Here is a 115,343-nt window from a genome sequence, read left to right as displayed (position 1 = left end):
GGTCGGCGAGCCCGCCCGGGTCGAGCGGGAGACGTTCGACCTGGTGGCCACCACCGTCCACCGGCACCTCCCCGGCCGCGGCACCCAGCGGCGCGGCACGCTGCGGCTGCTGCGCGAGGCGCTCCGGTCGCGGCCGGAGCGGGTCGGCGAGCTGCTCGACGACATCTTCAAGCTCTCCGACGACGAGCGCGGCCAGGTCGACCAGGCGCTCCGCCGCGGTGGCGCGGCCCGGCTGATCCGCACCGCGGCGACCGTCGCCGACCGGCTGGCCGTGATCGGGGACCTGCGCCGGCTCGCCCTCGACGAGCGGGCCGGCGATCCGGCCGGGCTGCGGGCGCTGTTGACCGACGCGCCCTGGGTGTTCGGCGAGCGACACGGCCTGCTGGCCGCCGACGCCACGCTCGACGGGGTGCTGGCGCGGCACGGCGACGTGCGGGCGCTGCTCGCGCTGGCCCGCCGCGAGCACGAGGGGCGGCAGCACCTGGTCGTCGTGGCGACACCGCACGTCGGGGTGAAGGACCTGGCCCGGGTGACGGCCTACGCGGACGCCGTCGCTGCCGACCACCGGTTCCAGGGCCGGCGGGTCGACTGGGACGTCTGGCTGATCGGGAGCGAACTGGACAGCGCCGTCCGGTTGGAGGCCCGCCACCCGGAGCGGCCGCCGGGCTGCGTGCAGGACCGGGTCGACGGCGGCACGCGGGTACGGGTCTGGGCCCGCGGTTGGTCCGAGATGATCCACGAGTGCGCCGACCGGGTGCGGTTCTACCAGGACGCGCTCTAGTCGGGCCTGGTTTCCCGGTCGATGCGCAGCTCGCGTTCGAGCTCCGACAGCGCCAGGCGCAGGTCGTCGATCCGCTGCGCGATCACGATCCGGTCGACCTCGTCGGGCTCACCGTCGCCGTCGCTGTCGTACCCGGGCGCCAGCCCCTCGGTCATCTCCAGCCGGCGGGCCTCTTCCATCGAGTTGACGATGACGGCGATCAGGATGTTGAGCAGCAGGTTCGCGGTGATCAGCACGTAGCTGATGTAGTAGACGAGCGTCCACGGCGAGACGGTCAGGCCGTCCTCGATCAGGCCCGGCAGCGTCTCCTGGGAGAGCAGCACGAACAGGGTCAGCACCGCCCGGCCGATCGTGCCGTACTCATCGGGGAAGCGCTCGGCGAAGATCAGCCAACCGGCCATGCCGTAGACGTAGAGCGTCACCAGCGCCAGAGCGAGGAACCCGCCCACGCCGGGCAGGCTGCGCAGCAGCGCGGTGACGATGGTGCGCAGACCGGGCGAGAACCGGACCAGCCGGAGTACGCGCGCGATGCGCACGATGCGCAGCGCGGTCGGGTCGCCGTTCAGTCCGGGCACGAACGCGGCCGCGATGACCGCGAAGTCGAAGATGTTCCAGCCGTGCCGGAAGAAGTCCTGCGGCCGGCGCCCGTGCGCGCCGAGGCGGATCGCGATCTCGATGACAAAGATCACCCGGAACGTCCACTCCAGACCGTGCAGCAGTGGCCGGGCCCCGCCGAGGTGCGGGTAGGTCTCGACGCCGAGCACCACCGCGTTGGCGCCGATCACGACCACGATAACCACGTCGAACACCCGCGAGGCGACGATCCGGGCGCACCGCGCGGCGAACGGTGACAAGCGCTCGGTCGTGGACCGTTGGGCGGGCACCGTTGGCTTGATCATCAATGGATCCTAGACGCGGGGCAGCGCACGGAGCCATTGATCACTTACCGTGCGTTCGTGCGTATGAAACAGAAGATCGCTGTCCTCGTCGCCGCGCTGGCCGGTGCGCTCGGCACCGTCGCCGTCGCGTCACCCGCGGCCGCGGCGATACCGACGATCACCGGCACCGCCGTCTGCGACGCCGCGGCGAGCAGTTGGACCGTGACCTGGACGATCCTCAACCAGGACGAGACACCGACCCCGATCGACCAGGTGGTGCTCACTCCGGGCGCGCCGGTCAGCACGTTGACCGGCATCGCCGCGGGTGACGTCATTCCGGCGAAGTCGGCCGGCCCGCTGACCGCCACGTCCGTCGTGCACAGCTACGCCACCGACCAGGCCGTCCTCGTCCTCAAGTTCCGCAGTGGCCAGTTCGCGACCAGCGTGGCGGGCACGGTGAACCTGACCGTCTGCGGCAACCCGATCCTGCCGACGGCCACGTTCCAGTCCCGCTGCGACGACCTGCTCGTCACCGTCGGCCTGCCCGCCGGTGGCTACCCGGTCGACGTCGACGTCTCGGGCACGAGCCTGTTCTCCCAGACCCTGCACCTGCAGCCGGGCGCGCCGGCCCAGTCGGTCGCGGTGCCGTGGCAGTACGCCGACCCGGCCACCGTCGCCATCCGTGCTGTCACCCAACTGGCGACGGCCCGATGGGTCAACCCACCGTCCTGCCTGCCCGCGTCGCTCGGCGCGTTCCAACTGTTCGCGCAGTCCAACTCCCGCTACGTCCGCGCGACGACCGAGCACTCGCTGACCGCGGCGGCGCTGGGTGGGCACGAGGCCGACACCACCTTCGAGTTCTACGACGCCGGAGCCGGTGACGTGGCCATCCGCGCGACCGACCGCGACCGGTTCCTGACCGTCTCCGCCGAAACCGGCCTGGTCGAGCCCAACGCCCGGCGGATCCTCGGCGACGGCGAGAAGTTCCGGATCACCACCAACTCCGACGGCACGGTGAGCCTGCGGGCCAAGGCCAACGCGAAATACCTGACCGCCGCCGCCAACGGCGCGTCGCTGGTGGCCAGCGGGGGCGCGATCACGGCGACGGAGAAGTTCACCCGCTACGCGCCGCTGACCGGCCCGGGCCCGCTGCTCGCGCTCGTCAACGGTCGCTACGTGACGGCCGAGTCGGCCGGCGCCAAGCCGCTGATCGCCAACCGCGACTCGGTCGGCCCGTGGGAGCAGTTCCAGATCGAAGACCTCGGCGGCGGCCTGGTGGCGATCAAGGCACTGGTCAACGGCAAGTACGTGTGCGCCGACAACTACGGCCGCTCACCGCTGATCGCCAACCGGGCCACGGCCGGTCCCTGGGAGACGTTCCGCCTCGTCACCAACGCCGACGGCTCGATCAGCCTCCAGGCGACCATCAACAACATGTACGTGACGGCCGAGTCGGCCGGCGCGAAGCCGCTGATCGCCAACCGGGCCACGGTCGGCCCGTGGGAGAAGTTCCACGCCCCGTTCTAGGACACGATGGACGCGCGCCGGGCGAGCACCGCATCCGCGATCGCCCGGGGCGCGGTGTCCGGGTTGCCGGCCTGGTAAGGCGGCCGCGGGTCATACTCGTGCGCGAGCTGGATCGCCTGGGCCACCGCGTCCCCGGCGATCCGGCCCGCGAGCGCGAACGCCATGTCGAGCCCGGCCGACACCCCGGCCGCGGTGACGTACTTGCCGTCGAAAACCACCCGGTCGCCGATCGGGATGGCGCCGTGGTCGGCCAACCGGTCGCGCACCAGCCAGTGGCTGGTCGCCGGGCGACCGGTCAGCAGGCCCGCGGCGGCCAGCAGCAGCGAGCCCGAGCAGACCGACGCCGTCCAGGTGCTGTGCGCGTCGACGGTTTGGATCCAGCGCCGCACCGGGCCGTCGCCCATCAGCGCGTTCTGCCCGGGGCCGCCGGGCACCACGACGACGTCGGGCCGGGTCACCTCGGCGAGGCCGGCAAAGGCGACCAGGTGCAGGCTGCCCACCTCGTTGACGACCGGCCCGGGCCGCTCGGCGACGAACACCACCGACGCGCCGGGCAGGTGGCTGAGCACGTCGTAGGGGCCGACGGCGTCGAGCGCGGTGAACCGGTCGTACAACAAAATGGCGATCTGCACGGACTTCTCTCCTTCAGGCGAGCACGTGGGCGTCGAGGGCGGCCCGCAGCAGCGGCTCCGGGTCGTCGGCGCCGGTGGCGAGTTGCAGGCTCCCCCAGCTCCAGAGTTGGGCGATGCCGTGCAGGTTGGCCCACAGCGCGCCGGCGACCACCCGCGCTGGTGCCGCCGATCGCGGGCCGGCCTCGGCCACCAGGTCGGCCAGCCGGGCGAACAGCGGCAGGCTGGTGTCGCGCAGGCCGAGGTGGCCGCTGGCCAGCAGGTCGTGCCGGAACATCAGTTCGAACATGCCGGGGTTGGCCCGGGCAAAGGCCAGGTAGGCCCGGGCGAGCGCCATCAGCTGATCGCCCGGCGGCCCGGCCGGCACGCCCGCGACCTGGGCGGTCAGGTCGGCGAATCCCTCCCGGGCGATCGCCGACAGCAGCTCCAGGTGGGTCGGGAAATAGCGGCGCGGCGCGCCGTGTGAGACGCCGGCCCGGCGGGCGACCTCGCGCAGCGTCAGGGCCGACAGCCCTTCCCGCGCCAGCAGCTCGACGCCGACCCGCACCAGCTTGTCGCGCAACCCGTCGTCGCCCATAGACAGTGTCTACCAGAGCGGCGTAGACACTGTCTACAGCTGGAATGCCGATGTCGGAGGTGACCAGGTGCCCGCCGGGCCGCAGCACCCGGGCGAACTCGGCCGTGCCCGGCCGCGGCGAGCAGCGCCGCGTGCCGCCCGGTGCCGCAGGCGGCGTCGAGCGCGCGCCCGGCCGGCAGCCCGGCCAGAATCCCGCGGACCACCGGCTCCTCGACGTCGATCAACGGGTTGCCGGGCTCGTCGTAGGTGCGCGCCCAGATCCGGTAGCCAGCCACGGTGTCGGTCTCACCGACATCGTCGCCGGCACCGAGCGCGCCCCGCTCGTCGGCGGCCAGGATGGCCCGCACCTCGGCGAGCCGGTTGGCGACGAACGCGGCGTCGAACTCCCCCGCGAAAGCCCGGTGCAAGGCGAGCCCTTCCATGCCGAGCAGGAACGCGGCCGGGTTCCGATACGCCATGCCGGCACGCTAGTGACGGCGGGCTCCGGAAAGCGAACCGATTTCAGCGCAGTTCGTAGACGAACACGCGGCCGTTGTCGTAGCGGAGGTTGGCCAGCACCCGCAACTCCGGTGACTCCTGAGCGACCTGGCGGTCGGCGACCAGCCAGCGGACGCCGTCGTCGTTGGCCAGCGCGGTCAGCGACGCCGCCGTGGGTGTGGTGAACGCGGCGTCGTTGCGGGTCAACAGCGCCGGGTCCCAGAACGCCCACGAGCCTGACTCCGACACCCGCGGCGCGAAGGCCCAGCCCTCGACCAGCACGCGGCGCTCCGCGTAGGCCGAGAGCCAGAACGACCGCGGGTCGCAGTAGGCGTCGGTCGGCGCGTTGATGCAGTGCGCGTTGGTGGCCACCACGTCGGTCGGCGCGCTGTGGTCGCGCAGCCAGCGCGCCGCGTCGACGCGCGACTTGGGCAGCGAGATCGTCGCGTACGCGCCGCCGTTGGGGAACCGCTCCGACTTGCGCATGTCCATGATCAGACCGGGCGCGCCGACCACCAGGATCGCCGTCAGGGCGACCACGCCGCCGGTGCCGCGCAGCGCCGGCAGCCAGCGGCTCAGCGCCGGCCAGAGCGCCGCCACCAGCAGGCCGATCGCGGCGAGCACCAGCGACCAGCGCAGCAGCGGGGTCAGCGGGTCGATCGCGCGCGGCGGCACCGACGCCTCGGCCGGGCCGGCCAGCCGGAACTGGGCGATCACCAGCACGATCGCGAACGCGAGCGTCTCCACGGCCAGGAAGACCCGGCCGGCACGGGAGAGCTTGGCCCGGTCGTACACCATCGCGAAGCCCCACGCCGACAGCAGCACCGCGAAGGTGAAGCCGGATCGGGTGAAGTACTGGTTGCCGTCGCCGGGCTGCTTAACCATCAGGTAGATCAGCGGGCCGCCCACGCCGCCGGCCAGCAGGAACACCTGGGTCGGGTCGAGCCGGCCGCGGCGCAGCCAGAGCAGCGGCACGATGCCGGCCGTGCGCAGTTGCATGTTGACCAGGAACGCGAACACCACCGTGACGACCGCGAGCCAGGTCGGCCCATCGGCCGGGGTCCAGAACCGCTCGAAGCTCCAGAACGGCTCGGGCGTCACGCCGTACGCCTGGAACCGGAACAGCACCGCCATCGCGAAGAGCTGGGCCGCGGCCGTCAACAGGCCGAGGATCAGCAGCGTCCACGGGATCCGGCGGCGCACCGCCAGCACCACCACGAACGTCACCAGCAGGGCGACCGCGACCACCGGCAGCGAACTGGCCTTGGCACCGCTGGAGGCGAGCAGCAGCAGGAACGCGAGCACGAAACCGGCGCGCCCGAGCGTGCCGGTGAGCAGCGCGCAGACCACGCCGATCAGCGCGATCAGCAGCACCCAGGAGTAGATCATCGACATGCCGTGCCAGATGACGAACGAGCTCTGGGTGCCGAACGGCATCGAGACGGGGTCGGTGAAGTTGGTCTCGCCGACCACGAAGAACAGCGCCGCCGCGACCGCGCCGACCAGCGCCCGCCCGCTGAGCCGCCAGCCGACCACGGCGGTGAGCAGGATCGCCAGCGCGCACAGGAACGGGATCGCCAGCCGCAACGCCACCACCGGCAGGTCGATCCCGGCGATCATGCTGGTCGACGCCATGTGCGCGTAGCCGAACCAGTGGTAGAACAGCGGCTCGCCGGCGACCTGCGGCACGTGCAGCGGGAACTGGTATTTCGCCTCGCCCGCGAGCGAGAGCTGGTAGGCCAGGTCGAGATACTGCCGGGTGTCGTCGGACGTGGGCAGGATCGGGTTGCGCTCGAGGAACGTCGACGACAGGTAGGTGGTGAAGAACGCGACCGCGCCGCCGACCGCCCACGAGAAGCCCAGCGGCGCCGGGGTGTAGCCGCCGCGCACCACGAAGTGCCGGCGCAGCCGGGGCACGGCGCCGAACAGCGCGACCACGACCAGCGGCCAGGCCCACAGCACGCCGCGGATGTCGAGCACCGAGACCAGCGTCCAGGCCGGCAGTTCGAGCACCAGCCCGACCGCGGTGCCCATCGCCAGGTCGTCGACCAGCGAGTGCGGCGTGCGGCGCAGCGCGCGGTAGACCAGCGTGCCCGGCAGCATCAGCGCGAGCGCGAGGTAGAGCGCGTACTTCACCAGGTCGAGAAGGGCGGTGTCCGCGGCGGCCAGGACCGCCGCCATGTAGAGCACCGTCGCGACAAAGGGCAGGAAACGCAGGAGGGGATACGCGCGACCGCGTTCGCCGGCTGCGGAGGAGACCGACGCGGCCGGGGCAGGCGCCGGAACCGGCGGCCGGGCGGCCGGTATGGCGGGTGCGTTCTCCTCGGCCCCCGCGGGCGCGTTCGACTCGGCCCGCGGCGACGCGGGCTGCTCGGCGGGCGCGCTCACCGGAGGCTGTCGGCCAGCACGGCCGGGTCGTCGTCGGTACCGGCGCGGCGTTGTTCCGGTGTGGCGCCGGGATCAGCGGGATCGCCCGGATCGCTGTCGGTCGCGATGAAGTAGGCCGGCCGGGCCTGCACCGCCGTGTAGATCCGGGCCACGTACTCGCCCAGCAGCCCCAGGCAGAGCAACTGGACCGCGCCCAGGAAGAGCACGGCGACCAGGATCGACGGCCAGCCGCTGACGGTGTGGTTGGACACGAACGCGGCGATCACCGCGATCACCAGCAGCCCGCAGACCGCGACGCCGAGCAGGCCCAACCAGGTCGCCACGCGCAGCGGCGCGGCCGAGAAGCTGGTCACGCTGTCGGCGGCGAGGGCGAGCATCCGGGAGAACGGGTATTTGGTGCGGCCGGCCGCGCGTTCGGCTCGCAGGAAGCGCACCTCGCCGCTCGGGAAGCCGAGCCAGGGCACCACCAGGCGCAGGACCGGGCTGCGCTCGGGCAGGTCGCGCAGCGCCTCCACGGCCACCCGGCTGAGCAACCGGAAGTCGCCGGCCTGCGCGGGCACCTGCTTGCCGACCAGGCGGCGCATCATCCGGTAGTAGGCGCCGGCGGTGAGCCGCTTGAACGCCGTATCGGAACTGCGATCACCGCGTACGCCGTAGACGATGTCGAGGTTCTCCGACCGGGCCAGGGCGAGCATCTCCGCGATGGTCTCCGGCGGATCCTGCAGGTCGGCGTCGATGCTGACGACATACGCGCCGCGGGCCCGCATCAGGCCGGCGATCAGCGCCGCCTGGTGGCCGCTGTTGCGACGCAGGCGGATCACCCGCAGTTGCGGCCAGCGCTCACGCAGCCCGCGCAGGGCGACCGGCGTCGCGTCGGTGCTCCCGTCGTCGACGGCGACCACCTCGTAGGGCTCGGCCAGCCCGTCGAGGACGGCACGCAGCCGCTCCGCGAGCAGCGGCAGCACGCCCTCCTCGTTGAACATCGGCACCACAACGGAGAGTGCCGGATCCTGCTGGCCCATCGCGCCCGTGCTCCCTCCGTGCTCCGAACGGGGGAACCGTATCAGGCGCGGCGGGGTAAATCAGCACACGCTACGGGGCAAACCGGGCACAGCCACCGGGGACTTACCCATTGGCTTCTGCTTTCCGGCCAGCACCCGGGCGAGCGCCTTCAGCGAGTCGGGCGTCGACGAGTAGGTCGCGACCAGGGTCGGCGACTTGGCGCCGGCGAGGACGTAGGGCGTGTCCATCGCGACCGTGACGTCGGCCTTCGGGTTGAGGTCGCCCGGACCGTCGCCGTAGCCGACCAGGTGCACGACCCGGCCGCCGCTCGGCACGACCTGGACGCCGGCGCTCCTCAGCGCCTTCTCCAGGGTCGCCTTGCTGGTGTCGCGACCCGGCGAGGTGCTCACCGAGACCGGACCGGTCAGCGGTGCCGCGCACTGGCCCTTGAGCTGCGTGACCGCCGCGCTCGACAGGCCGCTGGCCACGTCGAGGTGGGACTGCGCGGCGAGCACGTTGTGGTCGGGGCCGGCCTGCGCGTCGGCCAGTGAGAACCGCAGCGTCAGGTCGCGGGTGACGGCCTCGACCAGCCGGTCCTTCTTCAGCGAGCCGTCGTGCAGCCCGCTCAGCAGGCCGTTGTAGGCACCGTCGACGCTCGGCGGCATCAGCAGCAGGTCGTTGCCGGCGTTGAGGGCGCGGACGGCGGCCTCGCCGGCCGGCCACTTCTCGGCCGGCTCCATGTTGAGGGCGTCGCTGACCACGACGCCCTTGAAGCCGAGCTGGCCGCGGAGCACGTCGACCAGCGCCTTGTGCGAGAACGAGGCGGGCACCCCGGGCTCGATCGACTTCACGTCGAGGTGGCCGCTCATCACCATCTGGGCGCCCGCGTCGATGCCGGACTTGAACGGCACCAGGTCGGTCTTGTCGAGGTCGACCTTGGTCTTGCTGATCACCGGCAGGGCGGTGTGCGAGTCGGAGGCGGTGCTGCCGTGCCCGGGGAAGTGCTTGAGCGTGGCGGCGACGCCGGCCGACTGCAGGCCCTTGACCGAGGCGGCGACCTGGCTGGCGACGGCCTTCGGGTCGCCGCCGAACGAGCGGGAGCCGATCACGCCGCCGTCGGAGGTGCCGAGCACGTCGGAGTCCGGCGCGAAGTTGACGTTGAGCCCCATCGCCCGTAGCTCGTCACCGGCCACCGACCAGCCCTGTTGGGTGGCGCCGGGCTGGTTCGCCGCGCCGAGGGCCATCGCGCTGGGCAGCAGCGTCACGCCGCTCTTGATCCGGGTGACCGCGCCGAACTCCTGGTCGGTGCCGATGAAGATGGGCGCCTGGCCGCCGGCCGCCTTCTGCAGCCCGCCGGTCAGGGCGGTGATCTGCTTCGGATTGTCGACGTTGGTGGTCGCCTGGTTGGTCGCCGTCGGGTCGTCGGCGGAGAAGCCGACCAGGATCAGGCCGCCCAGGTGATATTTCTGCAGCATCTGCGCGGGGGTGTCGACCTTGGCGAGCTTCTGGTTGCCGGCCGCCGACCCCGCGCTGACGTCGGTCGCCGAGCTGCCGTAGGCGTAGGGCATCAGCACCTGACCGGCCAACTGCTCGTCGGAGAGCGTCTTGACCAGGGCCGCGGCGCGGCTCGCGGGGTCGCTGCCGGCGGTCGGGCTCGGCGCGGGCGCCGTCGCGGCGGCCGACGGTGACGAGGACGGTGCTGCCGCGCGGGGCGCCTGCTTGCCGCACGCGGTGATGGCCACGAGGATCGCGGCCACAACCGCGGCGAGAAGTAACGCGAGGCGGCTCCGGGGGGAGGCCATCGAGCAATCATGGCCAGCCCGGCATGGAATGAGCAAGTGAAGCCGGCAATACGGTCGGTTCGGAATTCGCACGAAGCAGCAGCCCCTGGTCGGCGGTGGTGCGGGGTGGGCGGTTTCGAGGTCGTCCGATCAGCCCACGCGGGTGAGCAGGGTCACCGGCGCACCGTCGCCGGCATAGCGGTAGGGCTCCAGTTCGGCGTCCCAGGCGGTGCCGAGGGCCTTGTCCAGGGCGTGCTGCAGCGCCTCCGGGGCGCGCGAGCTCGCCATGATGGCCCGGAGCCGGTCTTCGCCGAGCTGGATGTCGCCCGCGACGCCGGCGGTGGCCCGGAACAGGCCGCGGCCGGGCACGAACATGAAGCGTTCACCGTCACAGCCCGGGCTGGGCTCTTCGGTGATCTCGAAACGGATCATGGGCCACTGCCGGAGGGCAGCAGCCAGCTCCGCGCCGGTCCCCGCGCGCCCGGTCCAGCTGCACTCGGTGCGGCGGGCACCCGGATCGACGGGCTGCGCGCTCCAATGCAGCGTGACCGGCGCGGTGAGGACGCGCGCGATCGCCCACTCGACGTGTGGGCACACGGCGAGCGGGGTCGAGTGGACGTAAACGACGCCACGCGTTGGCACGGTGACCTCCCGAAGACCCGAGGTGCGTCTTCCCCTACGACCTCGATCCACGAGCAGTCAGCAATCATGATGACTCCTGGGGCCGATGTTGCGCCAGGGAATCGGAAAACTGGTTGGGACGATTGGTCCGGAAGGCCGATCCACCCACTGGTGTACTCTCAACTGGGCCCCTCCGGTCCATTTCTTGTTTCCGCGCACTTGCAAGGAGTCCCCCCGTGGCGAGCAACACCTCCAAGACCGCGCGCGCGTCCGTCCGGGCCGGCCAGGCCGGTGCCGGCGGCGCTCTGAGCGTGCTCGGCGAGTTCAAGTACCTGATCCCGCTCAACAACGGGAAGTTCGTCTACGTCCGCAATCTGACCAACGGCAAGACCAACCACCTGCGCACCGACTCCGACGCCTTCGTCGAGGAGATCAAGGTGCTGGCGGGGGCCGGTCACGCGGCGAAGATCCGCGCGGAGATCAACGGCCTGGCCGAGGCGTTCCCGGGGCACGGTTGGGACGTGACCGAGAAGCGTCTCGTCGACGCGGGCGTCTTCGAGGCCTGAATCACCACATAGAACGCCCCGGCGGTGCCGGGGCGTTCTTTGCTCCTTCCTCCTGGAGCCGGCCGGCCGGCCACGGCCACGCCTAGTGCGAACCCGAGTTGGCGGAACGTGTTGAGCGCGCCACCGGGCATCCCGCTGCGTTCCGGCGGCACCGCGACGAGCACCGCCGACGACAGTGCCGGCAGGACGGTGCCGACGCCGACGCCGACGGCTGCCCTGGCCCGCGACGGCCGCCTGGGCTACCCGGAGTTGGCGGCGGCGACCGGCTGGGGCGAGACGACGGTCCGCCGGCGCCTCCAGGACCTGACCGCCTCGGGCGCCCTGTTCTACGACGTCGACGTCGACCCGGACGTGCTCGGCTTCCGGGCCCGGGTCCTGCTGTGGCTCTCGGTGGCCCCGTCCCGGTTGGCGGCGGTGGGCGCCGCCCTGGCCGCGTCGAGACGGCTCCGCTGGTCCGCCACGTCAAACAGTCCGGCGCGGTCGCCACCCCACCACCCGCCCGCCGCGAGCGCGCCTAACAGCACCACGCACCGCCCGCCCGATCCCGCGGCGAGCCGCTAACCGCTGGTCGACCGCGGCCGGGCTGCGGCCCTCGGCCACTGCGCGTCACGCGTAAGCCCGATCCCGGCCCCCTGGCCGCCGGCGCCAGCGGGCGGGTCGTGCTTCGTCGGCGTGTCGTGGCAGCGCGCGAGGTCGTGTGCGGGCGTACATGTTTTGGCATGTGTGTACATGCCAGAACATGTGGCGCGTGGGGAGATGACCCCGCCCGGGGCGGTGTCTGGGGTGGCCGGCGACCAACGGCACCCAGGCGCAGCTCGGGGACACGCTCCGGCCGGTCAGCGGCGCCGCCGCCGCTGCCGTAGCGTGCTTTCGACGAGCGCGCGTCATATGCCTGGGGAGGACGACATGCGGTCTGGTGGACGACTGGCGGTTGCGGTCGCGACGGTGCTGGGTTTCCTGGTCCTGTCCGGATCGGCCGCCCAGGCCGCTTACTACAACACCTACAGCGACATCGCCAGCATCCCCAATACGAGCTGCTGCACGGGGGCGCAGGGGTTCGCCGCCGGATCGACCTACCTCTACTCGATCAAGAATCACACCAACTACGACGACGTGTCCGTCATCTACCGCATCCACAAGACCACCGGTGCGCGAGTGCTGATGACCAACGGCACCAACAACACGTCGACCAACCCCTGGCTCGGGCACGCGAACGACATGACGATCGTCGACATCGACGGCCAGCACCACATGTTCGTCGTCACCATGAACGCCACCGGCGCCCAGCTCGTGCGGCTGCGCTACGACGGCACCACCTACTACCACGCGGGGTCGTACCAGCTGCGCCTCGACGGGGCCGTCGCGGCGCCGTCCGGGATCAGTCGGGTCTCGGTCACCAGCACGACGATCACGTTCATGTTCAAGAGCGGCAGGACGGTCTACAACGGCAGCCTTCCGTTGCGCGCCTCCTCCGGCACCATCGATTTGACCCGGGCGTTCGACCTGCAGGTCGAGGGCGCCCTCGTCAACGGCGCCCCGGTGCCCGACCTGACGACCTTCCTCAACCAGGGCTTCTTCTACGACGCGACCAAGAAGGTCCTCTACTACCCGCTGACCAAGGACAACCGCAGCATCGTGCTCGTCTACCGCAACGTGTCGCCGGCCACGACAGGCACCGCGCCCGCCGCCACCGACCTCTCCTTCCGCATCACGTCCTCGGCGTACTCCACCTTGTTCGAGATCGAAGGCGTCGGGATCAGCGACGGCAAGCTGTACTTCAACACAAACCGAGCGAACGCCAGCGGCGCCAATGACGCGGTCCACGTGTTCGACGGCTACGTCGCGGCCTAGCGCGTCTTATTCCGGGACCGGTTCGACGCTGAAGACGTACTCCTGGCCTGGGCGGTATGGGGATTCGAATTCGAAGTTCTCGAACGACACCCCGCCGGGGATTGGTGAGGTGCTGGCCCAGTAGCACGCTCGGCCGTTGACCAGCACCTCGAGATCCGGGTCCGGGTCCGGGGCCCGCCACGACTGCGCGGCGGCGCGACCCACGTAGCGCCAGTGCGCCGCGGTGCCAGCGGCGTAGGTCGCGGTGGCCGGCTCGGCCTCGTCCGTGGTCGCCGTGACCACCGCGCACCCGTCCGGGTCGCGGCGCAGAGCGGCGAGGCCGAACCGGGCGTGCCTGGTGAACCCGTCTCCGCTGAACCCCGGCCACAGCTCGCCCGGCGTGACCGTGCGCGCGGCCAGCTCCAACCGTCGTAACCTGGCCCAGTTGCCCATGGTCGCGGTCAGCGTGAGGTGGGCGAGCGCGACGGAGTCGGGATGGTGGAAGCCGGCGACCGCCACCTCGTGGGGTCGGTCCGGCCGGAACCGGATGCGCACGTACACGTGTGCGCCGTTGTCGAAGCGCTCGACCGGTAGGTAGACCGTCAGGCCCGACGGCCCGAGCACCCCGGGCGCCGGGGACGCGGCGAAGTCGGCGGTCGGCGCGTCAGCGCTACCGATCCGCTTGCCACGCACCTCGTCGAGCCCGCTCCATTCCAGCTCCGAGAACCCGCGTTCGGTGGCGCCGACCGGCGTCGGCTCCACCGCGATGAAGTTCACGACGCGCTGCGGGTCGTCGTTGAGGTAGGGCGCATAGACGCGAAGCAGGCCACGCGGCCCGGGCAGCGGCGACAACCCGATCTGGAGTCCACCGGCATGACCCCACCGCGGCTGATCACCCGGCCCGGGCCGGATCCAGTCGGGCATCAGAGGTCGACGTCGCCGCAGAGGTGCACGGCCAGGCCCAGCTCGCGGAACAGCGCGGCCTTGGCCAGCAGCGCCCGGTCCGCGCCCCCGGCGTCCGGCGCGTAGGCGACCTGCACGTGGTTGGCCTTGTGGCGGGCCATCAGCTGGTCGCGACCGACACCGTGGAGCACCGCGTGCATGATCGGCCACTGCGGCGTGGTCGCGTCGAGGCGGCGCCGGGTCTCCTCGGCCGGCAGCTCGGCCACGTGTCCGCGGCCGATGTCGACGTGCAGCGCGCCGCCGGCGATGTAGACCCGGGACCACACGATGTGGCCGGGCTTGGAGATGCCGGACAGCGTCCCGCCGCCGAGCGGGAAGTACATCGGCGGCTGCCGCATGCTGTAGCTGTTCTGGTAGCCGCCGTTGTGTGCGGCCGGCACCGAGCCGGAGATCTCGAAGACCCAGACGAACTCGCCGTCGTACTCGTCGCCCCACCGGATGTCGTGCAGGGTCGTCTCCGGGTCGAAACCCATCGCCGTCCAGATCCGGTTGGTGACCAGCGCGTCCACCGCCACGCCCTCGTCGACCTCGTTGAAGTGGGGCAGCGGCACACCGGCGTAGAGCTCCCGGGAGCCGTCGCGGCTGAGCACCGGCGGCCGCTCGGCGTTGTTGAGCAGACCCTCGGCCAGGTCGCTCGCGGGTACGGTGTCCTTCAGCCCCTGCTGGTACTGGATGCCGACCGCGTCGAGGCCGAAGTCGTCGCTGATCCGCAACGCGGCGATGTACATCTTGAGCTGGCTGGTCACCTGCGCCTCGGTCAGCTCGGTCGCCTCGTCAGTTCCGAAGTGGAAGGTCAGGCCGCGTTCCTCGAGCCACGTCCGGGCCGCCTTGGCCTCGTCGTCGCCGACGCGGCCCATCTCGGCCACCAGCGCGCTCTGCGAGAGCCGCTCCTTGAAGATGCCCAGCGGGTTGAGCAGCTCGTCGTCGAAGATCGCGTTGTACATGCCCATGCAGCCCTCGTCGAACACGCCGATCACGGCCTTGTCGTCACGCAGCTGCCGGGCCAGTGCCACGCCGAGCTCCACCTCCGGCGAGGCGTCGTCGAGAGCAGGCAGATCCCGCACGTGCGACTCGTCGTGGCGCAGGGCGCCGGTCTCCAGCCAGGTACGCAGGCCGTCGCGCGCCCACGTGTCCGTGAAGCTCTCGCTCCACAGTGTCGAGTGCGCGACGCCGGCCTTGGTCATGCTGGCGCTGAGGTTGAGCAGGCCGACCAGGCCGGGGAACTCGCCGGACCAGTTCGCCACGACCAGGATCGGGCCCCTATGGCTGCGCAGGCCGGCGAGCACGTGGTGGCTGTACTGCCAGACCGCGTCGACGACGACCAGCGGCGCGTCGACCGGGATGTCCTTGAACACCTCGATCCCGTACCGCTGGCTGTCGATGAAGCCGTGACCCTTGTCGGCGTCGTACGGGTGGGCGCGTCGCACGCTCCAGCCGAGGTCGGCGACCGCGGCCGCGAACGCCGCCTCGAGCTGCTGCTGGGCCGGCCAGCAGGTGACGTTGGCGCTGGGCCGGAGGTCACCACTGGCTACGGTGTACACGGTGGATGGCGCAAGCAATGGCCGTCGCGTGGGCGCGGGGAGTTTGTAGCCGGTCATCGATGGACCTCCAGACGATCGTGGTGGGATGCGGTCAACGTCAGTGGTTCGCCCGGGGCCAGGCGCACCGGGCCGGTCGCGAGCGGGCCGAGCCGCGGATGCGCCACCCGCAGCCGGTTGAGCGCCAGCTCCCCGCCCAGCAGCTCGACCTCGGCGTCGTCGTCGGACACTCGCAGGACTCCCCAGCCGGTGCCGGTGGTGAACGGCGCTCGCAACGGCGCCCCCAGCCGCGGCGTGAACGACAGCTCGCCGGTCGGGGCGTGGTAGTCGGCGCCGGTCAGCGCGACGAGCACGCCCCAGCTGGCGAGCGACCGGGCGTAGTGGTTTCCGCACTCCGCCTCGTTCCACGGGTTGCGGCGGTACCCGTCGTGGCGGGAGCGCGCGGCCCGCACCACCTCGAGCCCCTCGTCGACGAGGCCCTCGTAGACCAGGTGGCTGGCTACCTGGTACTCGATGCCCGTCCACACCTCGTCGCTGTAGACGAACGGGATCCGTGGCCGACCGCCCCGCGGCCACGAGCAGAGCACCAGCCCGGCCTCACCGGGCAGCGCATACGTCCGCTGGACGCTGTGGTGGTCGGACAGGTCGGCGCGGAAGTTGTGCCGGTGCACGGCGGCGACCGCGCTGCGGACGTGGTCCCGGGGCAGCACGTAGCCCAGCCCGGCCAGGTGGGCCAGCAGCTGACCGAAGACCTGGTCGGAGAGGCATCCGGTGCCGTACTGGTAACGCCGCGCGTCGACGTCGTCGAGTCGCTGGTCGTAGTACTCGCCGTTGAACAGCAGCGCGTCGACCCGGTCGCGGCCCCGGGCGGCGGCGGCCCGCCACCGCTGCGCGACAGCCGGCTCGCCGAGCTGGTCGGCCATCGCCGCGCCGGCGTGCAGGGCGGCCAGGAACATCGAGTTGGCCAACGAGTTCGGACCGAAGAACTCGATGTCGTACGTGTTGTGCTGCTTGCTGTCGAGCACGCCGTCGTCGTCGCTGTCCCATTCGGTGAACGCGAACTCCAGTGCCCGCCGCACGCCCGGCCAACAGTCACGCAGCAGCTCGTCGTCGCCGCTGAACCGCCACTCCCGGTGCAGGCGCACGATCGCGCCGAGCTGGCCGTCGACGGCCGGGTGGAAGTCCCAGGCCGGGTTGCCGAACACGCTGTTGGCCCGGAAGTTCATCCGCCCGTCGGGCCGCGTCTCGCGGGTGAACTCGGTGTGCCGGGCGTCGCGCTCCAGCGACGGGAAGAGGTAGGCGGCCGCCTGCGCGTAGTTCCACACGTGGGTGCAGGTGCCCTCACAGCTTCCACTGTGGTCGAACGTACCTTCCCAGGCGGCGAATCGGCCGTCGGCCAACCGGAAGCAGGTGTTGCTGCGCAGCGCCACCAGCGTCGCGCTGACCGCGTCGACCACCTCGGCCGGCAGCGAGCTGCCGAACAGGGCTCCGTGGAAGGCCCGGGTCCTCTCCTCCAGGGCCGGCCCGGCCAGCGCCAGGTGCCGGGCGACGGCGACCGCGTCGGCGAACCGGGTGGCGTAGTGGTTGCGGACCACCTCGCCGGCGTTCGTGTTGTCCAGCCCGATGTTGCCCTGCCAGGCCCGCGGCCGGTTGGGGAAGTGCCACGTGAGCAGGAACGTGAAGTCGCGGCTCTCCCCCGGCGCCAGGCAGTGGCTGATCGCCAGCGAGCCGACCCGGAGCCGGGTGAACCAGGAGGGGTACGGCGGCTCGTCGAGCGAGAACACCGTCTCGGGCTCGAGCCGACCGTCGGATCGCAGGTCGTCCCAGAACACCTGCACGCCGTCCTGCCAGAAGCCGGACAGCCACTGGGGCTTGGCGCTGGTGCTCGGGTCGGTGGTGGCGAGCACGACGGTGCCGTGCCGGAGGTCGCTGGGGTCCAGATCGTTGGCGAACTCGACGCCGCGCACCGCGGGCTCTTCGAACCAGGTGTTGCGCGGGCTGCCCGCGTACTCGGGGAAGTGGAAGACGTTCCACCCGGTGATGCCGACCTGGTTGGCCAACGACCCCGCGATGGTGACGTCGACCGGCTCCGGGTTCGGGTTGTGCACGGTGTAACGGAGCACGGCGCCGGGCACGCCGGACGCGTCGGGGTCGAGCGGGACGAGCGGCGTGAACGCGGTCAGGGTGACGTCGACGGCGACCTCGGGGTCGGCGAGGTCGATGCGCAGCAACGGGTACTCGCCACGCATGCGGCTCGACGCGAGGCGGGGCAACCCGGCGAGCCGCCCGGCGTCGTAGCCCTGGTCTCCCTCGTGTGGGCCGGTCAGCGGCCCCTCCAGCACCTTGGTGACCGCCTCGCGCCCGGGTCGCGCGCAACGGATCGCGAAGAACGTGAACGGCAGCCGGGTGCCCTTGGCCGGCCGGTTCATCAGTTCCCAGTCCCGCAGGTCACCGCGCGCGCCGACCGAGACGGTTCCGGTGCCGATGCCGCCGAGCGGGAAGGCGGCGCATCCGGCGTCCGGCCCCAGCGCAGGCCGCGGGAAGGCGCTCACGCGAACGACCGGTGCTGGTGGGCGGCCAAGCGGTGGGCGACCGGCGCGGTGGCCGGGTAGAGATCCAGGTAGAGCTCGTAGAGCTCGTCGTAGGTGGCGCGCAGCCCCGGGCGCGGCGAGACGGTTTCGACGATGGGGTTCCACTCGTCGATGTCGACCGGCGCGACGGCGGCGGCCGCGAAGTACGCGGCGCCCAGGCTCGCGCCGACGGTCTGGGCCGGGATCAGCTGGACCAGTCCGGTGACGTCACTGACGATCTGCGTCCATAGCCGGCCCTGGGCGCCACCGCCGACCGCCACGACCCGGTCGACCCGGCCACCGGCGGCCACGAGCGCGGCCACGTTGTGCCGCACGCCGAACGCGGTCGCCTCGAGCGCCGCCCGGTAGAGGTCACCGCGGGTGTGGCTGACGGTCAGGCCCGCGATGACGCCACGCGCGTCCGGGTCGGCGACCGGTGTCCGCTCGCCGGCGAAATAGGGCAGCATCAGCAGCCCGTTGGCACCCGGCCCGGCCGCGTCGGCCAGGTCGAGCAACCGTCGATAGTCCCGCGTGCCGAACAGGTCCGCGAGCCACCGGGTCACGGCGCCCGAGGTGGCCATGCCGCCGGCGAGGCTGTGCGTCCCCGGCAGCGCGCCGACGGTGCCCCACAACGTCGGCGCGGTCAACGCTCCGGCGACCGTGTTGACGAGGAACATTGTCGTGCCGTACATGAGCATCAGGTCGCCGACGCGGTGCGCCCCTACGCTGATCGCCTCGGACCACGCGTCGATCGTGCCCGCGACGACCGGAATCCCGGACGGCAGCCCGGTCTCGGCGGCCGCCTGCGCGGTCACCGTGCCGACGACGTCGCCGGGCCAGCGCAGCGGCGGCAACGACAGGTCGGGGGCGATCTTCCGCGCCCATGGACGGTGCCAGTCCAGCGCGGCCGGGTCGTACATCGGTGTGCATTGGCTGGCCGAGTGATGGTCGAGGTAGTAGGCGCCGGTCAGCTTCCAGCCCAGCCAGGAGGCGGGCTGGAAGAACAGCCGCGCCTGGTCCAGCACGTGCGGCTCGTGGTCGCCGAGCCAGGCGAGCTTTGGGCCAGCCGCCTGGGTCGAGAGCGCGCAGCCGCACCGCTGCCGGATCGCGTCGGCGCCGCCCAGCTCCTGCGTCAACCGGGCGATCTGCTCGCCGGCGCGGGTGTCGATGCCGTAGAGCATCGCCGGCCGCAACGGCTTGCCAGCCTCGTTGGCGACCAGCACGCACGGCCCCATTCCGCTGACCCCGACGGCGGCGACCTCGAAAGGGCGCGCGGCCGCGGCGGTCACCTCACGGATCAGGGAAACGGCCTCGTCCCACCACCCGCTCGCGTCCATCTCGACGTGGCCGGGCGCCGGACGCGCGACGTCGTGTTCGCGGACCGCGGTCGCCAGAGTGGTCCCGTCGAGCGTGACCAGCACTCCCTTGCTCGACGAGGTGCCGATGTCAACGCCGACCACCGCGAGGGGGTTGAGCATGGGCTAGACCATCGCAGAAATCGATTTCATCGTCAAGGCCCCGGAAACGGCCCCGGCGACGGGTGTCAGGCGCTCGGGACGATCTGGTTTCGCAACACGATCGTGCGCGGCGGCTGGTCGTCTCCGTTGATCCGCTTGAGCAGCAGGTCTGCGGCCGTCACACCGAGGTGCCGGGCCGGCAGGCTCACCAGCGTGACCGCCAGCGGGGTCGGCGAGAAGATCGGCAGGTCGCCGAAGACGGCCATGCCGATGACCGGGGGCAGCATCCCTCGCTCGGCGAGCAGCTGCAGCGCGCCGACGCCCATGAGGTTGTTGGCCACGAACACGGCGTCGGGCGGCTCCGGCAGCTCGACCAGCTGACGCATGGCCTTGTTGCCGCCGTCGACCCGGAAGTCGGCGTAGATCAGGTACTGGTCGTCGTAGTCGAGCCCCAGGCCCGTCACGGCGGCCCGCCAGCCCTCGGCCCGCAGGGTCGCCGTCTCCACGTCACGCGGCCCCGAGACGCAGGCGATGCGGCGGTAGCCCTGGTCGGCCAGGGCCTTGGTGGCGGCCCGGCCGCCGGCGCGGCTGTCGACCATGACCGCGTCGATGTCGTATCCGTGCGGGCCCCGGTCGACCGCCACGATGGGCCGGCCCCGCCGGATCAGCGCGTCGAGGTCGCTGTGGTCGCCCGCCGCGGCCAGGATGACGCCGGCCATGTTCGCGCTCAGCGCGATGTCGAGATACCGGGCCTCCTTGGCCTGGTCCTCGTCGGTGTTGCAGAGGACCACGGAGTAGCCGGCCGCCTGGGCCACGTCTTCCACGCCCCGCGCCAGCGAGGTGAAGAAGGGGTTCTCGATGTCCGGGATGACCAACGCGATCACCTCGGAGTTCTGCAGGCGCAGCGTGCGGGCCACCCGGTTGGGGGTGAAGCCCATCGCCTCGGCCGCCTCCCGCACCCGGCGGGACCGCTCGGCCGAAACGTTCTGCCCGTTGAAGACCCGCGACACGGTCGCCGGCGACACGCCGGCCCGCGCTGCGACCTCGTAAATCGTTGGCATCGTTCCCTCAGGTTCGGTTTGGCCCGCTGAGCGTGTTCCCCATTGTGCGGAACGTGGGGTGGTTGACACATTCCACCATCCCAACCTAGTTTGGTGAAATCGATTACAGGCCGTCGCCCCTGGAGACTTCGTGAATCAAGCCGGTCTCGGCTCGATCGCGCGCCTGCGCGCGGTCCAGACCCGATCCATCAGCCCGGAGAACTTCGACGGCGGCCCCGGCGGTGGCGGCCGCGCCACCGAGGGCACCGGCGCCGCCTGCGCCCGCGACCTCGGTCCGGGCTGGAAGATCTCACCAAGCGTCGACATCGCGCCCGGCGCCATCTTCGACCTGGCGAACATCGACGGCCCGGGGCAGATCACCCATATCTGGATCACGACCCACACCGACAACTGGCGCACGCTGCTGTTGCGCGCCTACTGGGACGGCGCCGCCGAGCCCGCCGTCGAGGTGCCCTACGGCGACTTCTTCGGCCAGGGCTGGGGCCGCTTCGCTCAGATCAACTCGCAGCCGATCGCCGTCAACCCGCACGGTGGCTTCAACTCCTACTGGCCGATGCCGTTCCGGTCGGGCGCCCGCCTCACGCTCGAGAACCTGTCCACCGTGGAGGTCCGGGTCTACTACCAGATCACCTTCGAGACCGGCGGCGACTACGCCGGCCTGGGCTACCTGCATGCCCAGTGGCGGCGCAGCAACCCACTCGAATACCTGACCCCGCACACCATCGTTGAAGGCGTGGAGGGTCAGGGCCAGTACGTGGGCACCTATCTGGCCTGGGGCGTCAACAGCAACGGCTGGTGGGGCGAGGGCGAGGTGAAGTTCTACCTCGACGAGGACGAGGAGTACCCGACCATCTGCGGCACGGGCACCGAAGACTACTTCGGTGGCGCCTGGAACTTCGACGTGCCCGGCCGCGGCTACACGGAATATTCGACGCCCTATCTGGGTCTGCCCCAGGTCATCCGCCCCGACGGCCTCTACGTGAGCCAACAGCGCTTCGGCATGTACCGCTGGCACCTGCCCGACCCGATCCACTTCGCACACCGGCTGCGCGTCGACGTCCAGGCCCTCGGTTGGCGTTCGGGCTGGCGCTATCTGCCGCTGCGCGACGACATCGCCTCGACCGCTCTCTTCTACCTCGACCGGCCCACGGCACGCCGCCCGCGCACGCCCAGCGCCGACGACATGGAGGTCCACCTGGGTAGCGCGCCGGTGCCGGACATCGGAGCACAACCGCCGCGCCCGCCCGCATAAGGCAACCGCCGGGGCGGGCGCACCACAGGGAGGAGAACCGCTGTGCCGCACCCACCCGGAACGACGACGCGCGTCCTGACGGCGGCCGCCGTGCTGGCCGCCACCGTCGCGGTGACCGGCCAACCGGCCGCCGCCACGTCAGCACACACCCCGGCGACCCTGGTCCAGAAGGTCACGGGACCCGACTCCCCCAACAACACCTGGGGGCGCTGGAACGTCAAGGCCACTGACCTCGGCATCATGTGGGACAACGGGTCAGGCCAGGTGCTGACCGCCTTCGGCGACACGTTCGGCGACGCATGGGTCGGCCCCGGCGGTGGCGGGTTCGGTCCCGGTGACGTCAACTGGCGCAGCAACGTCCTGCTTCGCTCGACCGACACCAACCTCGCGGACGGCATGAGCTTCGCGAGCGCCGTCACGGGCGCCGACGGCCGGGCCCGCGAGGTCGTGCCGGGTCTGCACCAGGACAACGAGGCCGGCGGTGAGGTCACGAAGATTCCCACGGCCGGCATCGCCGTCGGCAGCCGCCAGTACCTGTCGTTCATGTCGGTGCGGCGCTGGGGCGTGCCCGGCCAGTGGGACACCAACTACGCCCGGATCGCCTACTCCGACGACAACGGCACGACCTGGGTCACCAGCGGGACGCCGACCTGGTCCAACCCCTCGGGCACCAACCACTTCCAGCAACAGGCGTTCGTCCGCAACGGCGGCTACGTCTACGTCTACGGCACGCCCAGCGGCCGCACCGGAAGCCTGTACCTCGCCCGCGTGCCCGAGGCCCAGGTGCTCACCCAGAGCGCCTACCGCTACTGGAACGGGACCTCCTGGGTCGCCACCGAGTCCGCGGCCGCCGCGATCGTCTCCGGGCCGGTTTCCGAGCTGTCGGTGCGCTACGACAGCTTCAGCGGCAAATGGCTGATGATGTATCTGCGCGGTGAGGACATCGTGCTGCGGGCGGCCACGGGCCCTACGGGGGCCTGGGGCACGCCGCAGATCGCGGTCAGCTCGGCCGACTACCCCGGCCTCTACGGCGGATTCTTCCATCCCTGGAGCGCCAACGGCCAGCTCTACTTCCTGATGTCGCAGTGGAACCCGTACAACGTCTATCTGATGAAGCTGTCCGTCAACACCGCCGGCCAGATCGTCAAGGCGAACCTGGTGGGCGACCCGAGCTTCGAGCGTGGCGCGCTCAACGACTCGGGGACGGCCGGCTCATGGGCGTGCACGGGCAACTGCGGCATCGACAACGCGCGGTGGGGCTACTCCGGCGACCGCAACGCGTTCGCGCGCTACAACAACGGTTGGCACGACGTACACCAGACCGTGCCGGTAGCCGCTAACACCAGCTATCAGCTGTCCGGGTTCCTACGCACGTCGCCCAACAGCGACAACGGCTTCTTCGGCGTACGCACGACGGCGAACGCGGTCATCGGCGAGGCCAACTTCCAGGCGGTGGGTCCGTGGACCCGCTTCACCGTCACGTTCAACAGCGGCGCGCGCACCGCCGTCGTGGTCTATGCCGGCGTCTGGACCGATCACGGCGACATCTGGGTCCAACTGGACGACTTCTCACTTTCCGCGGTGTGACCCGCGGGCAGGCCCGCCTCTTGTTCCGCGGAGGCGGGCCTGCATACACCCGCTACTTCATGCCGCTGATCCGCACACCGTTGACGATGAACCGCTGGAAGATGAGCAGCAACAGGATGGTCGGCAGCGACGCGAGCGTCGAGCCGGCCATCAGCATGCCCCAGTCGTTGCCACGCGCTGAGCGGAAGTTGCCCAGGAACTGCATGATCTGGGTCAGGTTCGGATCCGTGATCGTCAGGATGGGCCACACGTATGCGTTCCAGTAGGCCAGATACGATGCGATGCCGACGACGACGAACGGCGCTGCGGACTGGGGCAGGAACAGCCGGAGGAAGATCTGCCACCGACTGGCGCCGTCGATCATCGCGGCCTCCTCGACCGCCACCGGGAAGTTCAGGTAGTACTGCCGCAGGAAGAACATCTGAGCCCCGGAGGCGACACCCGGGATGATCAGCACGGCCAGCGTGTTGAGCATGTTGAGCTTCGTGACGACCATGAAGGACGTCAGCATGATGGCCATCATCGGGATGAACATCGGCATGACACAGTAGACCCACCACATCCGCTTGCCGCGGAACTCGAGGCGGGCGAAGGCGTACGCCGCGAGCGAGTTCACGGCCAGGCTCAGCGCGGTGAAGATGAGCGCGCCGGCGAAGGTGACGCCCATGGCGCGCACGAACTCCGGGTCGCGGGCGATGTTGACGTAGTTGTCGAAGCGCCACATGTCCGGGAAGAACTGGAACGGCGAGCGCAGCACCTCGGTGCGGCCCTTGAAGCCGGCGATGGCCATCCAGGCCAGCGGGAACAGGATGCTGGCGCTGATCAGCACGACGAGCACGGCGGACGCGCTCCGCTGGAAAACACGCAGTGTCATGGGTCTCCTAGCCGTCGATGGCCTTTTCCGACCGGACGAGCCGGAAGACGACCGCGGAGATCGCGCCGATCACCACGAACAGCAGCAGCGCGGCGGTCAACGAGTAGCTGGTCGCGTACGGGGTGACGTCGCGGAAGGTGTTGAAGATGTAGAGGTTCGGGGTGTTGGTCGCCTCCGACGGCCCGCCGTTCGTCATGATGAGCGCCAGGTCGATCATCTGGATCGCCAGGGTGAAGCCCGTGACGAACAGGTAGAGCAGGACGTTCTTCAGCAGCGGCAGCGTGATGCGGAACAGCCGCTGGAAGTAGTTGGCGCCGTCCAGCGCGGCCTGCTCGTAGTAGCTCTCCGGTATGTCGAGCAGCGCGGCCAGCAGGATCAGCGTGGTGATGCCGAAGCCGAGCCAGATCCCCGGCACCGCGATCGCCGGCAGCGCGAGCTGCGAGTCGTTGAGCCAGTTGACCGGGCCGACGCTGAGCAGGTTGAACAGCCAGTTGGCCACGCCCTCGTCCTGGTACATCAGCAGGAACAGCACCGACGCGACCACGGTGGACACGACCGTGGGGAGGTAGACAGTGGTCTTCATCCAGCCCGCCGCCCGCTTGCCCAGCGACTTGATGAAGGTGGCCAGCAGCAGGGCGATCACGATCATCGCGGGCACGGTCAGCACCGCGTAGTAGAGGCCGACGATGATCGAGTGCCAGAAGTCGGAGCTCTCCAGCACGTACCGGTAGAACTGGGCACCGACGAACGTGGAGCCCTTGTAGAAGTTGATTTCGTAGGTGCTCAGGTAGACCGAGTAGACCAGCGGCCACATCACGAAGATGCCGAGCAGGATCACCATCGGGGCGATCATGAGGTAGGCGGTGCGGTTGTCCTGGCGGCGCGAGGTTGTGGCGCGGGCACGCCGCCGCGCCGATCCGGCGGAATCCGTGGATCGGGGCGACGGCGCGAGGGTGGGTGTCAGGGCCACGGCGAATCCCTTGAGAGGTCAGGCCCGGGGACGCCGGCCATGTGCGTCCCCGGGCGGTCCCGGCTACGGGAGATCAGCGTTGGGGTGCGGTCCCCGCGAGGGACTGCTTCTTGATGATGTCGTTGATCTCGGAGTCGGCCTTCTTCAGGGCGGCCGCGACGTCGGCGTTGCCCTTCATGGCGGACTCGATCGCGGTGCCGAACGCGAGCGCGATCTCCCACGGGTAGGCCGGCTCCGCCTTGCCGTACGGCACGACCTTGTCCGAGATGGTCTTCATGAACGGGTCCGCGGTGGCGTCGGGGTTGGTCTCCAGCGCACGGTCGACCGAGGCGCGCACGGTGTACTTGGAGAAGCCGCTGGCCTTGAAGAAGTCCGCCATCAGGGCCGGGTCGCCGGCCAGCAGCCAACCGATGAACCCGGCCGCCTGCTCCTTCGCCTTGGACTTGCCGTCGACGGTGAGCGTCCAACCGCCGAGGGTGGCCGTGGGCTTGGTCTGGTCGCCGTCGATGGAGGGGAACGGCGCGACCGCAGTCTTCTCGATCATCGCCGGGAACTCGTTCTTGAGCTGGCCCACGACCCAGGAACCGCCGGCCATCATCGCGACCTCACCCTGACCGTACGGCGAGCCGTCCGCGTAGCCCACCTTGGGCTGCTTGGGCATCACGCCGCTCTGGTAAAGGCTCCGGTAGAAGTCGAGCAGCTGGGCGAAGCAGGAGTCGGTGGCGACCGACTTCGACCAGTCGTCAGCGACCGGCAGGTGGCCGCAGGCGTTGTACTGCAGACCCCAGCTCGACCAGCCGAGGTCGGCCGGGATCGACGCGATCGTCATGCCCTTGACCTTGCCGCTGGTCAGCTTGGTGGCCCAGGTCGACAGCTCCGACCAGGACTTCGGCGGGTTGGCCGGGTCGAGGCCGGCCGCCTGCACGAGGTCCTTGCGGTAGTAGAGCACCGTCGAGGGTTCCACCAGCATCGGGTACGCGAAGTGCTTGCCGTTGATGGTGACGAAGTCCTTGACGTTGTCCTTGATGTCGGTGAACGCCTCGGCGGGCAGTAGCCCGTCGAGCTCCGCCAGCTCGCCGTTGGCCGCGCCAGCCGGGATGTTGCCGTAGCTGGTAGTGGCCACGTCGGGCGCCTTGCCGGCGGCCTGGGCCGCCTTGAGCTTCTGCGCCCAGGTGTCGGCCGGCACCACCTGGAGCTCGACCTTCACCTTGTCCTGGGTCTTGTTGTACGCGTCGACCTGCTTCTTGAACCAGGCCTGCTGGTAGTCCTCGAACTGCTGCTGCCAGAAGGTGACGACAGTCTTGCCGTCAGTCGTCGTCGTCGCCTCGTCACCACCGCTGCCGCAGCCCGCCAGGGCCAGCGAAGCGGCAAGAACCGTCGACACGATGGCCGACGTGATATGCCTTTTGCTCACCGTTCCTCCTCGATGTCGTGCCCTGAAGCGGGCTGACGCGCGGTCAGCCGTGTACCGAGAGTTGTCGCGGAAGGTCGCTATCCACTGCGGACATGCCGGTCGGGCGACGCCGGCCCAGCTGGCGAAACATCGATGACCCAGCCGTCATGTTGTCCAGCACTTTCCGTATCGAAAGCGAAGTTGGCTCGTAGTAGACATGATGTAATCGATTTCGTCAACAGCCCCGTAACATGCCGTTCACTGGAGCTGCGATCCCTTGTGCAGGCCCTGCGAAACCGATTACACGGACGTGCCGGCGAGTGCGCATCCACATCGGACCTGCGGCCACACTCGCAGCCGGTTTTAGCCCGGCCTTCTTCGGAGACCGGATCATCGGCGCCATCCTGTTCGCCACCAAGACGCGGTCGTCCGTCAGTTCGCGGCCTCGACGACCTGATCAGTGCGGGGGGTTGTCACTCGAACGGCGAATACCAAGCATCCCAAGGTGGACGTAGCGTCTGTTCGTGCACCATCCGCGCGGACCGGTCGTCTCGTCGCATCAGCGGCAGCGCAGCCTGCTGGTGACGGTCGCACTTGTCATCGCGGGGTTGGCCATCGTGATCAGCCTGGCCGGCATCGTGCTCGCCGCCCTCGCCCTCGGCCGCGGCACGGCCGGCGCCGCGGGCCCGGCCACACCGGCCGGCGAGGTCACGACAGCGGCAGCCACTCCGTCGACGTGGTGATCTCGGTCAGATAGTCGAGGTCGGGCGTCACGCCCAGGCCCGGGCCGGTGGGCACCGCGACGTGGCCGCCGTCGAGCACGAACGGCTCGGTGATGTCGCGGGCGAAGTAGCGGTCCGACGCCGAGGTGTCGCCGGGCAGGATGAAGTTGGGCAGCGCCGCCAGCGCCACGTTGGCCGCCCGGCCCAGGCCGGTCTCCAGCATCCCGCCACACCAGACCGGCACGCCGTGCGCGGCGCAGACGTCGTGCACCCGCCGGGCCTCCAGATAGCCGCCGACCCGGCCGGGCTTGACGTTGACCACCGAGGTGGCGCCCAGCGCGATCGCGTCGGCCGCGGCCCGGGCCGAGGTGATCGACTCGTCGAGGCAGACCGGGGTGCGGATCAGCAGGGCCAGGGCGGCATGGCCGCGCAGGTCGTCTTCGGGCAGCGGCTGCTCGATCAGCAGCAGGTCGAACGGGTCGAGGCGGGCCAACTGGCGGGCGTCGGCCAGGGTGTAGGCGGTGTTGGCGTCGACCTGCAGGAGCAGGTCGTCGCCGAAGCGCTCGCGGACGGCGCGGACCGGTTCGACGTCCCAGCCCGGCTCGATCTTGAGCTTGATCCGCACATAGCCCTGGGCCCGGTAGCCGTCCACGGCGTCGAGCAGGGCGGGAATCGACGACATGATGCCGACCGAGACGCCCGCCGGCACGGAGGTGCGGACGGCGCCGAGGTAGGCGCCGAAGGACGTGCCGGAGTCGCGCAGCGACAGGTCGAGCAGCGCGGTCAGCACGGCCGCCTTGGCCATCGGGTGGCCCTTGATCCGGTCGAGGGCCGCCTCCAGCCGGGGCACGGTCAGCTCGCCGGCCTTGGCCAACGCGATCACCTCGGGCAGCAGGAAGCGGCGGATCACCTCGGCCGCGCCGTCGACGTGTTCGCTGGAGTAGAGCGGCTCGGACATGGCGACGCACTCGCCCCAGCCCTCCGCGGTCTCGCCCACGGCGCGGACCAGCAGCACGTCGCGGGCGGTCTCGGTGCCGAACGAGGTGCGGAAGGGGCTCACCAGCGGCATCGCGATGCGGCGGAGCTCGAGACCACGGAGGTTCAAGACTGGTTCCTTTACTCGGCTTCCATGACGTACCAACCGTCGCGGGCCATCCCCGCGATCCGGTATCCGGCTTCGAATGCCGCGCACAGCGCGTCACCGACCTCTCTCCGCCAGGCGACGGCGAGGGGCGGGTCGGTGCCCCGCATGGCTTCGATGTCGATCGGCACGGCGACCAGCAGCGGCCGGCCGTCGTAGATCGCCTTGCCGGGGTTCGGGCGACCGAAGTCGTCGCGGGCGAGGGCCACCTCGGCGCCGGCGGCGTACACCGCCTGCATGTTGATCTCCCGGGTGTCGCCCGCCGCGGCCGCGATCGCCTCGGGCGAGGCGACGTCCCACTGGATGTAGAGACGGTCGCTGGTGGCGTCGCCGGCGTTGATCCCGTCGGTCATCCGGCCGTAGAAGTCCGGCAGGTACTTGACCGCACGGGCGCCCAGCTTGTGCAGGTTGAAGTAGGCGTTGCGGCCGATCAGCGGGTCGAACGTCCAGTGCACCGACTCGATCCGCCGGTCGAGTGCCCAGGCGCGTTGATGCAGCTTGATGGCGTGCCCGGCGCCACGACTCTGGGTCGCCGGGTCGACACCGGTGATGTGCGAGTGCAGGTGGTCGATGCCGAAGAACGCGACGGCCGCACCGATCAGCGTCTCACCCCGGAAGGCACCCACCACGTAGTTGCCGGCGTAGGCGAGCGCGCGCATCATCCGCGCGTCGAGCAGCTGGCTCGGTGAGTCGGCCCGCCAGATCCTGCCGAACAGCTGTGCCGCCTCTTCGTGCGCCGCCGGATCACGCAACTCGCGCACGCTGATGCCCAGCCGGGCCGCGGCGGCGGTCGCGACCTCTTTTGCCTCCGCGATCAGCTCGTCCACCCAGCCTCCCGTTGTGCAGACCGAGTCCTTACTTCAACAGGTGAACCGGTCTCGTGTCGAGGCTACCGTCGGTAATTGATGCTTTTCTTTACGTTGCCCCGGCCTTGGCAAGGCGCCCATTTGGCGCAGTTTCGCCGATACCGGGTGATACTGGATCTTTGATCTGGCGGCCTGAACGCAGCTTAAGGCATGATTGTTACTGCTCGGTATGTGTGATGGTGAACATCGGTGGGGAATCCTCGCACGGGAGGTGACCATGCCGGAGCGGACCACGGTGACACTGCCCGACGGCGTGCGGCTCCACGTCGAGGTGAGCGGGGCCGACGAGGCACCCGTCACGGTCCTGCTGTTGCACGGCTGGACCCTGGACACCCGCACCTGGCACCGACAGCTCGTGGGGCTCCCCGAGGCGCTCGGCCGGCCGGTGCGGCTGGTGGCCTACGACGCCCGCGGGCACGGCCGCTCCGACGACACCAGCCGGACCGGCGCCACCCTGGCCCAGCTCGGTGACGACCTGGCCGAGGTGATCGCCGCCATCGCTCCCACCGGCCCCATCGTGCTCGCCGGTCACTCGCTGGGCGGCATGACGATCATGGAGTTCGCCCACGGGCATCCGAAGATGTTCGCCGACCGGGTGGCCGGGCTGGTCTTCATCTCGACCACCGCCGAGGGACACACCCACACGAGGTACGGACTCCCGCCGCGGATCAGCCGCATCATCCGCCTCGCCGAGACCACCGGCGCCGGCATCCTCGCCCGCGGCGGCTCCTGGCGGGTGCACCGTTACGTGCTCCGCGCGCTCGCCCCGTCGTTGCGCTGGCTGCTGTTCGGCAACCGATGCGCCGCCGAGGACCTGATCGTCACCACCGCCGCGGTGGCGAGGGCCCAGCTCACCGCGATCGGCGCGTTCCGCTCGTCGGTCGGCGAGCAGCAGCGGTTGGCCACGCTGGCCGCGCTCGGCAACCTGCCCGCCGCCGCGCTGGTCGGCGACCGCGACCGGCTCACTCCCCCGCCGTGCGCCGAGTCGATCGCCGGCGCGCTGCCCGACGCCGAGCTGACCGTCTGCCCCGGCGCGGGCCACATGCTGATGCTGGAGCGCCCCGCCATCGTCACGGCCGCCCTGGCCGAGGTGACCCGGGCGGCCCTCGGCGACTATCTCGACCCGGCCGACCTACAGGCCGCTTGACGGCTCGCTGACGACCACGCGGTCGAGCTGACCCAGGAACCCGGGCCCGAAGGCGGTCGCCGGGGTGTGCGCGCCGGGCGGGGCGGCACCGCCGGCCTTACCGCCGGTGCCGGCCAGCAGATGCTCGGCCGCCCGGTGCACGGCGTCGGCGGTCAGGTCGTAGGCGTTGGGGCCGGTCAGCGTCGCGGTGCGGATCTCGCCGGCCGGGTTGCGCACCTCGCCCCAGACCTCGCACGTGGTGGCCGCCCGGGTCTGCGCCGACGGGCCGGGCGGCTGCCGCTTGATCGCCCGGGCGGCCAGCGCGCGCACCGGCGCGAAGCGGATCAGCTTCTGCAGCAGGCCCGGCGCCGGTGTGCGGGTGTAGACGACGATGTCGCCGATCCCGGTCGAGCGGTGCGCCGTGACCAGGTCGCCCCAGGGCACGGCGCCGACCCGGCGGACCTTCGACGGGAACGGGACCTCGCGGGCCGGGGTGCCGATCGGGGTGGGCACCAGCGTGCCCGCGACCCGCCGCCAGCCGCCCTTGGCGTTCATGGCCAGCCCGGTGGTCGCGGTGCCCCGGCTGAGCCCGCCCGGCGCGACGAACGCCAGCTCCAGCGCGGTGGCGTCGGGCAGCGCCGCGTGTAGGAGATTGGCCAGGCAGTCCGTGGGTACGACATCGAAGCCGGCCCCGGTCAGCAGCACCACCCCGGCGGCCCGGGCGTCGGCGTCGCGGGCCAGCACGGCCTCGAACACCGGAAGCTCGCCGGTCACGTCGAGATAGTGGGTGCCGGTGTCGAGGCAGGCCTGCACCATCGGGCCGGAGGTGGCCACGAACGGGCCGGCGCAGTGGGCGACGACGTCGACCTCGGCGAGGTGCTGGCGGGCGGCGGCGGCGTCACGGAGATCGAAAACGACGTGGTCGAGGCCGAGCTCGTCGGCGAGGGCGCGGACCGCGGCGGCGTTGCGGCCGGCGAGCAGCGGGCGGGAGCCGCGGCTGACGGCCAGCCGGGCGACCAGGTCGCCGGTGTAGCCGTTGGCGCCGTAAATCATCCATCGTTGATGCGACACCGCACCACCGTAAGGGCTCGACCGCAATCCTATCGAGGTGCGAGGACGGGCACATCGACCCGGTTACCGATTCGTCCCGACCCGACGACCCGTACTCTCGTTCGGGTTGGCCGCGCGACCCGCGGCCGATCCATCGCGCGAGGAGCAGTCCGCTTGACCGACGTCACCACCCTCCAGCAGGAGATCGCGACCGAGCAGAAGCACGTCGACCGGGTCTACGCCCGGGTCGCCGAGCTGCGCGCGGAAGCCGCCCGGGCCGAGCGCGAGGGCTACCGGCAGGCGTCGGTCGGCAACTTCGGCGCGCTGGTCGAGCGTGACGCGTTCGTGTTCCACGCCGCCCGGCGGCGCTATCTGCTCGACGCCGAACACGAAGGGCTGGTCTTCGGCCGCCTCGACCTGCGCGGCGGCTCCACCTTCCACGTCGGCCGGCTCGGCGTCCGGGGCGAGAACGCCGAGACGCTGGTGGTCGACTGGCGGGCGCCCGCGGCGGCGGCGTTCTACCAGGCGACCGCGGCCGAGCCGCAGGGCGTGATCCGGCGCCGGATGATCCAGTCGTCCGGCGAGAAGGTCACCGGCATCGAAGACGACCTGCTCGACCCCGACGCGGCACCCGAGCAGATGCGGGTGGTCGGCGACGGCGCGCTGCTGGCCTCGCTGTCGAAGGCGACCGGGCGCGGCATGCGCGACATCGTCGCCACCATCCAGCAGGAGCAGGACCAGGCGATCCGCTCCCCCGGCGGCGGCGTCACGATCGTGTCCGGCGGCCCCGGCACCGGCAAGACCGCGGTGGCCCTGCACCGCGCCGCCTACCTGCTCTACTCCGACCGCAACCGGTTCGCCGGCGGCGGCATCCTGGTGGTCGGCCCGTCGACCGTGTTCGTCGAATACATCGCGTCCGTGCTGCCCTCGCTGGGCGAGGAGTCCGCGACGCTGCGCTCGCTCGGCACGCTGGTGCCGGGCTGGTCGGCCACCCGCACCGACCCGGGCCCGGTCGCGGCGGTCAAGGGCTCGCTGCGGATCCGCCGGGTGCTCGAGCGCGCCTCGCACGACGCGGTTCCCGACGGCCCGACCTCGCTGCGCCTGCTCTACCGGGGCACGCTGCTGCGGCTCGACCGCAACGCGCTGGACCGGATCCGGACCCGGGCGTTGCCCCGCGGCGCCCGCCGCAACGAGGTGCGCCGCGCCGGCATCGACGGCCTGTTCGACGCGCTCTGGGCACAGGCGCTGGAGCAGAAGATCCCCGGCCTGCCGAAGCGCGCCGAGTTCGAGGACACCCTGGCCGAGCGGGAAGACTTCCGCTCGTTCATCAAGGAGTGGTGGCCCCGGCTGCGCCCCCGGCACGTGCTGGCCTGGCTGGGCGACCCCGCCCGGCTGCGCCGCTACGCCCAAGGGCTGCTGTCGGCGGCCGAGGTCGACCTGCTGACCGGCGCCTTCGACCTGGAGAACCCGACGATCGCCGACATCGCCCTGCTCGACGAGCTCGACGAGTTGCTCGGCCGGCCCAAGCAACCGGCCCGGACGCAGCGCAACCCGTTCCACGTCGCGGGCGGCGTCTACGAGGTGAGCACGTCCGGCGAGCGGGCCCGCGCGGCCCGGGCGGCGGCGACCCAGCGGCCCGACGACTACCGGGAGTACGCCCACGTGGTGGTCGACGAGTCGCAGGACGTCACCCCGATGCAGTGGCGGATGCTGGGCCGGCGCGGGCGGCTGGCGTCCTGGACGATCGTCGGCGACCCGGCGCAGACGGCCTGGACCGGCGACGCGGAGGAGCTCGACCGGGCCCGCGACCGGGCGCTGGGCTCGCGGGCCCGCAACGCCTACTCGCTGACCACCAACTACCGGAACTCGGCCGAGATCTTCGAGGTCGCGGCGGCCGAGATCCGCACGATCGCGCCGGACCTGCCGCTGCCGGTGGCCGTGCGGTCGACCGGTGTGCCGCCCGTCGCGCTGTCGGTGCCCGCAGCCTCGCTGCCAGAGGCGGTGCGTTCCTCGGTCACCGACGTGCTCGGCGAGGTCGAGGGCACGGTCGGCGTGATCACGCCGGTGGCCCGGGTCGGCGAGGTCGCCGGCTGGCTCGAGGAGATCGGCGACTCCCGGCTCCAGGTGGTCACCAGCCTGCAGGCCAAGGGCATGGAGTACGACGGCGTCGTGCTGGTCGCGCCGGCCGAGATCCGCGCGGGTGGCCCGGCGGGCGTCCGCACGCTCTACGTCGCCCTGTCCCGCGCGACCCAGCGGTTGGTCACCGTGGACGTCACCGCCTGACGGCGACCGCCGGGCGGCTGGGGCCGCGCGGCGACCGCCGGGCGGCTGGGACCGCGGGGCGACCGCCGGGCGGCTGGGACCGCGCGGCGACTGCCGGGCCGCTGGAGCCGCGGAGACGGTCGGGCGCGGCTCAGCCGACCTGCGGCGGCGGGATCGGCGCACCGCTCGCGAGCAGGTCGATCAGGGCGGTCAGTCGCTTCTTCCGGGCGGCCGGGCTGGGCGCGCTGGTCAGCTTGAGGATGACGGCGTAGCGGCCGGTCCTGTCGAGCGCGGCGAACCGCGCGGCCGCGGCCGGGCTGTCCGCCAGGGCCGCGTCGAGGTCCTCGGGGCTTTTCGCGTCCCGCTGCGACGGGTAGGCGGCCGCCCAGCGGCCGTCGGCCTTGGCCGCCTCGATCTGGGCGAAGCCGGCCGGCCGCATCCGCCCGGCGGCGAGCAGCGCCTCGGCACGGTCCACATTGACCTGCGACCAGCGCGCGCCCCTGCGGCGGGGTGAGTAGCGCTGGAGGAAGTGCGCTGCGTCGAGCCCGCGCCGCTGGCTGTCGATCCAGCCGAAACAGATCGCCACGTCGCCGGCCTCGTATGCGGAGATGGTCGGCGCCGGCGCTCCCTTCTTGGCGATCGTCAGCCACGCCTCGCCGGCGCTGTCGTGGTGCTCGGCCAGCCACGCCTCCCACTCGGCGACGGCGCGAAAGGTCATCGGCTCCATACCGGCGACCCTACCCACCGTGGTCCGCGGGTCGGGAGACCATGACGGGATGGAGCACGCGGGGCACGACCCGGGCCAGTTCCGGCGGAAGCTGTGGCTGTCGCTGGCGTTGACCCTGCCGATCGTGGTGACCAGCGACTCGGTGATGGACTGGTTCGGCTATTCGATCGACTTTCCCGGGATCGACTGGGTCGGGCCCGTGCTCGGGTCCGTCGTCTTCCTCTACGGCGGCTGGCCGTTCCTGGCCGGCGCGGTCCGGGAGGTCCGCGACCGCGCGCCCGGGATGATGCTGCTCATCGCGATGGCGATCACGGTGGCCTACGCCGCCTCGCTGGTCACCTTCGCCGGCGCGTTCGACCTCGACTTCTGGTGGGAACTGGCCGCACTGGTGACGATCATGCTGCTCGGCCACTGGCAGGAGCTCAAGGCCGTCGGCCAGGCCCGCGGCGCGCTCGCGGCGCTGGCCGCGCTGCTGCCCGACGACGCCGAGCGGGTCACCGGCGACGGTGTCGAGACCGTGCCGGTGTCCGCGCTCGCGCTGGGCGACGTGGTGCTGGTGCGGCCGGGCGGCCGGGTGCCCGCCGACGGCCGGGTCGTCCTGGGTTCGGCCGAAGTGGACGAGTCGATGATCACGGGCGAGTCCAAACCGGTGCCGCGCGGGCCCGACGACCGGGTGGTGGCCGGCACGGTCGTCACCGACGCCGCGCTCCGGCTGCGGGTCGACGCGCTCGGCGACGACACCGCGCTCGCCGGGATCCAGCGGCTGGTCGCACAGGCCCAGGCGGCCGGCGGCCGGGCCCAGGCGCTGGCCGACCGGTTCGCGGCGTGGCTGTTCTACGTCGCCACCACGGTCGGGGTGCTCACGTTCGTCGCCTGGTGGGCGGCGGGCGACCTCGACGAGTCGGTGTCGCGCACGGTCACCGTGCTGGTGATCGCCTGCCCGCACGCACTGGGGCTGGCCATCCCGCTGGTCGTCGCGCTGTCGACGGCGCTGTCGGCGCGGGCCGGCATCCTGGTCAAGGACCGGCTCGCCCTGGAGCGGATGCGGCTGGTCGACGCGGTGCTGTTCGACAAGACCGGCACCCTGACCAAGGGCGCGCACACGGTCACCGCGGTGGCCGCGGTCGACGGGGTGACCGAGGAGCAGGTGCTGCGCTGGGGCGCCGGTGTCGAGGCCGACAGCGAGCACCCGCTGGCCAGGGCGATCGTGGCGGCGGCCGGCGGACCGACCCCCGCGACCGACTTCCGCGCGCTGAGCGGGCGGGGGGTGCGGGCCACGATCGACGGCACGACGTATGCCGTCGGCGGGCCGGCCCTGCTCCGCGAGCTGCGGATCGAGGCGCCGCCCGGCCTGGGTGCCGGCTGGGCCGACCGCGGCGCCGCGGTGCTGCACCTGGTCCGGCTGACCGGAACGTCGCGGGTGCTCGGCGCGTTCGCCCTCGAAGACGAGGTGCGGCCCGAAGCCCGGGAGGCGATCAGGCAGTTGCGCGCGGAAGGCATCCGGACGATCGCGATGATCACCGGCGACTCCCGCGCGGTGGCCGGGTCGGTCGCCGCGGAACTCGGCTTCCGGCCCGGCGTCGACGAGGTGTTCGCCGAGGTGCTGCCGGCCGACAAGGACCGCGCCGTCGCCGACCTGCAGTCCCGCCGGCTGCGGGTGGCGATGGTCGGCGACGGCGTGAACGACGCGCCGGCGTTGGCCCGCGCCGACGTGGGCATCGCGATCGGCGCCGGCACCGACGTCGCGATCGAGTCCGCCGGCGTGGTGCTGGCCTCGTCCGACCCGCGCGGCGTGGTCGGGACGATCCGGCTGTCCCGGGCCGCGTACCGCAAGATGATCCAGAACCTGATCTGGGCCGCCGGCTACAACGTCGTGGCGATCCCGCTGGCCGCGGGCGTCTTCTTCTGGGCCGGGGTCACGCTGAGCCCGGCCATCGCCGCGGTGCTGATGTCGGCGTCGACGATCCTGGTGGCGCTCAACGCCCAACTCCTGCGCCGGGTCCGGCTCACTCCGTCATCGCCGTCGAGCGGCTGACCGACTCCCACTCGGAGACCTCGGCCAGCAGGGCGGCGTGGTGCTCGCGCAGGCCGTCGACCGCGTCGCTGCCGAGCAGCAGGCGCAGCGGCGGCCGGTCGCTGTCGATCGCCGCCAGGATGGCGGCCGCGCCCTTCACCGGGTCGTTCGGCTCGGCGTCGGTCAGCTCCACCGTGAACCGGCGGGTCGCGCCGGCGGTGTCGCGGTAAGCGTCCAACTCGGCCGTGACGTGCTTGTTGTTGTTGAACTCGGTGCGGAACGCGCCCGGCTCGACGATCAGCACCCGCACGCCGTGCGGCGCCAGTTCGCTGGCCAGCGTCTCGGAGAAGCCCTCCAGCGCCCACTTGGCCGCGTGGTAGGCACCGAAGGCCGGGTAGGTCTTGCGCCCGCCCAGCGAGCTCATCTGCACGATCCTCCCGCTGCCCTGCTCCCGCATCAGCGGCACGACCGCCTTGGTGACCTCGGCCGCGCCGAAGAAGACGACCTCGAGCTGTTGCCGCAACTCGGCCATCGTGAACTCCTCGACCGCGCCGAGCACCAGCGAGCCGGCGTTGTTGACCAGAACATCGATCCGGCCGTACGTGGTGAGCGTCTCCTTCACCGCCGCCGTGATGGACGCCGGGTCGGTGACGTCGAGGGCCGCGGTGCTGATCCGGCCTTGGCCCTGCTCCGCCAGCGCGGTCAGGGTCTCCGGCCGCCGCGCGGTGGCCATCACCCGGTCGCCGGCGGCCACCGCCGCGAGCGCGAGTTCCCGGCCGAAGCCCGAGGAACATCCGGTGATCAACCAAACGCGACTCTGTGTGTTGCTCCGCATGTCTGCATCTCCCGTTGCATGTCGTCGTGACCACGAACGATGCTGCGGCCAGGGTGCCGGTCACGGCCAACACCGGTTACCTGGCGTAGCGGTAGGTTCAGGCTGTGACCCCTGATCTTCGGCAGTTCCGGTACTTCGTCGCCGTCGCCGAAGAGGCCAGCTTCACCCGCGCCGCGACCAAGCTGCTAATCACCCAGCAGTCGCTGTCGCAGCAGATCAACGCGCTGGAACGGATTCTCGGTGCGAAACTGTTCGATCGCGACAGCCGGGGCACCAAGCTCACCGAGACCGGTGCGTTGTTCCTGCCCGAGGCGCGCGCCGTGCTGGCCCGCGCCGACGCGGCCGTGGCGGTCGCCCGCCGGGCCGGCCGCGGCGAGATCGGCGAGCTCCGGCTGGCGTTCCTGGCCACCACCGCCAACCACCTGCTGCCGCCGGTGTTGCGCACCGCCCGGGACCGCCTCCCCGAGCTGCGCCTGACCACCGCCGAAACGGCCATCGGCCCGCTGGTCGAGGGGATCTTCGACGGGGGTTACGACCTGGCCTTCACCCGCCCGCCGCTGGTCGACGGCCTGGCGGCCGGACCATCGCGACCGAGCAGGTGTGTGCCGTGCTGCCGGAGGGCCACCCGCTCGCCGACCGCACCGAGCTGTCCCTGCGCGACCTGGCCGGCGAGCGCTGGGTGATGACCCCGCGCAGTTCCTGGGAGCCCTGGCACCGCGGCTTCGACGAGAGCTTCCGGGCCGCCGGCTTCACTCCGGACATCGTCGCGACCGACGCCAGCGTGCAGGGGCTGCTCGGCCTGGTCGCGGCCGGCGTCGGGATCACCCGGCTGGGCTCGTCGGCACGCAACCTGCGCCGCACCGGGGTCGTGTTCGTGCCGCTGACCGGCGAGGTCACCCCGACCGAGATGGTCTGGCTACCGGCCAACACCTCCCCCGCGCTGCGCCGCCTGGTCGACGTGGTCACCGACCTGGCCGCCAGCACAGACCTCACCACCGCCGGCTGAGCGCCGTCGGTCCTCGGCCAGCGCGGCGAAGACCGGGAGCCGGCGCGGACCGAGAGCATCGCGGCCGGCGGGCGTCACCCTCGGCCAGCGCGGCGAAGACCGGCCGCCGGGCCGCGGACCGGCACCATCGCCGGCCGGCGGCCGTCAGTCCTCGGCCAGCGCGGCGAAGACCGGGAGCCGGGCCGCGCGGCGGGCCGGGAGGATCGCGGCCAGCAGGGCCGCGCCGGCGGCCGCGAGCACGACCAGGGTGAGCTGGCCGACCGGCACCACCGGCAGGCCGTGCCCGTAGGTGTCGATCAGGGCGGCCGCCGCCACCCAGCCCACGCCACCGCCGAGGGCCACGCCGGCCACCGCGCCGACCACCGCGATCAACCCGGACTCCAGCAGCAGCATCCCCCGCAGCTGGCGGCGAGACAGGCCGAAGGCACGCATCGTCGCCGACTCGCGGCGGCGCTCCACGACCGACAGCGAGAGCGTGTTGCCGATGCCGAACAACGAGATCAGCACCGACATGCCGAGCAGGGCGGCGAAGATGCCGAGCAGCTCGTCGAGCGAGGCGCCCAGCTCGTCGGCCTCGGCGGCGCGGCTGGTGACCTGCACCACGGGATACGCACGCAGCTCCGCGTCGATCAGCCGGGCACCCTCCTGCGTGGACACCCCGGGCGCCAGGTCGACCAGGATCTCCACGGCCGGACGGTCGCCGTACGCCGCGGTGAAGGTGTCGAAACCGACCAGCGCGGAGCCGTCCAGCGGCGAGTCGTCGAAGAGGGCGACCACCCGCAGGGGGCCGAGGGTGCCGAACGGCACCGTCGAGCCGACCGTCAGGCCCCGGTCGGCGGCGTAGCCGCGGTTGAGCGCGACCGTGCCCGGCCCGAGATCGCCGAGCGCCCCCGCGGTCACCTCCGGGCGGATCGCGCCGCGCAGTTGGTCGGGCGGCACCGCCGCGACCCGGGTGCGGTCGCCGGCGAGCGGCGCCTCGGAGCGCACCTCGGCCACCGTCGCGAAGCCGGCGTGGCGGCGCAGTGCCGGCGCGAGGCCCGGCGGCATCCCGGCCCGCATCGACTCGAAGGTGCCGTCGGTGCGGGCCCGGTTGAGGGTGAACTCGACCGGGAAGTTCTCGGTCAGCTCCCGCCCGCTCTGGTCCCGCGCGGTGGCCAGCAGCACCGCGAACAGCGACATCAACGCGACCCCGATGACCAGTGCCAGGGTCGTCGCGGCGGCGCGGCGCGGGTTGCGGCGGGCGTTGGCGACCGCGAGCCGCGGCACGGTGCCGAACAACCGGGCCGGCAGCCAGCCGATCAGGGCGACCAGCGGCGGCACGACCAGCGGGCCGGCGACGACGGCGGCCACGAACAGCAGCATGCCGCCGCCGAGCACCAGCGGCAGCCCGGGGAAGCCGAGCGGGACGCCGCCGACCACCGAGAGGACGCCGGCGGCGGCGAGGATCGACGAGGCGACCACCCGGGCCGTCCGGCGGCCGCCGGCCACCGCCCGCGGCTCGGCCAGGGACGCGTCGCGCAACGCGGCCAGCGGGGCGACCCGGCCGGCGGAGACGGCGGGCACCAGCGCGGAGACCACCGCGACGAACGTGCCGAAGCCGACCGCGACCAGGAACGTGGGCCAGCGGACGACCGGCGTGTGCAGCGGGATGTCGGTGGCGACCAGTTCGCGGCCCCAGATCAGGCCGTACCCGATGACCACGCTCATCGCCAGGCCGCCGACGGACGCGACGATGCCGAGCAGCAGCGCCTCGATCAGCACGGTGCCGGTGACCTGGCGGCGGGTGGCGCCGATGGCGCGCAGCAGGGCCAACTCGCGGGCCCGCTGCGCGGCCAGGATCGCGAACGTGTTGTAGATGACGAACGCCGACACGGTGACCGCGACCAGCCCGAACCCGAGCAGCACGGCGACGAAGCCGGTGACGTACTTGCCGGCCTCGACGGCCAGTTTCTGCCGCAGTTGGGCGCCGGTCAGCACCGGGTACGCGTGCCCGAGCGCCGCCGCGACGCGGTCCCGCAGCACCGTCTCGGAGACGCCCGGCCGGGCGGCGACCACCACCTCGGCGAAGCGTTCGGTGCCGGTCAGCGCGGTCAGTTCGCCGTCGGTGAGCGCGGCCACGGTCGAGCCGCCGTAGAGCCGGTTGACGCCCAGGTCGAGCACGCCGACCAGGGTCAGCGTGCGGGGCTGGCCGGCGGCGTCGAGCACGGTGACCGGGCCGCCGACGGCGAACCCGGCCCGCTCGACGGTGGCCTTCTCCACCGCCACCTCACCCGGGCCGCGCGGCAGCCGGCCGGCGAGCAGGTCGTAGGCGGCCATCGACGGGACGTCGGGCACCGACAGGCCGTAGCCGACGTGTCCGTGGTCCATCATCAGCTTGCCGTCGCGGTCGAGCATGCTCAGCCAGGCCGCCATCCGGCCGTCGACCGCCGCGACACCGTCGATCCCCCCGATGGTCTCCACCGTGTCGCGCTCGGCCAGCAGGGCCGCCGGCTCGACGGCCACGTCGACGCCGCGGGCCGAGCGGGCCAGGTCGTCGTAGAACGCGGCCCGGGCGGTGTCACCGTAGACGAGGGTGCCGGCGAGGAAACCGACCCCGACCATCACCGCGAAACCGGTCAGCACGAGCCGGACGGCGTGCGCCCGGAAGCCGGTGACGGCGAGGCGAAGCAGAGGCCGTTTCACGTCGACCAGTCTGAACAACCGCCACACGGGTCTCGCCGCGCCCCGCCTGTCGACATGACGACAGGGCCGGCGGGCGGACAATGGGAATGGTTCCCGGTGTCACCTTTGCATACATAGCGATGTTTGCATAAGACTAGGGCGAGCAGCGGAGGGAGGGCGCACGTGGGAGCGGGGCACGACCACGACTTCGGCACGCGTGACGCGGCCGCCCAGCACCGCGGCCGGCTCTGGGGCGCCTTCGCGCTGCTCGCCGTCTTCATGGTGATCGAGGCGGTCACCGCCTTCGCGACCGGTTCGCTGGCGCTGCTCTCCGACGCGGGGCACATGTTCACCGACGTGCTCGGCATCGGCATGGCGCTGGCCGCCATCACCGCGGCCCGGCGCGCGGCCACCGACCCGCAGCGCACGTTCGGCCTCTACCGGTTGGAAGTGCTGGCCGCGCTGGCCAACGCCGTGCTGCTGTTCGGCGTCGCGCTCTACGTGCTCGTCGCGGCGGTGCGAAGATTCGGCGACGCGCCACACGTGAGCACCGGGCCGATGCTGGTGGTCGCCGGCCTGGGCCTGGTGGCCAACATCTTCGCCTTCGTGCTGCTGCGCAAGGGCGCCAAGGACAGCATCAACGTGCGCGGCGCCTACCTGGAGGTGCTCAGCGACCTGATCGGCTCGGTCGGCGTGCTGGGCGCCGCGGCGGTGATCGCCGGCACCGGGTGGTTCGTGGTCGACCCGCTGGTGGCGGTCGCGGTCGGCCTGTTCATCCTGCCGCGCACCTGGAAGCTCGGCCGTGAGGCGGTGCGGATCCTGGTGCAGGCCGCACCGGAGCACCTCGACGTCGCGGCGATGCGCACCTCGCTGGGTGCTGTGCCGGGCGTCTGCGACGTGCACGACCTGCACGTCTGGACGCTGACCTCGGGCATGGAGGTGGCCTCGGCCCACCTCGGCATCCAGGGTGACGCCGAGGTCGGCACGGTGCTGGCGGCGGCCCGGGAGGCACTGCAGCACGGCTTCGGCATCGAGCACGCCACCCTCCAGGTGGAGCCGGTCGCGTCGTCGGGCGACTGCCGTACCGCCAGTTGGTGACCCTTTGTATTTAGCGCGGCCTTAACTTTCGTGACCTTCAGCGGAGATTTGCCCGGATAAATACGGGCAAGCTCCGCCAATGCGCATTTAGCAGCCCTCGCGCAGCGTAGGCGGTCCTCGGTAGTCTCCGTTTCGATCTTCGCTGGACGCCACCCCCGGTGCCGAGCGGAGGTCGCCATCCCGAACCCATCGGCCACCCCGGCCGGCGGCTGACGGAAGGACGGCCCACCGATGATTCGAACCCGACGACGATGGACCCACGTCGCCACCGCCGCGCTGTTCGGCCTCACCCTGGCCCTCGTCGGCCCGATGGCACCGGCCAGCGCCGACCCCGACTCCGACGGCGGCGAGGGCGCCACGGCGGAACTGCGCGACCAACTCGACAAGGCCAGCCGGGGCTACCTCGACGCCCAGGCCGCGCTGAAGAAGTCGCAGGGCGAGCAGCGGACGCAGGAAGACGACCTGCGGACCACCGAACAGGAGTTGGCGAAGCACACCGAGGCGCTCGCCGACATCGGCCGGTCCGCCTACCGCACCGGCCGGCTCAGCCCGATGGCCGCGCTGCTCAACAGCGACTCGCCCGAACGCTTCCTCGAACGGGCCAACGCCCTCGGCATGGTCGCCGCCAACGAGCAGCGCGAGGTGCGCTCACTGGAGGACGCGCAGGAACGCGCCGCGAAGGCGACGGCGGCGATCAACCGGGAGGTACGCGAGCAGCAGCGCCAGGTGGCGCTCATGAAGGCCCGCAAGGAACAGGCCGAACGGGCGCTGGACGTGGCCGCCCGACAGCAGAAGGCGTCGGCCGCGAAGGCCGCGCAGTCCGGCGGCAGCGGCAGCAACACCGGCGGCTCCGGCGGCGCCACCGCCACGCCGGCCAAGCGCAACAGCGACGGCAGTTGGCCGACCGAGTCGTGCAGCATCGACGACCCGACGCCGGCCAGCGGCTGCATCACCCCGCGCACGCTGCACGCGCTGCAACAGGCCAAGAACGCCGGCTTCACCCACTACGTCTCGTGTCACCGCAACGGCGGCTCGGGTGAGCACCCGAAGGGCCGGGCCTGCGACTTCGCGGCCGCCAAGGGCGGCTTCGAGGGCGACGCGACCGGTGCGGAGAAGACCTACGGCACCAACCTGGCCAACTATTTCATCCGTAACTCGGACCGGCTGGCCGTGCTCTACGTCATCTGGTACCGGCAGATCTGGTTGCCCAGCAGCGGTTGGAAGTCCTACAGCGGAGCGTGCGGAGACCCGTCCTGCGACCACACCAACCACGTGCACCTGAGCGTCTACTGAGGGTCCCGAAAAGAGCATCCGGGGGTACGCCGTGCGCGTACCCCCGGATGTGCTCAGCTTTCCAGCACGTTCTGGAGCCGCTCGGCGAGCGCGTGGTGTGCCGTGCGGGCCTGTTTGAACGCGTACCCGAAGAGCAGGGTCGGCGCGGTCAGCGTGATCGTCACCTCGATCCGCACGGTGCCGTCGGGCTCGGGGAAGAGCCGGGTGTGGTTGTGCAGCGTGGTGCCGGGTCGCTGGCGCGCGACGGTGACCACCTCGTCGTCGGTCACCGTCATGACGTCGGCCGTGTAGCTCGTGGTGAAGCCGACCGGGCCGATCGTCAACCGGTCGTTGATCACGAAGCTGCGCACGGCGCCGCGGACCGGTGGCACCTCGGTGACCTTGACGATCAGCGGGTGCACCTCGGCGTGCCGGCTGAAGTCGGACAGCAGTGCGACCGCGTCGGCGGCGCGGCATTTCGGCCGCAGCGAATAGGTGAAGGTGCCGGTTTTCGCCAACGATCGTCCCTAGTTGAGGTGGTGGAGTGCCGGCGCCGGCAGGGCGCGCGGTGCGGGAGCGCTGGCCGGCATGACCGACGACCAGAGGCCGATGGCGACGTCGGCGCTGCACGGGCGGTCGGCCGGCGTGCGGGTCATGCTGGCCCGGCACAACTCGGCGACCGCCCGCGGCAGGCCAGGGACGGACAGCACGGGGGCCGGCGCGGTGCGCCGGCGGTCCTCGCCGGGCCCGGGGCCGGTCAGCACGGGGGCCGGCGCGGTGCGCCGGCGGTCCTCGCCGGGCCCGGGGCCGGTCAGCATCCGGTGCAACAGGACGCCGAGGGCGAACACGTCGTCGGCGGGCAGGCCGGGCGCGCCGGACGGGCCGGCCAGCCCGAAGTCGATCATCTTGGCGCCGGCCCGGGTCAGCATCACGTTGCGGGCCGACACGTCGCGGTGCACGAAGCCGCGGCGGTGGGCCACGGCGAGCACGTCGGCGAGCGTGGCGGCGATCCGGACCGCTTCGGGCCACGGCAGCGGGCCGCCGACCAGCCGGCCGGCCAGGGCGACGCCGTCGAGCAACTCGAGCACGACGTAGGGCGCGACCGAGCCGTCGGGCAGCGGCGCGGCGCCGTGGTCGTAGACCCGCGGGACGCTGGGATGGCGCAGCCGTTCGGTGATCGCCGCCTCCCGGCCGGCGGCGTCGGGGTGCGCCGGCGTGATGACCTTCACGGCCAGCGGGCGGGCGGAGTGGCTGTCGAAACCGTGGTAGACGGTCGACACCCCACCACGCGCGATCGGGCCGAGCAGGACGTAGCGCCGCAGGAACGTCGTGCCCATCCGCAACCACGCCACGACCCGGCACTCTTCCGGATCGATGTGGCCGCGGACAAGAGGGCCGGGGTGGGCTTTAGGCGGTTTTAAGGCCAGTACACCTAGGCGCCGGCCGGGGTGTTGAGATCGCCGAGGTAGGGCTCGGGCGCGCCGAAGAGGCCGAGCAGGCCGGTGACCCAGAGCTGGCGGTGGACGAAGCGGCTGGGCTCGGTGACGACGAGTTTGATCCCGCTGACCTCAGCGGTCTGGAAACCCGCGACCATCGCGCTGATGCCGACGGAGTCGATGAAGCTCACCAGGCGCAGGTTGAGCTCAATCCGGGTGGGGCGGTCATCGGTCAGCGCCGCAGCGATGGCCTCTTTGACCTCGTGGGCGGAGTCGACATCGATCTCACCACGGGGGGCGATTTCGAGGACTCCGTTGGCACGTCGAGTTGTCACGATCGACAGACTCACGCAACTACCTCCGAGCTCGAACCTCGGTCCGCATCCAGGGGACCTTTCGACAGTACGCGGACCGCGACCGAGCGTATTCGCATGCTTCACATGGTCGCCAGTCTTGCCGCCGCGTACTTTCCCCTTTCTCGTGTTCCGAAACCGGCATAGCCGGTCAAACTGTGAATATGTGACCTTCGACTCGTGTCGACCCGACCAACGGGTCACCCGTGCCGAATTCCGGCCGCGGTCAGCCTACCGCACGTGTCGACCATCACAGTGGGTGAGGCGATGCGGACTGTCCACAGTCGGCACCGCCCAGACCCGCGTCGCGTTACCGTGACGATCTGTGGTTTGCGCCTGCCGGCCGGCGGGCACTCTCCCACACGCCGGACAGCGCTCGCTCGCGAGCGGACGCGAGTCCGAAGTGGCAGGTTCGGCGACCGAGGAGGTAGCAGGATGTTCGGAACCAACCTCATGGACCGCCGGAGCAGAACCGAGCGGATCACCGACGACGCGTGGGACCACCTGCGCACGTTCGTCGACTCGGCGCGGTCGCGCACCTCCGGGCTGGCCGGGTTGGCCAGCGACGCCGGCAGCGCCGTGAGCGGCGCGGTCGGTGCGGTCGGTGGCGCGGCGAGCGTCGTGGGCGGCGCCACCGACGAGGCGCGCCGCCGGGCGAGCCTCGCCTACGACGCCCTCGCCGGGCGCCGGATGCCGATGCCGTGGACCGTGGTGATCGCCGCCGCGGCGATCGGCGCGGCGATCGGGTGGGCGGCCGGCTCGGCTTCTCGCGCCGCCATCGCCCGGATGGGCGACCAGGCCGACAACGGGCGGGTCGACGAGATCGAGTTCGTCGAGGCCGACCGGCCCAAGTCGACGCTCGACAGCTAGTCCGAAACAGCGCGCGGGGTTGCCGAACAGCTCGACCGGCAACCCCGCTTTGCGCCCGATTGACGTGCGACGGCGGGCGGGCGATGCTCGTTGTCATGCGTCACCGGGAGGACACCGAGCGTGTGGGTCCACCCCCGCCCGAAGCGCACTCCTTCCGCCTCACCGACCTCGACCAGACCCGTGCGCTGTGCGCCGAGTTCTTCTACGAGGTCGACCTCGACCTGCTGGACCGAAGCCGGCCGCTGGCGTTCGAGGCCGAGATCGTGCGGCTCGGCCCGGTCACGATGGGCGACATCAGCTTTGGCGCCGACGTGTCGATCGGCGCCGACGTCCTCGACGCCTACCACGTCAACCTGCCGATCGCCGGCGCCATCGGCAGCGAGCACCGCGGCGCCGTCACGGTCGCCAGCCCGCGCCGTGCGGCGGTCTACCGGCCCGGCGCCGGCGCGCACGCGGGGCGGTGGGCCGCCGACTGCCGCAGTCTCAGCATCCGCCTCGACCGCACGGCGCTGGAGACGGAACTCGCGGCGCTGCTCGGCCACCCGGTCCACGGGCCCGTCCGGTTCGGCGCCAGCTTCGACACCACCCGGGGTCCCGGTCTGACCTGGACCCGGATGATCAATCTGCTCCGGTCGGAGAGCGGCAACCCACACAGCGCGCTGCTGCAGCCGCTGATCGCCGCGCGCTACTCGCAGGGCCTGATCGGCGGCCTGCTCTACGCCGTCGACCACCAGTTCGCCGACGCGCTGACCGCGCACGTGGCGCCGGTGCGGCCGCGCACGGTGCGCCGGGCGATCCAGGTGATGGAGGCCGACCCGACCCACCCGTTCACCACCGCCGAACTGGGCCGGATCGCCGGTGTCTCGGCCCGGTCGCTGCAGGAGGGGTTCCGCCGGCACGTCGGCGTGTCACCGATGACCTACCTGCAGCAGGTGCGGATGGGCTATGCCCGCGACGAACTGCGGCACCCGGTGCCCGGCCGCGACACGGTGGCCGCGATCGCGCACGCGTGGGGCTTCGGCCACCTGGGCCGGTTCGCGGCGTCCTACCGGGCCCGCTATGGAGAGTCGCCGTCGGCGACACTGCGCGGGCGGTGACTCACTCCCCGGGGTCGCCGTGGCGGTCGTCGGGGATGCGCTGGGCCGGGATGCGCGGTGCGGAGCGCCCGTTGGGCGACCTGAGGCCGTCGAGGACGCGATGCGCGGCCGCCAGGCCGTCTTCGGCGTAGACGGTCAGCGCCGACGGGTGCCCGCCGCTGCGCTCGATCCGCAGCGTGGCCTGGAGCTTGTCGTAGTCGTGCAGGAAATCGACCGCCCGGCTGAGGGCCGCGACCGCCCGCAACATGTCACCTTCGAGGTCCTGCATGGTTGTGCCCCTCCCCCAGATCGGACGGACTGTAGGCCGATGATCGCCATGCGTCGATCCAGTTCACGCCGGGGCTATCCGGATCGCGCGAACCTTGTCGGAGGGGCGCCCTAGGGTGTCGCCCATGATGCGTGGCCGCAATCAGGACGACGGCTCGACACCGCGCGAGGCGCGCGGCGACTATTGGGGCGTGGTGGTCGACAGCACCGACGCGCCGGCCCTGGCCGGCTTCTACGCGACGTTGCTGGGCTGGGAGCTCGGCCCGGAGGGGCTGGCGATCCTGCCGCCCGACGGCGTCGCCTACATCTCGTTCCAGACCTCGGCCGAATACGTCCGCCCGGTCTGGCCGCCCGCCGACGGGCGGCAGCAGCAGATGCTGCACCTCGACTTCGAGGTCGACGACCTGGCCGCGGCCGTGGCGCACGCGGTCGAGCTGGGTGCGGTGCTGGCCGAGTTCCAGCCGCAGGACGACGTGCGGGTGCTGCTCGACCCCGACGGCCACCCGTTCTGCCTCTACGAATGACCGGGAGCCCCACCGGCGCGGGTCAGGCGGCCCGGCGCAGGGCGTGCAGGAGGGCGGTGGTGGCCGGCGGGTCGGGTGGCTCGCCGTAGGTCGCCGCGTACATCTGGCGTGTTGATCCCGGGATTTCGGTGGCGTGGATGCCGGGGGCGCGGTGTGCGCGCAGGGCGAGGCCGGGCATCGTGGTAACGGCCATGCCCGCGCTGACCATCGCCTGCATCGCCACCATGTCGTCGGTGCTGTAGGCGATGCGCGGGGTGAAACCGGCGCGGGCGCAGAGGTCGACCAGGTGGCCGCGGCAGCGCTCGCAGCCGGCGACCCAGCGGGCGTCGCGGTGGGCCGCCAGGGCATCACCGTCGGCGTCGGCGGTGCCGTTGCCGTCGGCGTCGGCGTCGGCGTTGCCGTCGGCGTCGGCGTTGCCGTCGGCGGTGGCGTTGCCGTCGGCGTCGGCGGGTGCGCTTCGAGGGTGATGACGTGCCGGGCGGCGAGGCTGACGACCGGTGGCGTCGGTCGGGCTGAGCAGGTAGGTCGGGTCGTCGAGCAGGTGCAGCAGGCGGATGCCCTCGTCCTCCGGCGCCGACCCGGCGTAGCGGAAGACCACCGCGACGTCGACCTTGCCGGCCCGCAGCAGCCGCAGCGCCTCCGGCGGGTGCGTGTCGGTCAGGGTGAGCTCGAGCCCCGGGTGTGACGTCGCCAGCGCCGCGGCGGCGGGCGGTAGCAGCGTGCTCAGGACGGAGGAGAAGCCGGCGAGCCGGACCCGGCCGGCGTCGAGGCCGACGTGGGTCGACAGCTCCGCCGCGGCCGAGTCGACCCGGCCGATGATCTCCGCCGCGCGCTCGGCCAGCAGTTCGCCGGTCGGGGTGAGCCGGATGCCGCGGCCGACGCGTTGCAGCAGCCGGGCGCCGGTCTCCGCCTCCAGCTTGGCGAGGTGATGGCTGACCGAAGGCTGCGAGTAGTGCAGTTCCTTCGCCGCCGCGGTGACCGAGCCGGTGCGGGCGACGGCGGCGAGCACGCGCAGGCGGACCAGGTCCAACACATTCACTCCGTCGATAGGTTGCCGCGAGATTCGGCATTAGACCTGATGAATGCTAGGCCGCACGCTGTCCACATGGAAACGTTCGCGCTGGCGGCGCTCGTACTCATCATGATTCCCGGTCCGGACCAGGCCCTGATGACCCGCAGCACGCTGGTCGGCGGCCGGGTGGCGGGGCTGCTGACGATGGCCGGTGGCGTTCTCGGCCTGGCCGTGCACGCCACCGCCGCGGCCGTCGGCCTGTCGGCCCTGCTGCTCGCCTCGGCGACCGCGTTCACGGTGCTGAAGATCGTCGGCGCGGCCTACCTGCTGTGGGTGGGCCTGCAGACCTTGCGCGCCGCGGCCCGGTCCGCACCCGCGGAGACCAGGACCGAGGGGGTACGGCTGCGCCCGCTGACCGCCGTCCGGCAGGGTTTTCTGAGCAACGCGCTCAACCCTAAGGTGGCACTGTTCTTCGTGACATTCCTGCCGCAGTTCCTGTCCACCGCCGACAGTGCCACCGCCACGAGGCTGCACGCACTGCTGCTGTCGGGGGTTTTCGCGTTGCTCTACCTGGCCTGGTTCGGTCTGTATGTCACCGCGGTCAACGGCCTGGGCCGGTTCCTGCGCCGGCCGCGGGTCAAGGCCGGCATCGAACGCGTCACCGGCGTCCTGCTGGTGGCGTTCGCCGTACGTCTGGTCACCGCGACCCACTGATCCGGAGGATGGCATGTCCGCGTCCGTGCTCTTCATGTCGATGTCTCTCGACGGCTTCATCGCCGACCCGGCCGACCGCCTCGGCGGCTCCGACGGCAACCGCCTGCACCACTGGCTGCTCACCGACGACGGCGAGGGCTTCCGCTCCGACGAACCGGCCGCCGGCCTGCTGGCCGAATACACCGCGAGCGGCGCCATCGTCGCGGGCCGCCGCACCGTCGAGATCGTCGACCACTGGGGCGGCGACCACCACGGCATGCCGATCTTCGTGCCCAGCCACCGCCCGCCCGGCCCGTCGGTGGCCGACATGCCGCTGGTCACCTACGTGAGCGACGGGATCGCGAGCGCGATGGCACAGGCGAAGGCCGCCGCCGGCGACCGCGACGTGCTGGTGCACGGCGGCTACACGGCGCGCCGCGCACTCGAGGCCGGCGTGCTCGACGAGTTGGGCATCCTCCAGATCCCGGTGCTGTTGGGCCGCGGCCGCCGCCTGTTCGACGAGTTGCCGGCCGAGATCGAACTCGACATCGTCCGGGTCGTCGACACACCAGAGGCGACCCACCTGCGCTACCGGGTACGCCGCTGAACCGCCCGATCTTTGCGTTCCACACGCCGACCGCACTAGCCTTCGCCGCCGGAGACCGATCCACCAACCACAGGAGCAGTTGTGTCGACGATCCATCGTGTACGCACCGCCACCGCCGCCGACGTACCGGCGCTCAAATCGGTGATCGCGACCGCGTTCCTGGCCGACCCGATCTCCGAGTGGGTCTTCCGCGACGAGACCACGCGCCTGGACCAGCACCTGGTCTTCTTCGGCGGTTTCGTCGACGTGGCGATGGCCACCGGTCGGGCCGAGACGGTCGACGACCACCGTGGCCTCGCCCTCTGGCTCGACGTCGACGTCGACGCGGCGGAACCCGACGACGACGGCAGCTACGCGGCGGCGCTGGAGGCCGGCATCGACGGCGAGACCCTCAAGCGACTGGCGCTGCTCGACGACCTGATGACCGCCAACCACCCGCACGATCGCAGCCACGCGTACCTGCCGTTCATCGCCGTGCACCCCGACCACCAGGGCACCGGCGTCGGCGCCGCCCTCCTCCGGCACCGGCTGGCCGACCTCGACGCCGCCGGCCGCCCGGCCTACCTGGAGGCGAGCGGCCTGCGCAACGCGGCCCTCTACGAGCGGCTAGGGTTCCAGCGGATGCCGGAGACCATCGACCTACCGGACGGCCCGTCCCTCTACCCGATGTGGCGCGACCCTCGCTAGAACGCCAGGCGAACGCCTCTTCGCCGACAGCGCGGAGCACCGCCTCGGCCGCGCCGGCCCCCGCACGGGGGCCGGCCCGTCCGGTCGGCGTGACCGCTGCGGCGTTCGGTCAGGCCGGCGCCAGGAACTCCAGGCGGTTGCCGTGTGGGTCCGTGGTGTGGAAACGCTGCAGGCCGGGCAGCTCGTCGTTGCCCCAGACGACCGGGTGGCCGGCGGCGGCGAGTCGGGACGCCAGGGCGTCCAGGTCGGGCCAGAGGAGGCCCGGGTGGGCCTTGCGGGCCGGGCGGAAGTCGTCTTCGACGCCCAGGTGGAGCTCGATGCCCGCGCCGGCGAACCAGCAGCCGCCGCGGGCGGCCAGGGCCCGCGGCTTGGGTTTCTCGGTCAGGCCGAGCACGCCCGCATAGAACGCGCGCGAAGTCTCCTCGGAGCCGCGGGGGCAGGCCAGCTGCACGTGGTGAATCATGGTCGCAAGATAACAAGACGTACGTACGGTTTGGAAGACACCGCGATGAAGCCGCCGTGAAACCGGGGGCGGGGAACCTTCCGTCAGGCGCGGCCAAGCGGGCCGCGGTAGCGGGAGGAACAAGCATGGCAAGCGCTCCAACGACCGCGGCGATCGCGGTGACCGGGCTGCGCAAGTCGTTCGGCGACAAGGTGGTGCTCGACGGCATCGACCTCGACGTCCGGGAGGGCACCACGTTCGCCCTGCTCGGCCCGAACGGGTCCGGAAAGACGACCACGGTGCGGATCCTGTCGACGCTGATCGGCGCGGACGGGGGCCAGGTCCGGATCGCCGGGCACGACCTGGTCCGGGAAGCCGACGCGGTGCGCGCCGCGATCGGGGTCACCGGCCAGTTCTCGGCGGTCGACGACCTGCTGACCGGCGAGGAGAACCTCGTCCTGATGGCCGACCTGCACCACCTCGGCCGAGCCGCGGGCCGGCGGCGGGTCGCCGACCTGCTCGACCGGTTCGACCTCACCGAGGCGGCCCGGAAGCTGGCGTCGACATACTCCGGTGGCATGCGACGCCGCCTCGACCTGGCCATGACCCTGGTCGGCGAGCCGCGGGTGATCTTCCTGGACGAGCCGACCACAGGGCTCGACCCGCGCAGCCGCCGGATGACGTGGCAGACCATCCGCGATCTGGTGGCGGGCGGCGTCACGATCTTCCTGACCACGCAGTACCTGGAGGAGGCCGACCACCTCGCCGACCGGATCGCGGTGCTCGACCGGGGCCGGTTGGTCGCCGAGGGCAGCCCCGAGGAGCTCAAGCGCGCCCTGCCCGGCGGCCACGTGCGCCTGCGGTTCGGCGACGCCGCCGGTCTCGACGCCGCAGCGCGCGTACTGGGTGGGATGTCCCGCGATGACGAGGCGCTCACCCTGCAGGTGCCCAGTGACGGTGGTGTCCCCGCGTTGCGGGCCCTGCTCGACCGGCTGGACCAGGCCGCGATCGAGGTCGACGAACTCTCGGTGCACACGCCGGACCTGGACGACGTGTTCTTCGCCCTCACCGCCAAGGAGGCCGTCCGATGAGCGACGCGGCGACGATGGTGCGGCGCAACGTGCGGCACACGGTGCGCAACCCGGGCGCGCTGATCATGACGATCGGGCTGCCGGTCGTGCTGCTGCTGGTGTTCGTCGGCGTCTTCGGTGACGCGCTGCTCGCCGGCATGGGTGCCACGAGCCACGGCGATTACATCGACTACGTGGTGCCCGGGATCCTGCTGATGACGGTCGGCTACGGGGCCAGCACGACGGCGCTGGCGGTCAACCGCGACCTGACCGGCGGCATCATCGCCCGCTTCCGCACGATGGCGATCTCGCGCGCGTCGGTGTTGACCGGGCACGTGGTCGGCTCGGTCGCCCGTACCCTCGTCAGCTCGGTCCTGGTGTTGCTCGTGGCCGTGCTGCTGGGGTTCCGGCCCGGCGGCGACCCGCTGCGGCTGCTCGCCGCGATCGGTCTGGTCGCGCTGCTCGCGCTCGCGCTGACCTGGCTGGCCGTCGCGGTCGGCCTGGCTGCCGGAACCGCCGAGGGCACCGCGCCGTTCACCCTGGTCGTGCAACTGCTGCCGTTTCTCAGCAGCGCGTTCGTGTCGCCGGCGGCGATGTCGGGGCCGGTGCGCTGGTTCGCCGAGAACGAGCCGTTCACGCCGATCATCGACACGTTGCGGGCGCTGCTGCTGGGCCTACCGACCGAGCACGGCGGCGCGGTCGCCGTCGGCTGGTGCGTCGGGCTGGCGCTGGCCGGCTACGCCTGGGCGCGGGCGCTGTACCGGCGCCGTTAGGCCCAGGGCCGCGGCCCGCAGACCCGCATGGTCGAGACCGGCGTACGCCGAGACCGCGTCGGCGTACGCCGGTCCGTCGATGCTCCGGGCGATGCCCTTGATCCGCTCGGGCGACATGGTCGGCTGGAATCCCCGCAGCAGGCCGAACCGCTCGGCGAGGGCGATCATCCGCACGTCGCCGCGGGTCACCGCCAGCGCGAGCAGGAGCGAGCCGCAGATCGGGAACTCGGCCGGCCGGGCCGTCGGCAGCGTGCGCGCCAGGATGCCGGGCAGTGTCCGGACCAGGTCGCCGACCAGGTCGAGCCGGCCGAAGCGGGCGTGGGTGACGACGGCGACGGCCTCGACCTCGAACGGCCACAGGCCCGCGCCCGTGGTGGTGCGGACCCGGTCGGCGGCCTCCCGCCACAGCCGCAGGCCGCCGTCGACGTCGCCACGGCCCAGCCGGATCTCGGCGCGGGCGCACAGCTCGAACCCGGCCAGTTCCTCCGCGCCGACCGGGGTGTCCTCGTCGAGCGTGCGTTCCGCCTCGTCGTACGCGCCGCGCTGGAGGTTGGCCAGCACCAACGCCCACCGCCCGCGGGCAGCGGTCGACCAGCCGAGCTCCGTCGTGATCGCCAACGCCGCGTCGAGGTGCCGCAGCGCGACGTCTCCGGGGTCGACCTGCAGGGCCAGCTCGCCGACGCGGCCGTGCGCGACCGCGCGCAGCACCGGCGGCCCGTCGTCGCCGAAGCAATCGAGCATCCGGCGGGCGGCCAGCAGGGCCCGGTCGAGGTCGTTGGCGGTGTTCTCCCACAGGTAGCTGAGCACGTAGTTGGCGATGCCGGCCAGCAGCGGCTGGTCGCGGGTCGCCAGCTCCTCGAGCGCGGCGACATCCGGTGCGCACAGGGCGATGTGTGCCGCCCGGACGAGCGTGTCGGGCGTGGCCGGCGGCAGCCGGCGCAGGGTGACCAGCGCGCGTCCCGGGCTCAGCTCCGGCACGACGAAGCCGACCATCGCGCCCAGCACGGCGGCCGTCCGGGTCGCCTCGACCAGGTCTGGCCCGGGCCGGAAATGGGACAGCACCCAGGCGGTGTCCTCGGCCAGCCCGGCCAGCCGGGTGAAGCTGGACTCGGTGATCCAGAGGCTGCCCAGCATGGCCGCCGTCGCCGCGACGGTCGCTCCGTCGGCCCGGTCGAGGCCGTAGCGCAGCGCCTGCACGAGGTTGTCCTGCTCGGCCCGGATCGTGTCGACGGCCAGCGACCCGGAGGTGATGTCGTCCTCCTGCCACCGTTCGCCGAACGCGCGTGCCCAGCGCAGGAACCCGTCGACGACCCGGTCGGTCTCACCGGCGTCGGCGCGGCGGGCGGCGCCGAACTCGCGCACCGTCTCCAGCATCCGGAAGCGCGTGCCCGAGCCGCTGTCGCCCACCCGCAGCAGCGACTGGTCGACGAGCCGCTCCAGGACGGCGTCGGAGCCGAGCAGGTGGCGGGCGGCTTCCGCGGTGAACCCGCCCGGGAACACCGAGAGGGCGCGCATCGCGTGTTGACCGGCCGGTTCCAGCAGGTGCCAACTCCAGTCGATGACGGCGTGGAGGGTGTGGTGCCGCCCGGGCGCGTCCCGGTTGCCGCCGCGGAGCACGCCGAACCGGTCGTCGAGCCGGCCGGCGATCTCGGCGACCGACATCACCCGGACCCGCGCGGCAGCCAGCTCCGCGGCCAGCGGCAGGCCGTCGAGACGGGAACAGAGCTGGCGTACGACAGTCGGCGGCAACTCGACGTCGGGCCGGACCGCCCGGGCGCGCTGGCCGAACAGCTCGACCATGGCCGGCAGGTCGAGCTCGGGCAACGGGTAGATCGACTCTGAGGAGAGCCCGAGCGGTGCCCGGCTGGTGGTGAGCACCCGCAGTTCTTCGCTCAGTGACACCAGCGCCTGGACGAGGGCGGCGGCGCCGCGTACGACGTGTTCGCAGTTGTCGAGCACCAGCAACGCCGGGCCGAGCGCGTCGACGATGGCCGCGAGGGGGCCGGAACGCATGCCGCTTTCCCGCACGCCGAGCGCGGAGGCGACCTCGCCGACGACGTCGCTGTCGGTGGTGGCCCCGGCCAGCGCGACGAAGTGCACCACGCGCTGCTCGGCCGCCCGGGCGACGGCGTGCGCGAGCCGGGTCTTGCCGAGGCCGCCGGGCCCGACGATCGAGGTGACCCGCGACGACCGGACCAGATCCGCGACCGCGGCGGCGTCCTTGTCGCGGCCGAGCATCGGGTTGGGCTCCTGCCGCACCCCCTGGCGGACCAACGGGGCATCGATCAAGAGCAGCTCCTGGTATGCCGCCCGCAGCGCCGGACCGGGTTCGCTGCCCAGTTCCTCGCGCAGGCCCCGGCGGTAGGCGTCGTACCGGATCAGGGCCGCGGCCGGCCCTTCGGTCCTGGCTTCGCAGCGGAGCAGTTCGGCCAGTATCTCCTCGTCGCGGGGCCGGTTTTGGCTGAGTGCGCGCAGCGGCGCGATCGCCTCGGTCGCGTGGCCCAGCCGGCCCAGCGCCAGCGCGCGGGCCCGTTCGAGGGACCGGTAGGTCGTTGCCCGCGCGTTGCGCAACGCTGTCAACGGGTCGTGCGGCGGGGTGTCCCAGCTGTCGGCGCCGTCGCACAGGGCGAGGCCGGCCTCGGCGTGCCGGCGGGCGGCGGCATGATCGCCCGCCGCCGCGGCTTTTTCACTGGCCGCAGCGTGGATCTTCAGGGCTTCCGCGTCGACCTGGTCCGGCCTGAGCGCGAGACGGTATCCGGTGGGCGTGCTGACGATCAGGTCCTGGCCCAGCCGGGCGCGGGCCCTGGATACGAGGATCTGGAGGGCCTTGGTGGGGTGCGCGGGCCGCTCGTCGGGCCAGAGCGCCTCGACCAGCCGGGCGTTGCCGCAACCGGTGCGCAGGTCACCGGCCAGCGTGGCCAGCAGCCCGCGCAGCCCCGCGCCGGTGACCTCCTGGTTGCGGTAGGCCACCCGCGAGAGCAGGGTCAGCTCGATGGACACTGCCGCCAGGCTAGTCCGGCCGGCCGGCACAATGCGGGGATGACCGCCGCCGCTCGCGATGCCGCCTATTTCGACCAGTGGTACGCCGACATGGCCGCCTCCCCCGCGCGCGACGCCATCGTGGCCCGCACGCTCGGCCTGCCGCCGGAACTCGGTTTCGCCAGCGCCCTCCCCTGGGAGGGTGTCGCCGACATCACCGCCGCGCTGCGCCTGCCGTCCGGCGGCCTGCTCCTCGACATCGGCTGCGGCCGCGGCGGGTACGGCATCGAGGTCGCGCTCCGCACCGGCGCACGCCTGATCGGCATGGACTTCTCGGCCGTGGCGCTGGACCACGCCAGCTCGATCAGCGCCCGCCGCCTGCCGCCCGACCGCGCCGAGTTCCGCCTCGGCACCCTGACCGCGACCGCCCTCCCCGACGGCGCGGTCGACGGGCTGATGTGCGTCGACGCGGTGCAGTTCGCCGAGCCGCCGCTGGCCGGGCTGCGCGAGTTCCACCGGCTGCTCCGGCCGGGCGGGCGGGTCGCCCTGACCAGTTGGGAGGCGGCCTCGGCGGCGGATCCCCGGGTGTCGGCCCGCATCCACGCGATGAACCTGCGCCGCGACCTGCCGGCGGCCGGCTTCGTCGACGTGGAGGTGCACGAGATGCCGCTGTGGCGGGCGGCGGAACGGTCGCTGTGGGAGGCGGCCCTGGCGGCGCCGGAGACGGACCCGGCGGTGCGGTCGCTCCAGACCGAGGGCCGCCGCACCCTGGAAAGCTTCGACGCCCTCCGCCGCGTCTTCGCGACGGCCACGGCGCCCTGATCGGGCGGGCTCGTCGAAGCTCAAGTGCAGGACGCTGCGGTACGCGTAGGAGGCTGCCGGCGGCCTCGGCCCGGAACGAAACACCTGGCCCCGCGACGAGCTGTCGAGGCTCGGCACCGGCGCCGGCCGAAAAGTGCGCCCCTCAGTGTGACGCCCGCGGCCATGGAGCTGGGCGACCGGCGTTCAGTCATCCGGCGCCGCTTGTTGCGGTCGGCGGCACGCTCGACATCAAGTCGAGCCAGGTCACCGCGAATGGGGCTCCGCGAATGAGGCCGTCGGGCTTGACGACGTCGATCCTGATGTCAGCGAGCCAAGGCGGCGGTTCTGGCACCGGTTCGAGGGTCGTGACGAGATAGAGGCGACCTCGTGGGCTCGGGTAGCCCGTGCTGCTGAGCTCCGAGCGGTCAATGGCGCGCCAATCGCCCGACCGGGCAAGTCTGATGATGCGGAACTCCGTTCCAGTCTGCTCGTAGAGCAGCAGGAGCCGGGCGCCAAGTTCCCGGCTACCCAGTCGCAACGAACCTGTCCGGCCGTCTGCGCGAACGTTGTAGCAGAGCGTCTGCTCGATCCAGCCGCGATGTTCTGCGCCCCGCACATAGCCCAGCAGCACGTCGGTGTCTGCTGGTGGGCGGTCGAGGAACGGCGCCGCGGGCAGGGTCGGATGCACCTGCGGCGCCGACCCGTAGATGTGCGCACGCCAGTACCGCTCGCGCTCGTGCTGCGTAGCCTGGTCTGCGACGTGATCCAGTACCGACGCCAGGAAGGTCGAGATCGCCTCGACTCCATACGCCTGGTCTGCGCCCGGTCGTAACGGAAAGGCACCGAGGCCCGGCAGCGTCTCGGTGAACTGCCGCTTGTCGAGGGGTTCGTCGCCCGGATACAGGATGTAGGCACCGGCAGTGCGATGGATGGCGTCACGGTAGGCATGCATTTTCAGCAGGTCATCGCGATCTGCCTCTCCGCGGAAGGGTGTTTCGTCGTCGTCCCCTTGCGCGAGCACAATCGGCGAGGCGCCGTCGACCTTGTATTTGGCGTCGAAATGGACCCAGACATCGAGCGCATCGCCCATCGTTGCCGCTGACGGACGGATGAGAAGAGAGCAGTCCGGGCGCATGGAACGCGTCCAGCTCTCCTTCTCGCCGGCGAACGTGCGGTTGAACATCAGCCGCACCTCAAGCGGCCGGCCGCGCCCGCTCGTCTGCCACGTGATGGTGGAGGCCAAACCAGTCCTCAGCTTCAGCGACAGCCCATCGGAGTTAGCGACGAAAGGGTGACCGACTTGGGGCTGCGCACACACCTCGCCGACGATGTCTAGCAGCGTCAGGTAGCACCAAATCTCGTAGAGGTCTGCGACGTTGCGAAGGGAGGGGCTGTAGATGTCGTCGACATCGGATGTCCACGGCAACTCCAGACCGGCGTCGACGAGGACGAACATGCGAAGCAGTTGCCGGTAGCCGGCGCGCTTCTGCAGCACCTGACTGCTCGACGGAAACCGATCGAGGCTGCCGACTTCGCGAAAGAGCGGGTGACCCAAGATGTCGTCGAGAATCTCTATCGCGCCGTTTGCCGCCTGCAACCCGCGGCGCGCAGGCCCTGACTTGGGCCGCGAACTCTTCGGCCCAAGACCGTCCCGCAGGCTCTGCGCGAGCGCACGCCACGTCTCCAGCGCGTACTTCACGAATCGGTTGGGACCCGTGTCGGGTGTCGTTTCCTGCCTCGACCGCTCCAACTGAGCAGGCATCGTCGTCAGCGACGGATGATCCCGCCCGGCCAGCCACGGTCGCCTGGGGCCGGGGGCCGCGAAGGCGCGACCGAATGCCGAGCCTCCGGGGTAGGCGCCACCAGCACTCTGCCGCTCCGCGGTGGTGCGCCACTCGACGTCTGGGTCGCTCAGTATCCGAGCGATAGCGGCGCCGAATCGATCGGAATACAGCTGCGACTCGAGAAGTGCAAAGCGCTGATAGAGCAGCTCTGCGCTTCCGGCAGCCGCCGCCCCCCGGAACGTCGTAGGTGCAAATCCGCGCAACGCCGCCTCAGCGGCGTGGGAGGTGATGTCGGAGAGCATGTGACGATATTCATCGACCTGGCCCAGCTTCGTGGGCAAGACCTCGATGGTCGTCGACAGCACCGAGGTGTCGGCGCACTCCACGACGACACCTAGTGTTCCCACGTGCTGCTTCGGCGTGATGCGGCCACGAGTACGAGACGAGTCATCGGCGTTGAACAACTCCGCTGGCTCGATACGCACTGCCCCGGCGACGCCGTTCACTTCATAGCGATACTGCCGTGCCTCTAGGAGCGCTGACCCATCCGCGGCCAGCGGTGCGCCGCGCGGAAGTTCCCACACCACAAGGCTTCCGCGTTCTTCACCAGTCGCGTCGCGAAGCGGCAATGACACCGACGCCATGACTACTCAGCGAAGCTTACAAATTGGTTCGCCCGCAGGGTCTCCAGCATGCGCTCTACCTTGGCTCCGGTCAGCGGCCATCGGCCCCCATCCCGTACCTGGTTGCTGATGTCCACGAGCAACGGCTCCAGTCGGCGCCGGGAACCATGCAGGCGGGGCAAGATCTTCTGCATCAGGATGAGATCAAAGACCTCATCGACTCCGGGTGGAGTCGAGCCGCCCATGCCCGCGTAAATCGCGGCGAAGCGCAGGCTCTCAAACATCGTGCGGTGGCCGAACTCGAATCCGACCTGAGCCAGCTTGCGGTGCATTTCGCGAAGCCGGTTGACCAGGGCGTCACGCTGCTCATAAGGATTCCGACGGTGCCAGTCGTCGTCTTCGACCAAACTGCACAGTTGCTGAACCACGGCGTCCGGCGCAGAGGTCGCTGCGGATGGACGGCCCCCATCGGGATCCAGCGCGTCGGCGTCGACGCGGAACTCGTAGGTCCAGGCGCGATCGAGGACCTTCGGCGAGAACATGTAGGTGGTCTCGTCCACGTTGACCGTCCCCACCACGAACAGGTTTCGCGGCAACGGCACCCGCTCGCCCGAGTCGCTGCGCACCTCCCATGACGAGCCGTCGTCTCGTCGCACCAGCTCAGGCAGGATGGACTGGCGAGACTCCGTGCCGGAGAGGAAGTCCGCGAAATAGCGCTCGACATGCGCCAAGTTCATCTCGTCGAGGATCAGCAGATACGGCACGGTCGGGTCCTCGATCGCCCGAAGAACGAGTTGCAACGCCTCCGGGACAAACCACATCGACGTCTTCTCTTCAGCAGTGCGAAGCGCATCTTCATAGCCCAGCAGGGCCTCGGGCCCCGTCCAGTCTGGACGGACGGGCACGACCAGATACCGTTGACGGCCATTAGCGTCAAGGCCGAGCCAGTCGCCGAGCCGCATGGCAAGTTGGGTCTTTCCGGAGCCCGACAAGCCAGTAAGCACGGCAAATGGCTTCGCTAGGATGCCACTCAGAAAGGCGCGGACCAGCGTGCTCTCCGGACCGAAGGTCAAGCCGGATGTGGCGACGGCATCGACAAACTGCTGGTGGATAGCAGGAAGATCAACTATCGCTTCGGTCCGCCGAGGCGCAGTTGCCACATACCACGGCAAAGCCGCCCGAATCTCCGGTGACTCCGCGACCAGAGCGTCGAGGATAGCGTCGTTGACCTTGAAGAGATAACCCTGCTGCACGGAGCCCACGCTGGTGAACGGGCCTCCCGCGGTCGACCGCACAGCCGCCGGTATTAAGCCCACTGGGACCTGATCGCGCAGGTCTTCGTAACGGACGTGAACGAGGCGTCCTGCCTGGTTCCAGTCGTCTTTCCCAAATGGGTTATTCGCCGGCGACGCCCGGTCTAAGGCCGTCCCGATGGCTCGCAGGTTTCCCTGGCTGTAATGGAGAATGACGTCGTCGGGACGGACCTCGTCCATGGTCTCCCAATGACGCTCGGTGCGCCCCGCCTTGTTGAGCAACGGCGCCCAAATGACGCCTTCACGACGAGCCTTGCCATACGTCGTGCCCTGGTTGACCCACCACACCGTCGGCCGCTGCCCATCCATCCCTTGAGGATAGAGACCCACATCGACTAGATCGACACCCGCCGCTTTACCTACCCACCGTCTAACCCGGACACCGGGCCTTGCCCTCGATCGCACCGTCGTGGCGGCCACGCCCGCGCCGCCCGATGCTGGTCCGGCCGGTGATCGCGGTGAGCAGGGTGATCGCGAGCCGTGGCCGCATCGACTGGATCGTGGTGAGCTACACCCAGAACCTGGCGGCGTGACGTAGGCCTTGCCCGACGCTCCCCCAGCGACCAGAGCGTTGCGGTCAGGCATGACAGAATTCCCCTCTTAGGGAACTTTAGGTGTCTTGAACCAATTACCCCGATAAGAGGACTGATGCGTCAATCGGATTGGCGGGGCGTCCTGGACGTCGCCGGTGCCGCCGCCCTCGAGCATCTGACCTCGCTCCCCGAGCGCCCGGTCCTGCCCGCGGCCGACCATGCCGCCGTCCGCGCGGCGCTCGACCGCCCACCGGCGGCCGACGGCATCGAGCCGGCGCGCGTCGTCGGTGAGTTGGCGCGCGATCTCCGGCCCTACCTCGCCGCGCAAGCCGGCGGGCGCTACTTCGGGTTCGTCGTCGGCGGCCTGCACCCCGCTTCTTTCGGCGCCGAAATACTGGTCAGCGCATGGGATCAGAACGCGCCGATGTACGCGGCCGCCCCCGGCGTCGCGGTTGTCGAAGAACTGGCCGCCCAGTGGCTCGTCGAGGTGCTGGGGCTCCCCCGGCGCAGTTCGGTCGGGTTCGTCACCGGCGGCCAGATGGCGTCGTTCACCTGTCTGGCCGCGGCCCGGCACGAGGTGTTGCGCGCCGTCGGCTGGAACGTCGAGGCCGACGGTCTCATCGGCGCGCCCCCGGTGGCCGTCGTGGTCAAGACCGGCGCACACGCGACCGTGCTCCGCGCCTTGCGGTTCCTCGGCTTCGGGGACCGCGCACTGCTCACGATCGAGAGCGACGACCAGGATCGGGTACGACCGGACGCGCTGGACCGGGCCCTGCGGACGATCGACGGCCCGACGATCGTCGCGGTCGAGTGTGGCAACGTCAACACCGGCGCGTTCGACGACTTCGCCGCAGTCGCCGACCTGGCCGAGGCGCACCGGGCCGCCGGCAACCCGACCTGGGTGCACGTCGACGGCGCCGTGATGCTGCTCGCCGCCGCCTCCCCCGCCATGGCCGGGCACGTCGCCGGGCTCGACCGGCTCGACTCGTGGTCGACCGACGCGCACAAGCTGCTCAACGTCGCTTACGACAGCGGCATCGCGATCTGCCGGAACGCGGCCGCCCACCGGGCCGCGATGAGCGTCCACGCCGCCTACCTCGAGCAGGGGGCCGGCGCCCGTGACCCGCTCGACTGGGTACCGGAGTTCTCCCGCCGCGCCCGCGGGGTGTCGATCTACGCGACGCTGCGCTCACTCGGCCGCACCGGTCTCGCCGACCTGGCCGAGCGGACCACCCGACTCGCGCGCCGATTCGCCGCCGCGCTGAGCGACAGCGGCCGTGCCGAGATCGTCAACGAGGTGGTGTCCAACCAGGTCCTCGTGCGCTGGCTGGCGCCGGACGGAGACCACGGTCGGCTGGCCGATGAGGTGATGGCCGCGGTCCGCGCCGAGGGCAGTGCGTTCTTCAGCGGTACGACCTATCGCGGCGAACGCCTCATGCGCGTCTCGGTGTCGGACTGGGCCACCGACGACAGCGATGTCGACCGGGCGGTGGAGTCGCTGCTGCGCCATGCCAGCGCGGCGATCACCCGTCCCTAGGCGCGCAGCCGGCGCGGCTCGTGTCGCCGACGTGCGCCAGCGCCTCCCTCACCCTCGACCGCGGGCGGGCATCCGCGCCGATCCGTGCGCTGGTTACGGTGTCCCGTATGACGAGGGATTTGCCCCGCTCGGTTCGGGCCCGGCTGCGAACTCTTGCCGTCAAGATCGGCGTGCACGGCGGCAGCTGGGCCCAAGACGCGGTCGCGCCCGCCGATGCGTGACTGGCTGTCCGGCCTGGCCGTCGCGGTCGCCCTGCTGCTGGCGAGTTGGGGGCTGCTGTTCCTCCTGGCGAAACGCCTGCCGCCGGGCCTGCTGCGTGACCTCGCCGCCTTCATCCCGGACTGCGTGACGACCGTGCGGCGGTTGCGCACGGATCCCCGCGTACCCCGCCGGGCGAAGATGGTCATTCTTTTCGCCGCGTTGTGGGTCGCCAGCCCGATAGACCTGATCCCCGAGTTCATCCCGGTGATCGGGCCGCTCGACGACATCGTGGTGGTCGCGCTGTGCCTGCGGTACGCGGGTCGGCAGGTGCCCCGCGAAGTCCTGACCGCGGCCTGGCCGGGCGAGCCGCGCCTCATCGAGCGGCTGCTCGGGCGACCGTGACCGACGCTCGACCGGGAGGGGTCGCGGCGCTCGCCCGGGAGGGGTCGCGGCGCTCGCCCGGGAGGGGTCGCGGCGCTCGCCCGGGAGGGGTCGCGGCGCCGTTGGCAAGCGCCGCAGCGATGCGGGCCGGACGGGTTCAGTCGCTCGGGTGCTGCGGCGTCCGCCTGGCCCGTTCGGCGGCGCGCCGGGTGTCGTCGTCGAAGAGGACGAGCCGCACCAGCTCGATGGTCGGTGGAGGCGTCCGCAGCCCGGCCAGCGCCTGGGCGGCGGCGTCCTCCTTGGGCCAGCGGTAGATGCCGGACGAGATCAGCGGAAACGCGACCGACCGCGCACCGAGTCCGGCCGCGACGGTGAGCGAGTTCTGATAGCAGGCGCGCAGCAAGGGTGAACGGTCCTCGGTCGCGCTCCACACCGGTCCGACGGTGTGGATGACCCAGCGGGCCGGGAGCCGGCCCGCGGTGGTCGCGACGGCCTGACCCACCGGCAGGCCCCGGCCGTACCGGCTCGCGCGCAGCGCCCGGCACTCGTCCAGGATCGCGGGCCCGCCCTTGCGGTGGATCGCGCCGTCGACGCCGCCGCCACCGAGCAGCGACGAGTTCGCCGCGTTGACGATGGCGTCCACCCGCTCGGCGGTGATGTCACCGGTGACGAACTCGATCTCCACGCTCGTCATCATGACCCAGGCCGGTCCGGCTCCCCCTGGAATCCCAGCACTGACACCAGGGGGACCTTGCCTTCAGCTTGGCTTCATGACCCGTGCCGATCATGAGGTTGTCGCCGACCGGAGCTGGCAACAACCTCATGATCGACGTTTGGTCACCAGGCAGCTAGATCAGGTTGTAGAGCGTACGGCGTCGAGGATGACGTCGGCCACGACGTCCGGGCGGCTGACAAGTGACAGGTGACCGGCCCGTACCTCGGTGATCTTGGAGTTGGCGCGGTCGGCCATGAACCGCTGCTGTGCGGGCGGAATGACCTTGTCCTGGGTACCGAGCACCCACCAGGAAGGGATGGTCTCCCAGGCCGGCTCTCCCGAGGGCTCCGCACCGGCACTTTCCGCGAACGGGCGCTGGATGGTGTAGAGGATGTTCGCCGTCTGGGCGGGCACGCCGTTGGCGAAGGATTCCAGGAAGACGTTCTTCTTCAGGTAGAGGTCGACGTCGCCGGGCGGAGAATTGGGGTACGGGACGGCGTCGAAGGTCACGGCCGGGTCCCCGGAGAGCGCGGAGTCGGGTCCGGAGAGCTGGAAGACCGTCTCGCCCTGCGCGGGCGCGAACGCGTCGACGAACACCAGCGCCTTGACGTTGGGGTTGCCCAAGGCCGCGTTGGTGATGACCGCTCCGCCGTACGAGTGTCCGGCCAGGATGATCGGTCCCGGGATCGTCGATAGGAAGTCGGCGATGGTCTCGGAGTCGGTCTGCACGCTGCGCAGCGGGTTCGGGGGAACCCGGACGTCGTAGCCCGCGGCCAACAGCCGTGCGGTGACGCCGTTCCATGAGGAGCCGTCGGCCCAGGCGCCGTGCACGAGCACGATTGTCGGCTTGGGCTCTGGATTGCCGCCCCCGTCGCTGGCGGCTGAGGCGCCCGCGGAGCTGAGGGAAAGCGCTATCAGTGTCGCTACGGTGATCATTTGGAGCAGGTGCCGCCACCACGGGCTGGCGCCGCGCACCCCTAACGTCGAGTGGGCCTCGTTCAACGAAAGCCTCCTATGTAGCGGTTACTGTCGGTCGGCGCCGAAGCACAACATATAACGGCTGAGTGATCGACTCGTCACCGAACGCACATCACGTGAGAGCCGGGTGGATCGATCGACACCGCACGATCGGGGCCGCGAACTGGCTTTACGCTTCGGCAACGTCCCACACGGCGGCCTCCGATGTGGTAGGAGGCCTGAACGCCGTACGCCATCGGGAGTTACGCTCCGTGAGCCTTCGGCATTCATGCAAAACGGCACAGCGCCATCCACTTAGGAGCGACGGCTATCCGACCAGGCGGAGGCGGTGGGGCCTGAGGCGGGTAAGGCGGTCGAGCGTCGGCGATGCGCTCCCAGTCCGGGTAGGCCACGCGGGCCCGGCTGTCGGTGAACATGAACCGGGCACGGCGGCAAATGCCGCTGGGCACCGAATCGGAATGCCGAACGGCTTCCTAAGCCATGGCCGCGACCACGGCCGCCACGGAAGTGCCGAGTATCGATGGATCTACGGGCCGCTCGGCGATGCGGTTGTCCGTGCTTCGTCGTGACGAGGCAGCCGATCAGGCTCAGGCAGGGAGCGGAGCAATGACGGTAGGGCGCCGAACACGAGAGGGAGGCCGCCCAACTCGCTGATCCCTACCCATGCGATGTCGTCATGCTCCTGCGGTGCACGGTTGGTGGGAGACCCGACCCAGTCTCTGATGTGCCAGACGCCCACGTGGACGGCGTCATCGCCGCTGCCGGCATGCAGGTCGCCCACCCGTGACGAGGACTCCGCCACAATGTGAACCCCCAGCTCCTCGTGCATCTCACGCGCGAGGGCCTGTAGTTCCGACTCACCCGCGTCGACGTGGCCCCCGGGCAGATCCCAAAGGTCCGGGTATGCCAGGCGGGTCGGGCTGCGGTGAACGAGCAGGACCGCGCCGGCCTCCACGAGTGCGCCGCAGACAACGATATGCATGGCGGGAGTAGAGCACAGGGGTACGACAAGCTCGCTCCGGCCGCATCACCGCTCCCTTCGGAGGATGGGTCACGTGCGGCACGTACCGATGTTTCGTCGATAATCATGAGAAGGTCGTGCATCAATCCGCGATAGTGGTGCGCTCCAGAATCAGCGCGGCGGGAGCGGTGATCCACCGCCCCCGCCGCGTGAACCGGTCAGCGGTTGAGGTTCTGCATCCACTCCCGCAGCGCGCGCGCCTGCCGCGCGAGCTCGGAACGCGCCGCAGCGTCGCCGGAGGCCTCGTCGTTCGCCAGGTCGACGATCGAGTTCAGCGCCGGGATGGCGGCGGTGTAGTTGGTTGCCAGGTAGCTGTCCCGCGCGATGTCCAGGGCGGCACCAGCGGCGTCCGCGGCGGCCGCGGTCAGCAGTCCGGCCGCTCGGTCGGCCTCGATCAGCAGGCTGGTCTCGCGGTAGGACGAGCAGTTGGCGGCCTTGCGGTCGGCGGTCGTCTCGATCCCGCCGAGGATGATCTGCATGAACGAGTCGTCGTAGTACTGCGTCCGGAAGTGGCCGAGGATGTTCGAGAACGCCTTGCCACCGCCCCAGTTCTGGCACCACGCGATCGGGTGGTCGCCGTTCATCAGCCGCAACGGGTTGGTGGCCGCGTTGCCGCTGTTGAGGCTGCGCTGGTAGCTGTCCTCGTTGAGGCTCAACAGCGTGTGCACGTCGGCCCGCATGTTGCGGTCAAAGTTGTAGAGCTCGTCGACCGTCATCCACCGGGCAGGGAGATGCGCGGTCGCCGGGTGTGTGTTGTCCTCGGTCACCACCTCGGCGTGGATGCAGCTGCCGCACTGGCCGAACCCGTTCTGGCCGCCCGGATGGCTGGTGAAGAACCCACCGACGAGGTTGCCGTACCACGGCCAGGTGCCGATCTCGAACGAGTCGGCGGCGCCGTGGATGCCGACATAACCGCCGCCCTGGTTCATGTAGGCCTCGAAGTTCGGCTGCTCGGTGATCGGACTGAGCGGGCCCGGGTGCCCGACGTTGGACTCGAAGACGATCGTGTCGTACTGCTTGAGCGTGTCGAGGCTCAGGAACGGGCTCGTGGGCAGCGTGACGGTCGGGAGTTGCGGGTCGTAGACGTCGACGTTGAAGTTGTGCGCGATGCCGAGCTTCTGGATCGCGGCAACGGTGTGCGGGATGTGGTCGTGCCGGAAGCCCGTCGTCCTGGAGAAGACCAGGACGTTGTAGTCGGCGTTCGGGTTGTGCGGGAGCGGGGCGAGCACCGGGTCCGGGATGAACGTCGGGCCCTCCGCGGGCTCAGACTCGAGGCCCGTCGCGGGCTCCGGCGCGAGCCGGCCCTTGAGCTGGTCGATCAGGTAACGCGCATCGCCCACGAGTGTGCTGCGGGCCGAGCCGGGCGCGATCCGGTCGCCGGCGATCGAGACGAACTCGTTCAGGACCTGGCTCGCGCGCTTATCCGAGCCGGCGTCGGCGAGCGCCTTCGCCTGATCGAGCTGGGCTTGGAGCGCCGCGCCGACCTCCGCCGGGATGCTGCCGTCTGTCACGAACCGGGCGATCAGCGTGCCGACGTCCGCGAACGATGTCGTCACGATGAACGTCTGCGTGTACTTCGCGCTGTTGGAAGCAGCGTCAGAGAGATGCACCGCCAGCGTGTGCACGCCGAGGGACAGGTCGGAGGTCTCCACCGGCAACGGCGGGACCAGCTTGCCGTCGAGGTACATGTTCAGCACAGCCACTCCGCCCGAGCCGGGGGCGGGGTCCGTGCGCGTCGGGATAAGTGTGCCGACGTGACCGACGTGACCGTCGGTGATCGCCGGGTACGATGCAGCCGGCGCGCGCGTGTCGATCCGGACCGAGATCGAGCGGAACGCCGCGACGTTTCCGGACGTGTCGACCGCGCGGTACCGGACGCTGGTGTTGCCCTCCTGCGTGATCACCGCCGACGCCGTGGCCGACGCCGGCGCCCCTGCGACGGGCACGTCGATGTAGGCGGCGCCGCCGTTGAGCGAGTACTGGAACTTGGCGATGCCGACGTCGTCGGTCGCCGACAGGTTCAGCGTCACCGAGCCGCGGTACCAGTTGTTCTGGCCGGTCGGCGCAGCGGGCGACAGCGTCGCCACGTTGATCGTCGGCGGTGTCGTTTCCTCTGCCCACGACGGTGCCGCGGGGATGAGTACGGCCGCCGTCACGCAGGCGGCCACTGCCGATGCGCGAAATCTTCTCCGCATGAGTGTCTTCTCTCTCTTGCCGCTATAGGGGAGGGTTCGCTAGCTGCCGATGCCCGTGCCGACGAATTCGGCCCAGTTGAGGTTGAGCAGGTTGCCGCCCGTGGCGCCACCCGTGACCGAGCGGAACACCAGGAACAGCTCATGCGTCCCGGACATCGAGACCGGGAACGTCTGGCTCGTCCAGGTTCCCGTCCCGCCGGTGGACACGAGGTTGGCCGTCGTCAGGATCGGCCCGGTGATCGAGCCCTGACGGACCTCGATTGCCGCCAGCGGCGACCCGGGCGTGCGGCCGGTCGCCGCGTCCGCCGCGCGGAACGTGATCGAATCGATGTTGGCCAGGTTGAATGGGCCGTTGAGCTGGAGCCAGTCGCCCGAGCCCAGGCTGCCGCGGTGCACGCCGGAGCCGCCGTCGGCGTTGGTCGCCGTATTGGTGCCGGACTGGTTGACGACGAACTCCACCTCCTGGTGCTTCTGGCGGATCTGGTGCTGGCCGGTCGTGGTCAGCTGTGGGACGCCGCCCGGACCGCCGTGGTCGGTGTAGCGCGCCTGGACCACGCCGGAGACGTTGCCGCCATGTGAGACGTCGTCGGCGTTCGTGTGGAGCACTCCCGAGCAGCCGTTGACGGACTCCTCGGCGTGGCCGTGCGCGTCGTGGCCGAGCACGAACGTCACCTGCACCTCGGAGCAGTTCACCGTCCCGTCCTCGGGGTCGGTGACCGTGACCGAGAACGGGATGTCGTCGCCGAACGCGAACGTCCCGCCCTCCACCGGCGTATTGACGACCACCGTCGGGCTCGTGTTGCCCACGGTGATCACGGTGCTGGTCGAGGTTTGCTTGCCGGACGAGTCGAGCACGGTCAGCACGGCCGTGTAGCGGCCGGACTGCGTGTAGGTGTGTGTCGGGTTCGGGTCGGTCTCGATCGCCGAGCCGTCGCCGAAGTTCCACTCGTAGCGGATCGAGTCGCCGGGATCCTCATCCAGCGAGCCGGCGCTGGAGAAGTTCACGGTCAGCGGCGTTGAGCCGTCGGTGCGGTCCGTGGTGAGCACGGCCTTCGGCGCGCGCTTGCCCTTGACGTACTCCCACTTGTACATGCCCGCGTCGGGGCTGATGACGTTGAACCCGTTGCCGTAGGTCAGCATGTAGAAGGCGCCGTCAGAACCGAACTGCAGGTCCATCGGGTTGTCGCACTCGAACCGGAACCTGCCTGCCCCGGCGTTAGCGCGGCTGCCGCAATCCAGGAAGTTGTTGATCTTCTGGACCTGGTTGTTCTGCTTGTCGAGCTTGACCTCGCGCAGCGTGTCCTGCGTCCACTCGCTGATGATCACCGAGTCGTCGTAGTACGGAGGGAACTTGTTGGGGTTCGGGTTCGCCGGGTCGTAGTGGTACTTCGTGACCCCGTGCGGACCGACGCCGCCGGTGAAGAGCTCGGGGAACAGCCGCGGGCACTCGGTCGTCGAGCCGGGCGCGATCGGGCCCGGGGTCGGCGCGTAGTAGGCCTCGCACGGGGTGCCGAGCGGCGCGGTCGTGTTGTTGTCGCGGTAGGAGTACCAGATGTCCGGGTCGGTGACCGGCGGGACGTCCCGCAGGCCCGGCTCGACCGTCGGACCGCCCTCGATGTTCCACAGCGAGTCGTTGCGCTGCGTCGGCCCGTCGCAGTCGAACTTCTGAGGCGGGTTGTTCAGCGGCGTGCCCGGGGTGGTGGTGCCGGGCGCGAACTCGTGGAAGCTCCACTGGTAGTGCGCGAGGTCGCGCTTGTAGCACGTCGGCCAGCCGTAGTTGGACGGCTTGCGCACGATCTCGTAGCGGCCGGTGCCCGACGGGCCGTGCGAGCGCTGCGGTGTCTGGGCGTCGGGCGAGTAGTCGCCGATGTAGGCCACGTCGTTCTCGTCGACCTGGATCCGGAACGGGTTGCGGAAACCCATCGCATAGACCTCCGGCCGCGTCTTGTCCTGCGGCGCGCCCGCGACCAGCGGGAACAGGTTGCCCGACGGGATCGAGTAGGCGCCCGTGCCGGAGCCGAAGTCGACCTTGTTGGCGTCGGCGGCCGAGATGTCGCCGTCCTTGACCTTGATCCGCAGCACCTTGCCGCGCAGGTCGTTGGTGTTCAGCGCGCTGCGGCGCGAGTCACCGGTGAGCCGCTGATACCAGCCGCCCGCCTGTGCCGTGTTGGTCGCGATCGCCGGCGTGGCGGTGCCGGTCAGGCCGGCGCCGTCGGCGGTGATCTGCGCCTGATCGGACTGCTGCTTGCCACGGCGGAAGAACACGTTGACGTTCGACGTGTTGACCGGGCCGCCGCTGGTTTGGATCTCATCCGCCTCGATGTTCGAGAGCGCCTCGAGCGCCGCGTCGATCGCGTTGCGATCGGCGTTCCACGCGATCGGCTCCGTCGTCTGACCCTCGAAGGTCAGCGTGAACGTGCCGCCCGTCGCGTTGGTGACGCGCACGGTCTGCTGCTCGTCGGTCTTCTGCGAGTTGTACGGCCCGTAGCCGCCGCCGTTGATGCCGCCCGCGGGCGTGTCATCGCCGGTGACCATCCAGAGATTGCCGTGCTTGTCGAAGTCGATGTCGCCCGCGACGTGGCAGCACTCCTGGCGGTTGACCGGCACGCGCATGATCTGCTGCTCGGAGCCCATGTCGAGGTGCGCCGGCGTGCCGTCGGTGGCGTCGACGAACTTGAAGCGGCTGAGCTGGAAATAGCCCACGTACGGATCCCACGCGGTCTTGGACGCCGCCACGTCCGGCGGGGTGGTGTTCGGCGTGATCTGGGTGACGACCGATCCGTCGCTCAGCTTGACGTCGGTGACCTCCTTCGCCGAGTAGTAGAGGTAGACCCACTTGTTGGTCGCGAAGTTGGCGTCGACCGCCGGGCCATAGAGCCCGTCCTCGCCCGCGGAGTAGATCTGCTGCGTCAGCGGCAGGCTCGGGTCGGCGAAGTTGGCGACGACCGTGGTGACGCCCGTGGTCGAGTCGTGCATGCGCAGCGAGCCGAGGCGGTCCGTCTGCAGAACGCGGCCGTCCGGCAGTTGGTCGAAGCCGATCGGCTCCTGCAGGTTCGGCGGCGAGCCGATCTTCGTCTGCTGGTAGTTGGCCAGCACGGTCGCGCCGCAGTCGCTGTAGACCGGGTCGGCCTTGCCCGCGGCCCAGCCGATCGCGCCCTTGAGGTGCTTGGTGAGGCCGGCGTCGAAGCTCGCGGCCGTGTTGCCCAGGCCGGTGTAGAACGAGCGGCCGCCCGCGAAGTCCTTACACCACGAGACCGGGTGATCGGCGCCCATCGTGCCCCCGGCGATCCCGTCGAGATTGGCGCCCTGCGGCTGCGGCCCGAACGGGTCCTCGACGACGGTGTCGAGGACGTGTGACAGACCGCGGACGTTCTTCGTGAAGTTGTACCAGTTGTCGGTCCGCGACCAGAGCTGCGGCAGATCCTTGGTCGCGTCGTGGACGCGGTCGGCGACCTTCACGTCACCCGATTGCACGTCGGTCCTGCCGGACGCACGCGTCCCAAGGATGTCTGTCAGGAACGACCAGGACCCGTCGGTCTCGACCGCCGAGCCGACGCCGACGAAGCCGCCGCCGTCGCGGAAGTAGCTCTCGAAGTTCGCGCGTTGCGTGTCCGTGAGCGGGCTCGCGAGACCCGTGTCCAGGAACACGACCGCGCGGTACTGCGCCAGCTTCTTCTCCGTGAAATGGTCGCCCACGTCAGCGGGCGCGGGCGCCACGACCGTGAAATGACCGGTTCTGGCCGCATCCCGGATCGCGGCCAGGCCGGCCGACGACACCGCGTCCTGGGTGCTGCGCACCACGAGCACCTTGAAGCCGGCGTCTGGTGGTGCGGCCGTGGCGGCAGGCGCGGCCGGCACGCCGGCGTCTGGTGGCGCGGCCTTGGCGGCAGGCGCGGACGGCAGCAGCAGCGCCGCCGCAGCGACCAGCCCTGCGAGCCCAAACGCGTATGAAGTGCGCTTCCTCATTGCGAGGTTCTCCTCCTCTTCCCCCGCTGGAGGGGGAACCGTTGGGATTGCCATCCGTGTTGTGCGATCCCGCGCCCCGTCTGGTCAGGAGCCGCCACACGTCGCCAGCGCCTGCGCCGTCGTTGCCCAGGCGCCGGATCCGGTCGTGCCGGGTCCGGAGCCGTGCAGCGTCAGCACCGCGGGCCCGGTGCCGCTTTCCAGGACGTGGATGAGGGAGCCGTCGACCGCGACGGTCCAAAGTGCCGTCACCGGGGCAGGCCCGGGTGTGCTCAGGCGGATGCGGAGTTGACGGACTTCGCGAAGAGGTCCATCATCGCCCGGCCGAATTGCGGCATGTCGGGCCAGCCCCGGCAGGAGACGAGGTTGCCGTCGACGACGTCGGGGGCGTCGATGACGGTCGCGCCCGCGTTCTCCATGTCACCGGTGATCGGCGGGAAGCACGCCGTCTTTCGACCCTTGAGCAGGCCGTAGACCGCTGGCACCTGCGCGCCGTGGCAGACCAGGGCGATGGGCAGGTCGCGGGCGAAGAAGTGCTCGGTGATGCGCCTGACGTCGGCGTCGACCCGGATCCACTCGGGGGCACGTCCCCCGGGGATGATGAGGGCGTCGTAGCGCTCGACGTCGACGTCGGCCCAGGGCACGTCGACGGGCAGCTTGCGGCCGTTCTTCTCCACGTAGGCGTCCGAGTTGGGGTCGAACTCGTGGATGACCAGTTGCACGTCACGCATCGTCCGGGACGAGACGTCGACGTCCCAGCCGCCCTCCTGGACGCGGTAGTAGGGATACATGGTGTCGAGTTCCTCGGCGGCATCACCGGTCAGGAGCAGCGCTCTAGGCACCTGCTTCTCCTCGCATATGGGGGACGGGTGACGGGGGATCCAATCCGATCCGATCCGACTGCGTTAGCATTCCTCGGCCCCACCCGGCCGTCAAGCCTCCACCGTCATTCCGTCGATGTCCTTGACCTCATCGAACACTGGTCGAAAACGGTCGCCGGACCGCAGGATGTGCCGACGCATCGCGTACGCGGCGGCGTCGCGTAGCCCGAATTCGCCGTAGGCCATGGGCTCTCGAGCTCCGGCATCTCCTCCGGCATTCGTCGCATTCCGGCCACCTGCGCCAACGATGCGCGTTCGGCGAATCTGCGCGCCGCCGCCGGCTCGAGCAGCAGACGGACCTCGAGCATGTCCTCGAATCGGTGACGAGTGATTTGCGGGGGAATGCGGTAGTCGGCATGGGCACACGCACGATCAGGCCCTCGGCTTCCATGCGGTTCAAGGCGTCTCGGATCGGCGTCTGCGAGCCCCCGCTCGCGCGCCAGGACGTCGATTGTGACGCGGGAGCCAGGCTCGATCCGCAGCGACATCAGCTGTCCGAGCAGGGTGTCGTACACCCTGGTCGGCAAGCCGCCCGCCCGATCTTCCCGGCGGCGTCCCGCCCGTCACCGCCCCGCGCGATCATCGCTTCGTCGTCCATCGTGACGTGCGGTCCTTTCATGCGCTTTCGCGCACCCGTTGACATCAGTCACAACGCTGCGGCATGCTGACCCCAGGCAAATCGTATAGGAAAAGTGGCGGGTGCCCGCCGTCCGGCACCGTCGCGAACCGCACCGCCATCGCTCCACATCGCTCACCTCGAGGACATTTCGACGGTTCGAAGGCCGGTCCGCGGGTCGGCCGCCGTGACAGCTTGGCAACACGCCTGAACGACCCAGCAACTGCTCGGCGAAGCACATAGCGAGGCCCTAGAAGTCCCACCCAGAAAGCAGGCAAGATGCGGCATCCAGAGCTCGGGTCGTTGCCGGCTGGGCGCCGGGGACCTGTGACGGGTTCGGAACCTGCGATACGCCATCGGCTGAGTACACGGCTGCCGGCGCTGACCTCGAGTTAACGAATTAGGTGATCGTGCTCCATTTGCTGGAACGTTCCGTGGCAAGCCGATCGCGGCAGGTCATTCTCCGTCTCCCCGCTCAAGCGCATACCTCGGATGTCCATGAGGATCACGGCCGGATGGCGGGCATGGGTCACCGCGGCCGCCTCGTCGCCGTCGGCGGCTTCCCCGACCACCTCCATGTCGGGATTGGCCTCGATGAGCATGCGAAAGGTCGCGCGCAGCAGCGCCTGGTCGTCGGCGACGATGATGCGGCCGGATGGGCAGTTCCGTGGCGACGGTGAACCCGCCGCCGGGGCGGGGTCCGGCCTCGAACCGGCTGCCGGCGGACAGAGCGCGCTCGCGCATCCCGATCGTGCCGAAGCCCTTTGACGAGCCGCTGGACGACGTCGCCGCCGCAAGCGCCGTGGGTCCGGCGTCGTTGGTGACGGTGATGGTCAGCCGGATGTCGTCGTAGGCCAGCCGCTCCTCTCCCCCGACAAATGACGTCGACATCGAACCCGGCGGGAGCGTACGCGGGGTCCGGGGTCGCCCCCGTAATAGGAGTACACGCGACACAAATGGGTTGGTCAGCTCGGTTCCGCCCAGCGGAAGCGAGCTGACCAACCATTTGTGGACCAAACGAGGCACCTCCAGGGACGTCCGGAAGGAAGGGGTGTGGCGGCTCTTCGGGTTTCTGGGTGCCGCGACGCCGGGGGTTACATGACGAAGGGGAAGGTGCTCCAGCTGTTGCCGATTTGGCTGTGGCCGGAGATGTCGTAGTTGTTGTTGGGGTAGTAGAGGAGTGCTCCGGCGGAGTCGACGCCGAGGACGTCGGCTGCTCCGTCGCCGGAGAAGTCTGAGGCGAAGACGTGTTTGAAGGTGCCGAAGCCGAAGCCGAGCTCTGTTGGGGAGGACAGAGCCTGGTTGGTGTTGCGGTAGTAGAGCAGGTTGCCGTTGGCGTCGACGCCGAGGACGTCGGCCTTTCCGTCGCCGTTGAAGTCGGCGGCCATGACCTGCTTGAAGGTGCTCCAGCCGTTGCCGATCTGGATCGGTGTGGACAGCCGGTAGTTGTTGTTGGGGTAGTAGAGCAGGTTGCCGTTGGCGTCGACGCCGAGGACGTCGGCTGCTCCGTCACCGCTGAAGTCCGCGGCCATGACGTGTCTGAATGTGGTCCAGGAGCTGCCGATCTGGATGGGTGTGGACAGCCGGTAGTCGTTGTTGGGGTAGTAGAGCAGCCTTCCAGTGGCGTCGACGCCGAGTACGTCGGCGGCTCCGTCACCGGAGAAGTCGGCGGCCATCACGTGCTTGAAAGTGCCCCAGCCGTTACCGATCTTGATCGGTGTGGACAGGGCGTAGTTGTTGTTGGGGTAGTAGAGCAGGTCGCCAGCAGCGTTGACACCGAGCACGTCAGCAGCCCCGTCACCACTGAAGTCCGAAACAGTCCCCGTCGGACCCGAGTTGACACCACAGTTCTGGCTGACGTAGATCTCCTGGCCGGTGGCATAGTCGAACGGGTCGCCGTGGAACGAGGCCGGCCGGATGTAGTCGGGGTAGGCCTGACCGCTGCCCCGGTTGCGGAACTCGAAGTGCAGGTGCGGGCTGATGCCGGGCGAGTTCCCGTCGGTGTTGCCGACCGTGCCGATCTGCTGGCCCTGGCGGACCACGTCGCCGTTGTGCGCGAGTTTGGCGTCCAGGTGGGCGTACAGGGTGGAGTAGCCGCCACCGTGGTCGATCTCTAGGAAGTTGCCGTAATCCGAGCTCTCGCCGCCTTCCCACCGGATCGTTCCCGCAGCCGCAGCCAGGACCGGCTTGCCCTTGTCCTCCGCACCGGAGGAAAGGTTCCAGTCGATCTCGTAGTTGCGGTGCGCGCTGCTACCGCCGGACTTACCTAGCCACGAGCTGCCACAGGTGAAGGGAAGCTCGAGGGAGGGGCCCGCGGCACTCGCCGGCGACGCGACCACCAACATCGACGCGGCCAGCGCCAAACCCACCGCGGGGGCGAGCACGCCCAATCTTGTACGAAGACGCATCTGACTCCTTCCGAAGTTGCCAAACTGCTGGGATGCAGCACTGAAGTGATCTCGACGAGATCCCTGTAGGTGTCGGTATTCGAAGAATCGCGAAGTCGCCTTCAGCCGGCGTCAGCCAAGGGCCGACAGGTGCAGGTGCGAGGCCGCCCAGTACGGACGCCGTTGAAAACCATCGATCTCCAATGTGGATCAGCGCTCGGTGGTCGAAGAAGGGACTTCCAAAGGATGGCTGCGCATGGTGGGCTAAATGGTTAATAGACTGTTGTAGCTCGGTCAGGGTGGGGTCACGGGCGTCGACCGGCGGCGCCGTTTCGAGGGGTTGCCGTGCAGATTCGGTTGCTAGGGCCGGTGCAGGTGTGCGCCAACGGTCGAGAGCTTGATGTCGGGCCCCGGCAGCAGCGGCACGTCCTTGCCGTCCTCGCCGCCGACGCCGGCCGTTCGGTGACCCCGGAGAGTTTGATGGACCGTGTCTGGGAGCAGGTGCCACCCGGCGCGCGGCGGGCCTTGCATGTGCACATCACCCGAATCCGGCGGTTGCTGGAGCGCACCGAGGCGGCTGCTGCGCCGCCAACATCGGTGGTGCGCAGCTCTGGTGGCTACCTGCTCGACATCGATACCGATCTAATCGACATCCATCGGTTGCGCCGTCTGGTCGAAAGGGCCCGCGCGTCGCACCGTGCCGATGAGCGGGCGGGATTACTGCGCGAAGCCGTCGGCCTGTGGCGCGGTGACCCCTTGGACGGGTTGACCGGATCCTGGCCGGCGCGGACCCGCGAACGGTGGCGCCGGGAGTACTTCGACACCGTCGTTGCCTGGACTCGCGCCGAACTTGACATCGGTAACCCGGGCGCGGCGATCGCGACGCTCAGAGACCTGACCGGCGAATACCCCCTCATGGAATCCCTGGCCGTGGCGTTGATGCGGGCCCTGCACGCCGCCGGGGATCCCGCCGAGGCCCTGAAGCACCACGCCACGGTCCGCCAGCATCTCGCCGACGAACTGGGCGCGGACCCGAGCGCCGAACTACAGGCGGTGTACCAGGCAATCCTGCGTGGCGAGTTGGACCCGCCCCCCGCTCCTGCCACCACGCGACCTATGGCAGCTGAGCCTGTGGTGCCGATGCAGCTACCGGCCGACGTTTCCGGGTTCACTGGCCGCGCCGAACACCTCGCAGACCTTGCCGCCCTGGTGGCCAGCCGGCCCGAGCGGGCATCGACGGCGGTGGTGATCTCCGCGGTGTCCGGCGCCGCAGGGGTAGGCAAGACCGCCCTGGCGGTGCACTGGGCTCACACCGTCGCCGAGAAGTTCCCCGACGGCCAGCTGTACGTGAACCTGCGCGGGTTCGACCCCACCGGGCGGGTGATGGCCCCGATCGAAGCCGTGCGGGGATTCCTCCACGCACTCGGCGTGCCACCCGAACGCATTCCACCCGACCTGGACGCCCAAACTGCCCTCTACCGCAGCTTGCTTGCCGGCAAGCGGATCCTCGTAGTCCTCGATAACGCCCGCGACGCCGAGCAGGCCCGCCCCCTGTTGCCCGGCACCCCGACCGCCATGGCGGTGGTGACCAGCCGCACCCAACTCACCGGTCTGCTCGCCGCTGACGGTGCCCATCCTCTGCACCTCGACCTTCTGTCCACTACGGAGGCCCGCGACCTGCTCACCCACCGACTCGGTGACCGGGTCACCGCCGAGCCCGACGCGGTACAACAGATCATCACTGCCTGCGCCAGGCTGCCACTCGCGCTGAGCATCGCCGCCGCCCGCGCCCAACAAACAAACTTTCCCCTGGCTACGCTCGCCGCCGAACTCAACCAAGCCGACCAGCAGCTCGACGCCCTGGACGCGGGCGACCCGACCAGCCAGTTGCGCGCGGTGTTCTCCTGGTCGTACACCGCTCTGACCGCGCCCTCGGCCCGATTGTTCCGTCTGCTGGGTCTCCACCGCGGCCCGGACATTGCCACACCGGCGGCGGCCAGCCTTGCCGGCCACCCCGTGTCCGAGACCCGGCGGCTACTGAACGAACTGACCCGCGCCAACCTCCTCGTCGAACATGTCCCCGGCCGGTATACCTTCCACGACCTGCTGCGTGCCTACGCCACCGAGCTCACTCACACCACCGACTCCGACCAGACCCACCGCGCCGCCCTCACCCGCCTGCTCGACCACTACACCCACACCGCCCACACAGCCGACCGGCTTCTCTACCCGACCCGAGACCCGATCCCCGTGGCCCTCGCCGCAGCCGCCGCCGACGTCAGCCCCGAACGACTCACCGACCACCAGCAGGCCATCGTCTGGCTGACCGCCGAGCACCCCACCCTTCTTGCCACCATCAGACACGCCGCCGATACCGGGTTTGACACCCACACCTGGCAGCTCGCCTGGGCCCTCAACATGGTCCTCTACCAGCAGGGACACTGGGCCGATCAAGCTGCTGCCTGGCAGGCCGCCGTGGATGCCGCCCGACGCCTGAACGACCCGGCCGCACAGGCGGCCGCCCACCGAGGCGTGGCCCGCGGCACCACTCAGCTCGGCCGCCACGCCGACGCTCACACCCATCTCCAGCACGCCCTCGACCTATACACCCAGATCGGCGACCAAGTCGGCCAGGGCTACACCCACTACAACCTCGGCTACCTCTGGCAGCGACAGGGCCGCTTCGACCTGGCCCTTGGCCACGGCCAGCAGGCCCTCACCGTCCATCGGGCTGCCGGCCACCGCCCAGGACAAGCCCACGCCCTCAACTCCGTCGGCTGGTGCCACGCCCAGCTCGGCGACTACACCGATGCCCTCACCGCATGTCAGCAGGCCCTCACTCTGTTTCAGCAGCTCGGCGACCGCAGCGGGCAGGCCAGCACATGGGACAGTCTCGGCTACGTCCACCACCACCTCGGCCACCACAGCCAGGCCATTGATTGCTACCAGCATGCCCTCGCCCTGCTTCGCAATCTCGGCGAGCGCTACCACGAGGCCAATGTCCTGACCCACCTCGGCGACACCCACCACACCTCCGGCAACCCCAACGCCGCCGGCGCGGCCTGGACCGATGCCCTGACCATCCTCACCGGTCTTGGCGACCCCGGCGCGCCAAGCCTCCGCGCGAAATTGCACGCCCTCGACCAACAATCGGCCTCGCCCACCGAGTCCGGCTGACCACGAGGGGGGACTATCTCGCTAACGGTGTTTCCGGCGATCTTCTAGTAGGTGTCAGCGGCCGGGAAGCGGTCGCTGAAGGTGATGGCGAACGCGCCTCGAGGAGATCTTCCGCACCGTCGCGGTCCGTCACCCCTGGCCGGCCCTGGATATGCCGGGGATCGTTGTCCCCTTGGGCTCGGGAAACATCTGCTCCAGTTCGGCTCGGGACAGGTCTGTCCCGAGCGCGAACTGCCACTCGGTCCGCGTCCGCCACTGGTCGTAGATCAGCTCGAACCGCGGCTCGCGACCAACCAGGAACTCCTGGATGTCGCCATGCAGCCCAGCCGACGTCGAGGGGAGGGCGAACGGCCACTCCTCGCCGGGATATCGGTACATGGTGGAAACCGAAGCGATCGTACGCACAAGGGTGCGCCATTGCTCGGGTGATGTGGCGCTGGCGGGCACGTTCACGCGATTTCGGGTGCAGGCACGTCGGCCACTACGAACGCTGTCGCGGGACGGGCTTCGCAGGGCTGCGGCGGGTTGAGGGTCAGTCGCTCATCTGCTCCGCCCGGCACGCCCACGGCGTCGGCATAGGGAACGTCCGGCGCCACAGGTGGGACCAAGGTGATCTCGGAAAGGCGATCCACGTGCGCGACCGTAGCTAATTTCGATCAATGCCGGCGAGATCGTCGGGCACTCGCGCCGCTACGGCAAGCTGCGCACGTGCAAGCCGTAAGCGCACCTAAACCCGCGCGCAGGTGTCCGGCGCCCGGTATCCGCTCGGGGCCGCCAGCGCCTTCCGGTTCGCACACTGCCACATCGGGTCGACGATAGTCGACTGCGCGAACCGCGAAGCCGCAGCTCAGGAGCGAGATCAAGTCATTCGGTGGACCCAATGTGGCACAATCCGAACCGCATTCCCGCAGCTCAGGGCCAGTTTGTGACCGTCGCGCCGGTGCGAAACCGGCGATCCTAGGGCGATCATGGCGAAGGCTCGAACCCTCGGCGGACCGCGCCAAGCATGGGGAAACGGGATTCGATCAACGCTGATCTGACGATCGTGACGGCGTCGTGGCGGTTGCCTAGGACGACGTGCGAGCCGACCACGATCTCCGACCGCGGTGACCGACGCGATCTTCGACGAGGTTGCCACCTTTCGTTTGGACGCGGCGGGAATTGTTCCGTGTGCGCTGTGCTACCGCCCGAGACCGCCCGAGAGATGGGGCTATGCGTGGACACGCGACGCGTCGGTTCGTCTCAGCCGGAGGAGAAACACCCAGCGTGACGAGATTCGCGGCTTACGTGACGGAACCTCCGGCAATTGTGCCCACGCGGCGTGACAACTGTCTAATGAGCTCTGTCGGTAATACCCCTAATGATCAACAGGAGCAGTTCGTGGACCTTGAAAGCAAACGTCAGCTACGCACGATCTTGGCGAAATGGATCTACGACAAGACCGGCGGCAACGAGTACCACATCGCGGAGACAGACGAGTTCAAGGTCCCGGACGGTTGGTCTGGTTCGATACCGACCGAAGACGACGTGGCCGCCGCAATCAAGTGGCTTGAGGGCGAGCATCTCGTCAGGCCGCATTGGACGATGGGCGGGCTGCCGTCGGTCCAGATCACGCACTACGGGGTCACCGAGATGGAAGAGGCCATCAGCGATCCGAAGACTAGGACCGAGCATTTCGTCCCACTGGTCAACATCACCAACATCCACGGATCGGTGTACGGGTCGCAGATCCAGCAGGGCAGCCCGGGCGCGACGCAGACCGGCACGTTCACGTTCGACCAGCGCAACGACGTCGAGGCGTTCATCGCAGCCGCGCGGCAGCTTCTCGACCACGTCAGCGCCGACGTGCGCACGCGGACCGAGGCCGACCTCGATGCGATGGACCGCGAACTTAAAGACGGCAACCCTCGAGCCGGCATTCTCCAGGCGTTGGGTCGCGAGGTCCGGGCGGCGTTGATAGCCGCCGCAGGATCGACGGCGGTCCAGACGCTGTCCGCGATCCAGTGGCCGTAGGCGCAACGGGATTGCATCCACAGAGCGCAGAGAACGGGCCGGCACCCGATGGGGATGCAGGCCCGTCTCTACAGATCGTTCTCGCTAGATCGCGTCCCACCGCAACACGATCCGCACGTACCGGTGCGCCGACCATTCGTATCCACACGGACCGATGGGCGAACCCAAAGCCGCAGCTAACGACGTTCGTAGCGCGACCGCGCCACAGGCAGGAGGGTCCCTCCGCGCCAAACATCTAGACGGCCTATGAGGCCGCCCAGACGAGTGGGACACCACCCGAGGACGTGTACTCGACGGCCTTGAGCTTTGTCTTCGGCGGCACCTCGAACGTAAGCCATCCGCGTCTACACGAGCCAGCACGCATGAGGTTGAGGGAACTCAGAGTGTCGGTGAGGTTCGGCGAGCGGGCACCGACTTGTACGTTCCAAAAGCTGAACGCAGTGTCGTCGGAGGCGACCAAGGTGAAGTCCGAATAGTCGAAGGTGTAACCGTCGCTGTCGACGGTCCCGTTCGAGCAGACCTTGATATCGGCCACGGCGAACTGCATGCCCGCGGTGCGGATCGCCGTCGCGGTCTCATCTTGCGCGGTGACGGGGAATCTGACCGCGTATACGGTGGCGTCGCCGAGGGCAGTCGTCTGCTTCTGGCCGAGTTCGGGCAGCGTGGGCGCGGTCGCTGGGATAGGCATCGCTTGAGCGGTCGCTACGGCGCACGCGATGCCGTCGCCGTCTAGGTCGAGCCCTTCCCGATACCCGGGCTCACCCTTCCGGATAGTTGGCGTGCCTGCCCGTTCGGCGTCGCCGCACGACGCGTAGAAGACGGACGTTGGGGAGGCGGGCGCAGTGGTCGGCGCGCGCTGCGCGGTGCCCTCGCCATCGCTCCCGCAGCCGCCAATGTTGAGGGCTAGGGCGGCGAGTAGGGCCGCGCAGCCGGAAGCGCGAGGGTTCATACATGATCCCTTCTGAAGGATGTCCTGCCTTTCCTTGGGGCAACGAGTGAATTCGACCCGAGGTGGCTTCACCAACGGGCTAGCTTGCGCGCGTACCGCCCTGCCTAGCGCCGTGCCGGAGTGTGCCCTCTCCGTCCCGGCACCGCCCGCGTTCGGCAACACGCTAGACCGCGCAGGCGCTGCCGTCGCGGTCTAGCTCGCGGACTCTCTCGCCAAGCGTTGTTGCCGTGTGGAACTCTCGGCCGATCCGGGGCGCGGAGTGCTTGGAACGCAACGCCCGAGCTAGCTCACCATGATTCGGTGTGATGACTTATCGAATGCAGTGTCTGCTGGAAACAGGACGGCCAACGGCTTGGCGTCGGCGGGTGCTGTCCAAATCTTGATCACTCGTGCCGTCGAGCCCGGATTGAATGGACTGCCCGGCGCGTCCTCATCCTCTAGAAGGTTGCTCGCGATGTACGCATCTTCGTCGTAGCTTGAGGCGAACTGACCTTTGTCCGTATCGATGTTTCCGAAGTCTTCGGTTCCACTAGCGGGCGTGTTGCCCACGTTCTTGAGCGTTGCATCCATTCGGCAGAATGCCTGGCCGCTAGGCGCTTTTGCATCGATACGCTCCGGCGGCACGTTGTCCGAAGACCAGTTTCCGCTCGTGTACGCAGGGTTGTCCGCCGCGTTCTTGAGGACTCGAATTCCACATTGGACCTTAGTGACCTCGACTTGCCAGTCCACTGGGGACGTATCATCGCTGAAGGTCTCCCGGTAGGGGAACGATTGGCCGATCTGGTGAGGGATGAGAGAAGGCGCGACAGACTCGGTTATGCCGATGTCACCAGATGCTGCGGCTTCGCCCTGAGGCGGGCGCCCACCCGAAGAGCACCCGACCACCAAAGACAGGACAGCGAGCGTCACAGCGCTAATCTTCGCAATGCGTAGCACACCGGACAGCGTACCGTCTCGTTGCGCGGTGTTTAGCTATGCGGATTGGCAGTAGTTGCAAACGAACGATTGAAGGCGCATGTAGCCGAACAGGTCCTCGCTGCTCGCCTCTTAATTGGCCACATCAGGTGCGAGCGAGGCTCACGCTGCTTCTACCCGGGAGGCACACGGCGGCGGAAGCCGAGCTCGCCCAGGCGTCCGCTGTCGGCGTCCATGGATAGCGGCAACCACGCCCGGACTCGCTCCGCAGGCATCAGCTCGGACCGCAGTGCCTCTCGGTTCGCACACCGCCACATCCGGGTCGACGATAGTGTGCCGTGCGAACCGCGAAGCCGCAGCTCAGGAGCGAGATCAAGTCATTCGGTGGGGCCGGCGGGGCTCGAACCCGCGACCGAGGGATTATGAGTCCCCTGCTCTAACCGGCTGAGCTACGGCCCCGTGCCGGCGGGGCCGGCGCCGGGATCGTATCGTGCGGGCGCTGCTCGCGACCACCGCAGGCGTGTCCGACCCGCCGGACGGGGGTGCACACTAGGGCCGTGGTTGATCACGAAAAGGCGCCCGATCCCAAGGTGGGTGCGGCTTTGCGGTTCCTGACCGAGATCGTCGCCTGGGTGGCGGCGCCGTGGGCGCTCTGGGGGTGGTCGCCCTGGGCGGCCATCGCGTCGTTGGTGGTGTTGATCGGGCTTCCCACCGTGTTCGCGACCCCCGGCGACAAGGCCAACGTGATTGTTCCCGTGCCGGGAGTCGGCACGATCCTGCTCACGCTCCTGCAGTTCGTCGTCGCCGTGGTCGCCGCCGCCGTTGCCTGGCCGGCCTGGCTGGCCGTCGTAGTCGCCCTGCTGGTCGTGGCGGCCACGGTCACCCAGATCCCCCGGTGGCGTTGGCTCTGGGGCGCCCGACTCGCGTAAGCCCGGCAGCGCGCCGGGAGTCGCCGGGCTGCGAGGGGGCCGCAAGGCCGCCGGGCTACGAGGGGGCCGCAAAGCCCTGCACGCCGCGGACCGCAAGGACGCCCGGCGCCGTGGACCGCACGGGCGCCGCGGACCGCAAGGACGCCCGGCGCCGCGGACCGCAAGGCCGCCGGCCGCAGCGGACAGCAAGGCCGCCAGCGGCCGCTGGCCGCAACGCCGCACGGGCCGCCGAGGGCCCGCCAAGGCCCGCCGGACCAGCCAGGAACGCACCTCAGGCCCCCCGCTGCGGGCCGTCCGGCCAGCCGGGACGCGTCGCATGGATCACGAACATGACGCCTCCTTTCTGTGGCTGGGCAGGCGTGTGCCCGGGACAGGAGTCGAACCTGCAACCCACCGGGTCTGGGCCGGCGGCCTCTTCCAATTGGGCTACCCGGGCGTGCGGAATCGGCTCGGCCCATAAAGGAAATGGGCGAGCGGAAATAGCGAAGAAAAAGAGCAAAGAAAAGCCGCCCGTCCCGGACCGGGAGGGCGGCATAAGCGCTGGTCAGCGCCTAGTGGAGCCACCTGCCCCGGGCGGATTCGACGACGGTCGCGCACAGGAGTCGTCCATTGTCAGTCTTGCTGGCGTAGAACTGCATGGTCTCCCTGTCTTTCGCTCGTCGTTGGCTGCGGCGTACACAAATAAAGGTAGATCCAACACGGTGTCAAGGCAATGGCTTTTCGGCGGGACGATTTATTCGCCGTGGGCGCGGGCCAGGACCTCTTCGGTGGTGAGCGGGCTCTTCGGGTGGTGGCTCAGGCACAGCGGCGCCTGGAGTTTGACGAACTCGGCGCCCTCGACCGCGGCGTAGAACTGGCCCGTGCGCAGGCGCGCCACGTCGGCGATGTCGCTGCCCTTGGCCCGCGCCATCTCCCGCGCGGCCGCGATCTGGGCCGGGCTGTTGAGCAGGCCGAACAGTTGCGTCGCGGCGTTGCCCGGGATCCGGTTGTGCAGGCCCTTCGGCGCCTGGGTGGCGAAGACCAGGCCGAGTCCGTACTTCCGGGCCTGCGACGCCAGCGCCAGCGTGCTCTGCGTGCACGCGGTCATCGCCCCGGACGGGGCCAGGGTCTGCGCCTCGTCCATCACGAACAGGCCGCCGAGCGGGCGGTCGCCGGCGGGATGGCGCTTGATCCAGGCGAACAGCGCGAGTTGGAGTTGGTTGACGAAGCTCTGCCGCTGCTCGTCGTCGGGCAGGCCGACGAAGCTGATCACCGAGATGCGGGCCCGGTGGCCAGGCGCGGGGCGCAGCAGCTCACCCGGGTCGAGCGGGGCGCCGTCGCCGCCGAAGAGCGGGTCGGCGATCATCGTCGCGCGCAGCAGTTGGCCGATCTCGTTGGCGATCCGCGGTGCGTTGTCGAGCTGGCTGGCGGTATCCGGCAACCGGGACAGGTAGTCGACGAACTGCCGCAGGTCGCTGCGCCCCAGCCGGGCGTAGGACGTGAGGGCCTCGCGCAGCACCGCGTTGCCGATGCGGGCCTTCGCGGTCGCGCCGTCGACCCTGGCCCGCGGCGCGAGGGACGCCACCGCGGCGTCGACGCCGGCGGCGAACGCGTCCGGGTCGTCGGCGATGGCCCCGAAGTCGGGCAGCGGCTGGAAGCTCAGGGGCCGGCCCGCCGACCGTCGCGGTGTCCACACCACGACGTCGGTGCCGCGCAGGTATTCGTCGGCCCGCGCGGCCTCGGCGTCGTCCCACTGCGCGGGCCGCTCGGGCCACGGGTCACCGAGCCGCGCCAGGTCGTTGTTGGGGTCGAGCACGATCGACGACACGCCGCGCAGCGCGCACTCCTCGACGAGCCGCCGGATCAGCACCGTCTTGCCGGACCCCGACCCGGCGAAGATCGCCATGTGCCGGCGCAAGGCCTCGAGCCCGACGCCGACCGGGTGGCCGTCGCGCGAACCGAGCGGGACATCGAGATCACCAAGGGGTACGCCGCCCGCCGGCGCGACCGGTCGGAGAGGCCGGACCGGGGCGAGCGACTCGACCGGCGCGACCGCCGGTTCCGGCGAAACCGGACGGTCGCCCGACAGTGCCTCGCGCAGGAAGCCGATGCCGTCGGCCGGCCGGCGGGCCACGAACCAGGGCCGCAGCGTCTCGTAGCCGCGCTCCTTGAGCAGCTCCCGCAACGCCGCCAGGATCGCGATGTCGCTTTCCGGGAACGCGAGGGTACGCCCGCCGGCCAGGGTGAACGTCTCGATCACCTCGGTGGTCCGGGCCCCGCCCGACCACGGCAGGTTGCGCAACACGAAGAGCTTGCGCTTGTCGACACCCTCGGTCAGGCCGGCCGCGGTGCTGGCGTTGCGGATCCGGTTGAGCGCCGCGGTGTGGTGCCGGGCACCGATCGCCCGGAACGCCCAGTGCTCCTCGTCTTCGGTCCGCTCGTCGAGGCTGTGCCGCAGCCGCGCGTGCAGGGCCGGCTTGGCGCCCGGCTGCGGATCGAGGCCGTAGAGCCCCTCGCGCGCGCCGATCCACGCGGTCAGCCCGGCTTCGAGCAGGCCCGGCACGACCGCGTCCTCGGTCGCACCGTCGAGCGCCGGCGCCGGGTCGGCAGCCGCCCGCAGCGCCTCGAACCGGGCGTCGATCGCCGAGAGCTCGCCGGCCGAGGTCTCCTCGACAACCTCGGGACCGGGCCCGACGGCGCCGGTGTGCACCAGCCGGTGCAGTTCGCGCACCTCGCCGTCGCGCAGGCAGGCCCGCACGTGTGAGTCGATCGCCCGCAGCAGCTCGCGCGGGGTGAACTGGACCGCCTCGGCGAACGCCGGCGGCCGGACCGGCCAGGTCGGGTAGGGCGGCGTGAAGCCCTGGTCGGCGAACGGCGTCACGAACCGCCGGGCGATCAGCTCGCGGCCCAGCTCGGCGGTCGGGATCTGCTTGAGCTGCACGGCCTCGCGGAACCGGTCCTGCACGGTGTCGGTGGCCTGGGTCTTGACCAGCTCCCAGGAGAGGTCGAGGCAGGCGACGACCGACAGGGTGCGCCGGGTGGTCTCGCGCAGCGACATCAGGCCGCCGGCGATCTGCTCCAGCAGCAGCGCCTCGCGCCACTCGAGCCGGGCCTGGCTCGCCAGCGACTTGGCCGCCTGGTTGATGAGCAGGTCGATCTGGTCGACGGCGATCACGGTCGGGCCGGTCAACGCGAGCAGCCGGGAGATGTCGCGCACGATCTCCTGGGCCGAGCGGCGCGCCCGGCGCATCCCCCAGGCGGCCCGCTGGCCCGGCTCGAGCTCGTCGTTGGAACACAGGTATTCGTAGCCGACGTCCTGGTCGCCCAGCTTCTCGGCGGCCTGCAGCACCAGGGCCCGCGCGGTGTCCTGGCACTCGATGCCGACCTGCCGGTTGTGCTTGCGCAGCAGGTCGACGAACGCGTCCAGCACCGGCCGGGACAGCTCGGCCTCGCCGATCACCGCGCGGCGCAGCGCCCGCGGCGCGTTGACCAGGTCGGCCAGCCGGCGCAGGAACGTCTTGAGCTGGCTCTCCTGGTCGGCGGTCTCCCGGTTGAGCCCGTCGAGGATCGACAGCGCCGTGCTGCGCCAGAACGCGCTCGCCTCCAGCAGGCTGACCAGGAAGAAATAACCGCCGCCGGCCTGCACGTGCTGGCGCACCGAGCCGAGCAGATGGGTCTTGCCGCTCCCCCGCTGCCCGAGCACGGCGACACCGACCGGGCTGGAGTCGGCACTGTGATCGGCCTCGTCGAAGCTGTCGAGGATCACCTGGAGCGCCTGGCGGTGCAGCTCCTCGACGTGAAACGGCGGCTGCCGCCACACGTCGTCAGGCGTCGGCGCCCAGTTGAACCGGAGCGCCTTGAGTGCCCGCCGCTCGACCTCGTCCATGCGCTTCAGACGCCGATGGCGATCAGGTGCCGGTCCTGGTTGCCGATGCTGACGGCGGCCTCGCGCTGCGCGTCGGAGAGCGTCTTCTGGTTGGACTCCGGGATGATCCGCACGTCGGGCGCGCTGCTCAGCGCGACCAGCGCGGCGTCGACCTCGGGCCGGGTCGCGCCGGCCAGTCGCGGGCGCAGCGCCGCGAGCGACACCATCTCGCCGGGCGTCATCGCGATCTCGGCGTACGCCTTGCGAATGCGCACGTCGATCTCGGCGTCATCGTCCTCCGCGGCCGCGAACAGGTCGGACGCCGCGAGGTCGGACCGGTCGAGGTAGCCCCGCAGCCGGCCCAGCACCGTGTAGAGGGCCGCGCCGCCGGCGCCGGCGCCCTTCGGCGGGTCGGCGCCCAACTGGGCGATCGCCTCGGCCCAACCGGCCTCGGTCAGGTCGAGGCTGATCCCGCGCCCTGCCTTGCGCGCGGTGATCCAACCGCGCTGCACCAGCCGGTCCCGGTATTCCTTCTTGAGGTCGAGGCCCCGATCGGCGATCCGCGCGTTGGGCAACTCGCGTGCCTCGGCCATGAGGATGATCAGCAGGCACTGCATGGCGAAGGTGACCGGCTTCTCGTCGGGCATGCCGATGCTCCTCAGGGGTCGCCGGGAAAGGGGCCTGCAGTCGCCGATTCTGCCGAGCCGCCGGCGAGGGTGGCAAGGTGCGCGGGTGGTTTTCCGATATCCGACAGCACTGTCGAATATGGATCTCCATTCGGCCTGCCCATCACGCATCACCCGGACAACCGTTCGGACGAGATGCGGGACCGATATTGCCTAGGAAACCGCGCGCGGGCACGATTGCGATCCATGAGCGCCGCGCCGACCAGCCTCGCGGCGGAGACCGAACGCGGCACCCACTTCCGGGGCCGCGGCGCCGCCCTGCGGACCATCGGCGAGTGGCTCGACCGCGCGGCGCCCGACCGCCGCCCGCTGGTGGTGACCGGAGCGCCCGGCGCCGGAAAGTCCGCCGTCCTCGGCCAGGTCGGCGGCGACCCGGTCACGCTGGTCAGCGCCCGGGGCAAGGACGCGCTGGAGATCGCGACCGAGATCGCCCGGGCGGCCGGTGCCGCGGACCCGCGCGTTCCGGGCGACCTGCTCCGGCACCTGCGCGAGCGACTCGCCGCCGGCCGGTTCGACCTGGTGGTCGACGCGGTCGACGAGGCGGTCACCCCCGCCGAGGCCCGCGAGCTGATCGCCGAGGTGATCCTGCCGCTGGCGGGGCACGGCGTGCGGGTGGTGGTCGGCACCCGGCCCGCCGACGAGCAGGGCGACCTGGTCGCCGCTCTCGGTGGCGAGGTGGTCGACCTCGACTCCCCCGACTATTTCAACGAACTCGACCTGGCCGGCCACGCCCTGGCCACGCTGTGGCAGGCGGGCGAAGAACGCGCCGGCAACCCCTACGGCGACCTGGCCGTCGCCGGCCCGGTCGCCCGCCGGATCGCGGCGCTGGCCAAGGGCAACTTCCTGGTCGCCGGCCTGGTCGCGCGCGGGCACGGGCTCAACGACGGCGTGCCGGTCGAGCCGGGCGCGGTCGCCTTCGGCGCGACGGTGGCCCACGCGCTCGACACCTACCTGCCGGGCATCTCGCCGGCCGGCGCCGCCTCGGCCCGGTTGGCGCTGACCGCGCTGGCGTTCGCCGAGCCTCCGGGGCTGCCGCTGCCGGTCTGGCGGGTGGCGGTGGAGGCGCTCGGCGGCCGGGTGACCGACGACGACCTGGCCGCCTTCGCCCGCGCCCCGGCCGCCGCCTTCCTGGTGGAGACCACGCCGGCCGGCTACCGCCTGTGTCACCAGGCGCTGGGCGACGCGCTGCTGGCCACCCGGGCGACGGTCGCCGCCCGGGCCGACGACGAGCGCGACCTGCTGTACGCCTGGATCCGGCACGGGCACGCGACCGGGTGGGCGGTGGTGCCCGACTACCTGCGCCGGTCGCTGGCCCGCCACGCGGCCCGCGCGGGACTGGTCGACACGCTGCTCAACGACGACGCCTACGTGCTCAACGCCGATCTCGCCCGGCTGCTGGTCGCGGCCGAGGCGGCCGACACCCCTGAGGGCCGGGCCCGGGTGCGGCTGCTGCAACGCACGCCGCTGGCCGCCGACGCGCCGCCGGCCGAGCGGGCTGCCCTGTTCTCGGTCGTCGACCGGATCGACCGCCTGGGCAGCGGGATGCGGGCCGACGACGCCGCCTACCGGGCACGCTGGGCGCACACGCCGCCACGGCTGGAGCGCACCGTTCTCGAAGGACATTCCGACGCGGTGTACGACGTCTGCTCCGTACCCCTGGATGGCCGCGATTTCCTGGCCTCCGCCGGCGAGGACGGCACCGTGCGGATCTGGGACCCGCTGACCGGCCGGGTCGAACGGGTGCTCGACGGCCACACCGACTGTGTCCGCGGGATGTGGGCGATCGAGGCCGACGAGGGCACGCTGCTGGCTACGGCCGGGCACGACGGCGCGATCATCGTCTGGAACGCCGGCACGGGGGCGCACCTGCGTACCCTGTCGGGACATTCCGGTTGGGTGCGCAACCTGTGCGCGGTGCCGGTGCCCGGCGGCCCGACGCTGCTGGCCAGCGCGGGCGACGACCGCACGGTGCGGCTGTGGAATCCCGTCGACGGGACGCTCGTGCACACCCTGACCGGCTTCGGCGGCTGGGTCACGGCCGTCACCCACCTGCCGGTCGGCCCGCACGGCCTGCTCGCGTCGACCGGTTTCGAAGGCGTGATCGCGCTCTGGGACCCGGTGACCGGCGAGCACCTGAACGCGGTCGTGGCACACGACGGCTGGGCGACCACACTGTGCGCGGTGCGGGTCGGCGGCGGGGTGGCGCTGGCGTCCGCCGGCTACGACGGGGTGGTCCGGCTGTGGAACCCGTTGACCGGCGGGCTGCTCGGTGCGATCGACCCGCAGGCCGGGCCGCTCACTGACCTGTGCACGGTCGAGGTCGACGGCACCGTGCTGCTGGCCGCGACCGACGAGTCCGGGGTGCTGCGCCTGTGGGAGGCACGCAGCGGGGAGCCCCGACCGAGCCTGCACGGCGACGTGAGCTGGATCCGGGCGTTGTGCGCACTGCGGGTACGCGACCGCGACCTGCTCGCCACGGCCGGCGACGACGGCACCGTGCGGCTCTGGGATCCGGTCACCCGGCAGGCCGAGTCGGTGTTCGACGGTGGTCGGCTCGGCCCGGTGGTCAGCGTCCGCGGGGTGCCCTGGCGCGACGGCAGCGCGGTCGTGTCCGGTGGCGCCGACGGCACGCTGCGGTTCTGGGACCCGGCGACCGGCACGGAACTGGTCGGCCTGCTGGTCCGCGAGGGGCCGGTGAGCGCGGTCTGCGCGGTGCCGGACGCGACCGTGCCGCTGGTGGTGGCCGCCGGCGACGACAATGTCGTGCGGGTGTTCGACCTCCGCGACGGCTCCCGCGGCCCGGAGTTCGCCGACCACCACGAGCGGGTCAACGCGGTGTGCGCGGTCGACGGTGGCAGCCGGATGCTGCTGGCCTCCGCCGCCGACGACGCGACCGTGCGGCTGTGGAATCCGCACGACGGCAGCCCGCGCGGCGTGCTGCTCGGCCACCGCAACTGGGTGACCGCGCTGACCACCGCGATCGTCGGCGACCGGCAGGTGCTGGCCTCGGCCGACAAGGACGGCACGGTGCGGCTCTGGGACCAGGACGGCAGCACGCTCTGGCAGCAACTGGCGCACACCGACGCGGTCAACGCGCTGTGCACGGTCAACGCCGACGGCTGGGAGCTGCTGGTCTCCGGCAGCGCCGACCGCACCGTCCGGCTCTGGCAGCCCGGCGACGGGCGGCCCGGGCACGTGCTGAGCGGGCACACCGCGGCGGTGACCGGGGTGTGCGCGCTGCCGGCAGGCGGCGGCCGCGAGCTGGTCGTCTCCGCGAGCCTGGACCGCACGGTGCGGCTCTGGGATCCGGTCACCGGCTCGTGCGTGCGCACGATCCCGGTGCACCACCGGGCGCTGGCCTGTGCGGCCGTCGCGGGGACGCTGGTGCTCGGCCTCGACCGCGGGCTACTGGCCCTGACCTTCTGAGACGCTCACCGGGGTCGCAGGCGTCCGTCGAGGAAGTCTTCGAAGGTGACCGTGCCCTCGGCGTGGTGGGGCGCCAGGTTGGCGCCGGCCCGGAAGCCGCCGAAGATCCGGCCCGGCAGGCCGACCCCGACGATCTTGCGGCGGCGGCCGGTCGCGGTCAGGTAGGACTGTGCCAGCGAGTTCGCCGAGCGGACCTCCGGACCGCCGATGTCGGGCACCCGCTCGCGCGGGCCGGCCGCGACGTGTTCGATCAGCCGGTCCGCGACGTCGTGCACGTCGATCGGCTGGAAGTCGCATGCGGGCGCGACCAGCAAGGGCAGCCGGCGCTGCGTGGCGAACAGCCGGAACACCAGGCTGTGGAACTGCGTGGCGCGCTGGATGGTGAACGGCAGGCCGGAGGTCTGGATCAGCCGCTCGCACTCCATCTTCGCCAGGTAGTAACGCAGCGGGATCCGGTCGACCCCGACGACCGAGGTGAAGACCAGGTGCGGGCCGCCGGGCTCGGTCGCCGCGATCAGCCGGGAGCACGCCTCGGCGTCGCCGCGGGGTGCGGTGGCCAGGTGCAGGATCGTGTCGACGCCGGCGACCGCGGCCGGGATGCCCTCGCCGGTGCGCAGGTCGCCGCGGACCGAGTGGCCGGGCTGGGCGCGCCGGCTGAGCACCACCACGTCGTGGCCGGCGTCGCGGAGCTTGGCGACCACGACCCGGCCGAGGTTGCCGGTGCCGCCGGTCACCAGAACGTCGCCCATGACCCGGATTGTCCCTCAAAACGCCGGACCGGACCGGCGGTACGCCGATGCCGCCGGCTGTCAGCCGGTCCCACCGCCTTATGGTCCCGGTCACGGGACGTTCATCGCGGCCGCCCGGCCGGTCGCCACAGTGGACCGCCCGGAGAGACTGTCTGGGTGCACCATCCGCGGCCCGGCGACATCGGGTACGGCTGGTATCCCGATGCCGACTACGACGGCGTGGTCTGCGAATAGGGTCGAAGAGCGCGACATCCGCACCGCTGGAGAGGCAAACCTGGCATGGAGCTCACGCTGACCACGTTCCTGTCGGTCGACGGGGTGATGCAGGGGCCGGGCGGCCCGACCGAGGACACCACCGGCGGCTTTGCCCGGGGTGGTTGGTTGGTCCCGTACGCCGACGACGACCTCAACGCGTTCATGGTCGAGGTCTTCGACCGGGCGGAGGCGTTCCTGCTGGGGCGCCGGACCTACGAGATCTTCTCGGCCTACTGGCCGCAGGTGACCGATCCCGACGATCCGATCGCCGGCCGGCTCAACGCGCTGCCGAAGTATGTGGCGTCGCGCTCGCTGGCCGCCGTCACGTGGGAGCCGGCCACGCTGCTCGCCGACGATGTCGCCGACGCGGTCGCCGCGCTCAAGGAGCGCGCGGGTGGTGAGCTCCAGGTGCACGGCAGCGGCGAGTTGGCCCGGTATCTGATGTCGCACGACCTCATCGACGAATACCGACTGCTGGTCTTCCCGGTGGTGGTCGGCGACGGGATGCGGCTCTTCGACGCGATGGGCCTGCCCACCGGGCTGGAACTGGTGCACCACCGGGTCACCGGCACCGGCGTCTTGATCAACGTCTACCGGCCGACCGGCCGCGCCACCTACGGCACGTTCGAACTGCCGGACTGAGCCAGCGAGAGCGCCGCCGCGAGGTCGGGCAGCACGGTGCCCAGCGGTGCGTCTACCTTGAGAGCGGCGTACGCGTCGCCGCGGGTGGGCCCCTGGTTGACGATCGCGACCGGCACGCCCAGCTTGGCCGCGCGCAGCACGAACCGGCGCCCCGACATCACCGTCAACGAGGAGCCGAGCACCAGCAGCAGCCGGGCTCCCCCGACGGCCGCGAAGCACAGGTCGACCCGCTCGGCCGGCACCGTCTCGCCGAAGAAGACCACGTCGGGCTTGAGCATGCCGACCTGGCAGCGCCCGCAGTCGACGGCGCGGAACACGGCGACCGAGGCGTCGTCGAGGTCGACGTCACCGTCGGGGTTGACGGCCGCGGCGAGTGCGCCGAACGACGGGTTGGCAGCGTGCAGGCGGCGGTCGAGCGCGGTGCGCGCGGTGGTCTGGCCGCAGTCGAGGCAGATCACCCGGTCGATGCTGCCGTGTAACTCGACCACGTCGCGGGCGCCGGCGGCCTGGTGCAGCCCGTCGACGTTCTGGGTCAGGATGGCCGAGACGAGCCCGGCCCGCTGCAGGTCGGCGACGGCGCGGTGACCGGGGTTCGGCGCGGCCCGGCCGATCACCTGCCAGCCGACGTGGCTGCGGGCCCAGTAGCGCTGCCGGGCCGCGGCGTCGCGGGTGAACGTCTGGTAGGTCATCGGCGCGAACTTCCGCGCCGCCCCGGTCGGGCCGCGGTAGTCGGGAATGCCGGATTCGGTGGACAGGCCGGCGCCGCTCAGCACGGCGACGCCACCCTCGGCCACCAGGTCGATCAGCGCGGACAACGGGTCAGGCACCCGTCCATGATGCCTGCGCTCAGCGCGGTTTGAACGCGCAGAACTCGTTGCCCTCGGGATCGGCCATGATCCACCAGGAAATGTGGTCGTCGGGCTCGCGCAGGATCCGGGCGCCGGAGGCGACCAGGTCGCCCGGGTCCTCGCCGGTGAGGTCGACGTCCCAGTGCACCCGGTTCTTCGCCGTCTTGCGCTCGGGCACCGTGCCGAACACCCAGTGGTCCCACGGGAAGCCGGCGGCGCCGGCCACCGACACGTCGTTGTCGCCGGTCTCGACCCAGCCGCCGGTGACCGCCGCCCACCACGCCGCCTGTGCGGCCGGGTTGGCCGAGTCGACCACGAGTTCGTAGACCTCGGTCGCCGCCGGCGTGTGGTCGGGCCGGGGCGCGAACGCGCAGAACTCGTTGCCGTCGGGGTCGGCCAGCACCCACCAGCTGATCTCGTCGTCGGGCTCGCGGAGCAGCACGGCGCCGGCCGCGACCAGCGGTGCCGGGTCGGCGGTGGGCAGCCGCAGGTCGAGGTGGACGCGGTTCTTTCCGCTGCGGGGCTCGGGCACCGGGTCGATCCAGATCGTCTGGTCACCCGGCATGACGTGGTCGACCCGGGCCGACTTGTCGCCCAGGTCGACGAACTCGCCGCCCAGGGCGGCCGACCAGAACCGGCCCAGGGTCAGCGCCTCGGTCGCATCCATACAGACATCTTTGAACGCCGCGATTGCCACGGCGGCCATTCTGCCTGGCTGCCGCCCGATCTCCCGCATTGAATAGGTGATATGCCGCAATCGTCCGGCTACGGTGGGCAGATGGCGAACGCGATCGTCGCCGAGCGGCTAGGCAAGACGTACGGGTCGGTGACCGCGGTCGCCGACCTGGACCTCGCCGTGCCCGAGCGCACCGTGTTCGGGCTGCTCGGCCCCAACGGCGCCGGCAAGACCACGACCGTCCGGATGCTGACCACCCTGATCACGCCGACCTCCGGGAAGTGCGAGGTGGGCGGCATCGACGTGGGTGCCCACCCCGACCGGGTGCGCCGGATCATCGGTGTCTCCGGGCAGTACGCGGCCGTCGACGACTATCTGACCGGCTACGAGAACCTGGAGATGGTCGGCCGCCTCTACCACCTGGGCAAGCGCCGGTCCCGGCAGCGCGCACACGAGTTGCTGGAGCAGTTCGACCTCGCGGACGCGGCGAACCGGCCGACGAAGACCTACTCCGGCGGCATGCGGCGGCGGCTCGACCTGGCCGGGGCGCTGGTCGTACACCCTCCGGTGATCTTCCTGGACGAACCGACCACGGGACTCGACCCGCGCAGCCGGCTCGGCATGTGGGGCGTGATCAGCGACCTGGTCAAGGCCGGCTCCACCCTGCTGCTGACCACGCAGTACCTGGAGGAGGCCGACCGGCTCTGCGACGACATCGTGGTGATGGACCACGGCCGTGCCATCGCCCGCGGCACGGCCGGGCAGCTCAAGGCGCAGATCGGCGGCGAGCGGCTGGCGGTCACGGTCGGCGACCCGAGCGAGGTCGCCACGGGCGCCGACGTGCTGCGCTCGGTCGGCATCGGCGAGCCCGAGGTGGACCACGAGGCGCGCGAGATCACCGTGCCCATCGACCGCGGCACGGCCGCGCTGGTCGAGGCGGTGCGCAAGCTCGACGCCGCCGAGATCACCCCGGTCAACCTGGAGATCCGCAAGCCGACCCTCGACGACGTGTTCCTCACGCTGACCGGCCAGCCACCCGAAGATCAGCAAAGCGTGGACCAAGGGGGTACGGCGTGACCATGCTGACCGAAGCGGCCAGCGACGGCTGGGTCGTCACCAAACGCAACCTGCTGAAGATCAAGCGGATCCCGGACCTGGTCATCTTCTCGACCATCCAGCCGATCATGTTCGTGCTGCTGTTCGCGTACGTGTTCGGCGGCGCGATCGCCACGCCGGGGGTGAGCTACCGCGAGTTCCTGATGCCGGGCATCTTCGTGCAGACGGTCGCGTTCGGCGCGGGTATCACCGCGATCGGCCTGGCCGACGACCTGCAGAAGGGGATCGTCGACCGGTTCCGCTCCCTGCCGATGTCACGCGGCGCGGTGCTCTTCGGCCGCACCACCTCAGACCTGCTCAACAACGTCTTCGTGGTGATCGTCATGTCGGTCACCGGCGTGATCATCGGATGGCGGATCCACGACGGCTTCCTGCGCGCGGTCGCCGCGTACGCCATCCTGCTCCTCTTCGGTTATGCGATGAGCTGGATCTCAGCGGTGATCGGGCTGTCGGTGAAGTCGGTCGAGGTGGCGCAGAGCGCGGGCTTCATCTGGATGTTCCCGCTGACGTTCCTGTCGAACGCGTTCGTGCCGACGTCGTCGCTGCCCGCGGTGCTGAAACCGGTCGCCGAGTGGAACCCGATCTCGTCGGTCGTGCTCGCCCTTCGGGTGTTGTGGGGCAACACGCCCGGGGGTGCGGCGAACGGCACCGGTTTCCCGGCGCACCATCCGATCTGGCTGTCCCTGGGGTGGTGCGTGTTGATCCTGGCCATCTTCATGCCGCTGGCGATCGCGCGGTATCGGCGCGCCGCCAGCCGATGAGCGAGCCGTCCGACGATCGTGCTCGGCGCGCGCCGTGGTCGCTATCGGGCTGCCGCCAGGCGGCATCCGGGCCCGTCGCGGGCCGCGATGATCGGCAGGGCACGAACCTAGGTGGATTGGTGTTCGGCGTGGCGCCGGATGGTCCGCAGGAGGCGGTCGAGCAGCACCGCGTGGGCGCCGGAACCGATGACCAGTTGGCGGTAGCACCACCCGTGGACGCCCGGGAAAGCGGCGTCGGTGCGGGCGGTCAGCCTGGTGTGGCCGGCATCCTCGGCGAGGGTCAGGTGCAGGGCATAGCGGGAGAAGTGGTGCCGGCCGTGCAGCAACAGGCGGCGGCCGGGGACGGACTCGACGACGGCGAAGCCTGGCAGTGTCGCGCCCTGGGTGAGGGGCTGGCCGGAGGCGTGGCGGGGCTGGGCACCGACGAGTGGGGCGTACCAGGCGGCCCCACCCGCGGCGATTCGCTGGGCCTGACGCCCGAGCACCGCCCAGACCGTCTCGGCCGGGGCCGCGATCCGCACGTGGCGCTCGTCGACGAACGGTAGGTCGGTCATGCGTTCCAGTGCAGGATCTCGGTGGCCTTGGCCTGGGCGTGGGCGCGGATCTCGGTCACGATGGCGTCGCGGGCCGGGCGGTCGTCGGCGGCGGCGAGCAGGGCCTGGCCGTTGTGCCAGGCGCGTTCGCGCCAGGCGAAGATGGCGGTGTCGGCCGTGGGCGGGACGGTCTCGGCGAACAGACCCGGGCACAGGTCGCGCTGGATCTCCGGGTAGACCGTCGGGCGGGTGCGGTGAGCCAGCACGTCGTCGACGTGTTTGTGGTCCGGGTAGGTGTAGGCCGCGCCCATGTCTTCGATCATCAGGGCCAGGTCGTTGTTGATGTGCGCGCTGATGCCCAGGTAGATCAGTTGGGTGCAGGCGAGCCGGGCCGGCGCGGCCCCGAAGGCCAGCCGCCAGGCCGGGTCGACCTCGGCGGAGCGCCCCTGCCGCCAGGCCGCGTAGGCGTCGAGGTAGTAGTCGGCGAACGTCGGGATCACCGAGTGGTCCCAGAACTCCGGGGCGGAGAACTCGCCCGCCGCGTTGGCGTCCCGCATGCCCTCGGTGGTGCGCAGGTAGAGCAGCGCGAACGGTCGGTTCTGCGGCTCCAGGGCCGGGTCCCGGTAGTGGGCGGTCATCTCCGCGATCGTGTGCGCGGTGTCGTGGTCGCCACGCGGTGTGGTCACGAACAGATGTTCGCACCGGCGGCGCTCCACGGCAGACACGAAGCCGACAGCGGAAGCCGAAAATGCGTCGCGGGCCGGGCCCTGGCCGCAGCAGGATCGCCGGATGGCAGCCTTCCTGGAGACCGAGCGCCTGGTGCTGCGCGACTTCACCGACTCGGCGAGCGACCTCGACGAGGTGTTCGCGCTGCACGACGACCCCGAGGTGATGCGCTTCATCAACGGCGGCAGGCCGGCCAGCCGGGACGCGATCAGGGAGCGCACGCTTCCGCAACTGCTGGAACGCTTCGCGGCCTTCGACGGCGGGCGAGGGTGCTGGGCGGCGCACGACCGCGCCGACGACAGGTTCGTCGGGTGGTTCGCGCTGCGGCCGGTCCAACCCGACCGCGCCACCGTTGCCGACCTCGGCTACCGGTTGCGGCGCGACGCCTGGGGACGCGGCTATGCCACCGAGGGCGCCCGGGCCCTGGTCGACAAGGGATTCCGCGACCTGCGCGTCAACCGGATCGTCGCCGACACGATGACCGTCAACGCGCGGTCCCGGCGGGTGCTGGAGAAGGCCGGGCTGACCCTGGTCGGGCAATTCCACTGTGACTGGCCGGAGGTCATCGAGGGCTCCGCACAGGGCGACGTCGCCTACGCGCTGACCCGCGAAGCCTGGGCTGCGGGCCGCGGCGCGGCGCATTAGGGTCCGGGAATGGAGCGTCCCTACCTGCGACCCAACGGCATGGTGCTCGATTCCGCCGACCCGCGCGGGTTGGCCGACTTCTACCAGCGGCTGCTCGGCTGGCGGCGCCGCTCCGACGAGCCCGACTGGATCACCCTGGTGCCGCCGGAGGGCGGCATCGGCCTGTCGTTCCAGGGCGAGCCGGCCCACGTCCCGCCGGTCTGGCCGGCCAAGGACGGCGACCCGCGGATGCAGGTCCACCTCGACGTCGAGGTGCACGACCTGGCCACAGCGGTCACCTGGGCCGAGCAACAGGGCGCCACGGTCGCCGCGTTCCAGCCCCAGGACGACGTGCGGGTCATGATCGACCCAGCCGGTCACCCGTTCTGCCTGTGGCAGCCGGAAAACCAGGACTAGACAGCCAGCTCGGCCCAGACGATCTTGCCGGGCTGGGCGGAGTTGGTCAGCGTGCCCCAGGCCCGGGCCACCGCCGCCACGATCGACAGGCCCCGGCCGCCCAGCCGGGTCGGGTCCGGAGGGCGTAAGGTCGGCGGCGCCGTGCTGGCGTCGGCGACCTCGATGCGCAACGCGCCGGCGGTCCGGCGCACCACGAGCACCGCACCGGCCCCGGTGTGCCGCAGCGCGTTCTGCACCAACTCGGTGGTCACCAGCAGCGCGTCGTCGGCCAGGTGGGCCAGCTTCCAGCGGTCGAGAGCCTCGCGGACGGCACCGCGGGCCGAACCCACGGCGGCACCCCGCTCGAACCGCAACCGCATGGCGTCCACGGGGGGTCCTGTACCCACCTGCGAACGGGCACATGCCTCCCGACGTGTTCGTAGACTCGGTTAGGTGCCGGAGATCGTGGAGCTGCTGGCGTCACCCGTACACCGGTTCGAAGGGCGCCCGGCCGACGGTCCCGCGCCCGCCCCACCGGGCGGCGACCTGGTCGACCGGGTCGAGATCCGCGCCGGGCTCGGCATCGTCGGCGACCGCTATTTCGGCCATCCAGCCCACCGGGACGCCGCGGTCACGGTGATCGCCCGCGAGTGGCTGCCGCCGGGCGTGGGGCTCACCCAGGTCCGGCGGAATGTGCTGGTGACCGGTATCGCCGTGGATGACCTCGTGGGCGAGGTCTTCAGCCTGGACTCCGGCAGCGGCCCGGTCCGGCTCGCGGCCACCCGCCGGGCCAACCCGTGTGCCTGGCTCGACCACACGATCGGCCCCGGCGCCCGCAAGGAGCTGCGCGGCCACGGCGGCGTGCGCTGCCGGCCGCTCGACGACGGCACGCTGCGGGTCGGCCCGGTCGAGGTCAGCATCGGGGCGGGTTGAACCGGTGGCGGACCAACCACTGATCCTCACGCCGGACCAGCGGATCCGGGTGTTCGTCAGCTCGTCCATGACCGAGCTGGCCGCGGAGCGGCAGGCGGTGCGCGAGGCCGTACACCGGTTGCGCCTGGTGCCTGTGATGTTCGAGCAGGGTGCCCGCCCGCACCCGCCGCGCGACGTCTACCGGGCCTACCTCGAACAGAGCCAGATCTTCGTCGGCGTGTACGGCGAGAGCTACGGCTGGGTCGCGCCCGGCGAGCGCCTCTCCGGCCTGGAGGACGAGTTCCGCCTGGCCGGTGCGCTGCCCCGGCTGATCTACGTGCGCGAGCCGGCACCCGGTCGCGACCCGCGGCTGGCGGCCCTGCTCGACGGCATCCGGCACTCCGGCGGCGTGACCTACCAGATCTTCGAGACTCCCGACGACCTCCGCGAACAGGTCACGGAGGACCTCGCCGTGCTGCTCTCGGAGCGCTTCGAACAGAGCGGGCGGCGGCAGCCGGAACCGACACCGGGCCGGCTCCCCGCCGCATCGACCCCGCTGATCGGGCGGGACGCCGACCTGGCCGCGCTGGCCACGATGCTCACCGACGACGCGGTGTCGCTGGTGACCCTGATCGGCACCGGCGGGATCGGCAAGACCCGGCTGGCCGTGGCGGCCGCCGAGCGGGTCGCGCCGTGGTTCCCCGACGGCCTCCGGTTCGTCGACCTGTCCAGCGTCCGGTCGCCCGGGCTGGTAGGTGAGGCGCTGGCCCGCGGTCTGGGCGTACGCACCTCGGGCGCCGTGCCGGCCAGCACCGACGTCGCGTCGTGGTTGCGCACCAAGCGGCTGCTGCTGGTGATCGACAACTTCGAGCAGGTCGCCGACGCGGGTCCGGTGATCGGGGAGATCCTGCGCACCGCGCCCGGGGTGACCGCGCTGGTGACCAGCCGGGCGCCGGTGCGGCTGGCGGCCGAGCGGGTCTACCCGGTGTCGCCGCTGGCGGCGCCCGACTCCGGCGACCCGGCCGCCGTCGCGGCATCGCCGGCCGTGCGGTTGTTCGTCGACACCGCCAGTGCGGCCGTGCCCGGTTTCACCCTGACGCCGGCGAACACCGGCGACGTCGCCGAGATCATCCGCCGGCTGCACGGGCTGCCACTGGCCATCATCCTGGCCGCGGCGAAGGTCCGGCTGCTCAGCCCGGCCGACATCGTCGGCCACCTCGGCGACCAGCTCGGCCTGCTCACCGGCGGCGCCCGCGACCTGCCCGACCGCCAGCGCACCCTGCGCGACACCATCGCCTGGAGCTACCGCCTCCTGCGGGCCGAGGAGCGGGCGCTGTTCGACCGGCTGGGCGTCTTCGCGGGCGGCTGGGACCTCGACGCCGTCGAAGCGGTCGCCGACCCGGGCCGCGACCCGCTGACCCTGCTGGAAGGGCTGGTCGAGTCCACCCTGGTCGCCCAGGGCCCGGCGCCGGACGGCCGTGAGCGGTTCACCATGCTGGACACGATCCGCGACTTCGCGCTCGAACGGCTGCGCGACGGAGGCCAGGCGCAGGCGGCCGGGCGCGCGCACGCCGCGCACTACCTGCGGGTCGCCGAGTCCGCGGAGCCGCACCTCAACGGCGCCGACGGGCCGGTCTGGCTGCGCCGGCTGGAGGTGGAACGGGAGAACGTCAACGCCGCCTGCGCCTGGTTCCTCGATCAGGACGACCCGGCGCGGGCGCTGCGGCTGATCTGGGCGACCTGGGCGTTCTGGTGGCGGCGCGGGCACATCGAGGAGGCGACCCGGCACGTGGCCCGGATCCTCGACCGCGCGGCCCTGTTGAGCGGGCCGGCGACCGGCCGGGCGTTGCTGGCGGCCGGTGTGCTCGCGTTCGTGTCCGGCCAGAACGAGCGGGCCGAGGATCTGTTCGGCCGGGCGCTGCCGCTGCTCCGGGCCGCCGGCGACGACCAGGGCGTCTCCCTCGCCCTCGGGCCGCTGGGCCAGTTCGCCGCCCTGCGCGGCGACCGCGCGCTGGCCATCCGGCTGCTCGACGAGGCGAAGGCGAAGGGTGAGCAGTGGCAGGTCGGCCTCTACCACAGCCGGGTCGCGCGGCTGAAGATCGACGAAGGCTCGTACGACGAGGCGCTGCGGCATCTGCGGCTCGCGGTCGAGCTCTCCCGCCAGGCACAGGACCAGTTCGTCGCGCTGCTCGCCCAGTACACCTGGGCGGTCTGGTCGGTCACCCGCGGCGACCGCGCCGGTGCCCGCGCGCACCTGGTCGAGGGGCTGTCGCTGGCCTCCTCGACCGGTGACGAGCCCGCCGTCGCGCAGTTCCTCGGCGCGGTGGCCGACCTCGACGGCCGGCCCGAAGACGACCTGGCCCGCTCGGTGCGGCTGGACGCGGCCGCGCGGGCGCTGCGTACCCCGTCCAACGAGATGTGGATGCGCGCGTTCGTGGCGCCCTGGCCGCGGGTCGGGCTCGACCCCGAAGAGACCCGGGCGCGACTCGGCGACACCGCCTACGCGGACGCCTGGCGGGCCGGCGAGGCGCTGGGCGTGCGGCGAGCGGTCGCGCTCGCCACGGCGGACCGGACCTGGGAGGTGGCGCGGTGTCGGTGATCCTCACGCCCGACCAGCGGGTCCGGGTCTTCGTCAGCTCGTCGATGACCGAACTGACCGCGGAGCGCCAGGCCGTCCGGGAGGCCATCGGGCAGCTGCGGCTCGTGCCGGTCATGTTCGACCAGGGCGCCCGGCCGCACCCGCCGCGCGACGTCTACCGGGCCTACCTCGAACAGAGCCAGATCTTCGTCGGCGTGTACGGCGAGAGCTACGGCTGGGTGGCGCCCGGCGAGGAACTGTCCGGTCTGGAGGACGAGTTCCGGCTGGCCACGCCGCTACCTCGGCTGATCTACGTCAAGGAGCCGGCCGAGCAACGAGACCCGCGGCTGGTCGCCATGCTCGACGGCATCGAGCACGCCGCCGACGTCTCCTTCCGCCGCTTCCGCACCCCGGCCGAGCTGCACGAGCAGGTCGGGCAGGATCTCGCGCTGCTGCTCTCGGAGCGCTTCGAGCGGACCCGCGAGCCGCAGGCCGAACTGGCCGCCACGGCGCTGCCGGCCGCGCGTACCCCACTGGTCGGTCGCGACGAGGACCTCGCCGCGCTGCAGACGATGCTGATCGACGACGCGGTGCCACTGGTGACCCTGATCGGCACCGGCGGGATCGGCAAGACCCGGCTGGCCGTGGCGGCCGCCGAGCGGGTCGCGCCGTGGTTCCCCGACGGCCTCCGGTTCGTCGACCTGTCCAGCGTCAGCTCGCCCGACCTGGTCGGCGAGGCGCTGGCCCGCGGCCTCGGGGTGCGCACCTCGGGTGGGGTGCCGGCCGAGGTCGACGTGTCGTCGTGGCTGCGCACCAAGCGGCTGCTGCTGGTGATCGACAACTTCGAGCAGGTCGCCGAGGCCGGCCCGGTGATCGGCGAGATCCTGCGCACCGCGCCCGGGGTGACCGCGCTGGTGACCAGTCGGGCACCGCTGCGGCTGGCCGACGAGCGGGTCTATGTGGTGCCGGGGCTCTCGTTGCCGCCCGAGTCCGCCGGGCCGAACAGCGACCCGGTCGTCATCGCGGCCACCTCGGAGGCCGTCCGGCTGTTCGTCGACACCGCTCGCGCCGCGTCGCCCCGGTTCGCGCTGACGTCGGCCAACGTCGGCGCGGTCATCGAGATCACCCGCCGGCTGTACGGCCTGCCGCTGGCCATCATGCTCGCTGCCGCGAAGGTACGGGTGCTGCCGCCCGACGCCATCGTCGAACATCTCGGCGACCAGCTCGGGCTGCTCACCGGCGGCGCCCGCGACCTGCCCGACCGGCAGCGCACGATGCGCGACACCATCGCCTGGAGCTACCACCTGCTGCGCGCCGACGAGCGGGCGCTGTTCGACCGGCTCGGCGTCTTCGCCGGCGGCTGGGACCTCGAGGCCTTCTCCGTGGTCACCGGCCCGGGCGGGGACCTGCTGGGCATGCTGGACGCGCTGATCGGGTCCACGCTGGTCTGCCGGGACACGACGCCGGACGGGCAGCCGCGGTTCTCGATGCTCGACACGATCCGGCACTTCGCGTTGGAACAGCTGGCCGGCGGCGACCAGTGGGCGGCGGTGCACGACACGCACGCGACCTATTACCTCGGTCTGGCGCGGACGGCGGAACCGCAGCTCAACCTGGTCGCCGGCGCGCCCTGGCTGCACCGGCTGGAGCGCGAGCACGGCAACCTCACCGCCGCGCTGGACTGGTTCATCGAGCGCGAGGACCCGGCGGCGGCGCTGGCGCTGCTGTGGTCGACCTGGACCTTCTGGTGGCGACGCGGACACGTCGACGAGGCCGGCCGGTATCTGGCCCGGATCCTCGACCGGCGGCGCCTGCTCGACCGGCGGGATCTGGGCCTGGCCCTGCTCGCGGCCGGCGGCAACGCGTCCGTCTCGGGCCAGCTCGAGGCGGCCGAGGCCGACCTGCAGCGGGCCCTGCCGCTGCTGGACGAGACCGGCCAGGAGGCCGCAGTGTCGATCGCCGTGAGCATGGTCGGGCACTTCGCCGCCGTCCGCGGCGACCGGGAGCGGGCCGACCGCTACCTGACCGAGGCCGCGCGGCGGGCCGCCGCCTTGGGCGAGAACTGGCAGGTCAGCCTCGCACACAGCCGGCTCGCGCTGATCGCGGTCGACGTCGGCCGGCACGACGAGGCACGGTCGCACGCGCAGATCGCGCTCAACCTCTCCGACGCCGGCCAGGAGCAGTTCACCGCGGTCGTCGCCCACTACGTCTGGGCGTTCTGCGCGATCGCGCTGGACTATCACGTCAGCGCCCGCCACCACCTGGTCGAAGGGCTGGCGCTGGCCGCCGCCGCCGGCGACGAGGCGGCGCTGGGCACCTTCCTGGCGGCGGTCGCCGACATCGACAGCCGGCACGGTGACCTGTCGCGGTCGGTCCGGCTGCACGCCGCCGCGTCCGCCCTGCGGACCCCGTCGAACGAGATGTGGATGCGGGCGTTCGTGACGCCCTGGCGGCCGATCGGGCTGGACGCGGCGGCCGCGCGGGACGTGCTCGGCGACGACCTCTACGAAGCCGCCTGGCAGGCGGGCGAGACGCTGGGCGTGGAGAAGGCCGTCGCGGAAGCGACGGGCGCCTAGGCCGGCATCGCGGCCTGCGACGGGCCCAGGTGCCGCCTGGACACGCCTAGCGCAGGGCGCGCACGACGGCGCCGGCGGCGCGCCAGCCGCTAGCCAGCGCGCCCTGGGTCGACGGGCTGTCGCGGTGGTCACCGGCGACGAAGAGGCCGTCGCCGAGCGAGACGGGTAGCCGCAGCCGGCCCTGCGGCGGCGGCGCGGCCGGCAGCGCCGCCGGGATCGACACCGTCGTCAGGTGGGTCCAGCCCGTGGCCTCGCGGCCGTAGAGGCGGGCCAACTCGGCGCGGACCACCGGCTCCGGCGGGGCGGCCGGGCCGACCACCGAGGTGGCCACCAGCGAGCGGCCGGCCGGCGCGTAGCCGGCCGCCGCCGCCGACATGACCACCGTGTTGGCCACGATCTCCCGGCGGTCTCCGTCGAGCACCAGCGTCGGTTCGTCCAGCGGCGGCTCGGCAGTGCCGTGGTAGTAGGTGGTCAGCGCGTGCATCCGGGGCATCGGCACGGCCGGCAGCAAGGTCGTGGCCGCCGCGACCAGCACGGCCCGGCAGCGCACGGTCGGGCCGCCGGCCGGCGTCACCGTGCCGGGCGCGACGGCCGCGACCGGAGCCGACAGGTGCACCCGGTCGGTGGGCAGCGGCGCGGCGACGGCGGCCGGCAGCGCGGCCATCCCGGTCGCCGGCACCGCGATCCGGCCGCGGGCGAACGACCGCACGATCATCGCGAGCACGTGGCTGGACGTCTCCAGCGAGCGGTCGGCGAACACACCGGAGAGGAACGGCCGGACGAGTTCCTCGATGAAGTCGTGGGACAGCCCGGCCTGGCGCAGCGCCGCCTCGGTGGTGGTCTCCGGGGCATCGAGCAGCCGGGCCGGCGGCAGCGAGGCGTAGCGGGCCACCAGCGCGGCGAACCGCACCAGGTCGAGGCGGGAACCGAGCCGGCTGGCCGCGCCCAGCGAGGCGCCGAGCACGCCCGGGCGCAGTGACGCGGCCAGCCGCACGAGGTCGGGGCCGCGCCGCACGAGCACGCCGGGTGTGAAGAAGCACAGGTCGAGGGCGGCCAGGTCGACCAGCGCGGCCAGCCGCGGGTAGGCGGTGTTGAGCACCTGGAAACCGCGGTCGAGGCGGTAGCCGTCGACGAGGTCGGTGGCGACCCGGCCGCCGAGCCGGTCCGCCGACTCCAGCAGCACCCAGTCGAGGCCGGCGCGGTCCAGCCGGCGGGCCGCGGCCAGCCCCGCGAGGCCACCGCCGACGATCACCACGTCGGCGGAGGCGGGCAGGTCGGCGGGCATCGGTCTCCCTGGATCGACGCAGTCAATCGACGCAACGGCAGCTTACCGGGACCGGACCGGCCGCGCAGCGTTTCCGTCCGGCAGGCGGCCGCGTACCCGAAGATGGTGTGATGCGGATTTCCGGCTCCGTCGCACTCGTCACCGGCGCGTCCTCGGGCATCGGCCGGGCGACCGCGCTCGCCCTGGCGGCCGAGGGCGCCAACGTCATCGTGCACGGCCGCGACCGGCCGGCCCTGGAGGCGTTGGCCGCGCGGCTGGACGGCCACGCCCTGGTCGCCGACCTGGGCACGGCGGGCGAGGCGGAGAAGCTGGGCCGGGCCGCCCTGGACCGCAGCGGGCGGGTCGACATCCTGGTCGCCAACGCCGGTGCGGGGTGGGCCGGGCCGTTCGAGGAGATGGCCGAGGCCGACATCGAGCGGCTGCTGGCGGTCAACCTGGCCGCACCGATCGCGCTGACCCGGGCACTGCTGCCGGGCATGCGGGAACGCGGTGCCGGATACCTCGCGTACGTGACGTCGATCGCCGGCCGGACCGGGGTGGCCGGTGAGGCGGTCTACGCGGCCACCAAGGCCGGGCTGGACGGGTTCGCCGAGAGCCTGCGGCTGGAGGTGCGGTCCACCGGCGTCGAGGTGGGTGTGCTGGTGCCCGGGGTGGTCGACACGCGGTTCTTCGAGCGCCGGGGGCGGCCGTACGGGCGGCAGCGGCCGGCTCCGATCGATCCCGGTCCCGTCGGGCGCGACCTGGTCCGGTTGATCGCGGCCGGCGGCGCCGAGCTCTACCGGCCCGGCTGGCTGCGCCTGCCGGTGGCCGTCCGCGGCGCCGTCCCGGGCGTCTACCGTGCCCTGGCCAGCCGGTTCGGCGGCAGTTGACGAGATTGCGGTCGATGCTGTGTAAAGGTTGAGCGTGTGGGCTGGGCGATCTGTTTCGCGCTGCTAGGGGCATTACTCTTCGGCACGTCGGCCGCTCTCCAGCAACACGCGGCACGCGAGACGGACTACGCACCGGCCCACCCGGGCGAGGCGGGCACGCCCAAGCACGGCGTCGTGGTGGTCTCCCTGGTCCGCCTGATCCGGCGGCTGTTCCACAGCCCGCTCTGGGTGATCGGCTGGTGCTGCAACCTGCTCGGCTTCGGCGCCCAGGCGGCCGCGCTGCATTTCGGCTCGGTGGCCCTGGTGCAGCCGCTGCTGGTCACCCAACTGCTGTTCGCGCTCCCGCTCTCGTTACGGCTGCGGCGCATGCGGCCGGACTGGCGCGACCTGGTCTCGGCCGGCGTGATCTGCGGCGGCCTCGCGCTGTTCCTCAGCGTGCGCGGCGTGGCACCGCGGGCCGACGAGGCCAACCGCGGCTGGGCCATCCTGGCCGGCCTGGTCACCGCCGTCGCCGTGGTGCTGATCATCGCCCTGGCCACCGGCCGCAGGCCGGCGCAGCACTCGTTCCTGATCGCCATCGCGGCCGGGCTGTGCTTCGCCTACAGCGCGCTGGCGCTCAGCCTGACCGTCAGCGACCTGGTCAACCGCGGCATCGCCGCGACCGCGACCGACTGGCCGGGCTACGCGCTGGCCATCGCGACGATCACCGGCCTGCTCCTGGAACAGGGCGCGTTCGCGGCCGGTTCGTTACCTCCCGCGGTCGCCGCGATGAACATCACCAATCCGGTGGCAAGCTACCTGATCGGTATCTTTGCGTTCAACGTCACACTTCCGCAAACTGCGACGCAGCTCACAGCACTGTTGATCGCCGCCGTGTTGATATCGGCGGGAGCGATCGGCCTCGCGCACTCCCCGAGCGTGCGCGACGACCGGCAAGATGACACCGGGGCGCGGACCGGACACTCGCCCGGCCCAACACCCCAAACGAGCCACTAACCGGGCGGAAGCACCAGCAGAGCTTGGCGTTTTCGCACGGAAACGGGGGCGGCGACGCAACCTGGAAGTGTGCACCTGAAGAAGGGGCCTGAGCCGCCCGCATGGGGGAGCCCGGACGGCGCAGCTGACGTGCGCGCCAATCGCCCGCGCCCCGCGCTTCGGCGCGAGCTTGTGCTGTATCTGGCAGTGGTCGTGCTCTACGCGGGCATCTCCCGTGGGGGTGGACCGTTCCGCGAGGGGTTGGCCCTGTCGCACGGTCGCGACCTGCTCGACCTCGAACGGTTCCTGCACATCGACGTCGAGCGCACGCTCAACGCCTGGCTGGTGCCCCGCGACGCGCTGTCCGTGTTGGCCAACTACGACTACGCGTTCACCTACGTGGTCACCTCGTTCGGCCTGCTGGCGCTGCTCTACTTCCGCGGGTCGCCCTGGTACCGCTGGGCACGGAGCTCGTTCGCCCTGATCAACCTGATCGGCATCTCGATCTTCGCGATCTACCCGGCGGCGCCGCCGCGGCTGCTGCCCGGCCAGGGCTACGTCGACACGGTGACGGTCGGCGGCACGTTCGGCTCGTGGGGCTCGCCGCTGACCGCCGACGCCAACCACCTGGCGGCCATGCCGTCGCTGCACGTCGCGTGGGCGCTCTGGGTCAGCGTCGTGGTCAGCTCGATCTTCGCCGGCCGCTGGTGGGTGAAGGCACTGTGCGCCCTGCTGGTCGCCAACACCACGTTCGTGATCATGGCGACGGCCAACCACTACCTGCTCGACGCCGTCGGCGGCGCCCTGGTCGTGCTCGCCTCGTTCGGCCTGATGGCGCTGGTCACCGACAAGCCGAACACCCGGCGGCCAAGGCTCGCCCCCGCCGACGCCTTCTTCCTGCACGCGGAGACGGTCACCGGCGACGCGCAACACGTCGGCGGCGTGATCGTGATGCACGACGAGCGCGGCGGCGCGGCCTTCCGAGCCGCCCTGCTCAGCCGCTTTCGAGCCAATCTCGACCGGATGCCGCGGTTCCGGCACCGGGTGGCCGAGGGCTCGTTCTGGCGGCGACCGCGCTGGGAGCCGGCCGGCGAGATCGACTGGGACTGGCACCTGCCGGTCAAGGACCTCAGCGGGGCCGACGGCCAGCCGGGCGGGCCGGCCGCGCTGGAGGCGTTCGTGGCCGACCTGCAGCGCACGCCGCTGCCCCGGGACCGGCCGCTATGGCGCTTCTACACGGTCACCGGCGCCGTGCCCGGCGAGGTGGTCGTGGTGCTGACCGTGCACCACGTGGTCTCCGACGGGATGGCGACCATCTTCACCGCGACCCGGCTGTTCGAGCCGCTGCCCGACCCGGCCGGCGCCGACCTGCCCCGACTCGGGCTGTTCAAGCGGATCGGGGCGGTGCTGACTGGCGTGGCGCAACTCGCCGGTGACGGCGTCGCCAAGCGCCGGCTGCCCTCGGGGTCGCCGCGCGACCGCGACTACGGCATGTCACGGGTGCCCACCTCGGTCGCCCGCGAGCTGGCCAAGGCCTATGGCGTGCACGTCAGCGACGTGCTGCTGTCGGCCAGCGCGGGCGCGCTCAAGCGGGTCCTGCCGATGAGCGGTGACCTGCGGGTCAGCGTCCCGCTGACGATGCGCTCCCCCACCGACCAGTCGGCCGGCAACGTCACCGCGGCCGTGCTGATGGACCTGCCGCTGGGCCCCGACGACGAGGTCGACCGGCTCAGGGAGACCGCGCGGCGCAGCGGCCGGCTGCGCAGCGGCACCCGGGCGATGGGCGGGCGGTTCATCATCGGCACCGCCACCGGTGCCCTGCCGGCGCCCGCACAGCGCTGGTTTGCCCGGGTGGTTTACGGGAAGCGCTTCTTCGAGGCGATCGTTTCCAACATGGTCGGCCCGACCGGGGCCTACCGCCTGGCCGGCGGCGACGTGCACTGGGTGCACCCGGTGGTCCCACTGGCACCAGGGGCACCGCTGGCCGTCGGCATCATCGGCTGGGACCAGTGCCTCGACATCGGGATCAGCGCGGATCCCGCGCTCGGCGCGGACGCGCATCGGGTCGCCATCGCGATGGTGGCGGTCATCGACGAGCTGTCACAGCGAACCGGCGCGGCGGGAGCGCGTCCACGAACTCGATCCAGCGAGGAATTTGGACCATTCTGGCCTGTTTTCCGCGATGAAGGCATACCTGTCCGTAAAGATGTGAGCTAACCGGCGCACCAGAACCACGGGCCGGCGATACGAGTCCGATCGATAGGTCGCCGCGCGTGGCCCTGAGCGCCGCGGACGAAGGGGGCAGCACCAAGAGATGGGCTCGATACAGGGGGATCAATCGAGCGAGGTCGCGGCCGTCATGGTCGTCGAGTCCAACCTGGCCGGGCGCGAAGCCGACGCCGCACCAGGCAGCATTGCGGACATGACCTCCCTCCCTGACCCGGCCGGCTCCGGCGACGCATACCTGCGCGCCAAGGAGCAGGCCGAGAACTTCCCGGTGGCATTGCGGATCCTGCCGCGCCGGCACCGGCAGCACCTGCTCGCCGTCTATGACGTCGCGCGGGTCGTCGACGACCTCGGCGACCGGGGTCACGGCGACCGCCGGCCCGCCCTGCGGGCGTTCGACGAAGACCTCGACGCCCTGTTCGGCGGCGGCACCCCACGCCACCCGGTGCTACAGCGGCTGCGGCACACGGTGGAGGCCTGCCGCCTCGACGCGCAGCCGTTCCACGACCTGGTCGCCGCCAACCTGCAGGACCAGGAGCGGGCGGCGTACGGCACGTTCGACGACCTGGTCGCCTACTGCCGGCTGTCGGCCGACCCGGTCGGCCGCATCGTGCTGTCCGTGTTCGGGGTGAACACCCCGGAGCGGGCGCTGCTCTCCGACCGGATCTGCACCGCCTTGCAGATCGTCGAGCACTGCCAGGACGTCGCCGAAGACCGCCGCAACGGCCGGATCTACCTTCCCCTCGAAGACCTCGACCGGTTCGAGGTGCGCCCGACCGACCTCGACGCGCCGAGGGCCAGCCCCGCGGTCCGCAAGTTGGTCTCGTTCGAGGCCGCCCGCGCCGGCACCCTGCTCGACCAGGGGCTGCCCCTGCTGCGGCTGCTCCGCGGCTGGGCCCGGCTGGCCGTGACCGGCTACGTCGCCGGCGGCCGGGCGACCCTCTACGCGCTGCGGCGGGCAGACTGGGACGTGCTGACCCGCACGCCACGACCGTCGAAACGCGACGTCCTGGCCCAGGCCGTGGCCGCGACGCTGGGCTCGGGGGTGATGTCGCGATGAACTCGCTGACCACCGCGTACGAGACCTGCGAGACCATCACCCGCACCGAGGCACGCAACTTCTACTACGGCATCCGGCTGCTGCCGCCGGCCAAGCGCACCAGCCTGTGCGCGGTCTACGCGCTGGCCCGCCGGATCGACGACATCGGCGACGGCGACCTGCCCCCGGCCGCCAAGACGGCGGCGCTCGCCGGGCTCAAGGCCGAACTGTCCGACATCGACCGCAGCGACGACCCGGTCCTGGTCGCGGTCGCCGACACGGCCCGGCGGTTCCCGCTGCCGGTCGGCGCGTTCGGCGAGTTGGTCGACGGCGTGCAGATGGACCTGACCGGCACCCGCTACGACACCTTCGAGCAGTTGGTCGGCTACTGCCGGTGCGTCGCCGGCTCGGTCGGCCGGCTCTGCCTGGGCATCTTCGGCTCCCGGGCCGACCCGCATGCCAGCGAGTACGCCGACGCCCTGGGCATCGCGCTGCAGCAGGTCAACATCCTGCGCGACATCCGCGAAGACCTGACCAACAACAGGATCTACCTGCCCAGCGAAGACCTGCACCGGTTCGGCGTGCGGCTCTCCCTGGACGCCAAGGGCAACCTGGTCGACCGCGACGGCGGTCTGGCCAGGTTCATCGCGTTCGCGGCCGAGCGGGCGCGCCTCTGGTACGAGCGCGGCCTGCGCCTGCTGCCGCTGCTCGACCGGCGCAGCGCCGCCTCCGCCGCCGCGATGTCCGGCATCTACCGCCGGCTGCTCGAGCAGATCGCCGCCGACCCCAGGCTGGTGTACGACCGGCGGCTGTCCCTTACCGGCTGGCAGAAGGCGACCGTGGCGGTCCGCGCGATGGCGGGTGTGTCATGACCCGCTCGGACGTCGCGGTGGTCGGGGGCGGGCTCGCCGGCATCACCGCCGCGCTGCGGTTGGCCGACGCGGGACGCACGGTCACCCTGTTCGAGGCGAAGCCCTGGCTCGGCGGGTTGACCCACTCGTTCCGCCGCGGCGACCTCGACGTCGACAACGGGCAGCACGTGTTCCTGCGCTGCTGCACCGCCTACCGCACGCTGCTCGACCGGCTCGGCGTCACCGGGCAGACCTACTTGCAGGACCGGCTCGACATCCCGGTCCGGCAGCCCGGCGTGGGCGCGGCCCGGCTGCGCCGCAACGGCCTGCCGGCACCGCTGCACCTGGGCGGAGCCCTGTTCGGCTACGGCCTGCTCAACCCGATGCAGCGGCTGCGGTTCACCCGCGCGGCGCTGGCGATGAAGGCGCTCGACCGCACCGACCCGGCCCTCGACCGGCGCAGCTTCGGCGACTGGCTGCGCGAGCAGGGCCAGGACGCGCAGACCGTGGCGGCGATGTGGGACCTGGTCGGCCTCGCGACGCTCAACGTGCCGGCCGACGAGGCGTCGCTGGCCCTGGCCGCGATGGTGTTCCAGGTCGGGTTGCTCACCGACAACGACGCGGCCGACATCGGCTGGTCCCGCGTCCCGCTGCGGCAACTGCACAGTGACGCGGGCGAGCGGGCGCTGACCGCGGCCGGCGCGACCGTGCGCCCCGGCACCCGGGTCGACGCCGTCTCGCCCGGCCCGAACGGCTTCACCCTGCGGGTCCGCGACGACGAGGAGTTCCTGGCCAAGCAGGTGGTGCTCGCGCTGCCGCCACACGTGGCGCACAAGCTGGTCCCCGACATCGGCGGTGGGCCGGCGAAGCTGGGCAGTTCGCCGATCGTCAACGTGCACCTGGTGGTCGACCGCCCGGTGCTGACCGAGCCGTTCGTGGCCGGCGTCGGCACCCCGATCCAGTGGGTGTTCGACCGCACCGAGCCGTCCGGCCTGGCCGCGTCGCGCCCCGGCGCGCAGTACCTGGCGGTATCCCTGTCGGCCGCCGCCGAGCTCGTCGACCTGCCGGTCGCCCGGCTGCGCGAGTTGCTGTTCCCGGACCTGGAGGCGCTGTTCCCGGGGCTCGCCGACGCGACCGTGCTCGACTTCTTCGTCACCCGGGAACGCACCGCCACGTTCCGCGGCTCGCCGGGCTCGCAGGAGTTCCGTCTGCCGGCCCGCACCCCGGTCGCGGATCTTTTCCTCGCCGGAGCATGGACGGACACCGGTTGGCCGGCCACTATGGAGGGTGCCGTGCGTAGTGGCGACACCGCCGCCGACGCCGCGCTCGGTGCATCCACTGTAGACATTAGGGCTGGGCGTCCCGTCGGCGCCGGCCCGCAGAGGCGTCAGGGGGTGCCGGCATGACACAGACGCTGCCCGCGTTGGACCGCAACCGCGAGCATCTGTTGCCCGCGCTGCGGGCCGCCGTGGCCCGGCTCGACCCGGCCAGCCGGTTGGCCGCCTCCTACCATCTGGGCTGGTGCACGGCCGACGGCACGCCCGGCGACAGCAACGGTGGCAAGGCGATCCGGCCGGCCCTGGCCCTGCTGTCGGCCGAGGCGGTCGGCGCGCCGGCCACCGTCGGGCTGCCGGGCGCGGTCGCGGTCGAGTTGGTGCACAACTTCTCGTTGCTGCACGACGACCTGATGGACGGCGACGTCGAGCGCCGGCACCGGCGCACGGTCTGGGCCATCTGGGGCGCCGACACCGCCATCCTGACCGGTGACGCGATGCTCGCGCTGGCACACGAGGTGGTGCTCGAGGCCGGCACGCCGGCCGCGGCCCGCGCCGGGCTGCTGCTCGCCGCCACCACCCGCGAGCTGACCCGCGGCCAGGTGCAGGACGTGGCGTTCGAGACCCGCGACGACGTGACCCTCGACGAGTGCATCGAGATGGCCAGCGGCAAGACCGGGTCGCTGCTGGCGGCCAGCGCCGCCATCGGTGCCGTGCTGGCCGGTGCCGGCGAGCCGGTGCAGGCCGCGCTCAAGACCTTCGGTGCCCAGGTCGGGCTGGCGTTCCAGCTCATCGACGACGTGCTGGGCATCTGGGGCGACGCGGCGGTGACCGGCAAGCCGGTCTTCTCCGACCTGCGCTCGCGGAAGAAGACGCTGCCGGTCAGCTACACGCTCGGCGACCCGCGGCACGGCCCGGAACTGGCCGCCTGGCTGGCCACGCCGGGCGACCCCGACGACGCGGCCCTGCGCCGCGCCGCCGACCTGGTGGAGAAAGCAGGCGGCAAGGAGTGGGCGCTCTCCGAGGCCCGGGAACGGATGTCGCTGGCCGAGAAGGCGCTGTCCACCGTCGACATCGACGAGGAAGCGCGCACCGAACTGATGGCGCTCGGGAGATTCATCGTGGACCGGGATTCATGAGCGAGCGAAGCGAGCGCAGGCAGCTCAGTAGCACGTGCGGTCGTGGGGGGGGGGGGGGGGGGCGGGCGCGCGCGCGCGCCCACCCCGCCGCTGGAGCCAAGGCACCGCAGCAC

General features: G+C 71.2%; 98 protein-coding genes, 2 tRNA genes and 2 pseudogenes (1 of these 102 only partly in view). 45 read left to right on the top strand and 57 right to left on the bottom strand.

Annotation, left to right across the window (positions count from 1 at the left end):
- On the top strand, nt 1–781 hold the 3' portion of the coding sequence (locus AB0J74_RS15020; RefSeq protein WP_363448293.1) for an ATP-binding protein. The gene continues 986 nt to the left of window position 1, outside the view; the window shows 781 of its 1,767 coding nt (coding positions 987–1,767); its start codon lies beyond the left edge, outside the window; the stop codon is at nt 779–781.
- Here the strand turns inward: AB0J74_RS15020 and AB0J74_RS15015 are convergent.
- Nucleotides 778–1,680, bottom strand: coding sequence for an ion transporter (locus tag AB0J74_RS15015; RefSeq protein WP_363448292.1), 903 nt, complete (start codon nt 1,678–1,680; stop codon nt 778–780). The two genes, AB0J74_RS15020 and AB0J74_RS15015, sit on opposite strands and share 4 nt — an antisense overlap.
- A gap of 63 nt (nt 1,681–1,743) precedes the next feature.
- Between AB0J74_RS15015 and AB0J74_RS15010 the strand changes: the two genes are divergently transcribed.
- Nucleotides 1,744–3,186: a hypothetical protein gene (locus AB0J74_RS15010; RefSeq protein WP_363448381.1), complete on the top strand. Its 1,443-nt coding sequence runs from the start codon at nt 1,744–1,746 to the stop codon at nt 3,184–3,186.
- Here AB0J74_RS15010 and AB0J74_RS15005 read toward each other — a convergent pair.
- From AB0J74_RS15005 to AB0J74_RS14975, 7 genes are all read right to left on the bottom strand, one after another.
- Nucleotides 3,183–3,818: a DJ-1/PfpI family protein gene (locus AB0J74_RS15005; RefSeq protein WP_363448291.1), complete on the bottom strand. Its 636-nt coding sequence runs from the start codon at nt 3,816–3,818 to the stop codon at nt 3,183–3,185. The two genes, AB0J74_RS15010 and AB0J74_RS15005, sit on opposite strands and share 4 nt — an antisense overlap.
- A gap of 13 nt (nt 3,819–3,831) precedes the next feature.
- The gene (locus AB0J74_RS15000) at nt 3,832–4,392 is read right to left on the bottom strand and encodes a TetR/AcrR family transcriptional regulator (protein ID WP_363448290.1); all 561 of its coding nucleotides are present in this window, start codon (nt 4,390–4,392) and stop codon (nt 3,832–3,834) included.
- Nucleotides 4,314–4,850 carry a hypothetical protein gene (locus AB0J74_RS14995; RefSeq protein WP_363448289.1) on the bottom strand — a complete coding sequence of 179 codons (537 nt, stop codon included), beginning with the start codon at nt 4,848–4,850 and terminating at the stop codon, nt 4,314–4,316. The genes AB0J74_RS15000 and AB0J74_RS14995 overlap by 79 nt, the downstream gene beginning before the upstream one ends.
- Nucleotides 4,851–4,893: 43 nt before the next feature.
- A complete protein-coding gene (locus AB0J74_RS14990; protein WP_363448288.1) occupies nt 4,894–7,257 on the bottom strand; it encodes a hypothetical protein in 2,364 nt (787 codons plus the stop codon).
- Nucleotides 7,254–8,279: a glycosyltransferase family 2 protein gene (locus tag AB0J74_RS14985; RefSeq protein ID WP_363448287.1), complete on the bottom strand. Its 1,026-nt coding sequence runs from the start codon at nt 8,277–8,279 to the stop codon at nt 7,254–7,256. Before AB0J74_RS14985 ends, AB0J74_RS14990 begins: the two co-directional genes overlap by 4 nt.
- Before the next feature lie 60 nt (nt 8,280–8,339).
- Entirely contained in the window at nt 8,340–10,061 is a 1,722-nt protein-coding gene (locus AB0J74_RS14980) for a glycoside hydrolase family 3 N-terminal domain-containing protein (protein ID WP_363448286.1), read from the bottom strand.
- Nucleotides 10,062–10,190: 129 nt separating this feature from the next.
- The gene (locus AB0J74_RS14975) at nt 10,191–10,682 is read right to left on the bottom strand and encodes a DUF3145 domain-containing protein (RefSeq protein ID WP_363448285.1); all 492 of its coding nucleotides are present in this window, start codon (nt 10,680–10,682) and stop codon (nt 10,191–10,193) included.
- 215 nt (nt 10,683–10,897) lie between these two features.
- Here AB0J74_RS14975 and AB0J74_RS14970 point away from each other — a divergent pair, with 215 nt between their 5' ends.
- The 3 genes from AB0J74_RS14970 (at nt 10,898) to AB0J74_RS14960 (ending at nt 13,078) form a co-directional block, all read left to right on the top strand.
- On the top strand, nt 10,898–11,227 hold the full coding sequence (locus AB0J74_RS14970; RefSeq protein ID WP_363448284.1) for a hypothetical protein: 330 nt from the start codon (nt 10,898–10,900) through the stop codon (nt 11,225–11,227).
- Nucleotides 11,228–11,335: 108 nt separating this feature from the next.
- Nucleotides 11,336–11,788 carry an Lrp/AsnC family transcriptional regulator gene (locus AB0J74_RS14965; protein ID WP_363448283.1) on the top strand — a complete coding sequence of 151 codons (453 nt, stop codon included), beginning with the start codon at nt 11,336–11,338 and terminating at the stop codon, nt 11,786–11,788.
- Nucleotides 11,789–12,133: 345 nt separating this feature from the next.
- A complete protein-coding gene (locus tag AB0J74_RS14960) occupies nt 12,134–13,078 on the top strand; it encodes a hypothetical protein (RefSeq protein ID WP_363448282.1) in 945 nt (314 codons plus the stop codon).
- 6 nt (nt 13,079–13,084) lie between these two features.
- On the opposite strand, the gene AB0J74_RS14955 is transcribed toward AB0J74_RS14960, so the two are convergent.
- From AB0J74_RS14955 to AB0J74_RS14935, 5 genes are all read right to left on the bottom strand, one after another.
- Complete coding sequence (locus AB0J74_RS14955; protein ID WP_363448281.1) at nt 13,085–13,981, bottom strand: hypothetical protein; 897 nt, start codon at nt 13,979–13,981, stop codon at nt 13,085–13,087.
- Nucleotides 13,981–15,561, bottom strand: coding sequence for a fucose isomerase (locus AB0J74_RS14950; RefSeq protein WP_363448280.1), 1,581 nt, complete (start codon nt 15,559–15,561; stop codon nt 13,981–13,983). Before AB0J74_RS14950 ends, AB0J74_RS14955 begins: the two co-directional genes overlap by 1 nt.
- A gap of 53 nt (nt 15,562–15,614) precedes the next feature.
- A complete protein-coding gene (locus AB0J74_RS14945) occupies nt 15,615–18,110 on the bottom strand; it encodes a GH116 family glycosyl-hydrolase (protein ID WP_363448279.1) in 2,496 nt (831 codons plus the stop codon).
- Nucleotides 18,107–19,606 (bottom strand): FGGY family carbohydrate kinase, encoded by a 1,500-nt coding sequence (locus AB0J74_RS14940; protein ID WP_363448278.1) that lies wholly within the window; start codon nt 19,604–19,606, stop codon nt 18,107–18,109. The genes AB0J74_RS14945 and AB0J74_RS14940 overlap by 4 nt, the downstream gene beginning before the upstream one ends.
- A gap of 65 nt (nt 19,607–19,671) precedes the next feature.
- Nucleotides 19,672–20,646, bottom strand: coding sequence for a LacI family DNA-binding transcriptional regulator (locus AB0J74_RS14935; RefSeq protein ID WP_363448277.1), 975 nt, complete (start codon nt 20,644–20,646; stop codon nt 19,672–19,674).
- 130 nt (nt 20,647–20,776) lie between these two features.
- On the opposite strand from AB0J74_RS14935, the gene AB0J74_RS14930 reads away from it, so the two are divergent.
- Both AB0J74_RS14930 and AB0J74_RS14925 read left to right on the top strand, forming a co-directional pair.
- Entirely contained in the window at nt 20,777–21,898 is a 1,122-nt protein-coding gene (locus AB0J74_RS14930) for a glycoside hydrolase family 172 protein (protein WP_363448276.1), read from the top strand.
- A gap of 42 nt (nt 21,899–21,940) precedes the next feature.
- Entirely contained in the window at nt 21,941–23,485 is a 1,545-nt protein-coding gene (locus AB0J74_RS14925; RefSeq protein ID WP_363448275.1) for a DUF4185 domain-containing protein, read from the top strand.
- Nucleotides 23,486–23,537: 52 nt separating this feature from the next.
- Here the strand turns inward: AB0J74_RS14925 and AB0J74_RS14920 are convergent, their stop codons facing one another.
- The 3 genes from AB0J74_RS14920 to AB0J74_RS14910 all read right to left on the bottom strand — a co-directional run bounded on the left by AB0J74_RS14920 (nt 23,538) and on the right by AB0J74_RS14910 (nt 26,743).
- Nucleotides 23,538–24,359, bottom strand: a complete 822-nt coding sequence (locus AB0J74_RS14920; RefSeq protein WP_363448274.1) for a carbohydrate ABC transporter permease — start codon at nt 24,357–24,359, stop codon at nt 23,538–23,540.
- A gap of 7 nt (nt 24,360–24,366) precedes the next feature.
- Nucleotides 24,367–25,329 (bottom strand): sugar ABC transporter permease, encoded by a 963-nt coding sequence (locus AB0J74_RS14915; protein ID WP_363448273.1) that lies wholly within the window; start codon nt 25,327–25,329, stop codon nt 24,367–24,369.
- Nucleotides 25,330–25,402: 73 nt separating this feature from the next.
- Nucleotides 25,403–26,743, bottom strand: a complete 1,341-nt coding sequence (locus AB0J74_RS14910; RefSeq protein ID WP_363448272.1) for an extracellular solute-binding protein — start codon at nt 26,741–26,743, stop codon at nt 25,403–25,405.
- A gap of 503 nt (nt 26,744–27,246) precedes the next feature.
- Here AB0J74_RS14910 and AB0J74_RS14905 point away from each other — a divergent pair.
- Nucleotides 27,247–27,465, top strand: a complete 219-nt coding sequence (locus tag AB0J74_RS14905; protein WP_363448271.1) for a hypothetical protein — start codon at nt 27,247–27,249, stop codon at nt 27,463–27,465.
- Here AB0J74_RS14905 and menC read toward each other — a convergent pair.
- Together menC and AB0J74_RS14895 are read right to left on the bottom strand one after the other, a co-directional pair.
- Entirely contained in the window at nt 27,431–28,549 is a 1,119-nt protein-coding gene (menC, locus tag AB0J74_RS14900; RefSeq protein WP_363448270.1) for an o-succinylbenzoate synthase, read from the bottom strand. The two genes, AB0J74_RS14905 and menC, sit on opposite strands and share 35 nt — an antisense overlap.
- Before the next feature lie 11 nt (nt 28,550–28,560).
- Nucleotides 28,561–29,412, bottom strand: a complete 852-nt coding sequence (locus tag AB0J74_RS14895) for a GNAT family N-acetyltransferase (protein ID WP_363448269.1) — start codon at nt 29,410–29,412, stop codon at nt 28,561–28,563.
- 256 nt (nt 29,413–29,668) lie between these two features.
- Between AB0J74_RS14895 and AB0J74_RS14890 the strand changes: the two genes are divergently transcribed.
- Nucleotides 29,669–30,598 (top strand): alpha/beta hydrolase, encoded by a 930-nt coding sequence (locus AB0J74_RS14890; RefSeq protein ID WP_363448268.1) that lies wholly within the window; start codon nt 29,669–29,671, stop codon nt 30,596–30,598.
- Here the strand turns inward: AB0J74_RS14890 and AB0J74_RS14885 are convergent.
- A complete protein-coding gene (locus AB0J74_RS14885) occupies nt 30,584–31,648 on the bottom strand; it encodes a saccharopine dehydrogenase NADP-binding domain-containing protein (RefSeq protein WP_363448267.1) in 1,065 nt (354 codons plus the stop codon). The two genes, AB0J74_RS14890 and AB0J74_RS14885, sit on opposite strands and share 15 nt — an antisense overlap.
- Before the next feature lie 153 nt (nt 31,649–31,801).
- Here AB0J74_RS14885 and AB0J74_RS14880 point away from each other — a divergent pair, with 153 nt between their 5' ends.
- Nucleotides 31,802–33,910: an AAA family ATPase gene (locus AB0J74_RS14880; protein ID WP_363448266.1), complete on the top strand. Its 2,109-nt coding sequence runs from the start codon at nt 31,802–31,804 to the stop codon at nt 33,908–33,910.
- A gap of 130 nt (nt 33,911–34,040) precedes the next feature.
- Here the strand turns inward: AB0J74_RS14880 and AB0J74_RS14875 are convergent, their stop codons facing one another.
- Complete coding sequence (locus AB0J74_RS14875; RefSeq protein ID WP_363448265.1) at nt 34,041–34,616, bottom strand: YdeI/OmpD-associated family protein; 576 nt, start codon at nt 34,614–34,616, stop codon at nt 34,041–34,043.
- A 49-nt stretch (nt 34,617–34,665) separates the two neighbouring features.
- Between AB0J74_RS14875 and AB0J74_RS14870 the strand changes: the two genes are divergently transcribed.
- Nucleotides 34,666–36,651: a copper-translocating P-type ATPase gene (locus tag AB0J74_RS14870; protein ID WP_363448264.1), complete on the top strand. Its 1,986-nt coding sequence runs from the start codon at nt 34,666–34,668 to the stop codon at nt 36,649–36,651.
- Here the strand turns inward: AB0J74_RS14870 and AB0J74_RS14865 are convergent.
- A complete protein-coding gene (locus AB0J74_RS14865) occupies nt 36,623–37,465 on the bottom strand; it encodes an oxidoreductase (protein WP_363448263.1) in 843 nt (280 codons plus the stop codon). The genes AB0J74_RS14870 and AB0J74_RS14865 overlap by 29 nt on opposite strands.
- Before the next feature lie 104 nt (nt 37,466–37,569).
- Between AB0J74_RS14865 and AB0J74_RS14860 the strand changes: the two are divergent.
- A pseudogene (locus AB0J74_RS14860) lies at nt 37,570–38,471 on the top strand (LysR family transcriptional regulator).
- A gap of 144 nt (nt 38,472–38,615) precedes the next feature.
- Here AB0J74_RS14860 and AB0J74_RS14855 read toward each other — a convergent pair.
- Complete coding sequence (locus AB0J74_RS14855; protein WP_363448262.1) at nt 38,616–41,153, bottom strand: ABC transporter permease; 2,538 nt, start codon at nt 41,151–41,153, stop codon at nt 38,616–38,618.
- A 162-nt stretch (nt 41,154–41,315) separates the two neighbouring features.
- On the opposite strand from AB0J74_RS14855, the gene AB0J74_RS14850 reads away from it, so the two are divergent.
- Nucleotides 41,316–42,230: a cation diffusion facilitator family transporter gene (locus AB0J74_RS14850; RefSeq protein ID WP_363448261.1), complete on the top strand. Its 915-nt coding sequence runs from the start codon at nt 41,316–41,318 to the stop codon at nt 42,228–42,230.
- A gap of 231 nt (nt 42,231–42,461) precedes the next feature.
- Entirely contained in the window at nt 42,462–43,523 is a 1,062-nt protein-coding gene (locus tag AB0J74_RS14845; protein ID WP_363448260.1) for a hypothetical protein, read from the top strand.
- 53 nt (nt 43,524–43,576) lie between these two features.
- Here the strand turns inward: AB0J74_RS14845 and AB0J74_RS14840 are convergent, their stop codons facing one another.
- The 3 genes from AB0J74_RS14840 to AB0J74_RS14830 form a co-directional block, all read right to left on the bottom strand.
- A complete protein-coding gene (locus AB0J74_RS14840) occupies nt 43,577–44,020 on the bottom strand; it encodes an SRPBCC family protein (RefSeq protein WP_363448259.1) in 444 nt (147 codons plus the stop codon).
- 9 nt (nt 44,021–44,029) lie between these two features.
- A complete protein-coding gene (locus AB0J74_RS14835; RefSeq protein ID WP_363448258.1) occupies nt 44,030–44,854 on the bottom strand; it encodes a serine/threonine-protein kinase in 825 nt (274 codons plus the stop codon).
- Nucleotides 44,855–44,934: 80 nt separating this feature from the next.
- The gene (locus AB0J74_RS14830; RefSeq protein WP_116075376.1) at nt 44,935–45,288 is read right to left on the bottom strand and encodes an STAS domain-containing protein; all 354 of its coding nucleotides are present in this window, start codon (nt 45,286–45,288) and stop codon (nt 44,935–44,937) included.
- Between the two features lie 438 nt (nt 45,289–45,726).
- Between AB0J74_RS14830 and AB0J74_RS14825 the strand changes: the two genes are divergently transcribed.
- Together AB0J74_RS14825 and AB0J74_RS14820 are read left to right on the top strand one after the other, a co-directional pair.
- Complete coding sequence (locus AB0J74_RS14825) at nt 45,727–46,161, top strand: hypothetical protein (protein ID WP_363448257.1); 435 nt, start codon at nt 45,727–45,729, stop codon at nt 46,159–46,161.
- A 95-nt stretch (nt 46,162–46,256) separates the two neighbouring features.
- Nucleotides 46,257–47,258: an AraC family transcriptional regulator gene (locus AB0J74_RS14820; protein ID WP_363448256.1), complete on the top strand. Its 1,002-nt coding sequence runs from the start codon at nt 46,257–46,259 to the stop codon at nt 47,256–47,258.
- 1 nt (nt 47,259) lies between these two features.
- Here AB0J74_RS14820 and AB0J74_RS14815 read toward each other — a convergent pair whose 3' ends face one another.
- Complete coding sequence (locus tag AB0J74_RS14815; RefSeq protein ID WP_363448255.1) at nt 47,260–47,526, bottom strand: hypothetical protein; 267 nt, start codon at nt 47,524–47,526, stop codon at nt 47,260–47,262.
- Nucleotides 47,527–47,653: 127 nt separating this feature from the next.
- Between AB0J74_RS14815 and AB0J74_RS14810 the strand changes: the two genes are divergently transcribed.
- The gene (locus AB0J74_RS14810) at nt 47,654–48,049 is read left to right on the top strand and encodes a VOC family protein (RefSeq protein ID WP_363448380.1); all 396 of its coding nucleotides are present in this window, start codon (nt 47,654–47,656) and stop codon (nt 48,047–48,049) included.
- Between the two features lie 22 nt (nt 48,050–48,071).
- Here the strand turns inward: AB0J74_RS14810 and AB0J74_RS14805 are convergent, their stop codons facing one another.
- Nucleotides 48,072–49,082, bottom strand: coding sequence for a LysR family transcriptional regulator (locus AB0J74_RS14805; protein ID WP_363448254.1), 1,011 nt, complete (start codon nt 49,080–49,082; stop codon nt 48,072–48,074).
- Between the two features lie 72 nt (nt 49,083–49,154).
- On the opposite strand from AB0J74_RS14805, the gene AB0J74_RS14800 reads away from it, so the two are divergent.
- From AB0J74_RS14800 to AB0J74_RS14790, 3 genes are all read left to right on the top strand, one after another.
- Nucleotides 49,155–49,775 (top strand): LysE family translocator, encoded by a 621-nt coding sequence (locus AB0J74_RS14800; RefSeq protein WP_363448253.1) that lies wholly within the window; start codon nt 49,155–49,157, stop codon nt 49,773–49,775.
- Between the two features lie 13 nt (nt 49,776–49,788).
- On the top strand, nt 49,789–50,361 hold the full coding sequence (locus tag AB0J74_RS14795; protein WP_363448252.1) for a dihydrofolate reductase family protein: 573 nt from the start codon (nt 49,789–49,791) through the stop codon (nt 50,359–50,361).
- Between the two features lie 81 nt (nt 50,362–50,442).
- Nucleotides 50,443–51,048, top strand: coding sequence for an N-acetyltransferase (locus tag AB0J74_RS14790; protein ID WP_363448251.1), 606 nt, complete (start codon nt 50,443–50,445; stop codon nt 51,046–51,048).
- A gap of 109 nt (nt 51,049–51,157) precedes the next feature.
- Here the strand turns inward: AB0J74_RS14790 and AB0J74_RS14785 are convergent, their stop codons facing one another.
- Entirely contained in the window at nt 51,158–51,511 is a 354-nt protein-coding gene (locus tag AB0J74_RS14785; protein ID WP_363448250.1) for a VOC family protein, read from the bottom strand.
- Nucleotides 51,512–51,636: 125 nt separating this feature from the next.
- Between AB0J74_RS14785 and AB0J74_RS14780 the strand changes: the two genes are divergently transcribed.
- Together AB0J74_RS14780 and AB0J74_RS14775 are read left to right on the top strand one after the other, a co-directional pair.
- Nucleotides 51,637–52,581 carry an ATP-binding cassette domain-containing protein gene (locus AB0J74_RS14780; protein ID WP_363448249.1) on the top strand — a complete coding sequence of 315 codons (945 nt, stop codon included), beginning with the start codon at nt 51,637–51,639 and terminating at the stop codon, nt 52,579–52,581.
- Entirely contained in the window at nt 52,578–53,333 is a 756-nt protein-coding gene (locus tag AB0J74_RS14775; RefSeq protein ID WP_363448248.1) for an ABC transporter permease, read from the top strand. The genes AB0J74_RS14780 and AB0J74_RS14775 overlap by 4 nt, the downstream gene beginning before the upstream one ends.
- Here AB0J74_RS14775 and AB0J74_RS14770 read toward each other — a convergent pair.
- A complete protein-coding gene (locus AB0J74_RS14770; RefSeq protein WP_363448247.1) occupies nt 53,235–56,333 on the bottom strand; it encodes a BTAD domain-containing putative transcriptional regulator in 3,099 nt (1,032 codons plus the stop codon). The two genes, AB0J74_RS14775 and AB0J74_RS14770, sit on opposite strands and share 99 nt — an antisense overlap.
- Before the next feature lie 39 nt (nt 56,334–56,372).
- On the opposite strand from AB0J74_RS14770, the gene AB0J74_RS14765 reads away from it, so the two are divergent.
- On the top strand, nt 56,373–57,134 hold the full coding sequence (locus AB0J74_RS14765; protein ID WP_363448246.1) for a class I SAM-dependent methyltransferase: 762 nt from the start codon (nt 56,373–56,375) through the stop codon (nt 57,132–57,134).
- 187 nt (nt 57,135–57,321) lie between these two features.
- Here AB0J74_RS14765 and AB0J74_RS14760 read toward each other — a convergent pair whose 3' ends face one another.
- Both AB0J74_RS14760 and AB0J74_RS14755 read right to left on the bottom strand, forming a co-directional pair.
- On the bottom strand, nt 57,322–59,541 hold the full coding sequence (locus AB0J74_RS14760) for a DUF2357 domain-containing protein (RefSeq protein WP_363448245.1): 2,220 nt from the start codon (nt 59,539–59,541) through the stop codon (nt 57,322–57,324).
- Between the two features lie 2 nt (nt 59,542–59,543).
- Nucleotides 59,544–61,142, bottom strand: coding sequence for a hypothetical protein (locus AB0J74_RS14755; protein ID WP_363448244.1), 1,599 nt, complete (start codon nt 61,140–61,142; stop codon nt 59,544–59,546).
- Nucleotides 61,143–61,481: 339 nt separating this feature from the next.
- On the opposite strand from AB0J74_RS14755, the gene AB0J74_RS14750 reads away from it, so the two are divergent.
- Both AB0J74_RS14750 and AB0J74_RS14745 read left to right on the top strand, forming a co-directional pair.
- Nucleotides 61,482–62,903, top strand: coding sequence for a pyridoxal-dependent decarboxylase (locus AB0J74_RS14750; RefSeq protein WP_363448243.1), 1,422 nt, complete (start codon nt 61,482–61,484; stop codon nt 62,901–62,903).
- 213 nt (nt 62,904–63,116) lie between these two features.
- Nucleotides 63,117–63,506 carry a DUF1232 domain-containing protein gene (locus AB0J74_RS14745; RefSeq protein WP_363448242.1) on the top strand — a complete coding sequence of 130 codons (390 nt, stop codon included), beginning with the start codon at nt 63,117–63,119 and terminating at the stop codon, nt 63,504–63,506.
- Nucleotides 63,507–63,642: 136 nt separating this feature from the next.
- Here the strand turns inward: AB0J74_RS14745 and AB0J74_RS14740 are convergent, their stop codons facing one another.
- The 10 genes and pseudogenes from AB0J74_RS14740 to AB0J74_RS14695 all read right to left on the bottom strand — a co-directional run bounded on the left by AB0J74_RS14740 (nt 63,643) and on the right by AB0J74_RS14695 (nt 74,498).
- Nucleotides 63,643–64,179 carry an O-acetyl-ADP-ribose deacetylase gene (locus AB0J74_RS14740; protein ID WP_363448379.1) on the bottom strand — a complete coding sequence of 179 codons (537 nt, stop codon included), beginning with the start codon at nt 64,177–64,179 and terminating at the stop codon, nt 63,643–63,645.
- Between the two features lie 159 nt (nt 64,180–64,338).
- Nucleotides 64,339–65,031: an alpha/beta hydrolase gene (locus tag AB0J74_RS14735; RefSeq protein WP_363448241.1), complete on the bottom strand. Its 693-nt coding sequence runs from the start codon at nt 65,029–65,031 to the stop codon at nt 64,339–64,341.
- A gap of 673 nt (nt 65,032–65,704) precedes the next feature.
- Nucleotides 65,705–66,160 (bottom strand): NUDIX domain-containing protein, encoded by a 456-nt coding sequence (locus AB0J74_RS14730; protein ID WP_363448240.1) that lies wholly within the window; start codon nt 66,158–66,160, stop codon nt 65,705–65,707.
- Nucleotides 66,161–66,357: 197 nt separating this feature from the next.
- Nucleotides 66,358–68,394 carry a ThuA domain-containing protein gene (locus AB0J74_RS14725; RefSeq protein ID WP_363448239.1) on the bottom strand — a complete coding sequence of 679 codons (2,037 nt, stop codon included), beginning with the start codon at nt 68,392–68,394 and terminating at the stop codon, nt 66,358–66,360.
- Nucleotides 68,395–68,433: 39 nt separating this feature from the next.
- Nucleotides 68,434–72,360, bottom strand: a complete 3,927-nt coding sequence (locus tag AB0J74_RS14720) for a ThuA domain-containing protein (RefSeq protein ID WP_363448238.1) — start codon at nt 72,358–72,360, stop codon at nt 68,434–68,436.
- 84 nt (nt 72,361–72,444) lie between these two features.
- Nucleotides 72,445–72,609 carry a hypothetical protein gene (locus tag AB0J74_RS14715; protein ID WP_363448237.1) on the bottom strand — a complete coding sequence of 55 codons (165 nt, stop codon included), beginning with the start codon at nt 72,607–72,609 and terminating at the stop codon, nt 72,445–72,447.
- A gap of 20 nt (nt 72,610–72,629) precedes the next feature.
- Nucleotides 72,630–73,199 carry a DJ-1/PfpI family protein gene (locus AB0J74_RS14710; protein ID WP_363448236.1) on the bottom strand — a complete coding sequence of 190 codons (570 nt, stop codon included), beginning with the start codon at nt 73,197–73,199 and terminating at the stop codon, nt 72,630–72,632.
- 90 nt (nt 73,200–73,289) lie between these two features.
- On the bottom strand, nt 73,290–73,424 hold the full coding sequence (locus AB0J74_RS14705) for a hypothetical protein (RefSeq protein WP_363448387.1): 135 nt from the start codon (nt 73,422–73,424) through the stop codon (nt 73,290–73,292).
- A gap of 65 nt (nt 73,425–73,489) precedes the next feature.
- Nucleotides 73,490–73,546, bottom strand: a pseudogene (locus AB0J74_RS14700) (hypothetical protein); the annotation flags it as partial.
- A gap of 700 nt (nt 73,547–74,246) precedes the next feature.
- On the bottom strand, nt 74,247–74,498 hold the full coding sequence (locus AB0J74_RS14695) for a response regulator (protein ID WP_363448378.1): 252 nt from the start codon (nt 74,496–74,498) through the stop codon (nt 74,247–74,249).
- An 11-nt stretch (nt 74,499–74,509) separates the two neighbouring features.
- Between AB0J74_RS14695 and AB0J74_RS14690 the strand changes: the two genes are divergently transcribed.
- Nucleotides 74,510–74,707, top strand: a complete 198-nt coding sequence (locus tag AB0J74_RS14690) for a hypothetical protein (protein WP_363448386.1) — start codon at nt 74,510–74,512, stop codon at nt 74,705–74,707.
- 241 nt (nt 74,708–74,948) lie between these two features.
- On the opposite strand, the gene AB0J74_RS14685 is transcribed toward AB0J74_RS14690, so the two are convergent.
- Nucleotides 74,949–76,262: a VCBS repeat domain-containing M23 family metallopeptidase gene (locus AB0J74_RS14685; RefSeq protein ID WP_363448235.1), complete on the bottom strand. Its 1,314-nt coding sequence runs from the start codon at nt 76,260–76,262 to the stop codon at nt 74,949–74,951.
- A 324-nt stretch (nt 76,263–76,586) separates the two neighbouring features.
- Between AB0J74_RS14685 and AB0J74_RS14680 the strand changes: the two genes are divergently transcribed.
- On the top strand, nt 76,587–79,418 hold the full coding sequence (locus AB0J74_RS14680; RefSeq protein WP_363448234.1) for a BTAD domain-containing putative transcriptional regulator: 2,832 nt from the start codon (nt 76,587–76,589) through the stop codon (nt 79,416–79,418).
- A gap of 129 nt (nt 79,419–79,547) precedes the next feature.
- Here the strand turns inward: AB0J74_RS14680 and AB0J74_RS14675 are convergent, their stop codons facing one another.
- A complete protein-coding gene (locus tag AB0J74_RS14675; RefSeq protein WP_363448233.1) occupies nt 79,548–79,796 on the bottom strand; it encodes a hypothetical protein in 249 nt (82 codons plus the stop codon).
- Between the two features lie 71 nt (nt 79,797–79,867).
- Nucleotides 79,868–80,050: a hypothetical protein gene (locus tag AB0J74_RS14670; RefSeq protein WP_363448232.1), complete on the bottom strand. Its 183-nt coding sequence runs from the start codon at nt 80,048–80,050 to the stop codon at nt 79,868–79,870.
- A gap of 703 nt (nt 80,051–80,753) precedes the next feature.
- Here AB0J74_RS14670 and AB0J74_RS14665 point away from each other — a divergent pair.
- Nucleotides 80,754–81,431 (top strand): hypothetical protein, encoded by a 678-nt coding sequence (locus AB0J74_RS14665; protein ID WP_363448231.1) that lies wholly within the window; start codon nt 80,754–80,756, stop codon nt 81,429–81,431.
- A gap of 244 nt (nt 81,432–81,675) precedes the next feature.
- On the opposite strand, the gene AB0J74_RS14660 is transcribed toward AB0J74_RS14665, so the two are convergent.
- From AB0J74_RS14660 to AB0J74_RS14650, 3 genes are all read right to left on the bottom strand, one after another.
- Nucleotides 81,676–82,380 carry an excalibur calcium-binding domain-containing protein gene (locus AB0J74_RS14660; protein WP_363448230.1) on the bottom strand — a complete coding sequence of 235 codons (705 nt, stop codon included), beginning with the start codon at nt 82,378–82,380 and terminating at the stop codon, nt 81,676–81,678.
- A gap of 282 nt (nt 82,381–82,662) precedes the next feature.
- Nucleotides 82,663–83,316: a hypothetical protein gene (locus tag AB0J74_RS14655; RefSeq protein WP_363448229.1), complete on the bottom strand. Its 654-nt coding sequence runs from the start codon at nt 83,314–83,316 to the stop codon at nt 82,663–82,665.
- 364 nt (nt 83,317–83,680) lie between these two features.
- Nucleotides 83,681–83,754: transfer RNA gene (locus AB0J74_RS14650), tRNA-Ile, on the bottom strand.
- A gap of 98 nt (nt 83,755–83,852) precedes the next feature.
- Between AB0J74_RS14650 and AB0J74_RS14645 the strand changes: the two genes are divergently transcribed.
- On the top strand, nt 83,853–84,224 hold the full coding sequence (locus tag AB0J74_RS14645) for a hypothetical protein (protein WP_363448228.1): 372 nt from the start codon (nt 83,853–83,855) through the stop codon (nt 84,222–84,224).
- A gap of 362 nt (nt 84,225–84,586) precedes the next feature.
- Here AB0J74_RS14645 and AB0J74_RS14640 read toward each other — a convergent pair.
- The 3 genes from AB0J74_RS14640 to AB0J74_RS14630 all read right to left on the bottom strand — a co-directional run bounded on the left by AB0J74_RS14640 (nt 84,587) and on the right by AB0J74_RS14630 (nt 88,715).
- A tRNA-Leu gene (locus AB0J74_RS14640) sits at nt 84,587–84,660 on the bottom strand.
- 297 nt (nt 84,661–84,957) lie between these two features.
- The gene (locus tag AB0J74_RS14635) at nt 84,958–88,089 is read right to left on the bottom strand and encodes a DUF87 domain-containing protein (RefSeq protein ID WP_363448227.1); all 3,132 of its coding nucleotides are present in this window, start codon (nt 88,087–88,089) and stop codon (nt 84,958–84,960) included.
- Nucleotides 88,090–88,094: 5 nt separating this feature from the next.
- Nucleotides 88,095–88,715: a hypothetical protein gene (locus AB0J74_RS14630; RefSeq protein WP_363448226.1), complete on the bottom strand. Its 621-nt coding sequence runs from the start codon at nt 88,713–88,715 to the stop codon at nt 88,095–88,097.
- A 225-nt stretch (nt 88,716–88,940) separates the two neighbouring features.
- Here AB0J74_RS14630 and AB0J74_RS14625 point away from each other — a divergent pair, with 225 nt between their 5' ends.
- A complete protein-coding gene (locus AB0J74_RS14625) occupies nt 88,941–92,180 on the top strand; it encodes a hypothetical protein (RefSeq protein ID WP_363448225.1) in 3,240 nt (1,079 codons plus the stop codon).
- Between the two features lie 5 nt (nt 92,181–92,185).
- Here the strand turns inward: AB0J74_RS14625 and AB0J74_RS14620 are convergent, their stop codons facing one another.
- Nucleotides 92,186–92,929 (bottom strand): SDR family oxidoreductase, encoded by a 744-nt coding sequence (locus AB0J74_RS14620; protein ID WP_363448224.1) that lies wholly within the window; start codon nt 92,927–92,929, stop codon nt 92,186–92,188.
- A gap of 279 nt (nt 92,930–93,208) precedes the next feature.
- Between AB0J74_RS14620 and AB0J74_RS14615 the strand changes: the two genes are divergently transcribed.
- A complete protein-coding gene (locus tag AB0J74_RS14615) occupies nt 93,209–93,826 on the top strand; it encodes a dihydrofolate reductase family protein (RefSeq protein ID WP_363448223.1) in 618 nt (205 codons plus the stop codon).
- Here the strand turns inward: AB0J74_RS14615 and AB0J74_RS14610 are convergent.
- Both AB0J74_RS14610 and AB0J74_RS14605 read right to left on the bottom strand, forming a co-directional pair.
- A complete protein-coding gene (locus tag AB0J74_RS14610) occupies nt 93,799–94,653 on the bottom strand; it encodes an NAD-dependent protein deacetylase (protein ID WP_363448222.1) in 855 nt (284 codons plus the stop codon). The two genes, AB0J74_RS14615 and AB0J74_RS14610, sit on opposite strands and share 28 nt — an antisense overlap.
- 19 nt (nt 94,654–94,672) lie before the next feature.
- Nucleotides 94,673–95,341 (bottom strand): VOC family protein, encoded by a 669-nt coding sequence (locus AB0J74_RS14605; protein ID WP_363448221.1) that lies wholly within the window; start codon nt 95,339–95,341, stop codon nt 94,673–94,675.
- 111 nt (nt 95,342–95,452) lie between these two features.
- Between AB0J74_RS14605 and AB0J74_RS14600 the strand changes: the two genes are divergently transcribed.
- The gene (locus AB0J74_RS14600; protein WP_363448220.1) at nt 95,453–96,427 is read left to right on the top strand and encodes an ATP-binding cassette domain-containing protein; all 975 of its coding nucleotides are present in this window, start codon (nt 95,453–95,455) and stop codon (nt 96,425–96,427) included.
- 2 nt (nt 96,428–96,429) lie between these two features.
- Entirely contained in the window at nt 96,430–97,227 is a 798-nt protein-coding gene (locus AB0J74_RS14595; protein ID WP_363448377.1) for an ABC transporter permease, read from the top strand.
- 107 nt (nt 97,228–97,334) lie between these two features.
- Here the strand turns inward: AB0J74_RS14595 and AB0J74_RS14590 are convergent, their stop codons facing one another.
- Nucleotides 97,335–97,781 carry a hypothetical protein gene (locus AB0J74_RS14590; RefSeq protein WP_363448219.1) on the bottom strand — a complete coding sequence of 149 codons (447 nt, stop codon included), beginning with the start codon at nt 97,779–97,781 and terminating at the stop codon, nt 97,335–97,337.
- Entirely contained in the window at nt 97,778–98,446 is a 669-nt protein-coding gene (locus tag AB0J74_RS14585; RefSeq protein ID WP_363448218.1) for a DUF5995 family protein, read from the bottom strand. Before AB0J74_RS14585 ends, AB0J74_RS14590 begins: the two co-directional genes overlap by 4 nt.
- 103 nt (nt 98,447–98,549) lie before the next feature.
- On the opposite strand from AB0J74_RS14585, the gene AB0J74_RS14580 reads away from it, so the two are divergent.
- Together AB0J74_RS14580 and AB0J74_RS14575 are read left to right on the top strand one after the other, a co-directional pair.
- The gene (locus AB0J74_RS14580; protein ID WP_363448217.1) at nt 98,550–99,131 is read left to right on the top strand and encodes a GNAT family N-acetyltransferase; all 582 of its coding nucleotides are present in this window, start codon (nt 98,550–98,552) and stop codon (nt 99,129–99,131) included.
- Between the two features lie 9 nt (nt 99,132–99,140).
- Nucleotides 99,141–99,527, top strand: coding sequence for a VOC family protein (locus AB0J74_RS14575; protein ID WP_363448216.1), 387 nt, complete (start codon nt 99,141–99,143; stop codon nt 99,525–99,527).
- Here AB0J74_RS14575 and AB0J74_RS14570 read toward each other — a convergent pair.
- A complete protein-coding gene (locus AB0J74_RS14570) occupies nt 99,524–99,886 on the bottom strand; it encodes an ATP-binding protein (RefSeq protein WP_363448376.1) in 363 nt (120 codons plus the stop codon). The two genes, AB0J74_RS14575 and AB0J74_RS14570, sit on opposite strands and share 4 nt — an antisense overlap.
- Before the next feature lie 73 nt (nt 99,887–99,959).
- Here AB0J74_RS14570 and AB0J74_RS14565 point away from each other — a divergent pair, with 73 nt between their 5' ends.
- The 3 genes from AB0J74_RS14565 to AB0J74_RS14555 are packed head-to-tail and all read left to right on the top strand — an operon-like array spanning nt 99,960 to nt 105,572.
- On the top strand, nt 99,960–100,439 hold the full coding sequence (locus AB0J74_RS14565; protein WP_363448215.1) for a molybdenum cofactor biosysynthesis protein: 480 nt from the start codon (nt 99,960–99,962) through the stop codon (nt 100,437–100,439).
- Between the two features lie 4 nt (nt 100,440–100,443).
- Nucleotides 100,444–103,017: a DUF4062 domain-containing protein gene (locus AB0J74_RS14560; RefSeq protein ID WP_363448214.1), complete on the top strand. Its 2,574-nt coding sequence runs from the start codon at nt 100,444–100,446 to the stop codon at nt 103,015–103,017.
- The gene (locus AB0J74_RS14555) at nt 103,008–105,572 is read left to right on the top strand and encodes a DUF4062 domain-containing protein (protein WP_363448213.1); all 2,565 of its coding nucleotides are present in this window, start codon (nt 103,008–103,010) and stop codon (nt 105,570–105,572) included. Before AB0J74_RS14560 ends, AB0J74_RS14555 begins: the two co-directional genes overlap by 10 nt.
- Nucleotides 105,573–105,618: 46 nt before the next feature.
- Here the strand turns inward: AB0J74_RS14555 and AB0J74_RS14550 are convergent, their stop codons facing one another.
- Nucleotides 105,619–106,845, bottom strand: coding sequence for an FAD-dependent oxidoreductase (locus AB0J74_RS14550; protein WP_363448375.1), 1,227 nt, complete (start codon nt 106,843–106,845; stop codon nt 105,619–105,621).
- A 122-nt stretch (nt 106,846–106,967) separates the two neighbouring features.
- Here AB0J74_RS14550 and AB0J74_RS14545 point away from each other — a divergent pair, with 122 nt between their 5' ends.
- The 7 genes from AB0J74_RS14545 to AB0J74_RS14515 all read left to right on the top strand — a co-directional run bounded on the left by AB0J74_RS14545 (nt 106,968) and on the right by AB0J74_RS14515 (nt 115,230).
- A complete protein-coding gene (locus AB0J74_RS14545; protein ID WP_363448212.1) occupies nt 106,968–107,726 on the top strand; it encodes an SDR family NAD(P)-dependent oxidoreductase in 759 nt (252 codons plus the stop codon).
- A gap of 36 nt (nt 107,727–107,762) precedes the next feature.
- Nucleotides 107,763–108,722, top strand: a complete 960-nt coding sequence (locus AB0J74_RS14540; protein ID WP_363448211.1) for a DMT family transporter — start codon at nt 107,763–107,765, stop codon at nt 108,720–108,722.
- 171 nt (nt 108,723–108,893) lie between these two features.
- Nucleotides 108,894–110,918: a phosphatase PAP2 family protein gene (locus AB0J74_RS14535; RefSeq protein ID WP_363448210.1), complete on the top strand. Its 2,025-nt coding sequence runs from the start codon at nt 108,894–108,896 to the stop codon at nt 110,916–110,918.
- 205 nt (nt 110,919–111,123) lie between these two features.
- Nucleotides 111,124–111,987 (top strand): squalene synthase HpnC, encoded by an 864-nt coding sequence (hpnC, locus tag AB0J74_RS14530; RefSeq protein ID WP_363448209.1) that lies wholly within the window; start codon nt 111,124–111,126, stop codon nt 111,985–111,987.
- On the top strand, nt 111,984–112,838 hold the full coding sequence (gene hpnD / locus AB0J74_RS14525) for a presqualene diphosphate synthase HpnD (protein WP_363448208.1): 855 nt from the start codon (nt 111,984–111,986) through the stop codon (nt 112,836–112,838). The genes hpnC and hpnD overlap by 4 nt, the downstream gene beginning before the upstream one ends.
- The gene (gene hpnE, locus AB0J74_RS14520) at nt 112,835–114,223 is read left to right on the top strand and encodes a hydroxysqualene dehydroxylase HpnE (protein WP_363448207.1); all 1,389 of its coding nucleotides are present in this window, start codon (nt 112,835–112,837) and stop codon (nt 114,221–114,223) included. Before hpnD ends, hpnE begins: the two co-directional genes overlap by 4 nt.
- Nucleotides 114,220–115,230, top strand: a complete 1,011-nt coding sequence (locus tag AB0J74_RS14515; protein WP_363448206.1) for a polyprenyl synthetase family protein — start codon at nt 114,220–114,222, stop codon at nt 115,228–115,230. Before hpnE ends, AB0J74_RS14515 begins: the two co-directional genes overlap by 4 nt.
- Nucleotides 115,231–115,343 lie beyond the last annotated feature (113 nt).

The sequence above is a fragment of the Asanoa sp. NPDC049573 genome, assembly GCF_040676615.1.
GTDB lineage: Bacteria > Actinomycetota > Actinomycetes > Mycobacteriales > Micromonosporaceae > Asanoa.
Note: the sequence above shows the minus strand (reverse complement) of the source record. Positions and strands in the feature narration are given on the sequence as shown.

Coding starts and splice junctions, on each gene's coding strand:
- AB0J74_RS15015 (WP_363448292.1), bottom strand. CDS start 1,680: ATGATCAAGCCAACGGTGCCCGCCCAACGGTCCACGACCGAGCGCTTG.
- AB0J74_RS14595 (WP_363448377.1), top strand. CDS start 96,430: ATGCTGACCGAAGCGGCCAGCGACGGCTGGGTCGTCACCAAACGCAAC.
- AB0J74_RS14660 (WP_363448230.1), bottom strand. CDS start 82,380: ATGAACCCTCGCGCTTCCGGCTGCGCGGCCCTACTCGCCGCCCTAGCC.
- AB0J74_RS14800 (WP_363448253.1), top strand. CDS start 49,155: ATGGAAACGTTCGCGCTGGCGGCGCTCGTACTCATCATGATTCCCGGT.
- AB0J74_RS14615 (WP_363448223.1), top strand. CDS start 93,209: ATGGAGCTCACGCTGACCACGTTCCTGTCGGTCGACGGGGTGATGCAG.
- AB0J74_RS14740 (WP_363448379.1), bottom strand. CDS start 64,179: ATGACGAGCGTGGAGATCGAGTTCGTCACCGGTGACATCACCGCCGAG.
- AB0J74_RS14780 (WP_363448249.1), top strand. CDS start 51,637: ATGGCAAGCGCTCCAACGACCGCGGCGATCGCGGTGACCGGGCTGCGC.
- hpnC (WP_363448209.1), top strand. CDS start 111,124: ATGACCTCCCTCCCTGACCCGGCCGGCTCCGGCGACGCATACCTGCGC.
- AB0J74_RS14605 (WP_363448221.1), bottom strand. CDS start 95,341: ATGGATGCGACCGAGGCGCTGACCCTGGGCCGGTTCTGGTCGGCCGCC.
- hpnD (WP_363448208.1), top strand. CDS start 111,984: ATGAACTCGCTGACCACCGCGTACGAGACCTGCGAGACCATCACCCGC.
- AB0J74_RS14725 (WP_363448239.1), bottom strand. CDS start 68,394: ATGCGGAGAAGATTTCGCGCATCGGCAGTGGCCGCCTGCGTGACGGCG.
- AB0J74_RS14625 (WP_363448225.1), top strand. CDS start 88,941: ATGAGCGCCGCGCCGACCAGCCTCGCGGCGGAGACCGAACGCGGCACC.
- AB0J74_RS14685 (WP_363448235.1), bottom strand. CDS start 76,262: ATGCGTCTTCGTACAAGATTGGGCGTGCTCGCCCCCGCGGTGGGTTTG.
- AB0J74_RS14845 (WP_363448260.1), top strand. CDS start 42,462: ATGATTCGAACCCGACGACGATGGACCCACGTCGCCACCGCCGCGCTG.
- AB0J74_RS14820 (WP_363448256.1), top strand. CDS start 46,257: ATGCGTCACCGGGAGGACACCGAGCGTGTGGGTCCACCCCCGCCCGAA.
- AB0J74_RS14665 (WP_363448231.1), top strand. CDS start 80,754: ATGAGCTCTGTCGGTAATACCCCTAATGATCAACAGGAGCAGTTCGTG.
- AB0J74_RS14765 (WP_363448246.1), top strand. CDS start 56,373: ATGACCGCCGCCGCTCGCGATGCCGCCTATTTCGACCAGTGGTACGCC.
- AB0J74_RS14730 (WP_363448240.1), bottom strand. CDS start 66,160: ATGCATATCGTTGTCTGCGGCGCACTCGTGGAGGCCGGCGCGGTCCTG.
- AB0J74_RS14515 (WP_363448206.1), top strand. CDS start 114,220: ATGACACAGACGCTGCCCGCGTTGGACCGCAACCGCGAGCATCTGTTG.
- AB0J74_RS14870 (WP_363448264.1), top strand. CDS start 34,666: ATGGAGCACGCGGGGCACGACCCGGGCCAGTTCCGGCGGAAGCTGTGG.
- AB0J74_RS14810 (WP_363448380.1), top strand. CDS start 47,654: ATGCGTGGCCGCAATCAGGACGACGGCTCGACACCGCGCGAGGCGCGC.
- AB0J74_RS14775 (WP_363448248.1), top strand. CDS start 52,578: ATGAGCGACGCGGCGACGATGGTGCGGCGCAACGTGCGGCACACGGTG.
- AB0J74_RS14620 (WP_363448224.1), bottom strand. CDS start 92,929: ATGGGCGACGTTCTGGTGACCGGCGGCACCGGCAACCTCGGCCGGGTC.
- AB0J74_RS14985 (WP_363448287.1), bottom strand. CDS start 8,279: ATGGGCCAGCAGGATCCGGCACTCTCCGTTGTGGTGCCGATGTTCAAC.
- AB0J74_RS14750 (WP_363448243.1), top strand. CDS start 61,482: ATGCGTCAATCGGATTGGCGGGGCGTCCTGGACGTCGCCGGTGCCGCC.
- AB0J74_RS14935 (WP_363448277.1), bottom strand. CDS start 20,646: ATGCCAACGATTTACGAGGTCGCAGCGCGGGCCGGCGTGTCGCCGGCG.
- AB0J74_RS14760 (WP_363448245.1), bottom strand. CDS start 59,541: ATGGCGTCGGTGTCATTGCCGCTTCGCGACGCGACTGGTGAAGAACGC.
- AB0J74_RS14865 (WP_363448263.1), bottom strand. CDS start 37,465: ATGCGGAGCAACACACAGAGTCGCGTTTGGTTGATCACCGGATGTTCC.
- AB0J74_RS14635 (WP_363448227.1), bottom strand. CDS start 88,089: ATGGACGAGGTCGAGCGGCGGGCACTCAAGGCGCTCCGGTTCAACTGG.
- AB0J74_RS14825 (WP_363448257.1), top strand. CDS start 45,727: ATGTTCGGAACCAACCTCATGGACCGCCGGAGCAGAACCGAGCGGATC.
- AB0J74_RS14600 (WP_363448220.1), top strand. CDS start 95,453: ATGGCGAACGCGATCGTCGCCGAGCGGCTAGGCAAGACGTACGGGTCG.
- AB0J74_RS14920 (WP_363448274.1), bottom strand. CDS start 24,359: ATGACACTGCGTGTTTTCCAGCGGAGCGCGTCCGCCGTGCTCGTCGTG.
- AB0J74_RS14955 (WP_363448281.1), bottom strand. CDS start 13,981: ATGCCCGACTGGATCCGGCCCGGGCCGGGTGATCAGCCGCGGTGGGGT.
- AB0J74_RS14630 (WP_363448226.1), bottom strand. CDS start 88,715: ATGCCCGACGAGAAGCCGGTCACCTTCGCCATGCAGTGCCTGCTGATC.
- AB0J74_RS15000 (WP_363448290.1), bottom strand. CDS start 4,392: ATGGGCGACGACGGGTTGCGCGACAAGCTGGTGCGGGTCGGCGTCGAG.
- AB0J74_RS14875 (WP_363448265.1), bottom strand. CDS start 34,616: ATGGAGCCGATGACCTTTCGCGCCGTCGCCGAGTGGGAGGCGTGGCTG.
- AB0J74_RS14785 (WP_363448250.1), bottom strand. CDS start 51,511: ATGATTCACCACGTGCAGCTGGCCTGCCCCCGCGGCTCCGAGGAGACT.
- AB0J74_RS14590 (WP_363448219.1), bottom strand. CDS start 97,781: ATGACCGACCTACCGTTCGTCGACGAGCGCCACGTGCGGATCGCGGCC.
- AB0J74_RS14545 (WP_363448212.1), top strand. CDS start 106,968: ATGCGGATTTCCGGCTCCGTCGCACTCGTCACCGGCGCGTCCTCGGGC.
- AB0J74_RS14745 (WP_363448242.1), top strand. CDS start 63,117: ATGCGTGACTGGCTGTCCGGCCTGGCCGTCGCGGTCGCCCTGCTGCTG.
- AB0J74_RS14890 (WP_363448268.1), top strand. CDS start 29,669: ATGCCGGAGCGGACCACGGTGACACTGCCCGACGGCGTGCGGCTCCAC.
- AB0J74_RS14580 (WP_363448217.1), top strand. CDS start 98,550: ATGGCAGCCTTCCTGGAGACCGAGCGCCTGGTGCTGCGCGACTTCACC.
- AB0J74_RS14705 (WP_363448387.1), bottom strand. CDS start 73,424: ATGGCCTACGGCGAATTCGGGCTACGCGACGCCGCCGCGTACGCGATG.
- AB0J74_RS14570 (WP_363448376.1), bottom strand. CDS start 99,886: ATGCGGTTGCGGTTCGAGCGGGGTGCCGCCGTGGGTTCGGCCCGCGGT.
- AB0J74_RS14815 (WP_363448255.1), bottom strand. CDS start 47,526: ATGCAGGACCTCGAAGGTGACATGTTGCGGGCGGTCGCGGCCCTCAGC.
- AB0J74_RS14675 (WP_363448233.1), bottom strand. CDS start 79,796: ATGTACCGATATCCCGGCGAGGAGTGGCCGTTCGCCCTCCCCTCGACG.
- AB0J74_RS14720 (WP_363448238.1), bottom strand. CDS start 72,360: ATGAGGAAGCGCACTTCATACGCGTTTGGGCTCGCAGGGCTGGTCGCT.
- AB0J74_RS14755 (WP_363448244.1), bottom strand. CDS start 61,142: ATGGATGGGCAGCGGCCGACGGTGTGGTGGGTCAACCAGGGCACGACG.
- AB0J74_RS14795 (WP_363448252.1), top strand. CDS start 49,789: ATGTCCGCGTCCGTGCTCTTCATGTCGATGTCTCTCGACGGCTTCATC.
- AB0J74_RS14575 (WP_363448216.1), top strand. CDS start 99,141: ATGGAGCGTCCCTACCTGCGACCCAACGGCATGGTGCTCGATTCCGCC.
- AB0J74_RS14960 (WP_363448282.1), top strand. CDS start 12,134: ATGCGGTCTGGTGGACGACTGGCGGTTGCGGTCGCGACGGTGCTGGGT.
- AB0J74_RS14980 (WP_363448286.1), bottom strand. CDS start 10,061: ATGGCCTCCCCCCGGAGCCGCCTCGCGTTACTTCTCGCCGCGGTTGTG.
- hpnE (WP_363448207.1), top strand. CDS start 112,835: ATGACCCGCTCGGACGTCGCGGTGGTCGGGGGCGGGCTCGCCGGCATC.
- AB0J74_RS14940 (WP_363448278.1), bottom strand. CDS start 19,606: ATGCTCAACCCCCTCGCGGTGGTCGGCGTTGACATCGGCACCTCGTCG.
- AB0J74_RS14995 (WP_363448289.1), bottom strand. CDS start 4,850: ATGGCGTATCGGAACCCGGCCGCGTTCCTGCTCGGCATGGAAGGGCTC.
- AB0J74_RS15010 (WP_363448381.1), top strand. CDS start 1,744: ATGAAACAGAAGATCGCTGTCCTCGTCGCCGCGCTGGCCGGTGCGCTC.
- AB0J74_RS14690 (WP_363448386.1), top strand. CDS start 74,510: ATGGGCAGTTCCGTGGCGACGGTGAACCCGCCGCCGGGGCGGGGTCCG.